The organism is Pseudonocardia yunnanensis (genome assembly GCF_039534065.1).
Taxonomy (GTDB): Bacteria; Actinomycetota; Actinomycetes; order Mycobacteriales; family Pseudonocardiaceae; genus Pseudonocardia; species Pseudonocardia yunnanensis.
In genome coordinates this window covers 1-113190 of record NZ_BAAAUS010000024.1, presented here as the reverse complement: position 1 = coordinate 113190, position 113190 = coordinate 1, and the positions used below count along the sequence as shown (strand labels likewise).

Below are 113190 nucleotides of genomic sequence, written 5' to 3'. Positions count from 1 at the left end.
GGCGCGCCGCACGGCGGGCGACCCCGTGGCGCTCGCCCGCCGTCGCCGTCGCCTGCGGCCGCGGCGGCTCGTCGTGCTCTGCGACATCTCCGGGTCGATGGCGCCCTACGCCCGGGCGCTGATCCAGCTGCTCTACTGCGCGGCCGGCGCCGAGCGCGCCGAGGTGTTCACCTTCGCCACCCGCCTGACCAGGCTGACCAGGGCGCTGGCCCGCTCCAGCCCCGCCGTCGCGCTGGACCGGGCGGCGCGGCTCGCGCCGGACTGGTCGGGCGGCACCCGTATCGGGGAGGCGCTGCGCCGGTTCAACGACGAGTACGGGCGCCGTGGACTGGCGCGCGGTGCGGTGGTGCTCGTCGTGTCGGACGGGTGGGAGACCGGCGATCCGGAGCTGCTGCGCCGGGAGATGGCCCGCCTGCGGCAGGTGGCGTACCGGATCGTCTGGGCCAACCCCCGGACCAGGCATCCGGACTACCGCCCCCTTGCCGGCGGCATGGCGGCGGCGTGGCCGTACTGCGACGAGGTGGTCAGCGCACACAGCCTCGACGCGCTCGGCGAACTGCTCGCCGCGCTGGCCGGCCCCGTGTATGAGGCCGGTCAGCTCCAGGCGCGCGCCGAGCGCTCCGACCAGTAGTCGGCAGGCCGTTCGGCGAGCGCGCTCAGCTCGGCCAGCACGTCGGCCGGCAGCTGTACCTGCTGGGCGGCGGCGTTGCTCACGACCTGTGCGGGGTCGACCCCACCGGAGAGCACGCACCACGTCCAGGGCTGGGCCAGCGCGGCGGCGATCGCGAGCTGGTCCAGGGGGATGCCGAGCCGCTCGGCGACCTCCACCACGCGCGGCGGGGTGTCGGGCGCGCCGGGGGTGAGGCGCCCGTTCGCCACCGCCTCCTTGACGATCACCCGCGCGCCACGGGCGGCGGCCTCGGCGAGGGCGGGACCGACGGAGGGTTCGAGCAGGTTCCAGGTGGACTGGATCGAGGTGAACAGCGGGGCGCCGCCCACCTCCACGTCCAGTGCCTTGAGCACCGCCTCCGGCTGGGCCGGGCCCGAGGTGGAGACGCCCACCCGTACCCCGCGGTCGCGCAGCGCAGCCATCGCCTTGTGGAGCTCCACGTCGTCCAGCACGCCGGTGTCGAGGGTGGCCGAATGCACGTGGTAGACGTCGAGCCGGGATCCGAGGAGAGCCTCGGTCTCCGCCAGCTGCTCGGTGAACGCGGCGAGCGAGTGGTCCTTCACCTCGTGCACGGGAGCGTCGAGGCGCCACTCACCGACGTACCGGTAGCCCCACTTCGACCCGACGACCACGTCGTCGATCTCGGGGTGCGCCGCCAGCCATTCGGCGAGGAACTCCTCCGCTCGCCCGTACGAGCGCGCCGCGTCGAGGTAGCGCATACCGGCGGCGTACGCGGCGTCGAGCACCGCCGCGGTACGGGCCCGCAGCTCGTCCACGGCACGGTGTGTGCCCAGGTCGTGAGCCCGTCCGGAGTTGATGTACGCGGGCCGCCCGACAGCGGCCAGCCCGATGCCCACACCCACCGGCCGGGTCGGATCGGTAGTGCCTGCACCCACAGCGGCGTAGCTTACGCCCGCAGGTTGTTGCACGTTCACCGATGATCGTCGAAGAGGTGCCGCCGTGAAGAAGCTGATCAACGATCCGGCCGACGTCGTCTCCGAAGCGCTACTGGGAATGGCGGCTGCGCATCCCGAGCTGCGCATCGACCACGAGAACAAGATCGTCTATCGGGCCGATGCGCCGGTTCAGGGCAAGGTCGCGCTGGTCTCCGGCGGCGGGTCCGGCCACGAACCGCTGCACGGGGGTTTCGTCGGGCCGGGCATGCTCGACGCGGCCTGCGCCGGTGAGGTCTTCACCTCGCCGGTGCCCGATCAGGTGATGGCGGCCACCCGCGGCGTCGACGGCGGCGCAGGCGTGCTGCACATCGTCAAGAACTACACCGGCGACGTGATGAACTTCGAGATGGCGGCCGAGCTCGCCGCCGCCGAGACGGGCGTCGAGGTCGAGGCCGTGATCACCGATGACGACGTCGCCGTGCAGGACAGCCTCTACACCGCCGGGCGGCGCGGGGTCGGTATCACCGTCGCGGTGGAGAAGATCGCCGGTGCGGCGGCCGACGAGGGGCGCGATCTCGCAGGCGTGGCCGAGGTCGCCCGCCGGGTCAACGCCAATGGCCGCAGCATGGGCATGGCGCTCACCTCGTGCATCGTTCCTGCCGCCGGGCATCCGACCTTCGACCTGCCCGACGACCAGATCGAGATCGGCATCGGCATCCACGGCGAGCCCGGACGGCGCCGCGTGCCTGCCGCGCCGGCACGTGAGGTGGCCGAGATGCTCGTCGAGCCGATCCTCGCCGACCTCGACTTCACCGGCGGTGACGGCGTCCTCGCTTTCGTCAACGGGATGGGTGGCACGCCACTGCTCGAGCTGTACCTCATGTACAACGAGGTGGCGGCGATCCTCGCGAAGTCCGGCGTGACGGTCGCCCGGTCGCTGGTGGGGCCCTACATCACGAGCCTGGAGATGGCGGGCTGCTCGGTGACGTTGCTGAAGCTGGACGACGAGCTGCTGCGGCTCTGGGACGCTCCGGTCCGCACCCCCGGGATGCGGTGGGGCGTCTGACGCGCCGGGGCGTGTAGGACAGGAGCGTGATGGCCGACTCGACCGCGACGATCGACGCCGCACTGATGGACCGCTGGATCCGCGCGTTCGCGGCGGCGGTCGCCGAGAACGCGGAGATGCTCACCCGGCTCGACTCCGCGATCGGCGACGCCGACCACGGGTCCAACCTGGCGCGCGGGATGAAGGCGGTGCTCGCGAAGCTCGACGGGAGCCCCCCGGAGAACCCGGCCGCCTTGCTGAAGCTCACCGGGATGACGCTCGTCAGCTCGGTGGGGGGCGCGAGCGGGGCGCTCTACGGCACGTTCTTCCTGCGGATGGCCACTGCGGCCGGCACCGCCGAGTCGCTCGACCAGGCAGGCTTCGCCGCGGCGCTGCGGGCCGGGGTCGACGGCATCGTCGCCCGCGGCAAGGCCGAGGCAGGCGACAAGACCATGTACGACGCACTCGCCCCCGCCGTCGACGCGCTCGACGGCGCGCTGGGCGGCGAGGACTTTCCGGCCGCGCTGCGGGCTGCTGCCGACGCGGCCGCCACCGGACGCGACGCCACCACCCCGCTGCAGGCGCGCAAGGGCCGGGCGAGCTATCTCGGGGAGCGCAGCATCGGCCACCAGGACCCGGGCGCCACTTCGGCGGCTCTGCTGATCGCCGCGGCGGCGGACACGCTGGCATGAGCTGCAGCTCGGGGCAGGAGGTTTCGTGACGCCACCGGTCGGCCTGGTCGTGGTCTCGCACAGCGCCGCGCTCGCGGCGGCCGCGGTGGAGCTGGCCCGGGAGATGGCGCCGGGGGAGCTGCCGATCGAGGTGGCCGCCGGGGTGGCCGACGGCGGGCTCGGCACGGATGCCGTGGCCATCGCGGGCGCGATCGGCGCCGCCGACACCGGGTCGGGCGTGGTCGTGCTGATGGACCTGGGCAGCGCCGTGCTCTCCGCGGAGCTCGCGCTCGAACTGCTCGACGACCCGGACGCGCGCGACCGCGTGCTGCTCTGCCCCGCGCCGCTCGTGGAAGGGCTGGTCGTCGCCGCGGTGGCCGCGTCGGGCGGGGCCGACCGCGCGGAGGTGGCGGCAGAGGCCGCCGGGGCGCTCGACGGGAAGCTCGCGCAGCTCGCGGCGGACGAGCCGGCCGCGCCGCTCACCGTGGCACCGGAGCCGGAGCCGGAGGCGCCGCCCGCGCCCGCGGAGCAGTCGGAGATCGTCGAGAGCTTCACGGTCGCACTCCCACACGGTCTGCACGCCCGGCCTGCGGCCCGGCTGGTCGCGCTCGTCCGCGAGCTGGACGGCTCGGGCGTGCGGCTGCGCAACGCGACCACCGGCTCGCCCTGGGCACCTGCCACGAGCCTCGCCCGCGTCACCACGATCGGAGCGTTGCGCGGCCACCGTGTCGAGGTCGCGGCCTCGGGCGAGCGGGCGCAGGTCGTGGTCGACGCCGTGCTGGACCTCGCCGCCCGCGGCTTCGACGAGACGGCGGCACCCGGCGCCGCTACCCCCGAACCCGCACCCCGCCTTCCCGCGAGTCGCCCGGTTCCCGCGGTCGAGTCACCCCGGCCCGGCGGGCCACTTCCCGCGTCGCCCGGGATCGCGATCGGCCCGAAGCGTGCGGACGTCCCCGCCCCCGTCGTCGTGCCGGACGAGCCCGGCGGCGACCCGGCAACCGAGCAGGGCAGGCTCGAGGCGGCGATCGCCACGGTCGCAGGTGAGATCCGCGACGGTCGCGACACGGCCGCACGCGAGCTGGGACCGGCCGAGGCAGCGATCTTCGACGCGCATCTCCTCCTGCTCGACGACCCCGATGTGGTCGACGAGGCCAGGGCCGCAGTCGCGGCGGGAGCGTCGGCCTCGCAGGCCTGGTCCGACGCCACCGCGCGGGCGGCGGCGGAGTTCGACGCGCTGCCCGACCCCTACCTCGCCGCCCGCGCCGCCGACGTCCGCGCCGTCGCGCAGCAGGTGCTCCGCACCCTCGTCGGGGTGCCGGACGCCCTGGACGATCCGGGGGACGGGCCACCACCCGTGCTCGTCGCCGCCGACCTCACCCCGGCGCGGGCCGCGGCGCTCGATCCCGCGCGCGTGGCGGGTGTGGTGCTCGCCGGCGGGAGCCCCACCGCGCACAGCGCGATCCTGTTGCGGGCCCGCGGTGTGCCTGCGGTTCTCGGCGCCGGTCCGGCGATCCTGGACGTCAAGGACGGCACGCTGCTCGCGCTCGACGGTGCTGCGGGCGAGCTCCTCGTCGACCCCGAACCCGACACCGTGGCGGCGTTCCGCGATCGCGCTGCCGCGCAGGCGGAACGCGAGCTGGAGGCCCGCGAGCGCTCGTCCGCCCCGGCGGTCACGCGCGACGGTGTCGACGTCCTCGTCGGGGCCAACGTCGGATCCCCGGCCGATGCCACGGCGGCCGCGGCCGCGGGTGCCGACCTCGTCGGGCTGGTGCGCACCGAGTTCCTGTTCCTCGACAGGGCCGCCGCACCCGACGTCGACGAGCAGGAGGCGGCCTACCGCGGCGTCGCCACCGCCCTCGGTGGGAAGCGGATCACGCTGCGCACCCTCGACGTCGGCGGCGACAAGCCGCTCCCGTATCTGCCGCTGCCCGCCGAGGCCAACGCGTTCCTCGGCCTGCGCGGCATCCGGCTCGCCACAGCGTTTCCGGAGTTGCTGGCCGACCAGCTCCTGGCCATGGTCCGGGTCGCCCACGACACACCGGTGAGCGTGATGTTCCCGATGGTCGCGACCGTCGATGAGCTTCTCGCCGCCCGCCGCGTGCTGGACGAAGCGATCGCCCGCGAGGGCCGGGGCACCCCGCCCGAACTGCAGGTGGGGATCATGGTCGAGGTGCCGGCGGCGGCGTTGAAGGCGGCCGCGTTCGTGCCGCACGTCGATTTCTTCAGCATCGGCACCAACGACCTCACCCAGTACACGTTGGCGGCCGAGCGGGGCAATCCGGCGGTCGCCACCGTGGCCGATCCGCTCGATCCGGGCGTGCTCCGGCTCGTCGACGCCGTGTGCCGGGCGGCGGGGGAGCAGGTGCTCGTGGCCGTGTGCGGTGAGGCGGCGGCCGACCCACTCGCGGCGCAGCTGCTGATCGGACTCGGGGTGCGGGAGCTGAGCGTGGCGGCGCCCGCGGTGGCCGGGGTGAAGCAGGTGGTGCGGGAGGTGGAGCTGGCCGGGGCTGTGGGGCGGGCAGCGGCCGCGCTGACCGCGAGCGGCCCGGCCGAGGTCCGCGGCTGATCGTTACCCCACAGGGCTGCTCTCCCGCCCGGTGACGGCCGCGAGAACGCCGGCCAGCGAGCCGGCGTCCGCCTTCACGGAACGCCAGGCAATGAACCCGTCGGGCCGCACGAGCAGCGCGCCCGTGTCGTCGATGCCGACCGACTCGGGCCAGTCGCCGCCGATCCGCACCACCGGCAGGTCGAGCGCGCGCGCAGCGTCGTCCCAATCCGGAGAGCTGGTCAGCAGGCTGAATCCCGGACCGATGAGGTCCAGCGTGGACACTCCGTCGACCCAGCGATGCCGCAGGTGCGAGCCCGGCGCGCCGTCGAGACTCGTGGCGACGTCCTCCGTGGACGGCAGCGGCAGCACCGGGTCGATGACGGCGCAGGAGTCGTAGCGGTAGCCCATGGTGACCATCCAGGCGTTCCATGCGCCCGCCGCGGCGCGCTCGACCACTGCCGTCGGATCCCAGTGCAGGCGTGGGTTCGCCCATCGCAGCATGGCCTGCTCGGTCACCATCTCGGCGATCGCGTGCCGTTCCTCGTGGTAGCTGTCGAGCAGCCGGTCGCCTGCCTTCCCCGCGAGCACCATGGCGAGCTTCCAGGCCAGGTTGTGCGCGTCGGCGACTCCGGTGTTGAGGCCGAACGCGCCGAGGGGCGAGATGGCGCGCGCTGCGTCACCGACGAGGAAGGCGCGTCCGGAGCGGAACTCGTCCGCCATCCGGACCGTCGCCCGCCACGGCAGGACGCTGATGACCTCGAGCGGGACGTCCGCTCCCACGGCTGTGCGGATCGCTGCGGCGCACGTCTCGTCGGTGAAGCGGCCGTCTGCGGGCGGCTTGGTGTGGAACACCCAGCGCCGTTCCCCGACGGCGAGAAGCATTCCGGGCGCCTCCGGATGGCTGATCTCGGTCATCGTCGGCATCGAGCCGAAATGCCCGACCAGGTCGGCGTCGAACAGGATGTTCAGGGTGGGGTCGCCGATCTCCCCCGGTCCGGTCGTGCCGATGCCGAGCGCGGCACGAACGGTCGTGGTGACGCCGTCGGCCCCGATCAGGTAGTCGGCACGGACCGTCCGACCGTCGGAGAGCGTCACGTCGACGCCCTCGGTGTCCTGCTCGATACCGGTCACGGCCACGCCGAACTCGATCGTCGCGCCTCGTTCGTGAGCCGCCGGAAGCAGGACGGAGTCGAGCCTGTCCTGCGGGTAGTGGCCGCGCGGCGTCTCCGGTGACAGGTCATTTCCCACGAACCGCCGAGCGGGAGACGGCTGCGTGCGATCGATCTCCGCGACTGTGCGCGCATCGACCTTGCCCGGCACCGCCGAACGCACGGCGATCGCATCGATCGCCTCGCTGAGCCCGGCGGAGCGGAACAACTCCAGTGTGCGAGCGCTGACGCCGAGCGCGCGCGGATGCACGGACGGTCGGGTCCTGCGCTCGACGACGAGCGCCGGGATCCCGTACCGGCCGAGGAAGACGGCGGTGGCCAGGCCGACGGTGCCACCGCCTGCGATCACAACCTGCGCCATGGGGAACCTCCAGAGTGGGAACAGTGTGCCCGTTATGGGAACACTGTAACCACACTCGTACACTGTGCCCATGTCTGCTCGTGGACGTCCGCCTGCCGCGCTGGTCTGGATGCGCGATCGCGATCGCGGCGCACGCCCGGTACTGAGCGAGCAGAAGATCGTGCGCGCTGCCGTCGATCTGGCCGATGCCGAGGGCATCGACGCGCTCTCGATGCGGCGCATCGCCACGGAGCTGGGCTCGGGCACGACATCGATCTATCGGCACATCACCGGCAAGGACGAGCTGATCGAGCTCATGATCGATTCCGTTTACGGGGAGGCGCCGTTGCCGCCGCCCCCCGGCGACGACTGGCGGGCCGGGCTGACGGAGGTGGCCCGGGGCTTCCGCGTGTCGCTGCTGCGGCACCCGTGGCTCGCCCAGCAGGCCTCACGCCGCGTGGCGCTGGGCCCGAACGTCATCGGTCGACTCGACCATGCCCTCGCCGTGGTCGACCGTTTCACCCACGACGCGACCAGGGCGCAGATGATCGTCAGCGCGGTGAACACCTACGTCCTCGGTTCGGTGGCTGCCGAACTGGCCGATCGCGAGGCCCAGCGCGCCACCGGGATGACCGAGGACGAGTGGCGCGCGTCCATCGGCACCTACGTGCGCCAGGTCGTCGAGTCGGGCCGCTACCCGCATTTCAACCGCCGCATCCTCGAGGCCGACGACCCGGACGCCGACGCCCGGTTCGAGTTCGGCCTCGACTGCCTGCTCACCGGGATCGCGTCGGGAGCGGGAGGCACTACACCCTGACTCGCTGCCCGTAGTCGGGGAGCGTGATGTTCCCGGCCTTCGCGAACTGGGCGGCGATCAGAGGGCGTAGCGGCCAGCGGGTCATCCACCTCATCGACGCCGTCCGGACGGCGATGTCGAGGCGGCTCCCCGGAGCGAACCCGTTGATGCCGCCGGGCGGGAGCTTCTGTCCCTCCGTCACGTAGGGACGCATGATCTGCTCGTAGTGGGCGAACGCCACGCGATGGTCGCCGTCGGCGGCGGCGAGTTCCCCGGCGAGCACGTAGGCGCCGACGAGGGCGAGGCTCGTGCCCAGGCCGGTGAGCGGGCTCGGGCAGTAGCCCGCGTCGCCGAGAAGTGCGACCCGGCCCGCCGACCAGCGGTCGAGATGCACCTGGCCCATCGAGTCGAACGAGAAATCCGCTGCCTCGTGCATCGCCGCGACGAGCCGCGGGGCCTCCCATCCGACGCCCGTGAAGTGCCGGGACACGATGTCCCGTTGCTGGGCGATGTCCCTGCGGTCGTAGGAGATCGGGTCCGAGCGGAAGCTGAGGCCGGCCTTGAGCTCGTGCGGGAGTCGGCCGGGCCGGGCCGACGCCACGAGCCCGCCGGGGGCGTTGTGCATGAGGTACCAGCCGTCGAGATCGATGTCGGCGGGCGCGGTGAACCAGGCGGTGTAGCCGCCGATCGGACGGACCGTGGCCGACTCCGGCCCGAACGCGAGTGCCCGGACCGTCGAGTGCAGTCCGTCGGCGCCGATGACCAGCCCGAAGCGGCGCGGCGCCGCCTTCTCGAAGGTGGCGGTGGCACCGTCGTCGTCCTGGTCGATTCCGGTGATCGTGTCGTCGAACAGGTACTCGGTGCCCGGGAGCGTCGCGCGGTGGAGGACCTCGGCCAGGTCGCCGCGCAGGACCTCGATCTCCGAGACGATGCCCTCGCCGCCGAACGCGTCGGCCCCCAGCCGGGCCTTGATCCGGCCCCTGTCGTCGACGTACGCGATGCCGCGCTGGTCGAGGGTGACGGCCCGGACGTCGTCCATGAGTCCCATGCGCTCCACGACGGTGCGTCCCGCGCCCCGTAGGTCGACGGCTTGGCCACCGGGTCGCGGCGCGGGTGCCCGCTCGACGACGGTGGGAGTGAAACCGTTCTCGCGTAGCCAGTACGCAAGCGCGGGGCCGGCGATGCTCGCCCCGGAGATGAGGATGTTCGTGTTCTGCATGTGCGGTAGCGTACGACGTACAGACACTTCAGATCAAGTCGTCTAGCAGCATAAATGATGGAATCAAGTGCACTAGTACGGGCCATCTGGGGTCGACCTGCCTCGACGGTTCGCCGGGGGAGTGGCTACCCTCGGCCGGTGTCAAAGTGCACTAGTACGGAGGGAACCGTGGAGAGCAGTCCGCCGTATGCGCGGATCGTCGCCGAGCTGCGCAGGCGAATCGAGACGGGTGAGCTCGCGCCCGGCGACCGGGTGCCGTCCACGCGGGAGATCACCCGGGGCTTCGGCGTCGCCATGGCCACCGCCACCAAGGCGCTGGGCGTGCTGCGTCAGGAGGGGCTGGTACGCGCTGTGCCCGGATCGGGCACCGTGGTGGAGACGCGCCCGGGGGCGACGCAGCCCAGGACGGTCGTGCCCCCGGCAGCATCGGAACCGTCGCTCGAACCGGCCCGGCCCCGCGTCCGCCCCGCGCCCGACGCCGCCCTGACCCCCGAACGGATCGTCGCCGTGGCCGTCGCCATCGCCGACGCCGAAGGGCTCGACGGCCTGTCGATGCGACGGGTGGCCGCCGAGCTGGGGGCGGCCACGATGGCCCTCTACCGGCACGTCGTCGACAAGGACGACCTCGTGCTGCGGATGTTGGACGCCGCACTGGGCGAGTGGCGGGCGCCTGCGGACGCCCCGGACGGGTGGCGGCCCCGGCTGGAGATCGCGGGCCGCACGCTGTGGACGTTGTTCCGCCGCCACCCCTGGCTCGCCCCGGCGATGTCCATGACACGGCCCCAGGCCGTCGCCGGAGGGCTGGCCCTGTCCGAGTGGACGCTGGCCGCGCTCGACAGCAGCGGTGCCGACCACGTGACACTGATGACGGTCTACCTCACGCTCGTCAACTACGTGCGTGGTACGGCGGTGAACCTCGAACCGGAGGCCGAGGCCGAGGCGGCCACCGGGCTCAACCCCGACCAGTGGATGGACACCCAGGAAGCAGCAGTGCGCTCGATCGTCGGCGACGGCCGCTTCCCGACGTTCGTGCGGGTGCTCTCCACCCCGTACGACTTCGACCTGGACACGCTCTTCGAGTTCGGCCTGCAGCGCCTACTGGACGGCTTCGCCGTCGTGATCCCCCAGGGGCCTAGACCTGCGGCGTGATCTCGCTCAGCGTCTTCGACGAGCGCACGGCGGCGGCCAGGTCGACCAGTGCCGAGCCGTGCGTAGCGGCGATGGTGGCGCTGCCCTCGGTGAGCGTGCTGCGATCGAGGAAGCCGCCGTGGTCGAAGTACAGCCCCGGCGACAGCACCTGCACCGCGAAGAAGTTCGCGAGCACGTTGCGCAGGTCGCCGAGGGCGAGGAAGTGGTGGGCGCTGGCGCCGGTCAGCACGATGGCCGCCGCCTTGCCCTGCAGCGGAGCGGTGGTCTCGCCCCACTTGCCGCGCTCGGTGCCCTCGAGCAGCCCCTTCAGCAGGGCGCTGTAGGTGGCGCGGTAGACCGGGCTGCCCAGCACCACGGCGTCGGCGGTCTCGATCGCGGCCACCACCTCCGAGTGCGGGGTGAACGCGAGCTCGACGAGCGTGGTGGCGGCGCCCGCCGCGGCGGCGCCGCTGAGGATGCCGGCGATCGCGGTGCTGGTGCGCCCGCCGGCCTCCGGGCCGCCGGCGATGCCGAGCACTGACAGCGATCCGGGTGAACGCTCGGTCATGGAGTTTCCTTCGGATCGGCTGTGACGCTGTACCGGCCGCGGTAGTACAGCAGGGGCAGGCGCGCCGGATCGGCGCCGAGGTCGTTCACGAGGCCGACGGCGATCGTATGGTCACCGCCGTCGTACTCGTTCCACAACGCGCAGTCGATCCACGCAGTAACTCCGTCGAGGATCGGAGTGCCGGACGGAGCGGGCTGCCACCCCACCCCGGCGAACTTGTCCACACCGGAGCGGGCGAACCCGTTGCTGATCTCCTGGTGGTCGGCGGCGAGGACGTTGACGCAGAATGCGCCGAGCTCGCGGATCCGGGGCCAGGTCGACGACGAGCGCGCCGGTGCGAAGCTGATCAGCGGCGGATCGAGCGACAGCGACGCGAAGGACTGGCACGTGAACCCGATCGGCCCGTCGGGTCCGGTGGCAGTGACGACCACGATGCCGGACACGAAGTGACCGAGCACCTCCCGCATGACGGCCGGAGAGACGGGACCGGGTGGTGCGCTCATGAATCGAGCGTAAATCGCCGATGCCGTGCGCGGTGATGTCGGCGTGTCGGAGCCCACATCGGACGTGGACCGCAACGGTCGGCGCTCGTACGGTCGGGCCATGGCTACCGAGCTGGAGCAGTTCCGGATGACGATCGGCGGGAAAGCCGTCGACGCACTGTCCGGCCGCACCTTCGAGTCGCAGAACCCCTACACCGGAAAGCCGTGGGCCGTGGTGCCCGACGGGGGACCCGAGGACGTCGACGCGGCTGTCGCCGCTGCGCGTGCGGCCTTCGAGAGCGAGGAGTGGTCCGGGCTCACCGGGTTCGCGCGGGCGGCGCTGCTACGCCGACTGGGCGACCTCGTCACGGAGAACGCGGAGCGGCTGGCCCGGCTCGAGGTGAACGACTCGGGCAAGCTCTACCGCGAGATGATCGGCCAGCTGAACGGGATCGGCACCTGGTTCCACTACTACGCCGGGCTCGCCGACAAGATCGAGGGCCGGCAGATTCCTCCGGGCAATCCCAACTACCTCGTGTACACCCGCCGCGAGCCGGTCGGGGTGGTCGCGGCGATCACCCCGTGGAACTCTCCGCTGCTGCTGATGACCTGGAAGCTGGCCCCCGCGCTCGCGGCGGGCTGCACGGTCGTCGTCAAGCCGTCGGAGCACGCGCCGGCGTCCACGCTCGCGTTCGTCGAACTGGTCGAGCAGGCCGGGTTCCCGGCGGGAGTGGTCAACGTCGTCACGGGCCTCTCCCGGGAGGTGGGAGCCACGCTCGCCGCCCACTCCGGCGTGGACAAGGTGGCGTTCACGGGGTCCACCGCCACCGGCAGGGCGGTCGCCGCGGCGGCTGCCGAGAACATCAACAAGGTCACGCTCGAACTGGGCGGCAAGTCCCCGCAGATCGTCTTCCCGGACGCCGACCTGCAGGCCGCGGCCAACGGGCTGGTCGCCGGCGTGTTCGCCGCCACCGGTCAGACGTGCATGGCCGGCTCGCGGCTGATCGTGCACGCCGACGTCCACGACGAGCTGGTGGGCCTCGTGGCGGAGCGCGCCGCGCGGATCCGGCTCGGCGACCCGAACGACCCCAGTACCGAGATGGGTCCGGTCGCCAACCGGCCGCAGTACGAGAAGGTGCTCGGCTTCCTCGAGTCCGCTCGGGCCGAGGGCGCCACGATCGCCTACGGCGGTGCCGCCGACGAGGGGCTGGGCGGGCTGTTCGTCCGGCCGACCGTGCTCACCGACGTCACCCCGGGCTCCACCGTGGTGCGCGAGGAGGTGTTCGGCCCGGTGCTCGCCGCGCTCACCTTCACCGACGAGGACGAGGCGCTGAAGCTCGCCAACGACACCCCCTACGGGCTCGCCGGTGCCGTCTGGACGAAGGACGTGCACCGCGCCCACCGCGTGGCCGCGCGGCTGCGGGCCGGCACCGTCTGGATCAACGCCTACCGCGTGGTCTCGCCGGGTGTGCCCTTCGGCGGGTTCGGCGCCAGCGGCCTCGGCCGGGAGAACGGAGCGGCCGGGCTCGACGAGTACCTGGAGAACAAGTCGGTGTGGGTCGAGCTCACCGGCGGCACCCGCGATCCGTTCACGCTGGGCTGATCACGGTCGTCAGGCCAGGACGCGTCGCCGGGCGAACCGGAGCTGCGGGTCGCTGCCGGTCATGACGCAGTACGTCGAGCCCCGCTGCCCGGACGCACCGCCGTGGCGACCGTCGGGGGTCAGGGCGAGCACCCGCAGCTCCGCGCGGAACTCGTCGGGCAGCGTGGCGGCGTCGGCGAGCATGGCTGCGCATGCGGACTCCGGGTCGTCCCCGGCGGCGAGCCGGTCGACGACGACACGGGCGCCGGTGGCCCGGATGCTCAGCTCACCCCGGCCGGTGCACGCCGCGCCCCCGTAGCGCAGGTCGCAGTAGTTGCCTGCGCCGGCGATCGCCGAGTCTCCGACCCGGCCGGGGTACTTCCACGGGTAGCCGCTCGTGGAGACCCCGACCACCAGCTCGCCGCTGCTGTCGAGGGCGAGGACGTTGATCGTGCCCCACGGCCCGTCGTGCGGGGCCAGCCGCTTCACCAGCTCCAGCGCCGCGAGCCGGTAGGCGATGTCCCCCGAGCCACCTCGCGTGTTCTCGCCCTCCACGGACTCGCCGGTGACCGACAGCGCCTCCCGCCACTGCTTGCGCGCCTCTTCCGTGAGGAGCTCGGCCTTGCCGAACCCGCACTCGTCGGCGAAGAGCTCGGCGCCCTCGCCGACGAGCAGCGCGTGCTGGGGAAGGCGTTCCATGACGGCGCGGGCGACGGAGATCGGGTGGGGGTAGCCGTGGAGCGCGGCGACAGCCCCGAACGCCCGGGTGGAACCGACCATCACGGAGGCGTCCAGCTCGACCTCTCCGCGGGCGTTGGGCAGGCCCCCTGTGCCGACGTAGTGGTCGGCGAGGTTGTCCTCGCACAGCCGCAGGGCTGCCTCCACCGCGTCGAGCGCGGATCCGCCGGTCAGGAGCACAGCCATCCCGGCGGGCAGGCCCGCCTCGCTGCGCTCGCTACCGATGATCACCGGTTCGGTCACCGGGCATGTCCTTTCGACGTGGGGTCGCGGGTCGTTCGGGTGCGTGCCAGCAGGCAGCCGCCCGCTGCGGGTCGTCCGGGAGCGGAAGCAGGTGCGGTTCGGTGGCGCAGGCGGCGACCGCCACCGGGCACCGTGGCCGGAACCGGCATCCGGTGCCTTCTCCCTCCACAGCGTGTGCGGCGAACGGCGACCCGTCCGCCCCGGGTTCGCCGTCCACCACCGCAAGCGGATCGGCCGTGCCCTCCGCGTGAGCTCCGTGGACCCGGGTGAGCATCCGCGGCACCGAGCCGAGCAGCAGCCGGGTGTAGGGGTGCGCCGGGTCGGTGAACAGTTCGTTCGTCGTGCCGGTCTCGACGATCCTGCCCCGGTACATGACGGCGATCCGGTCGCTCACCTGGCGCACTACAGCCATGTTGTGCGATACGAAGATCATCGACAAGCCGAGCGACTCCTTGAGGTCGAGCAGCAGGTTGATGATCGTCGCCTGGACCGAGACGTCGAGGGCCGAGACCGGCTCGTCCGCGATCAGCACCTTCGGCTCGAGGGCCAGCGCGCGGGCGATGCCGATCCGCTGGCGCTGGCCGCCGCTGAACTGCCGCGGGGTGCGTCCCAGCGCGTCGTGCGGCAGGCCGACGAGGTCCATCAGCTCCCGGCTGCGGGCCGCGACCTGTTCACGTGGGACGACCCGGTGGTAGCGCAGCAGCTCGCCGATCGTCTGGCCCACGGTCATCCGCGGGTTCAGAGAGCTGTACGGGTCCTGGAACACCATCTGCGTTGTACGTCGCTGCTCCCTGTTCGGCCGGCCCTCGACCAGACCACCGCCGTAGCGGATCTCGCCGGCGGTGGGCCGGTACAGGCCCATGACGGCACGGCTCAACGTCGACTTGCCACAGCCGGACTCGCCCACCAGGCCGAGCGTCTCACCCGCGGCGAGCGTGAGGTCGACACCGTCCACGGCCTTCACCACGTGGGCCTGGCGACCGGCCAGCCGGTCGGTCCAGGTGCGGGCGCCGACGAAGTGCTGGACCAGCCCGGAGACGGTCAGGACCGCCTCGTCCGGCGCCTGCGTGGTGAGTGCGGTGACGCTCATGACCGGCGCTCCAGCGCATCGACGGGCAGGGAGGTGTCGTCCCACTCCGGCGCGGTCTCCCAGCGGAGGCAGGCGCTGTCGTGATGGCCCTCGGCGCTTTCTCCCGCGGCGACGGGGACGAGCCCGGGATCGCCCTCCTCGGCCGTGCACTGCTCCTGCGCGAACGCGCAGCGAGGCGCGAACGAGCAGCCGCTGTGTGCGGCCGTGAGGCTCGGAGGCTGGCCGGGGATGGTCAGCAGCCGGTGGACCGGCGCGTCCGGGTCGGGCACCGACCGCAGCAGCGCGAACGAGTACGGGTGCCGCGGGCCGGTGAGCACCGCCCGTATCTCCCCGGACTCGACGACACGCCCGGCGTACATGACGTAGACCCGTGAGCAGGTCTGGCTGATCACGGCCAGGTCGTGGCTGACGAGGACGAGGCCGAGCTGCTCATCGCGGCGCAGTGTGTCGATGACGTCGAGCACCTGCGCCTGGATCGTCACGTCGAGGGCGGTGGTGGGTTCGTCGGCCAGGATCAGCCGCGGTGCGGCCGAGAGCGCGATGGCGATGCACACGCGCTGGCGCATTCCGCCCGACAGCTCGTGGGGGTAGGCGCGGAACCGCTTCTCCGGGTCGGGTATCCCCACCCGGTCCATCAGTTCGACCGCCCGCGCGTGTGCCTCGGAGCGCGACATCCCGAAACGGCGCCGCGGCACCTCGGCGATCTGGTCGCCGACCCGCATCACCGGGTTCAGCGCCGTGAGCGAGTCCTGGAAGACCATGCTCATCGCCTCGGTCAGCACCTGCCGGCGCCGCCGCTCGGGCAGGCCCGTGACGTCGACGCCGTCGAGCAGGATCGACCCTCCGGTGAGACGCGCCGGGTGCGGCAGCAGGCCGAGCAGGGCACGAAGGGTCAGGCTCTTGCCGGAGCCCGACTCGCCCACCACACCGACCGCCTCGCCGGCATCGACCTGCAGCGACACCCCGCGCACCGCGTGCAGCCGGCCGCGCGGCAGGGGAATCTCCACCTGCAGGTCGTGGACCTCGAGCAGCGCATGGCCGTCCTTCACCGTCCGGGCCCGAACTCGTTCCGTCTCCTTGCGCACGCCGATCATCGCTGACCGAACCGTTCGACGAGACCGTCGGCGACCAGCGCGAGCGCGAAGCCCACGAGGACGACGGCGAGGCCGGGGATGGTGGCGATGTACCACTGGGTGAGCAGGAACTGCTGCCCGTCCTGGATCATCGATCCCCAGTCCGGTGTCGGCGGTGGCACCCCGAGGCCGAGGTAGCTCAAGGTCACGATGGCGAGGATCGTGAGCACGATGTCGCTCATCGAGTAGACGACAGCCTGCACCACCACGTTGGGCAGCAGGTGCCGGAACAGGATCCGCCAGGTAGGCAGGCCGCTCGCCCGTGCCGCCAGCGCGTACTCCTGCTCCTTGGCCCGCAGCACCTCGCCGCGCACGATGCGGCAGTACGCGACCCAGCCGACCATGGAGATCGCCACGTAGATGCTGCCGGTGCCCGCGCCGAGCGCGAACACCAGCGCGATGACCAGCACGAAGAACGGGAAGGCGACGACGACGTCGACCACCCGCATCACCACCAGATCGAACCACCCGCCGATCCAGCCGGTCAGCAGGCCCAGCACGGTGCCGACGACGAACGGCGTGACGACGGCCAGCACGCCCACCTGCAGGTCGGTCCGGCCGCCGTAGAGCAGCCGGGACAGCACGTCGCGGCCGAGCTGGTCCGTGCCCAGCAGGTGCCCGGGCGAACCCGGGGGGAGCCGGGCGTTGAGGAGGTCCTGGGCGATGGGGTCGGCGCTCGTCAGCAGCGGCGCGCAGATGGCCGCCAGTGCGATGAGCAGGAACAACGTGAGCCCGGCGATCAATGTGACGTTGACCGAGCCCGCTCGCCGCCGTGGGGCCGCGTCGGTCGTGCGTCCGGGGAAGGCGATCGTCGTCACGCGAGCCTGACCCGGGGGTCGAGTGAGGCGTGCGCCAGGTCGGTGAGGAGGTTGACGGTCACCACCATGACGGCGAAGACCAGGGTCACCCCCTGCACGATCGGGAAGTCGCGGTTCAGGATCGCGGTGAGCATGAGGTAACCGATGCCGTTCAGTGCGAAGACGCGCTCGACGACGATCGTCGAGCCGATGAGGTAGGCGATGTTGACGCCGAGCACGGTGATCGAGGACACCGCCGCGTTGCGCAGGGCGTGGCCCAGCACGACCCGGGGCGCCGCGAGCCCCTTGGACCTGGCCGTGGTGATGTAGTCGCTCTGCAGGACGTCGAGCAGGCCGGCCCGCAGGCTGCGGACCAGGATCGGCACCAGGGCCAGCGCCACCGTGAGCGCTGGCAGGATGATCGACTCGACGTGCCCGACGAACCCCGTGCCGAAGCCGGACGCGGGAAAGATGCGTGCCTTGAGCGACAGCAGCAGCACCAGCATGATCCCCAACCAGAACGCGGGCATCCCCAGGCCGATCAGCGGGATGGACCGGATCGCGTTGTCGGCCACCCCGCCGCGCCTGCTCGCCGCCCAGACCGCGAGCGGCACGCTGATCATCACGGCGAAGAGCGCCCCCACCACGATCAACCAGACGGTGGGCACGAGGTTCTGCAGCACGAGCGCCGAGACACTCGACTTGTACTGGTAGGACTCCCCGAGGTCGCCGTGCAGCAGGCGGCCCAGGAAGCTCACGTACTGCTGCCACAGGGGTTGGTCCAGGCCGAGCTGCTGGTGCAGCGCGGCGACCCCGGCGTCGGTGACGTGTGAGCCCAGCAGCGTCACCGCCGGGTCGCCGGGGACGAGCTGGATCAGGAGGAAGACCAGCACGCTGATCCCGAGCAGCACCGGGATCAGCGTGACCAGCCGCCGGAGGATGTAGAGGACCTGGGTCATCCGCTCGTCGCCTACGCGAGGGAGACCGTGGCCATGTCGTACAGCCCGGTCGGTCTGACGGAGAAGCCCTGCACGTTCGACCGCAGCGCGTAAGGGATCGGCTGGTAGTACAGCGCGGGCAGGAAGGCGTCCTCGGCCAGGAGGGTCTGCAGCTGGGTGTAGATCTTCTGCCGCTCGGCCGTGTCGAAGGTCTTCTCGGCCTGCGTGGCGAGGTCCCTCGCCTGGGCGTTGTCGTAGCTCGTGTTGAACGAGTGGCCGCCGCCTTCGGGCAGCACCGCGTACTGCACCAGCTCGTCGGGGTCGTTGATGTCCATCGTCCAGTACGAGTGGCTGATCTCGTAGTTCAGCGAGGTCTGCATGTCGTGTACCGCACTCGGGTCACTGTTGGTGATGTTCATCGTGATTCCCAGCTGCTGCAGCGCGGCCTGCAGGACCTGGGCGATGGCCGCGTCCGTCGAGTCGCCGGACGAAGCGAGGTAGGTGGTGGTGAAGCCGGTGGGTACCGAGGACATCGCCATTTCCGCCTTGGCCTTGGCCATGTCGAACGTCTGCCCCGGCGTGTTCTTGTCGTAGTAGGGCACGGTCGGCATGAACAATGAGTTGGCCGCGGTTCCGTTGCCGAAAAGCACGGCCCTGACCAAGGATTCCCGATCGATGGCGTAGGAGATGGCGCGCCGCACGTGCACGTCGTTGTACGGGGGGCGTTGTTCGTTCATCAGGATGTAGTCGGTACGGGTGGACGGGAACAATGTCACCGTTACGTCCGGCACGTTTTTCAGCTGATCCACGGTTGAGAACGGCGGAAATTCGTTGATCTGCGCTGTGCCGCCCTGGATCATCACGTTCCGCGTGTTGTCGTCGGGCACCACCTGCCACGTCACGGAGTCCAGGTAGGGCAGGCCGGGGCGCCAGTAGCTCGGGTTCTTCTTCAGCGTGAGGCTGTTGCCCTTCTCCCAGGTGTCCCAGACGAACGGGCCGGTGCCGACCGGTGCCGCGTAGAAGTCCTTCTTGGCCGTGCCGCCGTAGTTGTTCGGGATGATCCCGTTGCTCGGGCAGGCGAGGTCGGCAAGGAGTGGCGCCCAGGGGTACTTCGTCTTGATCACGACGGTGGCGGGGTCGGGCGCGGTGACGGTGTCGATGGCGGAGTTGACGAACTCCCAGCCGCCCGTGGTCGTGCTCGCCTCATCGAGGGAGAACTTGACGTCGGCCGAGGTCATCGGCGCGCCGTTGCTGAACGTGACTCCCTGCTTGAGCTTGAACGTCCAGGTCAGCTGGTCGTCGGACTGGGTCCAGCTCTCGGCCAGCCAGGGCTCGACGTTCCGGCCGTCCTGGCTCCCGATCGTCAGTCCCTCGAACATCTGGACGTAGACCCAGATCGACGCGTTGCTGAAGACCATCGTCTTGTCGAAGTCGACGGAGTCCTGGTTGCGGGCGATCGTCACGGTGCCGCCGGGCTTGGGCGGGGCACCGGCACCGCCCGCGCCGGACGAGCTCGTGCCGCCACCGCACGCGGCGAGGAAGGAGGCCAGCCCGGCGGTGCCGAGGCCGGCCAGCCCGAGCCGGAGCACGTTCCGGCGGTTCAGCTGGTGGGCGAACATCGCCCGGGTTCGGTCGAACGAATCGGCGGGCATGCCGTCGTCGGGGGATGACGCCACAGGGAACTCCTCGGGGCAATGGCGCGGGACCGGCAATGACCTCGATCGAGCCTCGGGGTAGGCCCGACGAGAGTTCATGCAGGAGCAGTAACAGCGCGAAACGAGAATGTAACGCGGGTGAGACGCCGGGGAAGTTGTTCCTCTCTTCTACAGCTCGACGCCGATGCACTGTATACAGTTGGGGGGAATGTACGTCGGTCGGCCGTGTCCGGACAAGCAGGAGAACCTATGAAATTCACGGTTATCGGTTCCGGAGCCATCGGCGGCACGGTCGGCGCCCATTTGTCCGAATCCGGGCATCGCGTCCTTCTCTGTGACGCCGACCCCGAGCACGTCGCGGCCATCAACGCCGGAGGCCTGCGGATCACGGGCCCGGTCGGTGAGTTCACGGTGCGGGCACCCGCGGTGCTTCCCGAGGGCCTTCCGGAGCTGATCGACGGCGTGGTGCTCGTGGCCGTCAAGGGACACCACACGGCCGCCGCCGTCGAGGTGCTCCGCGACCGGCTGGCTCCGGACGCCGTCGTCGTGTCGATGCAGAACGGCCTCACCGCGGACCTGCTGTCCGAGGTGGTCGGGCGCGACCGGCTCCTCGTCTGCTTCGTCAACTTCGGTGCCGACCTGATGGCACCCGGCACCGTGATGCAGGGCAACGTCGGGACGTTCCGGATCGGCGAGCTGGACGGGCGGATGACCGACCGGCTGCGGGAGATCGCCGACGCGCTGCCCTACGCCGAGGCGACCGACAACATCCTCGGCTACCTCTGGGCCAAGGAGGCCTACGGCGCGATGCTCTTCGCCGGTGCGGTCTCGGACCTGTCGATCGCCGACTCGCTGGAGGACCCGCGGTTTCAGCCGTTGATGCTGGCGATCGCCCGGGAGGTACTCGCGCAGGCGCCGGTGACGCCGATGGCATTCGACGGCTTCGATCCCGCGGACCTGCCGGGGTCGCTCCGCCGGCTGGTCACCTTCAACCGGGGCAGCGCCAAGAGCCACAGCGGGATCTACCGGGACCTCGCAGTCCGCAACCGAAGGACCGAGGTCGACGTCCAGCTCGGCCCTCTCACCGGGCCACTCACCGGGTACGTCGCAGAGCTGATCCGCGCGATCGAACGTGGCGAGCGCGTCTGCGAGGTGGCCAACCTCGAGCTGCTCGCCGCCTACGAGCGGCTGGAGCGGCTCGGTCGTCCGTTGCACGCCGTGGTGGCCGCGTTGCCCGCGCCGCCGCGGGCGAAGTCGGGGCCGCTGCACGGGATGTCCGTCGCGGTGAAGGACATCATCGACGTGGCGGGGAGCCCGCGCGGCAACGGCAACCCGCACGACATGGCGGGCACGCCTGCCGGGTCGGACGCGACGGCGGTGGCCGCGATGCGGGCGGCTGGTGCCGACGTCTTCGCGCTCGCCACGCTGCTCGAGTACGCGGCGGGCGCCCCGCATCCGGACCTGCCGGAGGCGATGAACCCCGCGCGACCGGACCGGACCGCGGGCGGCTCGAGCGGGGGGTCGGCGGCCCTGGTCGCCGCAGGCGTGTGCCCGGCCGCGCTGGGCACCGACACCGGCGGGTCGATCCGCATCCCGGCGGCGTACTGCGGGATCGTCGGCCTGAAGCCGACCGTCGGCCTGGTCAGCGTCGAGGGGGTCACTCCGCTCTCGCCCACGCTCGACCACGTCGGGGTGCTCGCGGCGTCCGTTGCCGACACCGCCGCGGTGCTGGCGGCGCTCACCGGAACCGCCTTCAGCCTGCCGTCGGGGGTTCCGGCGCGGCCCCACCGGCTGGGGGTGCTGACCGACCAGCTCGCCGACCCGCGGCTGGACCCCGAGCTCGCGGCGATCACCCGGGCGGCACTGGACCGGCTCCGCGTGGCCGGCATGATCACGGCCGACCGTGACGGCACGGTGCTGGCCGAGCTCGCCGCGTGTCTGGAGGACATCCTGCTGGTCGAGGCCTGGCAGGTGCATGAGCCGGTGATCTCCGGGCCGGACGCCGACCCCGGCCGCATCGGGGCCACCACGTTGCGCCTGCTCCGCAGCGCCGCAGAGGTCGCGCCCGGGCGTCGCGACTCTGCACTGGCGCGAAGGGCCGCGCTGCGTCCCGCGGGCGAGCGGCTCCTCGACGGGGTGGACGTGCTGGTCGGGCCGGCCGTGCCCTACCCGGCACCGGAACGCACCCCGCCCATCGACACGCCGGAAGGCGAGATCGAGGGCATCTTCACCGCCCCGTACAACGTCTCCGGGCAACCGGCGATCGTCGTGCCCTGCGGGCTGACGGCCGACGGGCTGCCGGTCGGCCTGCAGCTGGCGGCGCGAAGCGGCGATGACGTCGGCCTGCTGCGGGCGGCCGCCGCCGTCGAGGTCGCGCTCTCCTGACGGCGACTCGGACGATCGTGGGCCGAAACCGTGATCGTTGCGAGGTCCGCCGACACCCGGATTTCGCAGCGATCAGCCGCTGCCGGTGGTGATGCCGGCGGTGCCCGCGCGCCGCGCCGCCCTCACCCCGGAGTCAGCCGGTGTTCCCCCTCGGCCAGCAGCCGGAGCAGCCGTTCCCAGGCGCGCATCCCCTCGCGCAGCCGCGGGATGCGCAGGAATTCGTTGGGTGCGTGCAGCAGCTCGTCCGAGGTGGAGAAGGAGAAGAAGAGCGTCTTCGCGCGGAGCGCCTCCTCGAACAGCGTGGTGGCCGGCAGGGTGCCGCCGATGCGGGCCAGCAGGACGTCCTGGCCGGGGTACACATCGGCCAGCGCCTGCCGGGCCGCCCGGATCGCGGGGTGGTCGGGGGCGATCGTGTACGCGGGCACGGCGCCCGGCTCGGTCGTGAGGGAGACCCGCACGCCGGGCAGATCCAGTGCGCCGATGTGCGCCTGGATCGCGGCGGCCACCCGGTCCGGCTGCTGTCCGGGCACGAGCCGGCAGGTCAGGTGGGCGGCGGCGCGGCGCGGGATCACCGTGTACGAGCCGCCACCGGTGACGCCGTTGATCTCCAGCGTCGGGCGGGTCCACAGCCGTTCCAGCGTGGAGAGGCCCGGCTCGCCGGTCAGGGCGGAGACCCTGAGGTCCGCGCGGTAGGTCTCCTCGTCGAACGGGACGGCGGCGATCTCCGCCCGCTCCGTCGGCCCGAGCTCCGGTATACCGTCCTCGAACCCGGCCACGGCGATCCGGCCGTCCGGGGTGTGGAGGCTCGCCAGGATCCGACTCAGGGCGTGCAGCGGGTTGGCGACGGTGCCGCCGTAGCGGCCGGAGTGCAGGTCCCGGTTCGCGCCGGTTACCTCGACGTCGAGGGCGAGCAGTCCCTTGGAGGCGACGGAGAGGGACGGCTCGCCCGGACGCCACATCGCCCCGTCCGCGGAGATCACGAGGTCGGCCGCCAGCTCGTCGGCCTGCGCGCGGACGTAGCCGGCCAGGTGCGGGCTGCCGATCTCCTCCTCGCCCTCCAGGAGGAACTTGACGTTGAGCGGCAGCCGGCCCTCCTGCGCCATGAACTGGCGTACGACCTCGAGCGCGATGTACGTCGGGCCCTTGTCGTCGGTGACGCCGCGCCCGCGCAGTCGCCCGTCGGCGACCGCCAGCTCGAAGGGCGGGGTGATCCACTCGTCGAGGTCACCTGTGGGCTGCACGTCGTAGTGGCCGTAGACCAGCACCGTCGGCGCACCGGGCGCGCCCGTCCACCCGGCCACAACTGCCGGGTGCCCGCCGGTCTCGACGATGCGGGGCTGCGCGAAGTCGAGCCGGGCCGCCACCCACTCGGCCGCCGCCTGCATCGTCGGGCGGTCGGCCTCGCGGCTGATGCTGGGGATGGCGACGTAGGAGCGCAGATCCTCGATATAGCGGCTGTCGTCGGGATCAAAAGAGAGCATGGCCGCCGTCGATCGAGATGGTCTGGCCGGTCACCCAGGACGCGAGGTCGGAGGTGAACCAGCGCACGCCGTCGGCGATGTCCTCGGCCCGCCCGAGGCGGCGCAGAGCGATGCCCTCCACCAGCGCAGCCTGGCCCTGCTCGCCGTAGCTGTGCCACTGCGCCTCGGAGGAGGGGTTGGAGAGCACGAAGCCCGGGGCGATGCAATTGACGGTGATGCCGAAGGGGCCCAGCTCGTGGGCCATCTGCCGAGTGAAGCCGATCTGCCCGGCCTTGGCGCTGGTGTAGGCCTGGATGCCGGTGAGGCTGACGCTGCGTCCGGCGCCGGAGGAGATGTTCACGATCCGGCCCCAGCCCGCCGCCTTCATCCGCGGCGCCACCTCCCGCGTGCAGACGAAGGTGGAGGTCAGGTTGGCGTCCACAACGGCGCGCCAGTCGTCGTCCGTGACCGTCTCGATGGGCTTGTGGGTCTGGCCGACCACACCGCCCGCGTTGTTGACGAGGATGTCGATGCGGGGGAGCCCGGCGACGTACTCGCCGACCGCGGCGCTGTCACTGACGTCGAGATCGGCGAGGTCCACCCCGTGGACCGTGGCGCCCTCCTCGGTCAGCGCTGCCATGATCGCGTCTCCGATCCCGTGGGCGGTGCCGGTGACGAGGGCGACCCGGCCGTCCAGCCCGGCGCCGATCACGTGAACGCCCAGCCGTCGGTGAGCAGGTCGCGCACCTCGGCGACCCCGGTTTGCCAGATGTCGTCCATGACCTCGTCGGAGAGGGCGTACGACCCGCCGAAACTGCCGTCACCGGTCAGCCGCCGGATGTCGGCCGGTGTGGCCTGGGCAACGACCTCACGGGAGAGCGTGGGCTTACGACCCTCGGGCATCTCGACGCCCGGGAGGCGGGTCCACGGGAAGTTCTCGAACCAGCTGCCGTGGGTGGGGTCCGGCTCGTGACCCTCGGCAGCGGCCGCCACCCGGGGCGCCGCGTACCAGCTGGTGAACACGATCTGCACCCGGTGCTCGCGCGGTTCGGCGACCCACTCCCTCACGAGCCCGAGCGCCGGGGCGTTGCCGCCGTGCCCGTTGACGATGGCGATCCGCCGGAAGCCCTGACCGGCGAGGGTGTCCAGCAGGTCGCGGACGACGTCGAGGAAGGTCGACGTCCGCAGCGTCAGGCTGCCGGGGAAGGCCGTGAAGTACGGAGCGAGACCGAAGGGCAGCACCGGTAGCACCGGTATACCCAATGGCTCCGCCGCCTCGATCGCCACGCGCTCCGCCAGGATCGCGTCCGTGCCGAGCGAGAGGTATCCGTGCTGTTCCGTGGAGCCGATCGGCAGGACGACCCGGTCGTCGTGCTGCAGGTAGGCCTCCACAGCCTGCCAGTTCATGTCGTGCAACCGCATGCGGTAAGGCCTCCTCGGGGAGATCTTCCCAACGGTATACAGAACCGGTTACGGCCGGGTTTCCGCGAGCTTTGCTGATCGAGCGGCACTCTCGTCCATCAGGTCTGGGCGACCGGGCCGTTCGTGCGGGCCAGGCCCATCAGCAGGCCGTCGGCGGTGACGGCGGGGCTGCTCGTGACGAACAAGGGGACGCCTGCCTCGGGAGCACGGATCTCGGTCCGGTGGTCGCCGAGCACGCCGCTGACCGTGCCGAGCAGGTCGCCTGCGTCCACGTCGGTGCCGGGCGCCACGGCGGGTTCCCACCATCCGGCCGTGGTCGTGCGCAACCACACCCAGCCGTCGTGCTCGACGGGCGGAGCGGACACGGTCGTGCCGGACGACGGGCGCGTGTCGATCCCGAGGAGGCGGGTGATGTTTGCAAGGCCCGTGAGATGACGGTCGACACTCACCCGGTCGAGGATGCCGTTCTGGCCGGCTTCCGCGGTGATCGACGGGATGCCGAGGTCGGCGGCCACGGCCGAGGTGCTGCCCCCGACGGTTTGCCCGGCGCGGGCCTGCCGGACGACGTGGCCGAGCCCGTAGGCGTGGGCCAGCCGGCGGGACTGCTCCTCCACGGGGGACTCGTCGTAGAGCACGAACGGCTCGAGTGCCTCGGGGAGGTCACCCGCATGCAGGTCGAGCAGATAGTCCGTCGGCCGGATGAAGGCCTCGGTGATGTGGTGCGCCAGCACCTCGGTGAACGTGCCGCCGGGATTGCCGGGGAAGCTCCTGTTGAGATTCTTCTCGTCGAGCGGGACGACGAACGCGGACCGCTCCCAGAAGGACAGCAGGTTCACGACCGGCACCGCGGTGATCCGCCCGTGGACCCACGCAGGGTCGAGGGCACGGGCGAACTCGCGGACCGCGGCGATGGAGGTGTACTCGGCGCCGTGGACTCCGGCCATCACGGTGAGATGCGGGCCGGCTGACTTCCCGGCCACCTCGACGTAGGGAACGGCCAGTGCGCCGTCGGGGAGAGGGACGATCAACTCGTGCACAACGTGCAGGTTGCGCGTCGGGCCGCTGTCGAGGGAACCGTCCCGCCGCGGGTGTGGGTGGTGTCACCACTCACGGAGCCCGTCGGCGGGTAGTGATTCTCAGCTCGCGTAGGCGCGCAACCTGTCGGCCCGCTCGCCGATGCGGAGCTTGGCCATCACCTCGCGCTCGATCTGCCGGACACGCTCCCGGGAGAGCCCGAAACGGCGTCCGATCTGGTCGAGCGTGCACGGCTGACCGTCGTCGAGGCCGTAGCGCATCCGGATGACCTGCTGCTCGCGGTCGTCCAGGGTGGCCAGGACGCGCCGCAGGTCGTCGTGCAGCAGGTGCGAGATCACCGTGGTCTCGGCGTCGGTGGCCTCGCCGTCCTCGATGAAGTCGCCGAGCGGCGCCTCCTCCTCGGACCCCACCGGCATGTCCAGGCTCACCGGGTCGCGAGCGTGGTCGAGCAGGTCGGAGATCTTCTCCTCCGCGATGCCGGACTCGGCCGCCAGCTCCTCGTGAGTGGCGTCGCGTCCGAGCTTCTGGTGCAGATCGCGCTTGATCCGGGCCAGCTTGTTCACCTGCTCCACGAGGTGGACGGGCAACCTGATCGTGCGGGCCTGGTCGGCCATGCCGCGCGTGATCGCCTGCCGGATCCACCAGGTGGCGTAGGTGGAGAACTTGAAGCCCTTGGCGTAGTCGAACTTCTCGACCGCCCTGATCAGGCCCAGGTTGCCCTCCTGGATCAGGTCCAGGAGCGGCATCCCGCGGCCGGTGTAGCGCTTCGCGAGCGAGACCACGAGCCGGAGGTTGGCCTCCAGCAGGTGGTTACGCGCTCGCATGCCGTCGCGGACCACGGAACGCAGGTCGGCTGCGTACCGGGCCTCCAGCTCCGTGCCCTCCTCGGCAGCCGAGTCGAGCACGTGCTGGGCGAACACCCCGGCCTCGATCCGCTTGGCCAGCTCGACCTCCTGCGCCGCGGACAGCAGCGCCGTTTTGCCGATCCCGTTCAGGTACACGCGCACCAGATCGGCAGCCGGGCTCTGAGCGTCCAGGTCCTCCGCGGACAGCTCCGGACGTTCCGAGGTGGCCTCGGAGTGGTCGGAGTCGGTACGCTGCGTTGGGATGGTTGGACCGGCTGCGTTCGTGGGCCCGTTCTTCGTGGGCGCTGTCATCTATCCTCCCCTGCCGCCACCCGGCGGGGCGCTGTCGGTCGCCTTCGCCGGGGTTCTCAGCAGCTTCAACGCGTCCATGCGACAGAACGTTCCCGCAGCACTGTGGCGCACAGCGCTTTCTCAGCGGCCCCTCAGACTGGGCATCCGCGGACCGGGCGTCCCCGAATCAGACATCAGGGAGCAGGCACCCGCGGGGTAGCTCCCGGGTCCGCCACGGCGTCCTCGGCCCGGTTCCGGCCGCGACCCCTGACCGACCCCGCCCGCTGCGGCACCGACAACTCGTACACGGTCTCCATGAGAGGCGGCCAGTCCTTCCGCAACGCGTCGCGGCCCATGAACAGCCCGAGGTGGCCGCCGGTGGCGGTGCGGATCTGGATGTCCTCCGGCGACGTTCCCACGGCGTCGGCGGCCGCGAACAGCTGCGGGGGCGGCGTGATGTGGTCGGTCGAGCCGGCGAGCAGGAACAGCGGACATGTGATGGCAGTCATGTCGGCCCGCCGGCCGTCGATCACGAGATCGCCGGAGATGAGCTCGTTGCCCCAGAACAGGTGCTCGACCAGCCACAGGTAGAACGCACCCGGGATGTCCTGGGTGTATTTGAACCAGTCCTCGAACACGCGGTAGCGCTCCACGTGCTTGGCGTCGTCGATGTGCTCGAGCAGTTGCAGCTGACGGGAGATCTCGGACTGCGGCTGGATCGCGATGAAGTTCGACAGCACGGCCTTGCCGGGCATGTTGCCGCCGCCCATCGCGACGAGCGCCTTGTAGGGGGCGAGGCCGAACGCGCTGGTGAGCGTCCGCGTGGAGGATGCGATCACCGACTCGCCCGCGTGGAAGTCGATCGGAGCGCCCGCCAGCGTGAGGGTGTTCACGCGCTCGGGGTGCAGTGCGGCGTAGATGGTGGCGAGCCACCCGCCCTGGCAGTCGCCGATGAGGTTGGCGCGCCCGCCCATCAGCTCGATCGACCGGTCGATGACGTCGAGGTAGTCGGTGATGGTGACGCCCGTCGTCTCCGAGGTCGCGGGACGCCAGTCGAGCACGTAGAGCCGGGTCAGACCGGAGGCCTTGATCACTGCGAGCTGGCTCTGCGTGGGGGAGAAGTCGACCACGCTGGAGGAGTGCCCGGCCTGCGGCGGCAGCACCAGCGTCGGTACGACCTGGGCGGTGCCGGTGTCGGCTGGTGGGTCGCTGAAGTCGCGCAGGTGTGCGAACGGCGTGCTGAGAACGATCTCGTTGGGCAGGTGCCAGCCGGGGACACTGCGGTCGCGCATGGCGCGCCACCAGCGCAGGCTACGGTCGGCCAGCTCGAACGGGCTCGTCGAACGGGCCAGGGCATCGCCCCAGAGCGCACCGCTTGCCCGGGTCAGCTCGGCGAGGCCGCCTGCGGCCGCTGCCGTGTTGTAGCCGGTGAGGTGCGCCAGGGCGGCCACGAGGTCGGCCGGCCCGTTCTGTTGCGTGCCAGTACTCGAGATCGCGGACATGGCGAACTCCCATCAACAGTGAGGGGTGAGGAGGAAGACCCGAGTCGTTTGGCTTCCGACAATCGAGTTACCAGACAGTAGCTCCGTCTGTCCGGCCCGGCAACATCGAGTGATGATGGCGTTTCGCGGCGGGGGGCGCGAAAGGCGATGATGGGTGTATGAGCGCAGCGCAGGCGGGACCCGACGATTCGACGGACGACGGCCCGCCGGCCGCCACGCCATGGGTCGCCCAGATGAACGCGCTGGGAGAGTTCATCCGTGCCCAGCGGCGGCTGGCCAATCTGTCATTGCGGGAGATGGCGTCGATGACGAGCGTCTCCAATGCATATCTGAGCCAGGTGGAACGCGGCCTGCACCAGCCGTCGCTGAAAGTCCTGCGCTCGATCGCCGACGCATTGCAACTCTCCACGGAGCAACTGCTGTCGCAGGCCGGCTGGGTCACGGGAACGGGGTCCGCGTCGGGGGGGTCGGCCGACTCGGGTGGCACCGAGGAGGCGATCCGCAAGGACCCGCGGCTCACTGCCGAACAGCGCGCCGCGCTGCTGGGCGTCTACCGGAGCTTCGTCGACGGCGCCTCGGGTTGAGAGGGCGGGATCACACCCACTCTGCTTGACATACTTATCGCCGGTGCGCAGTCTAGGTAGCGCCAGACGTCACCGAGCACGAAAGGCACCGAGCCATGAGCGCTCCGACCGACCAGTTCATCGAGATCGCCAACCGCACGCAGGAGGCCGTCACCACGGCCGTGCGTACGTGGGCGGACACCGTCCAGACCTTCACCGGGAGCGTCACCGGCTCCCGTCCGTCGCTGCCCAACGCTCAGGGCGCCGTCGACCGGTACTTCGACTTCGCCGAGCAGATCCTGGAGAGCCAGCGCCGCATCGCCAAGACGGTGCTGACCGCCAGCGCCCAGGCTGCCGAGACCGTCACCGAACAGGCCGCGCGCACCGCGGAGACGGTGGCCCAGCGCACCGCCAGCGCCACCGAGAGCGCGGTCAACAAGGCCGCCGACGTCAGCAAGGCCGCCGCCGCCGAGACCACCACCACGGCTCGCGCCGCCCGGAACGCCGCCGACAAGTGAGCTGACAGCGGCGCGCCCGGCGCCGCGGCAGCACCGCACGACGGAAGAAGAAGCCCCGCCCGGTCCAGCCGGTCGGGGCTTCCGTCACAGCCGTCGCCGTCGGCTCAGACGTCCACGAGCACGGTGAACGGCCCGTCGTTCACCGACTCGACCTCCATCGCGGCGCCGAACACCCCCGTGGCAACGGTTGCGCCGCGCTCACGCAGCGCCGCCACCACCGCCTCGACGAGTGGCTCGGCCTGCTCCGGCGGGGCCGCGGCGGACCAGGACGGTCGCCGTCCCTTGCGCGTGTCTCCGTACAGCGTGAACTGGCTGACCACCAGCAGCGGCGCGTCCAGCTCGGCGCACGACCGCTCGTCCGCCAGGATGCGCAGCTCGTGCAGCTTGCGGGCCATGACGGGCGCGGCGTCGGGGCCGTCGGCGCGGGCCACGCCGAGCAGCACCAGCAGCCCTGGCCCGTCGATCCGGCCGACGACCTCCCCGTCCACACGTACCTCGGCCCGGCTCACGCGCGCGGCCACCGCCCTCACCGAGCCTGCTCCTCGGCGGGCACCAGCACGCCGTGCCGCACGAACTCCCGCACGGCGGGGAGCGTCGCGGTGACCAGCTCGTCGGTGGGCCGGTCGTGGGCGAACGACAGCAGCTCCAGAAGCTCGTTAAGGGGCAGTACTCCTTGGCACCCGGCCAGCAGCGCGGCGGCGGGACCGTCGACCTCGTGGCGCCACCGCGGGCCGTCCCGCCGGGCGACGGCGGAGCCCACCTCCGTCCAGCCTTCCGCGCCGGGTTCGGCGTAGGTCTCTAGGAGCACCGACGGCGCCACGGTCAGCCGCTCCGCCAGTAGCGCCGCGTCGCCGCTGTGCTCACGCAGCCAGTCCACCCGGTCCAGCCAGCCCTCGACCTCCGGCCCGAGCGGGTCGTCCACGTCGCCGGGCAGGTCCTCGAACACCACCACGGGATCGCCGCCGGGACGGCCGCCGTCCGGGCGGCGCAACGTGATGAAGCCGAAGCCGACTGCTTCCACCCGCTCGCGTTCGAGCCAGTCCAGCCACGCACCGGCCTCCTCGCGGGCCACGGGTGAGGTGAGGTCGATCCCCGAGTCGCGCTGCCACGTGCCCACGTGCAGGGCCGGATCGGCCACCTCGCGCTGCACGACCCATGCGTCGATCCCGTCGGGCAGCCACGACCGCACCCGCTCGGGCCAGTCCTCGCCGCGGACGTGCAGCCAGGAGCCGAGCAGCTGCGCCACGCCGCCCGGTTCGAGGTGCTCGGGCAAGGACCGGATCAGCGCGGCGAGCGCGGCGTCACCGTCCTGCCCGGAGTCGCGGTAGACGTAGTCCACGCGGGCCGGGCCGGGCACGAACGGCGGGTTGGAGACGATCTGGTCGAACCGGCGCCCCGCCACCGGCTCCAGCCACGGCCCGTCCACCAGCTCGACGTCGAGGGCGTTGAGGGTGAAGGTGGCGCGGGCCATCGCGAGGGCCCGCGGGGCGACGTCGGTGCCGGTGACGCTGCGGGCGTGCCGGGTGGCGTGCAGGGCCTGTACCCCGCATCCGGTGCCGAGGTCGAGCAGCGACCCCACCGGACGACGGGCGGTCGCGGCGGCGAGCGTCAATGACGCGGCACCCACCCCGGTGACGTGGTCGCGCTCTTGGCGGCGCTGGTCGAGGTCGGAGAACACCCACCAGTCGCCGTCGATGTCGCCGTAGGGGCGCAGGTCGAGCTCGGCCACCCAGCCGCCCGATGATTCCCGGAGCAGCCCGGCCGCGGCCGCATCGGCCGGGGTGAGCGGGGCGAGCGCGGCGGCGACCGCCGCGTCCGGCTCGACCGCGCCGAGCAGCAGCAGCCGCACGAGCACGCCGAGCTCCCCTCCGTCGCGGGTCGCGCGGTAGGCGGGCTCCACCTCTCCCCGCCCGAGCGCGGCATGCGCCGCGGCTCCGAGCAGTGCCCGGACGCCGTCGGTGGTGTAGCCGGTCCGGAGCAGTGCGGTGCGCAGTGCGTCGGCGGAGGCGGGTGAGAGGTGAGGAAGCACGGCAGAAATCCTCCCAGCCGACGATGCGGCGCTACTCTTCCGCCGTGCCCCTCTGCCTGAGCCAGGACGCCGACGCCGACGCACTGCTCGACCGGGACCCGTTCGCGCTGCTGGTCGGCATGCTGCTCGACCAGCAGTTCCCGATGGAGCGTGCCTTCGCCGGCCCGGCACTGCTCGCGCAGCGCCTCGGCCGCAACGAGCTCGACCCGCGCGAGCTCGCCTCGTACGACCCTGCCGCACTGGTCGAGATCTTCCGGGGACCGCCCGCGGTGCACCGCTACCCGGGATCGATGGCCGGGCGCGTGCAGGCGCTGGCCGCCGCGGTGGTCGAGCAGTACGACGGCGACGTCACCCTCATGTGGCGTGACGTCCAGGACGGCCACGAGCTGTTCGGCAGGATCGCCGCCCTGCCCGGGTTCGGCAAGCAGAAGGCACAGATCTTCACCGCACTGCTCGGCAAGCAGCGCGGGGTGACGCCGACGGGATGGCGCGAGGCGGCCGGTGGCTACGGCGAGGACGGCTCGTACCGCTCCGTCGCCGACGTCGTCGATGCCGCCTCCCTCGTCCGGGTCCGCGAGTTCAAGCAGGCGGCCAAGGCCGCCGCGAAGAGCGGAGTGGCTCCGGCGAAGGGCTGACGTCGGGGCACTAACATCGAGTCGTGCACCAGGTGCCCCCTGCGCTCCGCGACGTCCGCGTGGTCGACCCCGACCAGGTGTGCGACGCCGCGGCCGTGCTCGCCGACGGTGAGCAGCTGCAGCACTCCGCGGCCGTCCTCGACGCGCTCGGCGACGTGCACCGGCTGAGCATCCTGCTCGCGTTGCACCACGCCGGCGACCTGTGCGTGTCCGACCTGGCCTTCTCTGTCGGCATGAGCGACAGCTCCGTGTCCCACGCGCTGCGGCTGCTGCGGGCGCACGGAATGGTCACCGCGCACCGCCAGGGCAGGCTCGTCCGGTACCGCGTGGTCGGTGAGCTGACCACACGGCTGCTCGACGTCGTGTCGGAAGGTGTGGTCGGCGACGTCGAGCTGCACGCGCACCGCGGATCGGGCTCGCATCTGGATGCAGTGCCCGCCGTCAGGGACTGACCGGCCGCCTCGGCGGGATTCGGCGCGGGTCGACAGGCGCGCCGATCGCGTGAGTGGCACGATGACCCGTGGAGGCGGATGAAGGGCCAGCGGCCGGGCCACCGCTCGGTGTCGGCACCGCCGGGTGCTGGCGCCGTCGCGGCCAATTGGGGAGTTCCCGTGGCAGATCCGCACCGCGCGGTGGAGCCGGTTCTGATCACCGATGCCGCTCTCTCCTACGAGGAGGAGCTGGCCACCCGCAAGCGCCGCTACAAGATCATGATGGGAATGCGCATCCCGCTCATGGTGCTGGCGGCCGTCTTCTATCAGATCCCGTGGCTCGCGGTCACGCTGCTCGTGCTGTCCATTCCGCTGCCGTGGATCGCTGTCCTGATCGCCAACGACCGCCTGCCCAAGAAGACGGAGTCCGTCAACAGGTACAAGGCCGAGCGGCGCCAGGTCGAGGCGCGTGACCACCCGGTCATCGACGGCTGACCGCCGTCGGGGGCCGGGCGCCGTTGTGGCGCACTGCGGCCGCTCCGGCCACGCAGCCCGCTCGTAAGGACTCGGCGGGGTCCGCGCCTCCCAGCCACGCGACGAGCAGCCCGGCGTCGAACGCGTCGCCTGCGCCCGTCGGATCGACCGCGTCGACCGGCTGGGCCGGCGCGCGCCAGCGGCCTGCGACGTCGATCCAGCTGGCCCCGCGGGCCCCGTCGGTCACGGCGACGGCCCGCGCCGTGCCCGTCGTGACCAGGTCCGCTGCGGAGCCGCCGAGTGCGTCGAGCTCGTCGGCGTTGGGCAGCAGCAGGTCGACCCCGCGCACCCACTCCCGGAACTCCGCGGTGAGCGCGGGTGCCGCCTGCGGGTCGACGGACGTGCTCATCCCCGCCGCGCGGGCGGCGGCCAGTGCCGCGAGCCCGGCCGGGCGGGACGCCGGGTCGAGCAGCACGTAGCCGGACAGGTGCAGGTGGTCGGCCCCGTCCAGGTCGGGGAGGTCGGCCGGTTGCAGGCGGGCCGCCGCGCCCCGATCCGACAGCATGGTGCGATCGCCGTTCTCCACCAGCACCACGACGGTGCACGTCGGCTTGTCCTGGTCCACGGTCACTGCAGGCAGCACGCCGGTCGCGGACAGCTCCGCCACGGCCGCGCTGCCTGCGGCGTCGGCACCCACCCGTGCGACCAGCGTGACCTCGGCACCGAGGTGGGCGAGCCATGCCGCGGTGTTCGCTCCGGCGCCACCGCCCTCCGTCCGGATCCGCGCCGGCACGTCCGCCCCGGTGACGGCCGGCGTGCGCGGTGCCACGAGCACATCGACGCCGATGTCGCCGACCACGACGATCCGCGGGCGGCGCCCGGCGCTCACGGGTGCCGCCCGGCGGAGGCGAGAGCGACGGCGACCTGCGCGGCCAGTTCCGCGTTCGCCCGCACGAGCGCGAGGTTCGTACGCAGGCTCGCCCCGCCGCTGGCGGCGTGGAAGTGCTCCAGAAGCGCAGGCGTGACGTCCTTGCCGCTGATCCCGCGCCGCGCCACGAGCGCCATTCCCTCGTCCAGCAGCCGGTCGTGCAGCCCGGCGTCGAGCTCGTCGCCGGGAGGTACGGGCTGGGCCAGCACCATCCCGGCAGGCGACCCCAGCGCGCGGTGGGCGCGCCACACCGCGGCGGCATCGGCGGGGGTGTCCACGCGCCAGGGCACAGGATGGCCGGAGTCGCGCCGGTAGAACCCGGGGAACGCGTCGGTGCGGTAGCCCAGCACGGGTACCGACGCCGTCTCCAGCACCTCGAGGGTGGCGGACACGTCCAGGATCGACTTCACCCCCGAGCAGACGACGAGCACCCCCGTGCCGGCCAGCGCGGCGAGGTCCGCGGAGACGTCCCAGCTGTCCCGGGCGCCGCGGTGCACCCCGCCCAGACCTCCGGTGGCGAAGAGCGGCACGCCCACCGCCTGCGCGAGTGCCGCTGTGGCCGCCACCGTGGTGGCACCGTCTCGACGCAGGCCGACGGCCACGCCGAGGTCGCGGACCGACAGCTTCACGAGCCCACCGCCGCACACCCGGTCCAGCTCGGCAGGGGAGAGCCCCACACGAGGCACCCCGTCGAGCACGGCGACCGTGGCCGGTACAGCACCGTGGCGGCGGACCGCTGCCTCGAGCTCGTCGGCAGCGGCCCGGTTCTGTGGGCTCGGCAGTCCGTGCGCGAGCAGCGTGCTCTCCAGCGCGACGACGGGACGCCCGCCGGCAACGGCGTCGGCGACCTCCGCCGCCATCGCGACGGGTGCGGGCGGTGGGGCGGGTGGGGAGACGGGAACCGGCACGTGCGGCATCATGGACGACATGGCCACCCAGGTGCTGCCCGACGTCGAGACCCGCCCAGAGGGCACCGACACCACGGGCAACGACGAGCCCAAGATGTTCCACTACGTGAAGAAGAACAAGATCGCGGAAAGCGCGGTCCTGGGGAACATGGTGGTGGCGCTCTGCGGCGAGACGTTCCCGGTCACGAGATCGCCCAAGCCGGGATCTCCCGTGTGTCCGGACTGCAAGAAGATCTTCGACACATTGCGGCCCGGCGGCGACGCCTGATCGGTCGGCGGTGAGCACGGTGCCGGTGCGCAGCGTTCTGCGCGGATGGCTGTACGACCGCCTCGTGGCGGGAATGACCACCGACTGGTACCGCGCGGTTCTGTCGCGCCTACCTGACGGTGCGCGCCTGCTCGACGTGGGCATCGGCACCGGCGCGGCGCTGGCCCGGTGCGCGGATCTCGTGCGGGCGAAGCGGCTCGACATCGTCGGGCTCGACATCGACCCCGACTACCTCGCGCGGTGCCGCGCCGAGATGGCGAATGCGCAGCTGTCCGCACAGGTCTCCCCGGTGCTGTCGTCGGTGTACGACCACCGCGGTGGCCCGTACGACGCCGCGTACTTCAGCGCCAGTCTCATGCTGCTGCCCGACCCGGTCGCGGCCATCGCGCACGTGGCGTCGCAGCTCACGCCGGACGGCAGGCTGTTCGCCACACAAACCTTCCACCATCGCCGCTCCCGCTTGCTGGAGCGGGCGAAGCCCCTCGTCCGCCACGTCACGACGATCCACTTCGGACGAGTGACCTATGAGGACGACTTCCGCAAGGCGTTCGCCGACGCCGGCGTGGAGCTGATGGAGCTCACCACGCTGAGCGGCACGCGGCGCTCGTCGTACCGGCTCGCGGTGGCCAGGATCGGTGACGACAGCGACGGCCGGGGGTGCACGGCGGCCTGAGCCGCTCGTGCCGCCTCACCGCTGCAGCACGTACTCCCCAGGTGCGGGTGCCACCGCGTGCATCCCGCGCCCCCCGAGCTCGGGGGGCGCGTCGCGCAGGGGGCCGCTGCGCTCGCCGAGCCACGCGAGGTGGTCCGCCCACCACGAGCCGGCCACCGGCCGTGCCGTGGCCAGCCAGCGCCCGGCGTCGGGCGGTGTCGTCTCGGCGACCTGGAACTCGGCGTCGGGGTCGTCGGGCGGGCACACCACCGAGGCCGCGCGGCCGCCGGTGGAGAGCACGAACCGGCTGGTGCCCCCGAGCAGCCCCGTGGTGCGGTAGCAGGACCGCCACGTGTCCGAGCCGGCGCCGGCCACGACGTAGGTGTCCCGGTCGATCTTCGACAGATCGACCGCCGTGCCGAGCATCGCGGCCGCCCCGGGCGTCACCAGCGCGTTGTCCTGTGCCACGTCCACCAGGTCGCGGTGCAGGGCGGCCGGAACGCGGACCGTGTCGGCGAGCCAGGACAGCACCTCCGGTGCCGGTGCCGCAGGCCGGCCGGTGCCGTGGTGGGGCGCCCGGTTGGGCCGGAGGTCGTCCGGTTGCCGCCGGGCCAGCGCTGCCACGAGGCCGCTGCCGTCGAGATAGCCCAGCCGGGCCGACGCCGCCACGGCGCCACGCGCAGCGTCCGTGTCGTGGGTGCCGTGGTCCTCCTGGTCGAGCACGGACGCCGCGAACGTCACCGAGGCCACGCGCTGCTGGGCGCCGATGGCTGCGAGGTGCGCCAGCAGCATCGCGGTGACGGCGCCGCCCGACCAGGAGAAGGCCATCAGCGACGTACCGGAGGTGCGGGTGATGCGCTCGCACGCGTCGATCGCGTCGAGGACGGCGCGGCCGTAGGTGTCGAGGTCCCAGACGGCGTGCTCGGGGCCGGGGTTGCGCCACGACAGGAGGAACACCTGCTGGCCACCGCGGACGAGGTGCTCGACGATGCTGCGCCTGGGCGCCAGGTCGGCCAGGTAGTACCGGGTGGCCATCGGGGGCACGACCAGCAGGGGCAGGTCGCGCACCTCCTCGGTCTGAGGCAGGTACTGGATCAGCTCGGCGACCGGCGTGCGGAGAACGACGGCACCGGGAGTGGCGGCGACGTCCGTGCCCACCTCGAACCCGCAGCAGGCCCCCGGCGGGGCCGGCACGCGGGGAGACGCCGCGAGATCGCCTGCGCGGCGGACCACCCCGCGCACCGCGCTCTCGCCGCCGAGAACAGGCCGCCACACGGCCGGGTTGAGCAGGGTGTTGCTGGGTGCGAGGGCGTCGACGAGTGTGGTGACCGCGGCGCGGATCCGTTCGTCGTCAGGGCCGTCGAGCCGGGCGTCCGCGATGAGGTCGGCGGCGATGGCACCGGCCGCGATGTGGGCTTGCACGAAGCGGCGCAGCAGCGGGTTGTCCGACCACGCGGGGTCGGCGTAGCGCTCGTCCTGTGCGGAGGGGGCCAGCGTGGAGCGGCCCAGCCCGATCCGAGTCAGCTCCGCGGCGAGACCGGCGCCCCGGCGGGCCACCGTCAACGGGCGTCCGGCGAGCGCCGTCGCCATCCGCACCGCGGGAGCGAGAGGCAGATCCGGGCGTAGCGGAGCGGACGCGACGTCGGCGAACAGCATCTCGAGTCCGAGCGCGGCCTCGGCGGCGTCGAGGCGCGCCCCGCCGACGCCGCGATGCTCGTTGGTCATCTGCACCCCTCGTGATTCTGCAGTGCCCTGGTCCCGGCAGGTGGGTCGCGAACACAGGATGGACCACCCGGGCGACCATCGAGCGCGCGGGCGCCGACACGGCGCGGGGCACGGCGCGTCGCGCGGCTCCGCCCCGTTACGCTGACCAAGACCGTCGGCGGCCGGACCCGCCGTGATCCCCGCCCTGGGGCCCGCGCCGACGCGGGGGCCCGTGCGGGGCCGATCCCGAGCACAGCGTGCGCGACGTTGAGGGAGTTGTGTGTCCCAGGCCCAGCAGATCGCTCCTTCGTCGCGCCCGCTCCGGGCCTGGCAGCGCAGCGCACTCGCCCGGTACCTCGCCTCGGCACCTCGTGACTTCCTGGCGGTCGCCACACCTGGCGCGGGCAAGACGGCCTTCGCGCTGCGGGTGGCCGCGGAGCTGCTCGCCGACCGGGTGATCAACGCGGTGACGGTCGTCACGCCGACCGAGCACCTCAAGCACCAGTGGTCGGGCGCAGCGGCCCAGGTCGGCATCGCGATCGACCCCGACTTCCGCAACTCGACCGGTGGCACGTCCTCGGACTACACCGGGATCGCCGTCACCTACGCGGGTGTGGCGGCCCATCCGCTGCTGCACCGGGCCCGCACGGAGAACCGCCGCATGCTCGTCATCCTCGACGAGGTGCACCACGCCGGGGACGCCCGGTCCTGGGGTGACGCGGTCAAGGAGGCGTTCGACCCGGCCACCCGTCGGCTCACGCTCACGGGCACCCCGTTCCGCAGCGACGACAACCCCATCCCGTTCGTCGACTACCTGCCCGACGCCGAGGGGGCCCTGCGCAGCAGGGCCGACCACGCCTACGGGTACGCGGAGGCGCTCGCCGACGGTGTGGTCCGGCCCGTGGTCTTCATGGCCTACTCGGGCGTCTCGAGCTGGCGTACCAGCGCGGGAGAGGAGATCACCGCACGGCTCGGCGAGCCGATGACCGCTGAACAGACCGCGCGGGCGTGGCGCACCGCGCTCGATCCCGGCGGCGAGTGGATCCCGGCCGTGCTGACCGCAGCCGACAAGCGGCTGACCGGCCACCGGGCAGGCGGGATGCCCGACGCCGGCGGGCTCGTGATCGCCACCGACCAGACCACGGCCCGCGCCTACGCGGCCATCCTCACCGACGTGACGGGCACGCCGCCCGTGGTGGTGCTCTCCGACGAGCAGGGAGCCTCGGCCCGGATCGCCCGGTTCTCGGAGTCGGACGACCGCTGGATGGTCGCCGTGCGCATGGTCAGTGAGGGCGTCGACGTCCCGCGGCTCGCGGTCGGCGTCTACGCGACCAGTGCCTCCACCCCGCTGTTCTTCGCCCAGGCCGTCGGTCGCTTCGTCCGGTCCCGGCGGCAGGGGGAGACCGCATCGGTGTTCGTGCCGAGCGTCCCGGTGCTGCTCGGCCTGGCGAGCGAGCTCGAGGCCCAGCGTGACCATGTGCTCGGCAAGCCGCATCGCGCCGACGAGCAGTGGGACGACGAGCTGCTCGCCCAGGCGCAGCGCCAGGAGGACGAGCCGGGCGAGGACGAGAAGGCGTTCACCGCGCTGGGGGCGGAGGCCGAGCTCGACCAGCTGATCTACGAAGGCCGTTCGTTCTCGGCCGACGAGGAGGACTATCTCGGCCTGCCCGGGCTGCTCGAGCCCGAGCAGGTGCGCACGCTGCTCAGCCAGCGCCAGAAGGACTGGATGAGTCGCTCGCAGCGCGCTCAGGCGGCCGCGCCGCCGCCCCCGCCCGCCCCGCCCGCCGAACGGCCTCAGCTGTCGGTACGGGAGCAGCTGGGCGCCTTGCGCAAGGAGCTCAACACGCTCGTCGCTCTGCACCACCACCGCACGAACAAGCCACACGGCATGATCCACAACGAGCTCCGCAAGCTGTGTGGCGGACCGCCCACCGCGATGGCCAGCATCGAGCAGCTCGAGGAGCGCATCGCCACGCTGCGATCCTGGCGCTGACGGGGAGCAGGCGGCCCGGGACACGACAACGGGGCGGGAACCTGAGGTTCCCGCCCCGTTGTAGGTCGCTGTTGAAAGGGCCGGCTCAGCCGGCCCCTGTCAACTGCCTGACTGCACGTCGATCTCCAGTTCGCGGAGCTTGTCGGCGTGCGCCCTTGCGTGGTGACCGCAGAACAGCAACTCGCCGCCCGACGGCAACACAGCCCGAACCTTTGCGGCCGCTCCGCATCGGTCACAGCGGTCAGCGGCGGTCAACTCGGGCCGGGTCAGGGTTCCTGGCTGCATAGCGGTCTCCCTCCGTCTCGACGCCGGATGATCTCCGGCGCCGCTTGCTGTGACGACCGCTCGCGCGGTGCGTCCACACTCTCAGACGTACTGCACCCTGCACGTGTTCCCCGATTGCCCCGCAATAGAAGTCACGTGACCGAGCGTGGTCGGTCGAGTGGTCCTAGCGGTGGCGCCTCGGTGACTACCGCAGATTCAGTTGACTTGGAGTGAATGATGCGGTGCCTGGCGTGACACCGCAAGATGGCGCGTGTTAACACTCTTGGCGTGGCGGTTACTCTCTGCACATGACGTCCAGTGTGCGCAACCGGGTGCCGGCGCCAGCACTGTTCGTCGTCGGGGGTCTCTCGATGTATGTCGGAGCGGCCCTCGCGGTGGGGCTGTTCACCCGATTGTCGCCGTCCGCTGTCGCCATGTTACGGATGATTGGGGCCGCGGTTGTGCTCCTCGCCTGGCGCCGCCCGGCTCTCAGCGCATGGCGTGGGCCGCGGTTTCGCCAGGCTGTGGCGCTCGGCTTGGCCACGGCGTTGATGAACGTCACATTTTACGAGGCTATCGCCCGGCTCCCCCTCGGCACCGCGGTGGCGATCGAGTTCTGCGGACCGGTGGCCGTCGCCGCGGTGGCGTCGCGCGGCGCACGTGATCTCGGCGCGGTGGTGCTGGCGGCCGCCGGTGTGCTGCTCATCGCGGATGTGCGCTGGTCAGGCGGCCCTGCGGGGGTGCTGTGGGCGCTCGGGGCCGCGGCGCTGTGGGCCACCTACATCCTGCTGAGCAAGCGGGTGGCGAGGTCCGGCAACGGCCTCGACGACCTCGCGGTGGGGTTCACCGTGGCCGCTGTGGCGTTCTCCCCGCTCCTCCTGTTCGGTGGTCCGGAAGGCCCCGGAGCACTGCTCGACCCCGTGGTCCTGTTTCTCGGTCTCGGGGTGGGAGTGCTGGCCAGCGTGGTGCCCTACGTGCTCGACCAGGTGGTGCTGCGCAGGCTGGGCAGGGCCCGGTTCGCGGTGCTGCTGGCGTTACTGCCTGCCACCGCCACGGTCGTGGGCTTGGTCGGATTAGGCCAGATTCCGGGTATTCAGGAAGCGGTCGGTATCGCTGCGGTGATCCTGGCGGTCGCGCTCCGGTCACGGGAAGGTGACGAACCGGCAGCGGTCGGCGGCGGCTGATTTTGGTTACGAAGAGTGAATCGCCGAACGGTAACCAAGAGTGACCGGTTTGTCGGGTTTTGCGTGATCAGCCGCCGAATGGATGAATCATCGGCGACACGCCCGTGCAGCGGTGAGCGGCAGCGCGCCAGCAGATGAAGCAGCCGTGGAAGCGGCGTGCGCAACAGGGAAGTCATCTACCGAGGCTCGAGGCGACACGCCCGAGGGGCGAAGGGCCTGCCGCCGGACCTCGGCCCGCACGAGCGTGAGGAACCGGTACCGGCCTCCGCCGACCGCTTCCAGGAGGTGCACGCCGACCAGCGCCTCCAGGATCCGGCGGGCCTCCGTGCCCTCCACGCCGAGCAGGGGCGCCACCGCGGGGACGTCCAGCAGGTCGTGGTCGCACAGCGCTATCCGCCTGCAGGCCGCGACCAGCTCGGGGGCGAGCCTGCTCATCGCCCACTCGAACCGGGTGCTCGCGGCCCTGCGGTCCTCGTCGAGCAGCACCGGCGAAGCGAAGTCCTCGCGGATCTGCCGGTGCACCTCGTGCACCGTCTCCCGCGGCCTCGCGAGCAGCCGCGCGGCCGAGATCCGCACGGCGAGCGGCTGCGCGGAGCACTCGGCGACGATCCCCTCCGCGGCGCCGGGCTCCGCCCGGAGGCGCTCATGACCCGCCAGCCGTCCCAAGAGCGCCAGTGCGTCCTCGTCGGCGAGCGGGCCCACTGCCACCGAACGCAGCCCGGGGAGATCCATCAGGCGCCGCCAACTCGTCACGATCACCGCGGAGGACGGCGCGGCGGGCAGCAGCGGCAGCACCTGTTCGCTGCTGTCGGCGTCGTCGAGGACCACCAGGATCCTGCGTTCGGTGAGCAGGGTGCGCCACAGCGCGCTGCGCTCGCCCACCGCGGCCGGCAGCCGATCCCGGCCGATTCCGAAGGCTGCGAGGAACCCGGCGAGGATCTCGCCCGGGTCGACGGGTGGACAGCCCGGCCTGCTGAGCGTCGCGAAGAGCTGTCCGTCGCGGAAGTGGTGGCGCACGGACCGTGCGACGTGCGTCGCCAATGCGGTCTTGCCCATGCCGGTGAAGCCGGTGATCCCGACGAGCGCCGGACCGTCCGGGCACAGCAGGCGGTCGGTGATCCACGCGATCTCGGGGGAGCGCCCGACGAAGTCCGCCGTGTCCGCGGGCAGCTGTGCGGGCGTCGGCGTGGCGACCGGCTCCGTGAACGAGGCTGTGGGCGACCCGTCGCCGGCCAGGATGCCGGCGTGCAGCTCGCGCAGGCCCGCGCCCGGCTCGAGACCCAGTTCGTCCCGCAGCAGCCGCCGGATGTCCCGGTAGGCCTCCAGCGCCTCGGCCCGCTGCCCGGACCGGTGCAGCGCCAGGATCAGCAGCTCCCACAGCCGCTCGCGCAGCGGGTGCCGCGAGACCAGCGCGGTGAGCTCGGACACCGCCTCGACGTGGCAGCCCAGCTCGATGGACACCGCCAGCTCGTCCACCACCGCCGCCGAGCGCATCTGCTCCAGCTGCACCCGATGGGCGGTGGAACCGGGCCCGACCGCGCCGCTGAGCGGTGTGCCCTGCCACAGCGCCAGCCCGGCCCGCAGCCCCGCCGCGGCGCTCGACGCGTCGCCGCTGCGGAGGGCTTCGCGCGCCTTGTGGAGGTGGTGGCGGAAGCGGCCGACGTCCACCGCGAGTGGGTCCACCGCCAGCACGTAGCCGCCCCCGGTCGAGGTGATGAGGCCGGGCCCGCCGCCGCTGAGGATCCGGCGCAGCCGGTAGACGTACGTGCGGATCGTGCTCGCCGCTCCCCGGGGGACGTCGTCGCCCCACAGCTCGCGCGCGGCCTCGTCGACCGGCAGCGGCCGCCCCTCGCGCAGTAGCAGTACCGCGAGCATGGCCCGCTGCTGGCGGGACCCGAGATCGATCTCCAGGTCGCCCCGCCACGCCCGCACCTGGCCGAGCAGGGCGAATCTCAGTGCTGGGTCCACTGTCGTGTCCCTCCCCGTTCTCGCGCGACGCACCCGCCCCCACCAGTGGTGCGCGCCACGCGGCCCCTCATCGGCACTACGGCCGGGGCGGTGACCTCTGTTCACCGGGCCTGCACGAAACGGGCGCGGTGACGGCGATGCCCCAGGTCGGCGGGCCCGGAGGGCGGTCTGCTGTGCCGAGTGTCACGACGGTCCGGGCCGGATGGTGGGCCGAACGGCGGATCGAGTCGCCCGCGGTGCTCAGCCCGTCGAGCCGAGCCGCGGCGCGCGCTGCTGACGGCGCAGGGCCCGCCGCAGTGTCTCCTCGCTGCCCAGGCCGCTGCGCCGTGCTGCGCAAGCGATGCTCTCGCCGGAGAGGATGAGCGCCGAGGCCGCCTCCACCCGTACCGAGGCGACGTACTCCGCGGGCGTGCAGCCGACCTCCTCCTTGAACCGGCGGCTCAGGTGCCGAACGCTCAGCCCGGCGTGCCGGGCGAGGGCGGAGAGGCTGTGGTCGGCGGCGGGATCGGCGGCGATGCGATCGCACAGGTCGCGGAGCAGGCTGCGCCGCGGCCGGGCGGTACGGGCCGGCACCGACAGCTGCGGCTGTGCTCCGTGCCTGCGCATGAACAGGACGAGGTCCTGCGCGATCCGGTGGGCGAGGACGTCACCCTCGTCCTCCGCCACGAGCGCGAGCGCGAGGTCGATCCCGGCGGACACGCCCGCGGAGGTGAGGACCCGGCCGTCGCGGACGTAGATCGACTCCTCGTCCACGGTGACGGTGGGGAAGCGGCGCGCGAGGGTCGCCGTGTGGCGCCAGTGGGTGGTGGCCCGCAGCCCGTTCAGCAGCCCGATGCTGCCGAGGGCGAACGACCCTGCGCAGATCGACGTCACGCGCCGCGCGCCCGTGGCGAGCAGCCGGATCGCATCCAGCAACCCGGCGGGCGGCCCGGCCTCCACCAGGACCTCCCCACCGGGCACCACGAGCGTGTCGACGCGGCCGGCCGCGCGCGCCGGGCAGGTGACTCCGAGCCGCAGCCCGCCGGACGTGGTGACGTCCGCGCCGTCCGGCGAGCACACGGTGACGTCGTAGGGCGCTCCCATCGACCGGGCCACGTCGAACACCTCGAGCGGGCCGGTGACGTCGAGCAGCCGCACACCGTCGAAGACCAGGACGACGACAGCTCGCCGCCGGTTCGCCGGGGTGATGGGCATGGCGAAAGCCTATGTGGGGATCGGTGACCCCCCGGCCGGCTGTGGCCGGATCCGAGGCATTCCTGGCCGTCGTTGCGGCGACCGTTGCGGCCTTGTCACGCGGATGAAACGGCCGTTTCCGACGATCGCGTCGACGAGGAAAGGGGAGTGCGGATGTCGGGGAAGAATGCACTCGCGTTGAGCATCGGGGTGCTCGGGGCCGTCGCGGTGCTGCTCACCGGCGCGGTCGTGCTTGTTCCGGTGTGGGTGGTCTTCATCGCGTGGGCGTCGTTCTTCATCCTCGGTGGAGGCATGAAGGGGCTCGTGCGTTCCGTCGTGAGCAACCTGACCGGGCTGGTGATCGCGACGGTCACCCTGATGGTCAGCCAGGGCCTCGGCATGGGCCTGCTGCTCACCGCCGTGGCGGTGGGGGCGGGCAGTGCGGCCATGGTGCTGGTGTCGCGCGCATCGCTGCTCGGGGCGATCCCGGCGATCGTCTGGGGCTTCGCCTCCACGGTCGGCACCGTCGCCGTGACCGGACGCGGGGTCCTGACCGCCTCGATCGGGAACCCGGCGCTCATGGCCGCGGTCGCCCTCGTGCTCGGTGGCCTGTTCGGGATCGTGTCCGAGCGGGTGGCGCAGGTGCTCTCGGCGGAGCAGGCGAACCGGGCGGAGCCGTCACCGGAGGTCTCGGGATGACGTGGCGCCGGAGCCCGGGAGATGACGAGAAGAATCGGGCGTTCGTCGCGGCCGTTCGTGACCGGATCTGCGCCGATCACGTCCGATGGAAGCGACCTCCCGCCTCCGTGCGGCGTGAAACGATTCTCGCGATGAGTAGTGCGGAAACGGAAATGGGGTGCATGTGAAGCTTCAGCACCAACTGGGCGGACTGGAAGGTCTCGACGGCCCGCTGGACTTCGAGAAGCGGGTGTTCGTCCAGGAATGGGAGAAGCGGATATTCGGCATCCATGCCGCGATGATGGGGTTGTCCCGCTCGTTGCGCGACGCCTTACCCGAGTACGACATCGACGCCGTTCCGACGGCGTTCGCCAGCACCTGGACCTGGGCAGATCTGCGCAGCGGCGCTGAGGCGATGAACCCGTTCGCCTACTTCCAGTACCGCTACTACGAGAAGTGGCTCGGCGGAATCACCGCCTACCTGCTCGACAAGGGATACCTCACCCCGGAGGAGCTCGACGCCGCGACGAAGCGCTTCCGGGAGGACCCCGCCGCGCCGCTGCCGTCCGGCGAGAACCCCGCCGTCGACGACCAGGTCGTCCGGTACCTGCGCGAGGGCGACTCGCCCCGGCGCGGTCCGGCGGACCCGGCCTTCGCCGTGGGAGCTCACGTGACCGTTCGCAATCCGCCCGCGGTCGCCCACACCCGGTTGCCGGGATACCTGCGCGGATGCAGCGGCACCGTCGAGCGGGTCTTCGAGGGCAGCTACCGCTACTTCCACTCCACCGGCCCCGACGGCCTCGGCGAGCCGATGGCGGTCTACATCGTCCGTTTCGATCCCGCGCGGGTGTGGGGCACCGCCGCCGAACCCACCGGGGGCCGGCTGTACGCCGAGCTCTACGAGACCTACCTCGCCCCTGCCGACCAGGAAGGACAGCAGTGACCGCCCAGTTCGGCTACCCGAGTGACCGCGAGGAGACCAGCGCAGCGCAGGTGCGTGCGCTGGAGGCGCTCCTCATCGAGAAAGGCGTCATCACGAGCGGCACCGTCGACAAGGTGCTCGGCTACTTCGAGTCGGAGATGACCCCGCTCAACGGCCGGAAGATCGTCGCCCGGGCCTGGACCGACCCGGAGTTCGCGCGCAGGCTCGCCGCCGACACCCCCGCCGCCGTCGCCGAGCTCGACCTGCCCGACGGCATGTCGGGCGCCGAGGGTGAGCACATCGCCGCCGTCGTCAACGAGCCGGGGGTCCACAACCTGGTGATCTGCACGCTGTGTTCCTGCTTCCCCTGGCCGGTGCTCGGCTTGCCGCCCTACTGGTACAAGGATCCGGTCTTCCGGGCGCGCGCAGCCCGGGAACCGCGCAAGGTCCTGGCGGAGCTCGGCGTGGCACTTGACGACGACACCGAGGTGCGCGTGTGGGACTCCAGCGGCCACTCCCGCTGGTTCGTCGTGCCGGAGCGGCCGGCGGGCACGGAGGGGATGTCCGAAGCCCATCTCGCCGAACTGGTGACCACCGAGTCGATGATCGGCGTCGCGCTCGCCGACTCCCCGGCCGGACGGTGAGCGGGATGACCGACGTGAGCCCGGTGAAGCTGCACCCGTCCTGTGTCACCGATCGCAACCAGCCCGTGTTCGACGAGGAATGGCAGCGGCGCGCTTTCGGCCTCGCGGTCGCGCTGTCGGAGTTCGGCCATTATCCGTGGGTCGATTTCCAGCAGGAGCTGATCACGAAGATCGGAGCGTGGGAGGACGCACCCACCGACGCCCGCGGCCGGTGGGAGTACTACGAGCACTGGGTGGCGGCACTCGGCGCCGTGGTGCGCGAGCACGGCATTCTCGAGGACGGCTACGTCAACCCCGAGGACCGCGACTCCCACCCCTAGCAGGCCCGGCGCCGGGCACTTTCCCGGCTCGACGAACCCGCGTGGTTCACGCGGACACGGGCGGCCTTTCCCGGTTGACCGCGTCGAGCAGCCGCGTCGCGGCCACCGTCGTTCCGTCGGTGCGGATCGAGGCGGCCACGGTGGTCGCTCGTGCGCGGGTCTCGGGGGCCAGGGCCGTCGTGAGCGCGGCCGAGAGGGACTCGGTGGTCGGAGTCGGACCGTCGTGTGCCGCGCCGATGCCCAGGGCGGCCACCCGGGCGGCCCAGTACGGCTGGTCCGCCATCTGCGGTACCACCACCTGAGGCGCGCCGGCCCGGGCGGCGGTTGTCGTCGTGCCCGCGCCTCCGTGGTGGACGACGGCGGCCACCCGACGGAACAGTGCCTGCTGGTTGACCTCGCCGACAGCGAAGCAGTCGTCCTGGTCGTCGATCAGGGCCAGGTCGGCCCAGCCGCGGGAGACGAGTACGCGGCGGCCCTGCGCGCGGACCGCCTCGATGGCTGCCTGGGCGACGCCGTCCGAGTCGCGCATGGGCATGCTGCCGAAGCCCACGTACACCGGTGGTGTGCCGGCGTCCAGGAACGCCTCCACATCGGCCGGGAGGGAGCGTTCGTCCGGCCGGATCCACGCGCCGGTCTGCACCACGTCGAGGTCCGCAGGCTCCAGCCACGGGCCCAGGCTCGGGTCCGCCGCCAGCCACGGCTGGTCGGTGAGGACGTGGTCGAGGACGTTGTCCACCGGTGGCAGGCCGATCGACACCCGGTGGGTGTTGATCGACTCGCCGAACAGCGCGTTCACGTTCTCGGTGTTCAGGTTCCACAGCACGCGGTTGTCGGTCACCTCCGGTGGGAGCGGCCGGCCCGGCCACGCGTGCGGCGGGTGGTGCGGAGATGGCAGGTAGGACGGAAAGAACGCCACCCACACGTAGGGGATGTCCAGCTTCTCGGCCACCGCACGCGCGCCGGCCCCGGCCGGGATCAAGCCGGTCGCCACCACCGCATCACATCCCTCGGCCGCCGCGGCGACAGCGTCGTACGTCGCGGCGGTCAACGCGGCGGCGCGCTGGGACAGGCCCTCCGCCGGCAGCGGCGCCGTCCCGGTCACCGCCCCCTTCACCGTCGGGCGTACCGGCCGGCCGATCGGCACCAGTGGGACGCCGACACCGTTCAGCAGCTCCGCGAAGTCCGGCGGCGCGCACACCTGCACCTCCGAGCCGAGCGCCCGCAACTGCACCGCGAGCCCCACCATCGGTTCGACGTCCCCGCGCGACCCGTACGTCATCAACAACACACGCATTTCGCAACTCGCATTTCCCTGGATTCTGGCTTCGGCCGGCGATTCTGCGGCAGGACCAGGGTCTTGCCGCAAGCCCCCCGGTGAGCTATAAGTTGAAGTGGGAAGAGGCGGGTACTCCGCTTTCCATTCGTCGTCCGCTGTGGACGGACGCCGACGCCGCGCCCACCGAAGCCGCTACCAGCGCCGACACGAGACGTGTGCGAATTCGTTTCGCAACTGAGTTCAGGAATTCTCGGGTGACCCGCAGGTGACGCGCGACGAGTCAGCGCGGCGCCACCGGGAGCACCACCCGCGACCGCCCGTCCACACCGATCGTCCGGTGCGACGGGCGCAGGGCGGTGCCGCTCTCCGCGGGCTCACCCGTGCCGAGGTTGCGCGCGAAGCGGGGGTGAGCGCCGCCGGCGACCAGCAGCCGGATCCGGTGCCCCGCCGCGAACCGATGAGCCATCGCGTCGAGGGTCACTCGCACCACCTGCCCGGCCGGCTCCTGCTCGGCCGGATCCGGGGGGCCGAGCCGCACGAACCCGTCGGAGACGTTGCGGGACCGGCCCTTGGCGTCGACGTCGCAGATCCGCACGAACACGTCGGCGTGGGGGTTGTCGCTGGTGTGCGCGAGCTCGACGACCGGGCGGCCGACGACCTCCAGGTCCGTCTCGAGCACCGGCCCGGTGAAGGTGGCGACGTCGGGCCGGGCCTCGAGGGCGCGGTTGTCCTGCACCCCGTTCGCTCCGGTGAGGATCCGGCCGCCGAGGGCAGGCGTGGGGTGGCCGGGGTCGTAGGTGAAGGTGGCCGCGGCCGCGCCCGGGGCCGGCTCACGCGCTCCCAACCCCCCGGCGGGCTGCAGGTACAACACCTGCTCGCTCGCGGGTGGCGGCCACTCCGGCAGGCCGCGCCACCCGCCGTCGGCACCGCCGACGTGGATGCGGACGGGGGCGGGCCTGCGCCTGCCCGGGCGGCCGGCGAGGTGCTCGCCCAGCCAGTCCAGGGTCTCCCGGCCGATGGTGCCGCCGGCCTTGCCCATGAGGTCGGTGTGCGTCCACGGGCCGACGGTGAGGGCGACGTCGAGGCCGCGGCGGTGCAGGTGCTCGTACCCGTCGAGGGTCTGGTCGAGGAACAGGTCCTGCCAGCCGCCGACGAGCAGCACCGGCACCTGCACCCGGTCCAGCGCCGCGTCGAGCCGCATGTTCGCCCAGAGCGGGTCGCTCGCCTCCGGTCGCGACGCCCACTCCCGGTACCAGGGCGCGCGGCCGTTCAACAGCGCATCCCCGGCCGCGACGAGGGGCAGGTCGTGGAACGCGGGCCGAAGCCTGCGCCCCGCGGTCACGCCCCGCACGACTGCGGCCGGGAAGCCGGTGTCCTCCTGGTGGGCGACCATCTCGCTCCACCGGAAGAAGTCGGCGAGGGAGAACGCCCCTGCCCCGTACACCGCGCGGTGGAAGTCGTGCGGGCCCATGCTGATCACGGCCGTGCGGAGCTCGGGCGGCGGATCCATGAGCAGCGCCCACTGCGTGAACCCGAGGTAGGACGGTCCGAGTGTGGCGAGCCTGCCGTCGAACCAGGGTTGCTCCCGCAGCCAGCCCACCGTGTCGTGGCCGTCGGCGATCTCGTGCTGCATCGGGGCGAACGTGTCGCCCGAACCGAAGGTGCCCCGGCAGCTCTGCAGGAGCACGTGGTAGCCGCGCAGTGCGTACATGCGGGCGGAGAGCAGGGCGAAGAACGAGCTCCGGCCGTACGGGCCGCGCACCAGCACCGTGCCGTTCCCGGGCGACTCGGTGGGGGCGTAGTGGTCGGCGATGAGCTCCACGCCGTCGCGCATCGGGACGCGCAGGCCGCGGGTCACCGCGTAGCCCGTTTCCTCCGGCCGCCGCAGCAGTGCGGAGACGACCCGGTCGACGAGTCGCGCGGCGCGCCCGGGTGGGCTCGTGACCGGGCTCGGCTGCGCTGTCGTCGTCATCGCTCTCCTCGTGGTGAACCGGTGATCCCGTCGCAGGGGCGGCGTCGTGTGTACCGCAGGAGAGCGGTGGCGGGCCAGCGGTCGACAACGAGCCGACGGTCACCGAAACCAAGATCTTTACGGTGACGGTCGCAACAAATCGGGGTCGCCGTCACGAAACTGTGACCTCACAGTGATCACTTAAACGATCCAGTGTGCTTGGCGCCACTCCATTGAGCGACATACGTTGTTCGTCGCAACATTTCCCCGCATCCGGCGGGGATCCCCGACGATGTGGAAGGACGACCATGCGCATCAGGAGAGCCGCGCTCGCGGCCGCGGGGCTGGGGCTCGCCCTCACGCTCGCAGCATGCGGCCAGAACGCCGCCGCCCCGTCGGCGCCCCCCTCGAGCTCCGCTCCGACCGGCGGGACGAAGGTCGGCGTGATCCTCCCGGAGACCGCCAGCTCCGCCCGGTGGGAGGGCTTCGACAAGCCGCTGCTCACCGCAGCGATGCAGGCGCAGGGGCTCGACGCCGACATCCAGAACGCGCAGGGGGACGAGCAGAAGTTCTCGACCCTAGCGGACGGCATGATCTCCAGCGGCGTGAAGGTGCTGGTCATCGCCTCGATCAGCAGTGAGTCCGGTGCCGCCGTGGCCGCGAAGGCCAAGGCCCAGGGCATCCCCGTGATCGACTACGACCGCCTCAACCTCGGCGGCACCAGCGACTACTACGTCTCGTTCGACAACACCAAGGTCGGCGAGCTGCAGGGCCAGGGTCTCGCCCAGGCGCTGAGCGGCAAGCAGGGCGCCCAGGTGATCGAGATCGAGGGTGCGCCGACCGACAACAACGCCACCCTCTTCTACAACGGCCAGCAGAACGTGCTGAAGCCGATGTACGGCGACGGCGCCCTCAAGCTGGTGCAGTCGCAGCCCATCGACAACTGGGACAACCAGCAGGGCGGCACGACCTTCGAGCAGATCCTCACGAGCAACGGCGGCAAGGTCGACGGCGTGGTCGCGGCCAACGACGGTCTCGCCGGCGCGATCATCACCGTGCTCACCAAGTACGGCCTCAACGGCAAGGTGCCGGTGACCGGCCAGGACGCCACTCCCGACGGCCTGCAGGCCATCCTGCGCGGCGACCAGTACATGACGGTCTACAAGCCGATCGACCAGGAGGCCGAGTCCACGGCCAAGCTCGCCGCCGCCCTCGCGAAGGGTGACACGGCCGCCGCCGACGCGATCGCCACCCAGACGGAGAAGGACCCGACGGGCAACCGCGACGTGAAGTCGGTGCTGCTGACCCCGCAGCTCATCACCAAGGACAACGTGAAGTCCGTGGTCGACGCCGGAGCCGTCAAGGCCTCCGAGATCTGCGTCGCGGCCACCCAGGCCGCCTGCGACCAGCTCGGCATCAAGTAACCCTCGACCCCTCGTGGGCGGATACGAGTGGGGCCCCCTGACACTCGTATCCGCCCACGGGCACCGGAGGTGCCCGTATGACTGATCCGATCCTGCAGCTGCGCGGGGTGAACAAGAGCTTCGGCGCCGTCCAGGTGCTGCACGACGTCGACCTCACCGTCCGCGCCGGTGAGGTCACCGCGCTGGTCGGGGACAACGGTGCCGGCAAGTCGACGCTCGTGAAGTGCGTCGCCGGCATCCACCCGATCGACAGTGGCGAGGTGCTCTTCGAGGGCAGGCCGGTGACGCTCAACGCGCCCACCGACGCCTCGAAGCTCGGCATCGAGGTCGTCTACCAGGACCTCGCACTGGCGGACAACCTCGACATCGTCCAGAACATGTTCCTCGGCCGGGAGCGCGGCAAGTCGTGGCTCCTCGACGAGGCCGACATGGAGCAGGCCGCCCGGCGCACGCTCGCGTCGCTGTCGGTGCGCACGGTGACGTCCGTGCGGATGCCGGTGGCGGCCCTGTCCGGCGGACAGCGCCAGACCGTCGCCATCGCCAAGGCGGTGCTCTGGGACTCCAAGGTCGTGCTGCTCGACGAGCCCACGGCCGCGCTGGGCGTCGCCCAGACCCGTCAGGTGCTCGACCTCATCCGGCGACTCGCCGAGCAAGGCCTCGGTGTCGTGCTGATCAGCCACAACATGGCCGACGTCTTCGAGGTCTCCGACCGCATCGCCACCCTGTACCTGGGCCGGATGGTCGCCCAGGTTCCCACCAAGGACATCACCAACACGCAGGCCGTCGAGTTGATCACCGCGGGCCGTTCCGGGGATCTCGGCCTGCAGCGACCCGAGAGCGTGACGGTCTGATGACGGCACCCACCGAGGGCCCCGAGGCCCAGACGGAGAAGGCTGCCCCGAGCAGCGGGGCGAGCGCGGCCGAGCGGGCCGCGCCCGCCTCCTCGCGAGCGGCCGACTTCGGCATCGACACCACGGCGCGGAGCACGGGCGAGGCGATCCGTGGCTACCTGACCAACCTTCGCGGCGGCGACCTGGGCGCCCTACCGGCCCTGCTCGGCCTGCTGGCGCTCTTCATCCTGTTCACGGTGCTCGCGCCGGACACGTTCCCGAGCCTGCTGAACCTCGCCAACCTCCTCCAGCAGGGCGCCGGGCAGACCATCATCGCGATGGGACTGGTGTTCGTCCTGCTCACCGGGGAGATCGACCTGGCGGCCGGCACGGCGTCCGGGCTCACCGCTGCGGTGATGGCGCTGCACCTGGTGAGCCACGGCAACCTGCTCGGCGCGATGGGCACGCCCGTCTTCCTGCTGTTCGCCGCGGTGATCGTCGTCGCGATCGTGCTGGCGGTGCTGCTGCGGATCTGGGCGGGTGCGGTGGCCTCCGCAGGAGCGCTGCTGCTTCTTCTCATCGGGTTCGCCCCGAACCCGTGGCTCGAGATGCTGCTCGCCGTGCTGGTGGGCGTCGTGATCGGCTGCCTCACCGGTTTCCTCGTCGCGAAGGTCGGCATGCCGTCGTTCGTCGTGACGCTGGCGTTGTTCATCGCCTGGCAGGGCGTGATCCTGCAGCTCATCGGCGACGGCGGCACGCTCGGGCTACGCGACCCGGTGATCAACGCGGTGGCCAACGGCAACCTCTCGACACTGGGCAGCTGGATTCTGTTCGTCGTGGCCGCAGGTGGTTACACCGCGGTCATGCTCAACCGTCAGGTCTCCCGGCGCAGGCTCGGTCTCGTCGCCCAGCCGACGGGTCTCGTCCTGATCAAGACCGGCGCCGTGGTCGTGCTCGCCGCGGTGGCGACCTACCTGCTGACCGTGAACCGTTCGCCGGGCCAGCTGGTGATCTCGGGCGTGCCCTACGTGGTGCCGATCGTGCTCGTGCTGCTCGTCGTCGGTACCTACGTCCTCGACCGCACGCGCTTCGGCCGGCACGTCTACGCGGTCGGTGGCAACCGTGAGGCCGCGCGCCGCGCCGGCATCGACGTGGTCCGCATCCGGGCGTCGGTGTTCGTGATCTCCACGGCCTTCGCGGCCATCGGCGCGATCATCTACTCGTCGAAGGTCGGCTCGGTGTCGCCGAGCGCGGGTGGCGGCAACACGCTGCTGTTCGCGGTCGGTGGGGCCGTGATCGGCGGGACGTCGCTGTTCGGTGGCCGTGGGCGCCTGAGCAACGCGGTGATCGGTGGTGCGGTGCTGGCCACGGTGAACAACGGACTGGGCCTGCTCGGCCAGCCCGCGTCCGTCGTCTTCCTCGTCAACGGGATCGTGCTGCTCCTCGCGGCGGGTGTGGACGTGCTGTCGCGGCGGCGTTCGGCGGTCGCCACCAGGTGAACCGCACCTGGGGCGGCGACGGTGGCGGCGGTCCGTCCGCCGCCACCGCGGGCGCCCGGCCGGACGAGGCCAGGCGGCACAACCGCGCAGCGTTGCTGCGGCGCCTGCACGTCGACGGTCCGTGCACGCGAGCCACCCTCGCCAGCGAGCTCGGGCTCAACCGCAGCACGATCAAGGCGGTGGTCGACGGCCTCGCCGAGGCCGGTGTGGTCACCGAGGCACTACCGGTGCAGCGCAACGGCGCCGGACGTCCGTCGCTGATGGTGCTCCCCGAGCCGGAGGCCGCCGTGGTGCTGGCCGTGGACGTGCGGGTGGAGCAGGTGTCGATGTCGATGGTCGGCATCGGCGGACAGATGCTCGGGCGCCACAGCTGGAACCTGCACCACCGCACCCGCACGCCGGGCGAGGTGATCACCCACGTCGCCGAGTCGGCTCAGCTGCTCTCCGAGGAGCTGGCCGTCACGGCCCAGGGGGTGGGGGTGTCGGTGCCGGGTGTGGTCCGCAGTGACGACGGTTTCGTGCACGAGGCGCCCAACCTCGGCTGGCGTGACGTCGCACTGGGCCGCAGGCTCGGCGCGGTGCTGAAGGTCCCCGTGCAGGTGGCGAACGACGCCGAGCTCGGGGCCCTCGCCGAGCACGTCCGTGGGGACGCACGTGACGTCGACGACCTGGTCTACATCTCCGCCGACAAGGGGGTGGGCGGCGGCGTGATCTCCGCGGGCCGTCCCCTGCGCGGCACCCGCGGCTATGTCGGCGAGATCGGGCACCTCGTCGTCCGGCCCGGCGGGCGGCCCTGCTACTGCGGGTCCCGCGGTTGCTGGGAGACGGAGGTGGGGGAGGCGGCGCTGTGCCGGGCGCTCGGGCTCCCCGAGGACGCCCCCCGCGGCGTGGTGGTGGCGGAGCTCCGGTCACTCGAGGGCGCCGAGCAGCCCGGCAGGCTCGACGACTTCGCGACATGGCTCGCCACGGGGCTGATCACGGTGGTGAACATGATGGCGCCCGAGCTGGTGGTGCTCGGTGACCTGTTCACGGCGCTGCCCCCGGCCGTGGTCGCGAAGGTCCGGACGATGGTGCACGAGCGCAGCCTCGTGAGCCGCGCGGTGGGAGGCACGCGGATCGAGACGAGCCCCCTCGGCCGTGACGCGAAGCTGGTCGGCGCTGCCGAACTGGCCTTCGAACCGGTCCTCGTAGCGGTCTGAGCGGCGGCGCGGTCCGCGATCCAACGGCCAGGTTCACGCCACTCGACGGGCCGGCGTCGAATCCTGTTCCCCGCCGGACTTCTCCGCAGTGGGCGCCTTCCGGCCGAGCCCGAACAGGGTCAGCACCGCGGAAACGATGATCGAGATGGCGATGCTCAGGAATCCGGCCCCGACGAGTTTCTCCTGCCACGGCTTTCCGGTGTGGCCCGCCGACGAGATCGGATTCGCGGCGGCGGTGCCGAGCGCCGCGCCGAGGGTGGTGAACAACCAGTTGCCGTACGTGCCGTAGAGAGCTGACGCTCGGGCCGCCTGGTCTGCCCGCCGCGGCAGTTTGACGTAGCCCCAGACAGCGCCGAGCGCGATCAGGAAGGTGCCGTTCATCACGCCCTCCAGATGCGCGGACACTCCCATTCGCATGTTCTTGAAACGGCGCTCGAGAAGGCCGGTCACCAGCCCGATGAGAAAGAGGAACATGCCGTGCCACATCATTCGCCGGTCACCTGACTGCATGTAGGTCTCCTCGTGAAGATCAGAGTGTGGTGTGGTCGATCACGACTCGATGAAGCGAGAGTCGTCCGGGCCGACACGACTCGGCGGCCCGGCGCCACGGTCGCGGCGGTCGGGCGCATGACGACGCTGATCAGTTGCGGCGCCCCTCCGCCGTGCCGATGCGCGGTGGCCGACCTGAGGACGAACGTACCGGCAGAGATCGGGCCCGGGGTGGGGTCGATGCCACAACCGAGAACCTGGCCGGACGAACCACCCGGGATGGGCGTCGTATGCGTGAATCTTCGGCGCCGCGTATCATCCCGGAGACCCGCGGGAGCCCACGATCCGAGGCTGAGAGGGCGGCAGGACCGGCCGCCGACCGTTCGAACCTGACCCGGTTAATTCCGGCGTAGGGAGGAACCTCGTGATCGGCGTACGTTCGCAACGGATCTCCGTCGTCCTGGCAGCCGTGCTCCTGCTCGTGCTGGCCGGGTGCGCAGGCGGCGCCGGGGGAGCGGGCGGGACCGGTGGCGAGCAGACGATCCGGGTCGCTCTGGACTGGACACCCAACACCAACCACACCGGTCTCTACGTGGCGCAGCAGGAGGGCTGGTTCCGCGACGCCGGGCTGGACGTGCAGTTCCTCCCGTACAACAACACCTCGCCCGACACGCTCGTCTCGTCGGGAGCAGCGGACTTCGGCATCAGCTTCCAGGACTCGTTCACCTTCTCGAAGGCGGCAGGCGCGGACATCACCTCCGTGATGGCGGTGCTGCAGCACTGGGCCACGCGGATCGCGGTGAAGGCCGACCGGGCCGACATCACCTCCCCGAAGGATCTCGACGGCAAGACCTACGGCGGGTTCGGCGGGCCGGGGGAGGAGCCCAAGATGCAGGCCGTCATCCGCGACGCCGGGGGCAAGGGCGACTTCACGACGGTGGTCCTCGGCACCTCCGCGTACGAGGCGCTCTACGCCGGGCAGGTCGACTTCACCGAGCCGTTCATGGCCTGGGAGGGCATCGAGGCAGAGCTGCACGGCCAGCCGCTCAAGACCTTCGCCTACACCGACTACGGCTTCCCCGACGCCTACAACGTGCTGCTGATCGGCAACAGCCCCTGGCTGCATGCCCACCCCGACCTGGCCGCGAAGTTCGTGCAGGCGGCGCAGCGCGGCTACCAGCTCGGCGCGGACGACCCGGCCAAGGCCGCCCAACTGTTGATGGACGCCAACCCGGGCGTGTTCACCGAGCCGGAGCTCGTCATGCGCAGCCAGCAGATGCTCGCCGACCAGTTTCTCCGTGACGCGTCCGGCAAGGTGGGTGAGCAGACGCTGGACGAGTGGTCGGGCTTCTCGGGGTGGGTGTTCGACTCCGGCGTGCTCACCGGGCCGGACGGGAAGCCGGTCACCCAGCGGCCGGACTTCTCGACCTGGTTCACCAACCAGTACCTGGCGAAGCCATGAGCGCACCACGCACGGGCGGACGGCGCACGGCCTCGGCCGTCGTACCGTCGCTCGTCCTCGTCGCGCTCGGGCTCATCGCCTGGCAGTGGTACGTCACGGCCGCAGGCGTCAGGCCACAGGTGCTGCCCTCGCCGCTGCGCGTCGCCACGCAGGGCTGGGCGTTCCGCGAGCAGCTGTGGGAGAACACGCTGCCGACGCTGCAGGTCACGGCGGTCGGGTTCGGGGTGTCGCTGGCGGTGGGCTGGGCTCTGGCGATCGCCGTGGACTTCTCCCCGTGGTTGCGACGCGCGCTCACCCCGCTCCTGGTGGCGTCCCAGACGCTGCCGATCATCGCGATCGCGCCGCTGCTGATCATCTGGTTCGGGTTCGGCCTGCTGCCGAAGGTGCTGGTGATCGCACTCGTGACGTTCTTCCCGATCGCCGTCGGGCTGATCGAGGGGTTTGCCGCCACCGACCGGCAGGCCACCAACCTGCTGCGCAGCATGGGCGCGTCGCGCTGGAAGCAGTTCCGCTACGTGCGCCTGCCCGGGGCGATGCCGTCGTTCTTCACGGCGCTGCGGATCGGCATCACCTACGCCGTGACCGGAGCGATCTTCGCCGAGTACGTCGGTGCGACGGCCGGGCTCGGGATCTTCATGAGCCTGCAGAAGAACTCCTTCCGCACGGATCTCGTGCTCGCGGCGGTGGTGGTGACGGCGCTGCTGTCCATCGCGCTGTTCGTCCTCACCTACGTCGTGCAACGGCTGGTGATCCCGTGGCACGGGAAGGAGCGTCGTCATGCCTGAGGGCGGCCACGAGACCAAGCTGGTGCTCGACGATCTCCGGAAGGCCTACCCGGGGCTCCCGGTGCTCGGCGGGGTGACCTTCGACGTGGCGCCCGGTGAGTTCGTTTCCGTGATCGGGCCGAGCGGCTGCGGCAAGTCCACGCTGTTCAACGTGATCGCGGGCCTGGAACGGCCCGACTCCGGCCGGGTCCTCGTCGACGGCGAAGACGCCACCGGCCGCGTCGACCCCTTCGCGTACATGCCCCAGCAGGATCTGCTCTTCCCGTGGCGGACCGTCCTGGACAACACGACGCTGGGTCTGGAGGTGGCCGGGATGTCCCGGCGGGCCGCCCGGGAGCGGGCCCGGCCGCTCTTCGCCGAGTTCGGCCTGTCCGGGTTCGAGTCGGCCCACCCGTACGAGCTGTCCGGCGGGATGCGCCAGCGGGCCGCCTTGCTGCGCACGGTGGTGCAGGACCGCGCGGTGCTGCTGCTCGACGAGCCGTTCGGTGCGCTGGATTCGCTCACCCGCACCGACATGCAGACCTGGCTCGACGACGTGCGCACGCGATTCGGCTGGACGGTGCTGCTGATCACCCACGACATCCGGGAGGCGGTGTTCCTCTCCGACCGTGTGCTGGTGCTCGGGCCGCGGCCCACGCACGTGCGGCGCGAGGTGAGCGTCGACCTGCCCCGGCCGCGCGAGATCGGGCTGATCACCTCTCCGCAATTCGCGGCGATCGAGGAGGAACTGCTCACGGTGCTGCGGAACGGTTCCCGGTGACCGTGCTCGCGGCTGTCGTGAGTGCTCGTAGCATGCGTCTGTGCGACTGACCCGCAGCGCCCGCAAGCACGGGATAGCCGCCGACGACATCCGCCGGGTGCTCGCCGCGCCACTGCGCACGGTCGTGCAGGGTGACGTCGAGCTGCACATCGGGCTGACGCCGGGCCGCGACCTGATCGAGGTGGTCGTGGCCCCGGGCGATCCGGTCATCGTGCTGCACGCGATGCGGCTGCGGCCGGCGAACTACCGCTTTCTCCGGTGGCCCGGCGAGGCCGATCCCGGCGAGACGGCGTAGCAGCGGCGCGAACTACAGTCGTGAGCATGTCCGCTCGCAGTTCCCGCGCCGACGTGCTGGCCGCCGTTCCCACACTCGTCGACGAGGCGGGTGAGCTCGACAGGGCGGCCAACCGGGCGCTGCTGACGGGGCTCGTGGACCGCCTCGACGGGGTGTTCGTCGCCGGCACCACCGGCGAGTTCCCGGCCCTGCACCGCGCCGAGCGGCGCGACCTGATCGAGATCGCACTCGACGTCTTCGGCCCGGACCGTGTGGTGGCCCACATCGGGGCGGCTGCCACCCGCGACGCGGTCACGCTCGCCCGCGACGCCGTCGCCGCCGGTGCTCGGCGCCTCGCCGCGATCACGCCCTACTACCTGCCCGTCGACGCCGACACGGTCACGCGGCACTTCGCCGCGATCACCGAGGCCGGCAGGGACGCCGTGGTCTACGGCTACCTCTTTCCGGACCGTACGGGCGTCCCGGCCGACGCGGAGCAGTTCGCGCGCGCAGCAGTCGAGAGCGGGCTAGCCGGGGCCAAGCTCAGCGGCGCGGCGGCCGCCCTGCTGGCCGAGTTCGTGGCTGCTCTCCCGGCGGGTTCACTGCTCTGGTCCGGCGACGACGCCGCTCTCGCCTCGGTCGTCCGGGCCGGCGGCCGGGGTGTCGTCTCGGGCAGCGCCTCGGCGTTCCCGGAGCCGTTCACCGCCCTCGCCGACGCGGTGGCGCGCGGTGACGCCGAGGCCGAGCGCACGGCCCAGACCGAGGTCGACGACGTGACCGCCGCACTCGACACCGTGCAGGGGATCAAGCACGCGCTCGCCAGGCTGGGGCTCGGCACCGGCGTCATGCGGATGCCGGCGCCGCTGGTCGGCGCCGTGGAGCGGGAGCGCATCGACCGGCTGGTGGCCCGCGCTCAGGCACCGGTGGCCTGACGCCGCGTCAGCCCACCAGCACCACGATCAACGTGCGAGGCCCGTGGACGCCCTCCACGCGTTGCAGTTCGATGTCGCTGGTGGCCGACGGCCCGCTGATGAACGTGATCGGACGGGTCGGCTCCAGCGCCGCCAGCATCTCCGGGACGGTCTGCACCACCTGGTCGGCGCGCACCACGCAGACATGCACGTCCGGCACGAGTGTCAGCGCCCGGCGCCCCTGGTCGGGTGAGCCGTCCAGCGCGATCGTGCCGGTGGTGGCGCACGCGGCCGCGCAGGCGGTGACCACGGCTGCGTGTTCGTCGAGGTCGGCGGGCGAGAGGACGCCCACGCCGTCGGAGCCGTCCACGACGCCGTCGGGCACCCAGCCGTCCGGCAGGCCGGGCGGGACCACGACGGGGCCGGCCACCTCTGCCAGCGCGACGCGGAGTGCGGCCGGCACGCCGTCGGCGGGCGCGTCGATCACCGTGGCGCGGTAGTCGACGAGCCGGTCGCGGAACAGCCCGAGCAGCTCGGGCGCGCCGGGTGTGTGGCCGCCGCTGCGGTGGTAGTCGCGCGGGATCTCGGGCGGCGCCGGGTGGCCCGCCTGGCGGTTGGCCTCGCGGATGCGGGCCAGCACGTCCTCGCGGGCACTCACGAGCCCTCCTCGCTGGCGCTCGTCGGCCGTGTTCGTGGCACTGCTGTGTCCAATGGTGAGCTCGCAAGCTCGCTCACGAGCCCTCCTCGCTGGCGCTCGTCGGCCGTGTTCGTGGCACTGCTGTGTCCAATGGTGAGCTCGCAAACTCGCTCACGATGTGCCCCGGTTGCGGGACCACCACTCGCGGAAGGTCTCCGCAGGTGGGCGCGGCGCGTCCCGGCTCGCCGTCCAGGCCGACAGGGGCGGCGGGAGCGCCGAGATCCGCCCCGCCGAGCGGCCGAGCAGGCGCGCGGCGCGCGATGCCTTCTCGGCGGCCGCGAACCGCGTGGGCGACGCCATCACCCACGCCGCGGCGGCCATCGAGAGGGCCTCCGCGCTCGGGACCCGGTGCGCGGATCGCTGCTCGTCGACGTGCCGGGCCCGCAGCCGTACCAAGAGCGACGGGATGTCGATCCGGACCGGGCAGGCGTCGAAGCAGGCTCCGCACAGGCTCGACGCATACGGCAGCGACGCGTTGTCCTCCACGCCGGTGAGCTGCGGCGACAGCACCGCACCGATGGGGCCCGGGTACACCGAGCCGTACGCGTGGCCACCCGCCCGCTCGTAGACGGGACACACGTTGAGGCAGGCCGAGCACCGGATGCAGTGCAGTGCGGTGCGGCCCATCTCGTCGGCGAGGGCGGCAGTGCGCCCGTTGTCGAGCAGCACGAGATGGAAGGTCTGCGGGCCGTCGCCGGGGGTGACACCGGTCCACGCCGAGTTGTACGGGTTCATCCGCTCGCCGGTGGAGCTGCGCGGGAGCAGCTGCAGGAACACCTCGAGGTCCTGCCAGGTGGGCACGACCTTCTCGATGCCCATCACCGTGATCAGTGTGTCCGGCAGGGTCAGACACATCCGCCCGTTGCCCTCGGACTCGGCCACGAGCAGCGTGCCGGTGTCGGCAACGCCGAAGTTCGCCCCGGAGATCGCGACCTTGGCGCGCAGGAACCGCTCCCGCAGGTGTGCGCGAGCCGCCATGGCGAGACGTCGGGGTTCGGTGGTGAGCTGCGGGTCGACGCCGGGCATCTCGCGCAGGAAGATGTCGCGGATCTCCGCGCGGTTGCGGTGGATGGCCGGCACGAGGATGTGGCTCGGCATGTCGCCGCCGAGCTGGACGATCAGCTCGGCGAGGTCGGTCTCGTGCGCCGTGATCCCGACTGCCTCCAGCGCCTCGTTGAGCCCGATCTCCTGGGTGGCCATGGACTTGACCTTGACCACCTCGGACTCGCCCGTGGCAGCCACGAGCCGGGTGACGATCGCGTTTGCCTCGTTGGCGTCGCGCGCCCAGTGCACGACACCGCCGCGGGCCTGCACCGCTTCTTCCAGGCGCTCCAGGTGCTCGTCGAGGCGGGCCATCGTGGCGGTCTTGAGGGCCTCGCCCGCGAGCCGCAGCTGCTCCCAGTCGTCCAGCTCGGCCACGACCGACGCCCGCTTCGTGCGGATGGTGCGCGTGGCATGGCCGAGGTTGCGTCGCAGCTGGGAGTCGGCCAACGCGATGCGGGCGGCGGCGGGGAAGGACTGCTCGCCGCGCAGATGGCCCACCCCGCGCGGGGCGACGGCGGGCATGCCGAGATCGGTGGAGCTCATGCCACCGACTCCGTGCCGGCCAGGATCTCCGCCAGGTGGACCGTGCGGGTGCCGGTGCGCAGCCGGGAGAGCCCGCCGCCGATGTGCATCAGGCAGGACGAGTCGCCCGCCGTGGCGACCTCCGCGCCGGTGGAGATCACGTTCTTCATCTTGTCCGCCAGCATCGCCGTGGACGTGTCGGCGTTCTTCAACGCGAAGGTGCCGCCGAACCCGCAGCACTGGTCGGCCTCGGGTAGCTCCAGCAGTGTCATTCCGCGGACGTGGCGCAGCAGCCGCAGCGGCTTGTCGTCGACGCGCAGCAGCCGCAGCGAGTGGCAGGTGGGGTGGTAGGTGACCCGGTGTGCGTAGTAGGCACCGACGTCCTCCACGCCGAGCACGTCGATCAGCAGCTCGGACAGCTCGTAGGTGCGCGTGGCGACCGCCTCGGCCCGCTCGGCGAGCGCCTGGTCCCCGGCGTTGCGGGCGACCATGGCGTGCTGGTGGCGCACCGACCCGACGCAGGAGCCCGACGGCGCCACCACGACGTCGCAGTCCTCGAAGGTCTCGACGTGGTGGCGCACCAGCGGGAGCGCCTCGCGCTGGTATCCGGTGTTGATGTGCATCTGCCCGCAGCACGTCTGTGCCGCGGGGAAGACGACCTCGTGGCCCAACCGCTCGAGCAGCGTGACCGTGGCCTGTCCGACCTGGGGGTACAGAGCGTCGGCCAGGCACGTCACGAACAGGGCGATCTTCATTGCTCCCTCTCCCGCCGCCTCAGGCGACCGTCGTGGACCTTACGGCGCCGCCCATCCGTGTGGACGCCCGCACCACGAGCTCGGGGGCGAACATGACCTGCTGGTGCTCGTGCGCCTCCGGGTTGCGGGCCTCGGCGAGGAGCAGCTCGGCAGCGGTGCGCCCGAGCCGGTGGCGTGGCTGCGCCACCGACGTCAACGGCACGGCGGCGGCCTCGGCGAACTCGATGTCGTCGTAGCCGACGATCGCGACGTCCTCGGGCACCCGCAGCCCCAGCCGGACCATCTGCTGAAGCAGTCCGAGCGCGAGCAGGTCGTTGGCGCAGAACGCGGCGGTGGGCCGGTGTGCGGCGGGCAGGCCTGCCAGCCGCTCCCCGGCGCGCCGGCCCTGGGCGACGTCGAGGCGGGGGGTCTCCAGCACCGTCAGCTCGCCGGTGCCGGCGCGCGCGATGGCTCGTTCGGCGCCTGCGATGCGGTCGCGGACCTGCCCGATCGAGCGTGGCCCTCCGACGAAGGCGATCCTGCGGTGGCCGCTGTCGAGCAGGTGGGTGACCGCCAGCTCGCCACCGAGCTGGTCGTCCACGGTGACGGAGCAGTGCTGCGGGCCTGCGCCACGGTCGACGATCACCACGGGCGTGCCGCGCCGGGCGAGCGCGGTGATGCGGGGGTCGGCGGCGTCGACCGGGGTGATGAGCACGCCCTCGACGCGCTGCTGCTCGAGGAGGTCGAGGTAGGCGGCCTGCCGTTCCTGGTCCTCGCCGCTGTTGCACAGGAACAGTGCGAGCCCGGCGGCGTCGGCGGCGTCCTGGACCCCACGTGCCACGTCGGTGAAGAACGGGTTGGCGGCGTCGAGCACGACGTAGGCGAGGGTGCGGCTACCCCCGCCCCGGAGCTGGCGCGCCGACTCGTTCCGTACGAAACCCAGCTCGGCGATGGCCGCGAGGACACGTTTGCGCGTGCGCTCGCTCACCAGCTCCGGGCGGTTAAGGACGTTGGAGACGGTGCCCAGCGAGACGCGCGCGTGCGCCGCGACGTCCTTCATGCTGGGCGTGCCCGATCCCGTCACCACCTCGTCGTCTCCGATCCTCGAACTCGATTCCGGCAGCATGCCGTGTGGCACTGAAACGTACAAGAGTGCCATGCAGGCAGTAGTCATACGCCCGGAGAACCCGCCGAACGTGGAGCCTGGTCGCCTCGCCGCCGGGGTCTTGTGCTGCTGGTTCGACCTTGACACGCTCTATCTGTGGCCCGTACGGTCGCGTGGCTCACCATTTGAAACGTTTCATCAAAGACGCTGGAGGAGGGCCGGATGGCGAGCCCAGAGCCGAGCAAGCCGCTGCTCGCGGTCCGCTCGGTGGCGAAGTCCTTCGGCGCCGTCTCCGCCGTCCGGGACGTCTCCTTTCCGCTGTACGGCGGCGAGGTGCACGCGCTCGTGGGGGAGAACGGCGCCGGCAAGTCGACGATCGTCAAGATGCTCGCCGGGCTGCATCGTCCGGACACGGGCACGATCGAGCTCGACGGGCAGCCACTGGAGCTGCACTCGCCGGCCGACGCCCTGGCCGCCGGCATCGCCGTGATCTACCAGGAGCCCACGCTCTTCCCGGACCTGTCGGTCGCGGAGAACATCTTCATGGGCCGCCAGCCCCTGCGCTCAGGGCGGCGGATCGACCGTCGCGCCATGAACGCCCGCGCCGAGGCCTACTTCGACCAGCTCGGGGTGGCCATCGACCCCGACCGGCCCGCCCGCGGCCTGTCGATCGCCGACCAGCAGATCGTCGAGATCGCCAAGGCGTTGTCGCTCGACGCCCGGGTGATCGTGATGGACGAGCCCACCGCCGCGCTCACCGGTGTGGAGGTGCAGCGCCTGTTCGCCGTGGCCGAGTCGTTGCGGGCCGACGGTGCCGCGCTGCTCTTCATCTCCCACCGCTTCGAGGAGATCACGGCCCTGTGCCAGCGGGTCACGATCATGCGCGACGGTGCCCACGTCTCCACCGACCCGCTCGGCGAGCTCTCCGTCGACGAGATGGTGCGGCGGATGGTGGGCCGCCCGCTCGAGACGCTGTTCCCCAAGCGCGACGTCGTGCCGGGTGACGTCGTGCTCGAGGTCGAGGGCCTCAGCCGCGCCGGCGTCTTCTCGGACGTGTCGTTCGCGGTGCGTGCGGGGGAGATCGTCGCGCTCGCCGGCCTCGTCGGCGCCGGGCGCTCGGAGGTGGTGCAAGCGGTCTTCGGGGTCGATCCCCGCGACGCAGGCCAGGTGCGGGTCGACGGGAAGCAGTTGCGCGGTGGTTCACCCGCGGCGGCCATGCGCGCCGGTGTCGCGCTCGTGCCCGAGGACCGCAGGCAGCAGGGCCTCGTGCTGGAGGCCTCGATCGAGCGCAACATCACCGCCACCCGGCTGGGCAGCCTGACGAAGCTGGGCCTGCTGGTCGGTGGCGGGGAACGGCGCTTCGCCCGCGACTGGGCGGCACGCCTGCAGACGAAGTACGCCCACCTGACCGACCCCGTCGGCCGGCTCTCGGGCGGCAACCAGCAGAAGGTCGTGCTGGCGAAATGGCTCTCGACGCGGCCGCGGGTGTTGATCGTCGACGAGCCCACCCGCGGGATCGACGTCGGTACGAAGGCCGAGGTGCACCGGTTGCTGTCGGATCTCGCGGCCGAGGGTGTCGCGATCGTGATGGTGTCCTCGGAGCTGCCGGAGGTGCTGGGCATGGCCGATCGGGTGCTCGTGATGAGGGAGGGACGGCTGGTGGCCGAGCTGCCACGGGCCGAGGCGTCCGAGCAGGCCGTCATGTTCGCGGCCACCGGGCAGGGCGTGGCGGCATGACCACGGTCTCTCCCACGTCCACCGATCCCGCGCCGACCGTGCAGCGCGACCGCGCGGCCGGTTCGCGGGTCGGGTTCATCCTGCGGGCGCGCGAGCTCGGCATCGTCCTCGCGCTCGCCGCCCTGATCGTCGTCACCGCGGTCGTGAACCCCCGGTTCCTCTCCGGGCAGAGCATCCGGGACCTCGTACTGGCCGCGGCGATCACCATCGTGCTCGCCGTCGGGCAGTCGGTCGTGGTGATCACCCGCAACATCGACCTGTCGGTCGGCTCGGTGCTGGGTCTCTCCGCGTTCGCGGTCGGCTCGCTGCTGCAGGCGGCCCCCGGTGTGCCGGTGGTGATCGCGCTGCTGGCCGGGCTGGCCTTCGGGGCCGTCTGCGGCCTGCTCAACGGCGTGCTCGTGCGGTTCGGCAACGTGCCCGCGCTGGTCGTCACGCTCGGCACGCTCTACGTCTTCCGCGGAATCGGGTTCTTCTGGGCGGGCGGCCAGCAGATCAACGCCGACGAGCTGCCGCCGGGGTTCCTGTCCTTCGGCACGGCCACGGTCCTGGGTGCGCCGTGGCTCATCCTCATCGCGCTGGTGGTCGTCGTGGTGGCGGGGGTCTTCCTGCGCACCTACCGGTCCGGGCGGGAGCTCTACGCCATGGGCTCCAACCCCGAGGCCGCGCGCCTGGCCGGGATCCCGGTCGGGCGCCGCACGCTGGCGGCGTTCGTGGTCAGCGGCGCGCTCGCCGGGCTCGCCGGGGTGCTCTTCGCCGCCCGGTTCGGCACGATCGACGCCGCCGCCGGCACGGGCTACGAGCTCAACGTCGTCGCCGCCGTCGTGGTCGGAGGCGTCGCCGTCTTCGGCGGCAGCGGCACCGTCTGGGGCGCGGCGATCGGTGCCCTCCTGCTCACCACCATCGGCAGTGCGCTGCCGGTGCTCGGCATCGACCAGTTCTGGCAGCAGGCGATCGTCGGTGCGCTGATCCTGCTGGCCATCGGCACCGACCGGCTGGTCGCCGCCCGCATCTCCGCCTCGCTGCGCCGGAGGGAATCACATGCCGTCTCCTGACCAGCCCGCCCGGCGCCTGCTCGGCAGGCTGACCTCCTGGGACGCCGCGATCATCGGCGTGCTGATCGTGTTCCTGATCATCGCGTCGTTCACCGTCGACAACTTCGCCTCGACGCGCAACCTCTCGTTCCTGGTGCTCGACCTCGCCCCGATCGCCCTGATCGCGCTGCCGATGACCCTGATCATCGTCACCGGGGAGATCGACCTCTCGGTCGCGAGCACGCTCGGGCTCTCCAGCGCCGTGATGGGTGCGTTGTGGGAGGCGGGACTCCCGCTCGAGACGATCATCCCGGTCTGCGTGCTGCTCGGCGCCGTGCTGGGCGCACTGAACGGCACCTTCGTCACCGTGTTCGGGCTGCCGTCGCTCGCCGTCACGATCGGTACCCTCGCGCTCTACCGCGGCCTCGCCTTCGTCGTGCTCGGCGACCGCGCGATCGCCGACTTCCCCGAGAGCTACACCGACCTCGTCACCGGCGACATCGGCGGCACCGGCATCCCGCTGCTGGTGATCCCGCTCCTCGTGCTCGGGCTCGTCTTCGCGGTCGTGCTGCACCTGACCCCGGCCGGGCGTGGGCTCTTCTCCATCGGCGCGAACGCCGAGGCCGCCCGGTTCGCCGGCGTCCGCGTCACGCGCGTGAAGTTCTGGCTCTACGTCGTCTGCGGCGCGGTCGCGGCCCTGGCCGGAGTGCTGTGGACGCTGCGCTACTCCAGCGCCCGCGCCGACAACGGCACCGGGCTCGAACTGGCCGTCGTCGCCGCTGTGCTGCTCGGCGGCGTCTCGATCTTCGGCGGCCGGGGCACCCTCTGGGGCGTCCTGGGCGGCGTGCTCCTGCTGACCTCGCTGCAGAACGCCCTGCGCCTGGACGACGTGTCGAACGAGGCGCTCAGCGTCGTCACCGGGCTGCTGCTCATCATCTCCGTCCTCGCGCCCAACCTGGCGAGAAACGCGCAGGCCGCGCTGCGGCGCCGCCGCCCGTCCGGCCCACCGCCGCCCGCCTCCCCAGACCCCGAACCGTCACCGACGCCGGCCGTCCGGTCCTCCTGAAAGGCAACACCCATGTCCCTGCGCTCCGCCCGAGCGGGCACCTTCCGCCGCGGGCTCGTGCCCGTCGCGGCCGGGCTCGTGCTGGCCGTCGGCCTATCGGCCTGCGGCGGCACCACCCGCGAGTCGACCGCAGACCAGGGCGACAGCTCCGGTGGTGGAGCCAGTGCTGCGACCGCCGACCCGAACGCGCCGCTGAAGGAGGGCCTCAAGATCGCCTTCCTGCCCAAGCAGCTGAACAACCCGTACTCGGACATCGAGGCGGGCGGCGGCCAGGCGGCGGTCACCGAGCTCAAGGGCGAGTACAAGCTCGTCGGCCCCAACGATGCGAGCGCGTCGTCGCAGGTCAGCTACATCAACACGCTGATCCAGCAGCAGCAGGACGTGATCGGCATCGCCGCGAACGACCCCAACGCGGTCTGCCCCTCGCTCAACCAGGCCCGCGACGCCGGTATCAAGGTCGTCGCGTTCGACTCCGACGCCGCGAAGCAGTGCCGCGACGTCTTCGTCAACCAGGCGACCACGCAGGGCATCGGCGAGACGCTCGTGACGATGACCCGGGAGCTGACCGGCGGCCAGGGTGACATCGCGATCCTGTCGGCCACGCCGAACGCGACGAACCAGAACGCCTGGATCGCGGTGATGGAGCAGGAACTCAAGAAGCCCGAGAACGCCGGCATGAAGCTCGTGGCCACGGTCTACGGCAACGACGACGACCAGAAGTCGTTCCAGGAGGCCCAGGGTCTGCTGCAGACCTACCCGAACCTGAAGGCGATCGTCTCGCCCACCACCGTGGGCATCGCCGCCACCGCGCGGTACGTCAGCAGCTCCAGCTACAAGGGCAAGGTCGCCGTCACGGGGCTCGGCACGCCGAACCAGATGCGTGAGTTCATCAAGGACGGCACGGTGTCGCAGTTCGCGCTGTGGAACCCCGCCGACATCGGCTACCTCGCCGGCTACGCCGGGGCAGCCCTCGCGTCCGGGCAGATCACCGGCAAGCAGGGCGAGACGTTCACCGCCGGCAAGCTCGGCAAGTACACGATCGGCACCGACGGCGAGATCGTCCTCGGCCCGCCCACGGTGTTCACCGCACAGAACATCGACCAGTTCAACTTCTGACCGCTATGAGAAGGGGGACCGCCCGGTGCCGCGCTACTGCTTCCAGCTCCAGGTCCGGCCCGACCGCCTGGACGAGTACGTGGAGCGGCACCGGGCGGTGTGGCCGGACATGCTCGCCGCCCTGCGCGACTCCGGCTGGCACAACTACTCGCTCTTCCTGCGCACGGACGGTCTGCTCATCGGGTACGTCGAGGCCGACGATCTCACCGCCGCCCAGCAGGCGATGGCGGTCACCGAGGTGAACGCACGCTGGCAGGCGGAGATGCAGCAGTTCTTCACCGGCCTCGACGGCCGCGGCCCGGACGAGGGCTTCCTGCTGCTGGAGGAGATCTTCCACCTGGAGGACCAACTCACGCGTACCGCCACCAAGGAGCCCTGACCCGGGTCCGGGTGTGGCGTCGTGAGTGCTGGGTTCGTCGGGGGGAAGCCGGGTGGAACGAGCCGAGGGCTCGGTCCAGGGGGGCCCGGTGGTACGAGCGGCGCGTTGGTCCAGATGTAGTGGATCAACGCGCCGCTCGTTCGTCAGTTCTTGACTATGCAGCGTGCACTGCCTGCATGAACGCTCTCACGCGGCCCGGGTCCTTGCGGCCGGGTGCGGACTCGACGCCGCTGGCCACGTCGACGCCCCACGGCCGGACGGCGCGGATGGCGTCGGCCACGTTGTCCGGGGTGAGCCCGCCGGCGAGGACGACCGGAACCCCGGGGTCGAACCCGGTGAGCAGGTGCCACGGAGCGACATGCCCGGTGCCGCCGAGCTTCCCCTCGACGTGCGCGTCCACGAGGACGGCCGCGGGTGCCACGCCGGCCGTGCGGGCATCCTGGACGTACCGCGTGATGAGTTCCAGCGAGGCGGCGTCACGCACGCGGAACGCGGGGACGTGGGCCGCGGGGAAGTAGCTTCGGCCGGGCGGTCGTTCGGGGTAGGACTGCACAGCCCGCAGGCCGAAACTCCGCACGGTGTTCGCCACCTCGTCGTCCGGAGTACCGACGAACAATCCGACGGGTGTGGAAAACGGCGGCAGCGCCCGGACGATCTCCTCGGCCCCGTCGGGTGTGAGGAACCGCGGCGACTTCGGGTAGAAGTTCAGCCCGATCGCATCGGCCCCGCAATCCGCAGCGAACGTGGCATCGGACGGCGTGGTGATCCCGCAGATCTTGACGCGAACCATGCCGCCTTCTTATCCGCCGGACTGCGCCACGGCCAAGGCGGGAGGGCTGGGATCACTGCCTTGCGGTCCAACCCAGTTGAACGGACGGCGCGCTCATCCAGACCTACGGGACGAGCGCGCCGCTCGTTCAGCGGGAGTGGAGGCGGAGCACCACCGGGCCCAGCAGGCCGGTGCGGGCCTGGCCCGCGTAGACGCCGCGGGTGGGGGAGGCGTCGTCGAGGTAGCCGGCCAACGTGCCCCGGACGACCACCTCGATGGTGTTGCTGCCGGGCCGGAGCAGGTCGGTGACCTCGGCGCGCCACGGGCCCCAGACGAGCCGGCCCGCGAGCTCGCCGTTCACGCGGACGTCGGCGGTGCCGCGGACCTCCCCGAGGTCGAGCATCGCCCGGTAGCCCGCGACCTCGGGGACCGTGGCCGTCGTCCGGTACGTCATCTGCCCGCCCAGCGCTCGCAGCCCCAGCTCCTCCCACGGGACGAGCGGGACCTGCGCCTCGGTCACCTCCAGCTCCACCGGCCCGTCGAGCAGTGCGCCGCCGCGGCGTCCGTCGGTTGCGGTGACGCGGAGCAGCACTGTGGTGCCGGCTTTGGCGGGCGACGGCAGCCGGATCACTCCGTGGTCGGGCTTCAGTTCCCGGCCGTCCACCAGCGCCACGACCTGCAGTGGTGTCGCCGGGCGGAGCGCCACCGTGCCCGGCGGGACGGTCAGCCGCAACCACTCGATGCGCACCGCGCCCGGATCGATGTCGGGCACGAGCGGCAGGACCACGCCGTGTGAGGCCGCGGCGGGGTCGAGCCACGCAGCACCCGGCAGCGGGTGCGGGCGCACGTCCAGGCAGACGAAACGGGGGTCGCTCGCGTGCCGGCGGCGCAGCACGAGCGGCACCTGATCGCCGCCGCGCCGGGCCGTCCAGCCGTCGCCGCTGCGGATCCCGAGCCCGCCGATGGCGGGTGAGTCGAGAGTGGCGGCCGTCGGCTCGAGGCTCTGGTTCGTGACGCGGAGGGTGATGGTGTTCTCCCCGGCCCGCAGGTGTGGGCCGAGGTCGTAGGTGTGCACGCGGATCTCGCGGTGGTCCGGGTAGGGGTTGAAGTCGCCCTGGCGGCCCACCTCCACCCCTTTGACGAGCAGGCTGCACGCCCCGTCGGAGCCGACCTGGACACGCGGGTCGGCGGGCACCTCGGTCAGTGGCACGTCCAGCACGAGGTCGGCCGACTCGCCCACGACGACGTCGCCGCCGGGCAGCATCCACTCAGGACGCCGGTAGGCATCGGCGTCGGTCACCACGGCGAAGGACGCACGCAGCGGGCCGCCCCGGTCGGCCGTCAGTTCGATCTCGACCGCCACCGTGCGCCCGGCCGGGCCGTCGGGGAGCGGGCTGAACGACTGGTGGCCCGTCCCCTCGACGGGCAGTTCGGTGCCGTCCACCAGCACCCGGCGAGCTGCTCCCGCGCCCACCGCGAGCAGCAGCCCGGGGATGTCGGGCAGGACGAGATGGGTGCGGACCGCCACCCGTTCCCCGGCTTGCACGTGCCGCCAGTCGAGGAACTCCTCGGGCACGCTGCCCTTCGGCCCGAGCGTCTCGGCGTGTGCCGGGTCGTCGCGGATGCCGCGGGCGAGCGACCACTCGGCAGGCTCCCAGGGAGCCTCGCCGTTCCGCCACGGGCCCCGGACCTCGGCGAACGGGCCGAAGCCCGCCGTCACGGGCGTCCATTCGATCCCGCCGGTGCTGTGTTCCAGCCGCCACACCTCGATCGGGAGCACGCCGGGGCGGTCGGCCGCGGCCAGGTCGCCCCAGCGGTTGTCCAACGTGGACTCGGGCAGCGCCTGCCACGGCCCGGTGAGGGCGACGGTCTCCGCCACGGTGCCCAGCGGCTCCGCCGTGGCGGCCGGGAGCGCCTCGGCGAGCACGACGAGGGCCACCGCGCCGTCGTCGAAGGGCACGTCGAACGCCCAGCCGTCGCCGTCCGCCGTGACGGTCAGCTCGGTGCGCTGTCCGGTGCCCGGTGACCAGCTCTGCGCCCGCGGCGCGGCGAGCCCGTCGACGTGGACATGGGCCGTGCGGAGGCCGGGCGCGACGAACCGGTACCCGCGCGTGCGGAGCTGGTCGTTGTAGTCCGTCCACGTGAAGCCGCTGTCGACCCACGAGCCCTCGCCCAGCTGCAGGATCGGCGCGGCGGTGCCGCTGTGCTCGTCGTGCGCGGTGAGGGCGAGCACGTGGGCGTCGCCGTGGCGGCGCAGCAGGAACGGCGCGTCGGCGCCCACCCGCACGGGCCCGTGCAGCACCGCGGCGGCGACGTCCTCGGAGCTCGCGAGCACCGTGATCCGTCCGGCTGCGAGCGCTGCCCGGAAGTCGTCCGCCACCGCTTGGTCGTCGGCTCCGAGGAACAGCTCCGGCTCCCGCTCGACGCAGATCACCCGCCCGCCTGCCATGGCGAGTTCCATCAGCCGCCGGGCGGCGTCGACGTGCAGAGCGGTGGTCGCGGGCAGTACCACGGTGCGGTAGGCCTCCGCGGCCACCTCCAAGGCGGAGCCCTCGACCTTGCCGCCGGCAACGGTGGCCTCGTCGAGCGCGTCGTGGTCGATCCCGGCCCGCTCCAGCACACCGCGCCGCTCGGCCAGCCACGAGTTGATCCCGTTGAGCTCGCGGAACACCCGGTTCACGCGGTCGGCGTCCGGCAGCGCCCCGGCGAGCGTCACGTGCGCCTGCGCCGTGGTGGTGGGGGAGAGCAGTAGCACGTCGGCCACGTGCTCGCCGGCCGTCAGCACCGAGCAGAGCCGCGAGACGGCCGTGGCGAACACCGGGTAGGACGGCCAGTACGGCTGACGCCAGCACGTGGACGGCGGCGCCCACTCCCACCAGCCGCCGACCGTGGAGTAGTAGACGGCGTGCGGGTCGTAGAGGGTGGCGCCGCGGCGCAGGAACGCCGAGAGCCAGTCGTAGGTCTCCTCGAGCGTGCCGCCCCAGCCCGACGAGTGGAACGCCTCGATCCAGACCCGCTCGTGACCGTTCGCGTGGGCGAGCGAGCTGTGGACCTTGGCGTCGCCCCAGTGGTCGCTGCCCGGGGCGCCGTAGCCGGCATGCAGGCCGAGGTAGTCGCCGTAGGTGTGCACGCCGCCGACCGGGTCGCCTTCGCGGGCAGGCGATGCCTGGTCGAACCCGCAGACGAGGCCGCGCGCGGCGAACCAGGCGTCGTGCTGGTCGAAGAAGCCGCGGCGGGCGAGCGTTGCGCGGTGCTCGTGGTAGTCGCGGCGGATGCGCGCGGCCTGTGCCGAGGCGTCCTGCTCCCACAACGCCCACAGCTGCGGCAGCAGGTCGTAGCCGTAGCGCGCGGCGAACGTGGTGGCGAAGTCGCCGCCCCACGTGGGCATCGGCGGGAGCTCGTCCTGGAAGAAGCCGCCGATGCTGCGGCCGAACCAGCGGCCGACCGCGCGTTCGAGCGTGCCGTGCACCTGCTCCAGCAGTGCAGCGCAGGCGGCCTCGCTGAAGTAGTCGAAGCCGCTGGTGCCGGCGTGCACGAGCGTGACGGCGGCGGCCTCGCCCGCCCACCGGGCGCTGCCGTCCTCGATCGGGACGGGCACGCGCTCGCCGGAGCCGAGCACGGCCCAGGCGCAGAGCGGCGTGTGCCCGGCGGGCGCGGTGAGCACGACCTGTGCCCCCGAGCCCTCCGTGCGGAACAGGGCCTGCCCGGCGAAGGACGGCTCGTCCGCGATCAGCCTGCCCTGCAGGTTCGCCCCGGAGAAGCCGATCTGGTCGTACATCCAGAGCGTGAAGCCCAGCTCCTCGGCGTCGGCGCAGGCCTGGTCGAACAGCTCCAGCCACTCCGGCGAGAGGAACGGCGGGTCATCGGCCACGGATCCGAACATCGGGCCGGTCGGCGCCAGGCACAGCACCACGGCCTGGCGCACGCCCCCGGCCACGAGCTGCTCCATCTGCCAGCGCAGCCGTTCCCGGGTGATCCGCGCGCCGCTCCACCACCAGATGGGCAGCGGGCCGAACCGGGGGTCGGGGTCGGTGAAGCGGCGCAGCAGCTCACCGACCCCGGCGGTCAGGGCGTCGTCCCTCACGCGTGGACCGACCGTTCGCTCTCGATCTGTTCGAGCGACTTGCCGACGGTGTCGGGCATGAAGAAGAAGCCGATGACCCCGCTGACGGCGAGGAAGGCGGTGAGCAGCAGGGCGACCGGGCCGATCTCCACCGCCGCCAGGATCGGGACGAAGAAGCTCCAGATCCCGAGCAGCGTGCGGGCGACGCCGAACGTGAAGCCCTGGGCGGTGCCGCGCAGCATCGTCGGGAACAGCTCCTGGCTGAACACCTTGTACGTCGGCTCACCGGCCAGTGCCGCCCCGATGCCGAACAGCACGATGTTGAGGATCACGACCGGCACGGTGAACGGCAGCACCAGGTAGACCCCGTACGCCACGATCTGCAGCAGCGCTCCGATGCCCCACATCGCGCGCCGGGTGGCGTAGCTGCGGTCGTTGAGGCGCATGAACAGGAACACCGTGGCGAAGATCCCGATCACGAACCCGGCGCACGACAGCGCCACGCCCGCGGCCTGGGTGCCTGCGCCGAGCGTCTCGACGACGTACGGCGTGAAGATGCCCGACGTGCCGGCGGCGAGACCCCAGAACGTGTAGATCGACCCGGTCCAGACGAGGGCGCGCAGGTTGTGGCCGTGGAACAGCTGGCGCACCTGGTCGGCGGTGGAACGGGCGCGGTTCGCGGCCGCCGTCCAGCGGGCCGACTCGACCATGCCCCGCCGCAGCGCCCAGGTGACGAGGGCGACCACGAACAGGTGCAGGAAGACGATCCGCGTGCCCAGCAGGCCGATCGGGGTCAGCACCAGCGCCAGCACGAGCACGATGACCGGGCCGAGGTTCCACGCCACCTGGGTGAGCCCGATGAGCCTGCCTCGGCCCTTGGCCGGGGCGAACTCGCCGACCAGCGCCAGGGATGTCGGCACGTCCGCGCCGACGGCGACGCCGACGATGAACGTGCCGATGAACAGCATCGCCGGGTTCACCGCCAGCGCGATCAGCAGGATGCCGAGCGCATAGATCAGGAGATCCCACTTGTAGATCCGCTTGCGGCCGAGCTTGTCGCCGAGCCTGCCCCCGATGAACGCGCCCAGGGCGCACCCGATCGCGTTCGGCCCGATCGCGGCGAGCGCGCCGACGCCGACGCTGGACAGCCCCAGCTCGCTCTGGAACAGGGTGAGGCCCGCGCCGAGGGCCACGATCGACCCGGCGTCCAGATAGGACGCCATCGCAGCCAGGATCGACCACTTCCACTGTTGCTTGCTGATCGTCGCGTCGTCCCCGGCGGGTTCGACGCCGACGGCCTCGGGTGCAGGCACGGCATCCTCCTTGATGCGGAACGGGTGGGGGCGGTCAGGCGCCCCGGCGGTACGAGTTGTGCCTCTGCGGCAGGCCCGTGGCATGGAGCGCGGGGGCGGCGGTCATGGTGCGCCCGGGATTCGGCGCGACCGGCAGGCCTCGTGGTCCGGCATTGGACCTCCGATTGATTCGTTTCAATACGAGGTGGGGGAAAGGTAGCTATGGCATAGATCGCAGTCAAGCCTCACAGTCGGGCACGATCCTGGACGGCTCAGGCGGACATCGCTGACTGATCGGGCGCCGATGTGATTCAACTGTTGACGTTTGACGTGATGCGGGCTACCTTACTGAAGCGATGGTATGAAACGTTTCATAGTTGTCGCGTGCTGCGTGCAGCGGAGCTGACGAGCCCCGCGAGCGCCCTCGCCGGCCCGGCGCCGGATGTCCTGCGACCAAGGGAGGCCGCATGCCCTATCCGTCCCCGACCGTCCGGCCCGAACCCGTCCGGTTCGAGCACGCCGCCTCCGGGTTCGGCATCGGCAGCGCCTCCCCCCGGCTCTCCTGGCGCATCCCCGCCGCCCCCGAGGGCTTCGTCCAGTCGGCAGTCGAGCTCGAACTGACCGATGAGGCCGGTGATGTCGTCACCGAGCGCGTCGACACCTCCGAGCAGGTGCTCGTGGCCTGGCCGTTCCCGCCGCTCGGGTCGCGAGCCCGCGCCTCGGTCCGCGCCCGCGTGGCCGGGCAGGACAGGAGCGGCTGGAGCGACTGGAGCGAACCCGCGGCGCTGGAGACCACGCTGCTCGACGCCGCCGACTGGAGCGCCCGTTTCGTCTCGCCCCGCACCGTGGGCGGGATCAGGCAGCCGGCGCCGATCGTGCGCGGCGCCGTGGAGCTGCACGGTCAGGTGGTCCGGGCACGCTTGCACGTCACCGCGCTCGGGCTGCACGTCACGTCGATCAACGGCGAGCGCGTCACCGACGAGGAGCTCGCCCCGGGATGGACCTCCTACGCCCACCGGCTGCGCTTCCGCACCCACGACGTCACGGCGCTGCTGCACGAGGGCCCCAACACGATCGAGGTACTGCTGGGCAACGGCTGGTACCGCGGCCGGCTCGGCTGGGACGGTCAGCGCGCCCTCTACGGCGAGCGGCTCGCCGCGCTGGCGCAGCTCGAGGTCACCCACGCCGACGGCACGGTCCGCACGTTCGGCACCGACGCCACCTGGGGCGCGCGGGCGAGCGGCGTGCTCGCCGATGATCTCTACGACGGTCAGACCACCGACCTGCGGTGGGACGCGCGCGGCCCGGAGGGGCCCGTCGACGTGCTGGACGAGGATCTCGGCCGGCTCGTCCCGCCGTCCGGGCCGCCCGTGCGCGCAGTCGCCGAGGTACCCGCGGTCGCGCTCTTCCGCTCCCCGTCCGGGCGGCTGCTCGCCGACTTCGGGGAGAACGTCGTCGGCTGGGTGCGGCTGCGGGTGCGAGGGGGCGCGGCGGGGCAGCGCGTGACGGTCCGGCACGCCGAGGTGCTCGAACGCGGGGAGCTCGGGGTGCGGCCGCTGCGGTCGGCGGAGGCCACCGACGACTACCTGCTCGCCTCGGGTGACGCTGTGCTCGAACCGTCGCTCACGTTCCACGGCTTCCGGTACGCCGAGCTGAGCGGCGTCGACGAGGGGCAGATCGAGTCCGCCACCGCTGTGGTCCTGAGCTCGGATCTCGCGCCCACCGGCTCCTTCGCATGCTCCGACCCCGACGTCGAGACGCTGCACGCCAACGTCGTGCGGAGCATGCGCGGCAACTTCCTCGACGTCCCCACCGACTGCCCGCAGCGCGACGAGCGGATGGGGTGGACCGGCGACATCCAGATCTTCGCCCCCACGGCGTCCTTCCTCGCGGACTGTTCGGGGTTCCTGACCTCATGGCTTGCCGACCTCGCCGCCGAGCAGCAGCCCGACGGGTCCGTGCCGTACGTGGTGCCGGACGCGATCCGGGGTCCCGAGGGACCGGCCGCGGCGGCGTGGGGCGACGCAGCCACGGTCGTGCCGTGGGTGCTCTACGAGCGCTTCGCCGACGTCGGCGTGCTCGCCGCGCAGTTCGAGAGCATGCGGGCCTGGACCGATCGGATCGCCGGCCTCGCCGGGAAGGACGGACTCTGGGCCGGGGGCTTCCAGTTCGGCGACTGGCTCGACCCCGCCGCGCCGCCGGAGGACCCTGCGGCCGCGCGTACGGATCCGGACCTGGTCGCCACGGCCCACCTCGTGCGATCCGCGGAGCTCGTCGCGCGAGCCGCCGAGGTGCTGGGCCGAGACGAGGAGCGCAGCCGCTACACCGACCTCGCCGCCACGGCCCGCGACGCGTTCGCGCGGGAGTTCGTCAGCCCGTCCGGGCGCCTGCACAACGACGCTCCGACGGCCTACGCCCTCGCCCTGGTCTGGGACCTGCTGCCGACCCCCGAGCAACGTGCCTACGCCGGGCGCAGGCTCGCCGACCTGGTGCGCGCCGCAGGCTTCCGGGTCGCCACCGGGTTCGTCGGCACGCCGCTGATCACCGACGCCCTGACCATCGCGGGCGAGCCGGACCTCGCGTACCGGCTCCTGCTCGAACGCGGCTGCCCGTCGTGGCTCTACCCCGTGACGATGGGCGCCACGACGATCTGGGAGCGCTGGGACAGCATGCTCCCCGACGGGTCGATCAACCCTGGCCAGATGACCTCCTTCAACCACTACGCGCTCGGCGCGGTGGCCGACTGGCTGCACCGGGTCGTGGCCGGGTTCGCGCCCGCCGAACCGGGGTACCGGCGGATCCTCGTCCGGCCCGTCCCCGGCGGCGGGCTGACCAGCGCCGCGGCACGCCACGAGACGCCGTATGGCGAGGCGTCGGTCGCCTGGCGGCGTTCCGACGGGCGCTTCCTGCTCGACGTCGAGGTTCCGGTCGGCGCGCGTGCGTCCGTCCACCTGCCGGGCAGCGCGTCCGCGGTGGAGGTGGGCCACGGCCGCCACCACTGGGACGTCGAGGACGCCGCCCCGCAGGCCCGGCCGCTGCGCACGGTCCGGGACGTGATCGACAGCCCGCGGCTGTGGGACGAGCTCGTCAGCGTGGCCGTCGAGGCCGGGCTCGCCGCCGACAGCGCCGTGGTCGCGGGGCGCATCGCCCCCTACCTCGACGCCCCCGCGGCCGCGCTGCCTGCGCTCGTCCCGCCGCTCCTGCGGCCCGCGCCCGATGCGGTGCGCGCGCGGCTGGAACAGATCGTCGCCGAGGCACCGGCTGTGCCGTCATGAACCCGACGGATGTCACGGACATCGGCGGAAGCAGTCACAGAGAGCAGAGTGCGCTCGAGCGGCGTACGGGACGGGAACCGGCGTCGCGGCGCGGCGCCGGATCGAGCACGGCCACGGCGTCGAAGCGCCGCGGGAGGGGAGAACAGCATGGCTGACCCGGGAGTCGTTCGTCAGGCGCTGCGGGAGCAGCGCATCGAGACCCCCTCGTGGGCCTACGCGAACTCGGGCACGCGGTTCAAGGTGTTCGCGCAGGCCGGAGTGCCGCGGACGCCGCAGGAGAAGATCGCGGACGCCGCAGTGGTGCACCGCCTCACGGGGGTGGCGCCCACGGTGGCGCTGCACATCCCGTGGGACCGCGTCGACGACTACGCCGAGCTGGCGAAGTACGCGGCGGCCCAGGGCGTGGGCATCGGGGCGATCAACGCGAACGTCTTCCAGGACGACGACTACAAGCTCGGCAGCGTCACCAACCCCGACCCACAGGTGCGCCGCAAGGCGACCGACCACCTGCTGGAGTGCGTCGACATCATGGACGCCACGGGTTCCCGTGACCTCAAGCTGTGGTTCTCCGACGGCACCAACTACCCCGGGCAGGACAGCATCCGCGCCCGGCAGGACCGCCTCGCCGAGGCGCTGCGTGAGGTCTACGACCGGCTCGGCCCCGACCAGCGGATGCTGCTGGAGTACAAGCTCTTCGAGCCCGCCTTCTACACCACGGACGTGCCCGACTGGGGCACCTCCTACGCCCACTGCATCGAGCTGGGTGACAAGGCGACGGTGTGCATCGACACCGGCCACCACGCCCCCGGCACCAACATCGAGTTCATCGTGGCGTTCCTGCTGCGGGCCGGGAAGCTCGGCGCGTTCGACTTCAACTCGCGCTTCTACGCCGACGACGACCTGATGGTGGGCGCGGCCGACCCGTTCCAGCTGTTCCGGATCATGCACGAGATCGTCTCGGTCGACGCGCTGTCCCCGGCTGCGGGGATCGCGTTCATGCTCGACCAGTGCCACAACATCGAGGCCAAGATCCCGGCGATCATCCGGTCGGTGATGAACGTGCAGGAGGCCACGGCCAAGGCGCTGCTCGTGGACACCGACGCACTGGCGGCCGCGCAGCGCTCCGGTGACGTTCTCGGCGCCAACGCGGTGCTGATGGACGCCTACTCCTCGGACGTGCGCCCGCTGCTGCGCGAGCTGCGCGCCGAGATGGACCTCGACCCCGAACCCGTCGCCGCCTACCACCGCTCGGGCTACCAGCAGCAGATCGAGTCCGAGCGGGTCGGCGGGCAGCAGGCCGGCTGGGGCGCCTGAACCCGCATCCGCCCACCCCACGAACGCTGGAGAAGCAGACGATGACCCACCCGGCAGTCCAGGCGCTCCTCGGCCGGAGCAACCGCCTCGGCGCCGACCCCCGCACCACCAACTACGCGGGCGGCAACACCTCCGCCAAGGCCAGTGCCGACGACCCGGTCACGGGCCGGCCCGTCGACCTCATGTGGGTCAAGGGCTCGGGCGGTGACCTCGGCACGCTCACCGAGCCGGGGCTCGCGGTGCTACGCCTGGACCGGCTCCGTGCGCTCGTCGACGTCTACCCGGGCGTGGAGCGCGAGGACGAGATGGTCGCCGCGTTCGACTACTGCGCGCACGGCAAGGGCGGAGCGGCCCCGTCGATCGACACGGCGATGCACGGGCTCGTCGACGCCGACCACGTCGACCACCTGCACCCCGACGCCGGCATCGCGATCGCCACCGCCACCGACGGCGAGGCGCTCACCAAGGAGATCTTCGGCGACCGGGTCGTGTGGGTGCCGTGGCGGCGCCCCGGCTTCCAGCTCGGCCTCGACATCGCCGCGGTCAAGCGGGCCAACCCGCAGGCGGTCGGCGTGATCCTCGGCGGGCACGGGATCACCGCCTGGGGTGCCACGAGCGAGGAGTGCGAAGCCAACTCGCTCGACATCATCGCCACCGCCACCCGTTACATCGAGGAGCGCGGGTCGGCGGAGCCCTTCGGAGCCGTCAGGCCCGGGTACGAGCCGTTGCCGGCGGACGAGCGCCGGGCGCGGGCCGCGGCCCTGGCACCTGTGCTGCGCGGACTCGCGTCCACCGACCGCCGTCAGGTCGGCCACTTCACCGACACCGACGCGGTGCTCGACTTCCTCGCGCGCGAGAAGCTCGAGCGCCTGGCCGCGCTCGGCACCTCCTGCCCGGACCACTTCCTGCGCACGAAGGTGCGCCCGCTCGTGCTGGACCTCCCGGCCACCGCCCCGCTGGAGGAGGCGATCGCGCGGCTGCGCGAGCTGCACGCCGCCTACCGCGACGACTACCGCGGCTACTACGAGCGGCACGCCACTCCGGACAGCCCGGCGATGCGCGGGGCCGATCCGGCGATCGTGCTCGTGCCGGGCGTCGGGATGTTCAGCTTCGGTGCCGACAAGCAGACCGCGCGTGTCGCCGGGGAGTTCTACGTCAACGCGATCAACGTGATGCGCGGCGCCGAGGCACTCTCCACCTACGAGCCGATCCCGGAGTCGGAGAAGTTCCGCATCGAGTACTGGGCCCTCGAGGAGGCCAAGCTCGCGCGGAGGCCGAAGCCGAAGCCGCTCGCCGGGCGGATCGCGTTCGTCACCGGCGGGGGTTCGGGGATCGGCCGGGCCACGGCCACGCGGCTCGCGGCCGAGGGCGCGTGCGTGGTGGTGGCCGACCGCGACGGCGACGCTGCCGCCGGCGTGGCCGCCGAGCTGGGGAACGCCGACGTCGCCGTGCCGGTGACGGTGGACGTCACCTCGGCCGACGCGGTGGCCGCCGCCGTCGACGCGGCAGCGCTGGCCTTCGGCGGGGTCGACCTCGTGGTCAACAACGCCGGGCTGTCGATCTCCAAGTCGCTGCTCGACACCACCGAGGCCGACTGGGACATCCAGCACGACGTCATGGCCAAGGGCTCGTTCCTCGTCGCCCGGTCCGCCGCGCGCGCGATGATCGCGCAGGGCATGGGCGGGGACATCGTCTACATCGCCAGCAAGAACGGCGTGTTCGCCGGCCCGAACAACGTGGCCTACGGCGCGGCGAAGGCCGACCAGGCCCACCAGGTGCGGCTGCTCGCCGCCGAGCTCGGCGAGCACGGCATCAAGGTCAACGGCGTGAACCCGGACGGCGTCGTCCGCGGCTCGGGGATCTTCGCGGGAGGCTGGGGTGCACAGCGCGCCGCCGTCTACGGCGTGCCGGAGGAGAAGCTCGGCGAGTTCTACGCACAGCGGACCCTACTCAAGCGGGAGGTGCTGCCCGAGCACGTCGCGGCCGCGGTCGTCGTGCTCACCGCAGGCGACCTGTCCCACACCACCGGAATGCACATCCCCGTCGACGCCGGGGTCGCGGCCGCGTTCCTGCGCTGACACATCGCCTCGAAGGAGAGGAGCTGTCATGACCTCGGTGCTCGAGACCCCTGCGGGGCTCGTGCGGACCACCTCGCGTCGCACCACCGTCGGGCTCGTGGCCGGTGGGCTCGGCGCGTACTGGCCGCAGTTCCCCGACCTGCTCCCGCAGCTGCGCCGGTCCGCCGCGCGCGTGTCGGAGCGGCTGCGGGCGCTCGGCGACGAGGTGGAGGTCGTCGACGTCGGCTTCATCTCCGACGCGCAGGAAGGCGCGGCCGCCGCGGAGAAGCTGCGGGTCGCGGGCTGCGATCTCATCGTCGGCTTCCTGACCACCTACATGACGGCGTCCATGCTGGTGCCGGTCGCGCAGCGCAGCGGTGCGCCCGTGCTGCTGATCAACCTGCAGCCCACGGAGCGGATGGACCACGCCACCTTCGACACCGGAGCCTGGCTCGCCTACTGCGGGGCCTGCCCGCTCCCGGAGATGGCCAACGCGTTCGACCGCGCCGGGGTGGCGTTCCGGTCCGTGTCGGGGCATGTCGAGGACGAGCGCGCGTGGGCGCGGATCGCCCGGTGGGTGCGCGCCGCGGGTGTCCGCGGAACGCTCCGCCACGCCCGGCACGGCCTGATGGGCCACCTCTACCCGGGCATGCTGGACGTCGCCACGGACCTCTCATCCGTGTCGGCACAGCTCGGCGGGCACGTCGAGGTGCTGGAGATCGACGACCTACGGGTGCGGGTCGAGGCCGTCACCGACACGCAGACGCAGGAGCGGGTGGCGCTGGCCCGTGAGGTCTTCGACGTCGACAGCTCGGTCGAGGCTGCCGACCTGGAATGGGGTGCGCGGGTCTCCGTCGGCCTCGACCGGCTCGTCGAGGACTTCTCGCTCGATTCGCTCGCCTACTACCACCGCGGCCTGAACGGCGAGCAGCACGAGACGCTCGCCGCAGGCCTGATCCTCGGCGCCTCGCTGCTCACCGCCCGTGGCGTGCCGGCGGCGGGGGAGTACGAGCTGCGCAACTCGATCGCGATGCTGGTGCTGGACCGGCTCGGTGCCGGCGGTTCCTTCACGGAGCTGCAGGCGCTGGACTTCACCGCCGGTGTGGTGGAGATGGGCCACGACGGGCCGGCGCATCTGGCGATCAGCTCGCGGCGGCCGCTGCTGCGCGGGCTCGGCCTGTACCACGGCAAGCGCGGGCGGGGCGTCTCCGTCGAGTTCGACGTGCAGCACGGCCCCGTCACGCTCTGCGGGATCGGGCAGCGGCGAGACGGACGCTTCGTCCTGGTCGCCGCCGAGGGTGAGGTGGTGCCCGGGCCGCATCTGCAGATCGGGAACACCACCTCCCGCGTCGACTTCGGTTGCGACCCGGGCGAATGGACCGACGTCTGGAGTGCGTCGGGCGTCGATCATCACTGGGCGCTCGGCACAGGGCACAGGGTGCCCGAGCTCGCCGCCGTCGCCGACCTCGTGGAGCTGGAGTTCGTCGAGGTACGGGTCCCGTGACCGTGCGGGTGGCCGCGGTCGACCTCGGGGCGTCGAGCGGCCGGGTGATGGCCGCCGACGTCGGCCCCGGCCGACTGGATCTCGCCGAGGCCGCCCGGTTCCCCAACGGCCCGGTCCGACTATCGAACACCCTGCACTGGGACGTGCTGGCGCTCTACCGCGGCGTGCTGGACGGACTGGGCGCTGCCGGCGCGGAGGCGCCGCTGGACTCGGTCGGGATCGACTCCTGGGCGATCGACTTCGGCCTCCTCGACGGGACCGGCGCACTGCTGGGCAACCCCGTGCACTACCGGGACGCACGCACCGAGGGTGTGTCCGAGCGGCTGCACGCGACGCTCCCCGCGGCCGACCTGTACGCGGTCGCCGGGGTTCAGGAGCTGCCGTTCAACACCATCTACCAGCTCGTCGCGGCCGCGGGCTCGCCCCAGCTGGAGGCAGCCCACGACCTGTTGCTGGTGCCCGACCTGCTCGCGTACTGGCTCACCGGTGCCCGTCGCACCGAGATCACCAACGCCTCCACCACGGGACTGCTCGACGTGCGCGCCCGCGCGTGGTCGAAGGACCTGATCTCACGGGCCGGGATCCCTGTGGGCCTCTTCGCGCCGCTGCTGGAGCCGGGGGAGCGGATCGGGGAGCTGGCGCCGCACGTCCTTGCCGAGACGGGACTCGCCGGGCCGGTTCCCGTGGTCGCCGTCGGCTCCCACGACACCGCGTCGGCGGTGGTGGGCGTGCCGGCGACGGGCGAGCGTTTCGCCTACATCTCCTGCGGCACGTGGTCGCTGGTCGGTGTGGAGCTGCCGGCCCCGGTGCTCTCCGCCGAGGGACGCGCGGCGAACTTCTCGAACGAGCTCGGCATCGACGGCACAGTGCGCTACCTGCGCAACGTCATGGGGCTCTGGCTGCTGCAGGAGTGCCTGCGCGTCTGGCCCGGGTCCCACCTCACCGCCATGCTCGCCGAGGCAGCGGCGGTGCCGGCGTTCGCAGCGGTCGTCGACGCCGACGATCCCACCTTCCTCCCGCCGGGCGACATGCCCGCCCGCATCGCGGACGCCTGCAAACGGCTCGGCGAGCCCGTCCCGCAGGGCCGCGCGGCCACGGTGCGCTGCATCCTCGACAGCCTCGCCCTCGCCCACCGCCGCGCCGTGCGTGCCGCACAGGAACTCTCGGGTCGTGCGGTCGACGTCGTCCACGTCGTCGGTGGGGGCGCCCGCAACGCCCTGCTCTGCCAGCTCACCGCCGACGCCTGCGGACTGCCGGTCGTCGCGGGGCCGGTCGAGGCCACCGCGCTGGGCAACGTATTGGTCCAGGCCCGCTCCCTCGGCGCGGTGAGCGGCGACCTCGCCGCGCTGCGCGACCTGCTCGTCCGGACCCAGGAGCTCACGACCTACGAGCCACGAGGCGACGAAGCCGCCTGGGCGTCGGCGGAACGCCGCGTACACGGCTAAGGCCGAACGACCGTCCCGCCCGTGCAGACCTATTGGACGAGCGGGCCGTTCGAGCAGGGATGGCGATGGTGCGGGCCAGGCCCCGGGTGGACGAGCGGCGCGCTGGTCTGAACCTATTGGACGGGCGTGCCGCTCGTGCAAGGAAGAGGGCTTGGCATCGGGGGCGGTTTTTTCAGGTCCGGACGAGCGGTCCGCTCGTGCGGGTCCGTCGGGCCCCGGGCCGTTGGTTCCGAGGGCGTGGCAATGGTGCTGGCCCCGGCTCCAGTTGGACGAGCGGCGCCATCGTGCGGACCTATTGGACGGGCGTGCCGCTTGTGCGGTGGGGAGGGCCCCGGTGCGGGGGTGCTTCGTCTCGCGGAGCTGGGCGAGCGGCGCGATCGTGCGGACCTATTGGACGGGTGTGCCGCTCGTCTGGAGGGGAGGGGCCCGTGCAGGGTGCTTCCCGCGGCGCTGGATGAGTGGCGCGTTCGCGCGGATCTCTTGGGCGGTCGGGCCGTTCGTTCGCGGCTGTGGGGCCTATACATGGGGATGGCCCCCTCTCCCGTAGGAGAAGGGGCCATCGGTTGGGGGGTCGGTCAGGCGGCCGGACGCTCGTCCGACTCGATCTCGGGCGTCCCCGCGGTCACCGGGATGCGCCGTGCGCCGTTACCGGAGTGGGCTCCCGCCACCCGGACGGTCAGCACGCCGGCGTCGTAGGACGCCGTCACCGCGTCCGCGGTCACGTGCGCCGGCAGGCCGAAGCTGCGCCGGAAGGAGCCGTAGCGGACCTCGCGGAGCGTGCGGCCGTCGCGGTCCTCGGTGCGCTCGTCGCGGCGCTCACCGCGCACCACGAGCTTGCCGCCGTCGATCTCGACGGTGACGTCCTTCTCGGCGTCGAGGCCCGGGAGCTCCAGGCGTACGACAGCGTCCTCACCATCGCGCTCGACCTCGGCGGCCGGTACGAAGCCCTGCCGTGCAACCGGCTCCGCGTAGCGGCGGAACAGGCCGTCGAACTCGGCGAACGGGTCGCGCCGGGCCCACAGGGAGAGCGTGCTCATGGTCCATCTCCTCGATCAGGGGCCGGTCACACCCGGCCCGACACCCGCTTCAACCTGAGTCGACCCGACTCAATTCCCATAGTCTGAGATTTCTTTGCCAGCTTTCGGGACGGAGCTGCTGTGCTCCGCGACCCATGACGGGCGTGCCAACATCAGTTACGGTCACGACTGACCGTCACGGAGGTGTCATGGACGACAGGGCGCGCGTCGAGAAGGCCGCCCACCAGGTGGTGGAGACCCACGATCCCCGATCGACGCCTACCAGGGAGTTCCTCGGCGCCTGCTTCGCCGCCGGGCTCACCTGGGTGCACTTCCCGGAAGGGCTCGGCGGGCTCGGGGTATCGCGTGGTCTGCAGGCCAGGGCGGACGCGATCCTGCAGGGCGCCGGGGGTCCCAACCCGTTCTTCCTCAACCCGATCGGGCACGGGATGGCCGCGGCCACGGTGCTCGAGCACGGGTCCCGCGAGCTGGCACAGGAGCTGTTGCCGCCACTCGCTACGAGCGAGCACATCTGGTGTCAGCTGTTCAGCGAGCCGGGCGCCGGATCCGACCTCGCGGGCCTCGCCACCTCCGCCGTGCTCGACGGCGACGAGTGGGTGGTCAACGGGCAAAAGGTGTGGACGAGCCTCGCTCACCGCGCCCGCTACGCGCTGCTGCTCGCTCGCACCGACCCCGACCAGCCCAAGCACAAGGGCCTCACCTACTTCGTGCTCGACATGCACGCTCCCGGCGTCGAGACGCGGCCGCTGCGGCAGATGACCGGGCAGGCGGAGTTCAACGAGGTCTACATGACCGACGCCCGCATCCCCGACACGCACCGGCTCGGTGCCGTCGGCAACGGCTGGCGAGTCGCGATGACCACGCTGATGAACGAGCGCTCGGCGATCGGCGGGTCGTCCTCCGTTCGCGGTGCCGGAGCCATCGCCGACGCCGTGGAGCTGTGGGCGCGCTATCCGCACAGGCACACCCCGGTGCTCCGCGACAAGCTGGCTGCGCTCTGGACCCGCGCCGAGGCCCAGCGACTCACCGACGAACGCGCGCGCCGCTCGGCGACGTCGGGTTCGCCGGGGCCGGAGGGCTCGATCGCGAAGCTCGTGTCGGCCGAGCTCAACCAGCACGTCTACGAGTTCTGCATGGAGCTGCTCGGCCCGGAGGCCACGCTGTACGGCGACTACACGCAGCGGGACGTCCGGAGGAGCGAGGACTACCGCGGTCCCGTCCAGCAGCGTTTCCTACGGTCCCGTGCCAACACCATCGAAGGCGGCACGTCCGAGGTGCTTCGCAACATCCTCGGCGAGCGGATCCTCGGCTTGCCCGGCGATCTGCGAGCCGACTCCGGCAAGCCCTGGAAGGAGGTGCCGCGTGGCTGACGCGGGCACCGAGTTCGTCTTCACGCCCGAGCAGCAGGACCTGCGACGGGCCGTACGCCAGTTCTGCGCGGAGCGCCTCGACGAGGACACCGTGCGCCGGTTGATGGAGTCCGAGGCCGGCTACGACCCGGCGCTCTGGACCCGCCTCGGCGGCGAACTCGGCGTGCTCGGGCTCGCGGTGCCCGAGGAGTTGGGCGGGGCAGGCGGCGGGCTCGTGGACCAGGCCGTGGTGGCCGAGGAGTTCGGGGCGGCGCTGGTGCCCGGGCCGGTGATCGGCACCGTCGGGCTCGCGGTACCCGCGCTCGTGGCCCTGGCTGGAGCAGGGGTCGAGGAGGGCCTGCTGGCGTCGCTGGTGGAGGGCACGCGGACCGCGGCGTTCGCGGTGCCCGACCGCGGCGGCCGGTTCGACCCGGCGCTGGTGACGGTCACGGAGTCGGGCGGCACGCTGACCGGCGAGGTGAGCCAGGTCGTCGACGGCACGGCGGACGTGCTGCTCGTCGCCGCGCGTACCGGCGATGGGGTGGGGCTCTTCATCGTGGACGAGGCCGAGCGTGTCGCACTGTCCACACTGGACCGCACGCGGCGGCAGGCCGCCGTGCGGTTCGCGGCCACGCCGGCGCGGGCGATCGCGTCGGGCGCCGACGCCGAGCGGGCGATCACGGCCGCACTACGGACCGGGGCTGCGCTGCTGGCCGCCGAGCAGGTCGGCGGCGCGCAGCGGATGCTCGACCGCACCGTCGCCTACGCGGGCACCCGGCTGCAGTTCGGCCGGCCGATCGGTTCGTTCCAGGCCGTCAAGCACCGGTGTGCCGACATGTTGGTGCTCGTCGAGCACGCGAGGTCCACGGCCTACCACGCGGCGTGGGCGCTGCAGGACGGCACCGACGACCCCGATCTCGCGATCGGAATCGCGCAGGCCACGTGCTCGGAGGCCTACCAGCGGGTGGCGGAGGACACCGTGCAGCTGCACGGTGGCATCGGCTTCACCTGGGAGCACTCGGCACATCTGTACCTCAAGCGCGCGGTCACCGACGCCGCCCTGCTGGGCAGCGCCGCCGAGCACCGGGAGCGGATCGCGGAGCTGGTGCTCGACCGCGCTGTTGCCGTGGGAGTGCCTGCGGTCGCCACCGGCTGACAGGCGAGCTACCGGGCCGGTCCGGGCGCCTGAACGTCCGATCCGTCGCCCCGGCAGGCCTCGAGGTGCCGGACCAGTGCTCGGACGAGGCCCTCTTCGCTGAACGCGACGACGCTCGCCGAGGCACACCAGGGGCATGTGCGGGTCATGCTCGGTTTTGGGGAGCTGTGCATTCCAGCGACATTAGGAAGGGGTCGGCGGAGAGGTCACGTGTGCTGGGCGAGTGTCACATCGCCCGGCGCGCCGTCCGTTCATCGCCAATTTTCCCGGCTCTGCCGAGACGTCCGTTGCGCAGGTAACTTTCCTGCTCCCTTCCGCGATGATCGGATATGTCCACCGTCGCTCCCGAGCTCGTCGATGAGTCGGGTCCGTGCCTCACCACCGCCCCATGGGGTGGTCGCGTCATCAGCCTCCTGTTCACGGCCACCGTGCTGCTCTTCCTGCTATGGCTGGTCGCGCTCTGAGCGCTCTCACATCGGCAGCGCGTCCGGTGTGATCGGCAGGTCGCGGACCGCACTCCCGTGACGTGATGCGCTCGTTCAGCGCAGCCTCGGGCTGCGCTCCAGGCCGAGCGTGGCGAGCAGGTCGTCCATCATGTCTTCGAAGAGTGCCTCGCAGTCGTCGAAGGCGAAGGCGAGGTGGCCGTACACGGCCATGCAGGCGATGCCGTAGATCTGCCGCCAGCAGACGATCATGAGCCGGGCCACGCCCAGCGGGAGGTTCAGCCCTACCGCCTGCCGGTACGTCTCCAGTTGGCTGCGCAGCTGCGGGCTGAGCTCGTCGTCCCGGACGTACTCCAGCCGGCCGCTGTCGACGAGCTCTCCGAAGAGTTCGCCGAACAGGCCGCCGAGCTCACGGGAGAGGATCTGCGGGATCTCTTCCTCGGACTCGGCAACCGCCGGATAGGACGCGCCCATCAGCAGGCCGAACTCGGCCCGGTTGGCGACAGCCCAGGAGACCACGGCTCTGGTGGCGGCGTGGAGCTTCGCGCTGATGTCATCTGGCTCCTGGCGCCGTGCGGCCGCGATCACGGTGTCGATCAGCTCAGCCATGAGGTCCTCGTAGAGCGCTCGGACCAGGCCCTGCTTGCCGTCGAAGTACCGGTAGAGGGCCGGAGAGCTCACGCCCAGCCGCCGGGCAACGGCCGCGAGGGTCAGCCCCTCGACGCCCTCTGCGGCGGTGAGATCGCGTGCCGCCTGCTTCGCGTCCCTGATGAGCTGCTCACGCTGCCGCTCCCGCCGGGAGACCGGCGCCGAGGCGTGGTCGGCGGTGCGTGCACTCATCCCGACCCACCGTACGCGGCGAAGATCATGCAGGCGGTTTGAAGTTAATGATCTTCACTGTTTTACTCACCTTCACGACGGATCGGGGCGGCCGCTCCATCGCCACGTGATGGAAGGACTTCTGGGATGGCCTCTCCTGTCGCCGGAAGCAACCTGAACGGCGATGTCCGGTCCTCCAGGAGATCCCGGCTGCTCCGGGGCGCGGTGATCACACCATTGGCCGTGGGGCTGGTCGCGGGCATGGGGTCGGTGATCTTCGAGTACGGGTTGGCCAAACCTTTTTTCGAGCCGCCCGCGCCTGGTGTCAGTTCGTCGTCGCCGGCGCCCGAGGGTTCGTCGTCGCCGCCGGAGGTCGGACCGCGCGTCTCGGACGGCGTGGAGAAGGCAGGGCTGGGCGGCAACAGCTACTGCGGGCGATCGCTTCCCGGACCGGGTTCGATCCAGTGGCATGTGTGCCTGCGGGTCGAGCGCGACTCGGTCGTTTTCGGCACGAAACTGGTCAACACCGGGAACCGGCCGGAGAGCGTCGTCTCCCAGGTCGAATACACCAGCGCCGGTCAGTGGTCGTCCTGCCCGGAAAGCGGGCGCTGGGAAATGACGGTCGCGCCGGGAGAAACCGTGGTGAGCCCGCTCGGCGAGTGCCGCGTTCCCCTGCGGCGTCCTGTCGCCTACACGGCCGTCGGCTGGGTGGTGCCGGCGGGACAGGTCGTCAATCACGCCGCCTACCAACTCTCCCCGAGCGCTCACGTCTATGACGACGTCGTGCGTTGGCGCTGGGCAGGCGGCGGCGCCGAGGACGTCGCGGTGAATTGAGCGGTGCCGACCGGCGGCTCGCTGACCACCGGCGATACCCGCCGCGCTGATCCTCGGGGCGACGCCGCGTCGGGAAGCCGGCCGTGCCGTTACCGCCCGTCGAGACTCTCGGGTTCTCCCCACTAGGGACAACACTCGCTCGTCGGGGGGCGCCACGATTGATCGGCGACGCAATTACCTCAAATCTGTTCACGGCAACCACGGCCGCCGAGGAACAGCATTCACAGAGTTCCTCGAAGCATTCCTACCACTGGCGGGTCGACCTCGATCCTGCCCCGAGAGAATCTGGAGAACGTCATGAGCAATTGGAAGCGACGCCTCGTCCTGGCAGCGACCGCGACCACCCTGGCCGCCGGTGCTGCGGTGCTCCCGGCCGCGACCGCGATGGCCGCGCCCATGCCTGCCGGCGGCGTCACCACCTCGCAGACGGCCTCTGCACCCAGTGCGCCGAGCCCGCTGTGCGCCGACCAGTGGGGCATGATGACCTGGTGTTCCTGAGAGCGAATGTCGCTCTGACGGCCTCGCTGTCGGCGACGATGCTCACGCAGGAGATCACAGGTTTTCGATCAGGGCAGGTGAACGTCCACGGACGTTCACCTGCCTTCGTCGTGGGGCCTCGGTGACATGGTTGGCCGACGACAACCCCACGCAGGGCGTGCCGGCGCCCTCGGCGAGGCCAGGTCGCTGATCGGGCGCGAGGTCGGGGTGCTCTCGATCGACGCAAATCGGTCCCCTCCGACTCTGGCCGCGGGCGGATCGCCTCGCTGATGTCGGCGGCCATCGAGATGGCGGCAGCGATCGGGCATGCGCACGGTCCGCGCGTGTTGATGCTCGACGCTCGGCCGCGACCGGTTCACCGGCCCGAGTGGATGGCCGCGCTCTGATCAGCAGCCGTTGGACGAACGGGCGCGACCAGCGGCCGATCGAAGATCAGGTGTGTCTGCGCGTGACCGACCTCCGGCCGGGTCGCGAGATGGTCGACGATGAGCCGTTGCAGATGGCCGCTGTCGGCCACGGCGACGTGCACGAAGAAGTCCTCGGGCCCCGAGACGTTGTAGAGCGCGAGCGTCTCGGGGAGCGCGAGGACGGCGGTGGTGAACGACTCCACGAGCTCGCGCCGGTGCGGCCGCAGTTGCACGGCGATGAACGCCTGCAGGCCGCGTCCGATCGCCGCCGGGTCGACGACCGCGCGCACGGCCGTGATGACGCCGAGCGCGCGCAGCCGGCGCACCCGTTCGTGACACGACGACGTCGGCAGGCGCACGCGCGTGGCGAGCTCCTTGTTCGTGATCGACGCGTCGTCCTGCAAATGGCGCAGGATTCGCCAGTCGACCGGATCGAGTGACGGCGTTTGGGTCATGGTCCGGACAGTATCCGGACCAAGTTGCTCATTTGCGGACGAGTAACGAGATTCTCGGGCGTGACCCGTAGTTCCGTGCTCGTCCCCCACCCCGCTGCGCCGGTGGGGGCCGGGCGATGACGATCGAACGGTGGAGCGCGTTCGTCGGGGTGCTGCTCGTCGTGTTGTGCACGCCGGGACCCGATTTCGCGGTGGTCCTGCGCCACTCCCTGGCAGACGCGCGCCGGGGCGCCCGGGCCGCGGCCGGCATCGTCACCGGCCTGGCCGTGCACACCTCCGCGGCAGCTCTCGGGCTGTCCGCCCTGCTCGCGGCGCGCCCGGACGTCCTCGTCGCGATCCGCTGGCTCGGTGCCGCCTACCTGGTCCGGCTCGGCCTGGGGGCTCTACGTGGCGCGTTCAGGTCGTCCTCGTCCACGGTGGCCGCGCTACCGCGGTCGCACCATCCCTACCTCGACGGGCTGGCGGGCAACCTGCTGAACCCCAAGGCGCTGCTGTTCTTCCTCGGGTTGATCCCGCAGTTCGCGGTGCCCGGCCCTGGTGTGGTCGGGCAGATCCTGCTGATGGCCGGAACGACCGTCGTGGCAGCGGCGCTGTGGTGGACGCTGGTCATCCTGCTGGCCGGCCGGAGCCGCCGCGCCATGGGACGCCCCCGTGTGCGCCGGGGTGTCGACGCCGTCGGTGGGGCCGCGTTGATGGCCGTGGCCGTCGCCGTCGTGCGCGGCTGACCGGACGATCCGGGGCGTAGCATCGCCCGCGTGACGGGTACGACTGACCATCCCCCGGTCAGTGCGCACACCGTGCTCGCCGACGCCGACGGTTCGGCGTATTCCTCCTTGCGGCAGCGGCCCATGGCCCGCGCCGAGCGGTACGCACTCGGCAAGGCGTTGCGCAAGCGGGTGCCGCGTTCGGCGCTGGGTGAGTGGAACCCGCCGGCGGACCGGCCGGACCCTGTGCAGCAGATCATGGACAGCCACGAGGGCCGGGTCGGCAGGCTGGTGCCGATCCGGGTCGGACGGATGGCCGCGTCGCCCTACGGTTTCCTCCGGGGATCGGCCGTCGTGATGGCCGAGGACGTCGCGGGTCTACCGGCCACGGGCATCACGCCCGTCGTCTGCGGCGACGCCCACGTGGGCAACTTCGGCTTCTACGCCTCGCCCGAACGCGACCTCGTGTTCGACCTCAACGACTTCGACGAGGCCCACCCGGGTGGCTGGGAGTGGGACCTGCGCCGCCTCGTCGCGAGCGTCTGGGTGGCCGGGCGGCAGAACGGCGCGAGCGAGGACAACTGCGCGGCCGCCGTGTCGTCGTGCGTGTCGGCCTACCGGGCCGAGCTGCGCCACCTCGCCGACCTGCCGCTGTTCACGCGCTCCTACGAGCGTCTCGACGTCGACCGGCTCGCGCAGGAGGCCCCGGGCCCGCTGCGCGCCGAGGTCGAACGGGCCGCCAGACGTGCCCGGCAGCGCACGAGCGACCGCGCGCTGCCCCGATTCACGGAGGAGGTCGAGGGCCGCCGCCGGATCGTCGAGGAGCCGCCGCTGATCACGCGGGTGCCCGTCGGTGAGGCCGAGCTGCTCGCCGTCGCCCTCGACGAGTACCTGCTGACGCTCGCCCCGCACTGGCGCCGGGTGCTGGGGGGCTACACGTTGGTCGACATCGCGCACAAGGTGGTGGGTGTCGGAAGCGTGGGCCTTCGCGCATATGTCGCGCTGCTGGAGGGCTCCTCCCCGGAGGACGTGGTGTTCCTGCAGCTCAAGCAGGCCCGCCGGTCGGTGCTCGCCCGGTACGTGCACGGTGAGTCGGCCTGGCACGCTCACCAGGGCCAGCGGGTGGTGGAGTACCAGCAGGCGCTGCAGACCGTCAGCGACCCGTTGCTCGGCTGGACCACGGCGCCGGGCCAGCACGATGACGTGTACCAGTACTACGTCCGGCAGTTCCGGAACATGAAGGGCGCCGTCGCGATCGACTCGATCGATGCGTCCGCACTCGCCGACTACGCGGGCGTCGTGGGTCACCTGCTCGCCAAGGGCCACGCCCGTACCAGTGGTGCGTCGATGATCGCGGGCTACGTCGGGCGCTCCGAGAAGCTCGACGACGCGATGTGCCGGTTCGCCAGGGCGTACGCCGACCAGACCGAGGCGGACCACGCCGCACTCGTCGCCGCCGTGGCCCGCGGAGTACTGCCCATAGAGCGCGGGGTTTAGCGGCGCGTCCGCCGCACCAACGCCTTGACCCCGACCGTGATGCCCAGCACGAGCAGCATCGCGCCCGTGCCCACCACTCCGCCCAGCACCGTGGCGAGCACCACGAGGAGGGCGGCGACGGCCACGGCCTTGCGGGACGCGAGAGGCGGCGGCGACGAGGGTGGGGACTCGGCCCGGCCGCGCTGCAGTGCCGCGGCCAGCTGTGGGTCGTCGTCACTGAGTCGGCGGGCGAGCTCGTCGAGCCGCTTCTGTTCCGTCCCGGTGAGCGGGCGCCCGTGGTGTCGTTCTGGGAGCATGCGGCTGAGTACCCGGGAACGCGCCAGTTCACTATCGGGGGGCCGGGGATCAGCGGAAGGAATGACGCCAGTGACCCTCGGACTCGAAGCGAGGCAACCGGGGCGGCGGCTGCGCCGTTCGGTCCGGCAGCTCATGAGGTCGTTGGGCCCGGCCGTGGGGCTCAGTACGCCTGCGTTACTGCTCCACCCCGTTTGGACCACCCGCGCGATGGAGGGCGGCGGCACCGGGGTGGTGGTCATACCCGGCTTCGGCGGCATGGACGCGAGCATGGCGGTGCTGCGGCACTGGCTCCGGCGACGGGGATACGTGCCTGTCGGAGCGCGCCTCGGGATGAATCTGGGCTGCTCGGACGCCCTGGTCGCCCGGCTCGAGCGACACGTCGAGCACCACGTCCGGCGGACCGGCGGACCGGTCGTCCTGCTCGGGCACAGCCGCGGCGGGATGCTCGGCAGGCTCGTGGCGGTGCGCAGGCCCGAGCTGGTGTGCGGCCTCGCCATGTTCGGCAGCCCGGTGCTCGATCCCCTCGACGCGCGCGGGCTCGCGGCGCGTCTCCTGCGGGTGCTGGTGCGACTGTCCGCGTTCGGCGTCCGTGGCCTGCTCGACCAGGACTGCCTCACCGGCGCGTGCCGCGACGCCACGGCCGGCGGACTCGCCGCACCGCTGCGGGTGCCCGCCGTGTCCATCTACTCACGTGACGACGGCGTGGTCGGCTGGCGGTCGTGCCGCGACCCGGACGCCGAATGGGTGGAGGTGGGCAGCAGCCACACCGGGATGGGCACCGACCCCGTGCTCTACGGCGTGCTGGCCGTCCGGCTCGCCCGCTGGGCGGCGAACAAGGTCCCGATCAGGGGCCGAGCTCGATGACCTTCCCCGAGTCCGTGGCGTCGTAGCCACCCAGCTCCGTGACCATGGTGCGGACGGCCGGATCGTGCAGCGCCACGAGGAGCGGCGCTACGGCGTCGAGCGCGGCCGCACCGAGCACGATGTCGTAGTCCTCGACGACGAGCGGCACGAAGTGCAGGTCGAGGTCGTGTGCGACCGAGCGGACGCAGAGGCCCGCGTCCACCACACCGGACGCGACCGAGAGGCCCGTCTCCAGGTGCGACCCGGTCTCCGGGCCCGCCACGGCGTCGGGGTCCAGCCCGGCGGTCAGCAGCAGCCGGTCGAACAGCACGCGCGTGCCGGTGCCGTATCGGCGCTTGGCCACCCGGACCTTGACGAGGTCGGCGGCGGTCCGCAGGGCGAGCGGGTTGCCCGGTGGCACGATGAGCCCCTGCTCGCGGCGCCACAGGTGGATCAGGTGCGGTCGCCAGCCGCGCAGCAGGTCGCGCGCGAACGGGGCGTTGTAGACGCCGGTGTGGTGCAGCAGGTGCACCGCGGCGCCGTCGGCCAGTCCCTGGCGGACGGCGCGCAGGCCGCCGAAGCTTCCCTGCGAGTCGATGCGCTGGATCGCCCGGCCGACGGTGCGGGTGACGGCGTCCAGAGCCGGGTCGTCGGAGCCGGCGAGCCGGAACACGAGGTCGGCGTGCAGGAACCGGCGCGCGGCCACGGCCCCGGCGGTGGCCACCCGGGAACGGCGCCGGTCGGAGGTGACGATCACACCTGCGTCGGCCAGTGCGCGTTGCGCCCGGCTCACGGTGGACACCGTGGAGCTGTAGCGCGATGCCAGCTCGCGAACGCCGGGCAACTCGGTTCCCTCGGAGAGCTCGCCCGCGCAGATCCGTTCTGCCAGGTCGGCGCAGATCTCCCGGTATCGGGTCACGGCGATTCACCCTATTCTCCCGAGCGGTGCCGGCCCAGACGGCAGTAGCCGGATGAGCCGCCGCAGTCGGCCCGCTGCCGAACGGCCATTGGTTCGTGCAAGCCGACGGACGGACGTCCCGGCGCTCGCGGCCGACGAACCGGCGCGGGGCGTTTGCGGCGATCCGGCCGACGTGGTGTGTTCGAGGTAGGGTTCCCAAGGTCAGGTCCGGCGCGCACCGCCCGTGCGCGCCCATTGCAGATCGCCGCCTGACGCACGGTCGCGCCGGTCCCATCCGCTCCGCACGGGATCGTTCCGCCGCGACGACCGAGGGAGTCACGGACACATGAGTTGGACCGGAAACCCCACCCACGCCGCCGAGAACGGCCGTTTCGCCGCCGCGCAGGCCGAACAGGCCGTGGTGCACGACCTGCAGAACCGCCGAGCCGCCCGGGTGGTCGCCGGCCGGTCCCTCGACGCCGTCGACTGCGCCGAGATGCTCGCCATGCTCGGCCTCGATGCCAACGGGGAGCGCACCGCCGAGCAGTAGTCGGAGCGGCGCCCTGGGCGTCACCCGTCGATGTCGGTGCCGCGACTGACCAGCTCCCACGCCTGGAACTCGGCCCGGCCGTCGTCGAGGTGCTTCGCGATGGCGTCGGCGGCGTCGTTGCCCAGCGGGAGTCGCAGCGGCGGCTCTTCGGCGTCGAGGGCGGCCAGGATGGCGGCAGCCGCCTTCGCAGGGTCGCCGGGCTGCTTGCCGTCGGTTGCAGGGAGCGCGTCGCGGAACGGGCCGACGACGTGGTCGTAGGCCGGGAGGGCGGCGGATCGGAAGAGGGCGTCCCCGCCGGCGAAACCCGTGCGGAACGCACCCGGCTCGACGATCAGCACCCGGATCCCGAACTGCGAAACCTCGGCTGCGAGCGCCTCGGACAGCCCTTCCAACGCGAACTTCCCCGCCGAGTAGGCGGACACGCCGGGGAACGAGAGCCGGCCGCCCATGCTGCTCATCTGCACGACGGCGCCCGAGCCCTGCCGACGCATGTGCGGGAGCACGGCGCGGGTGAGCGCCGCCGGGCCGAACAGGTGCAGCTCCATGACGTCGCGCAGCTCCCGGTCGGTGGTCTCCTCGACGGCGCCGATGATGCCGCGCCCGGCGTTGTTGACCAGTACGTCTATGCGCCCGTACCAGAGCACTACCTCGGCGACCACGTCGGTGATCGCCGCGATGTCGGTGACGTCCAGCCGGACGGCGACCGCGCGGCCGGTGTGAGCGGCCACGAGGTCGTCGAGCGCGGACGGGCGGCGGGCCGCGGCCACAACGGTGTCGCCGGCCGCCAGCGCCGCCTCGGCGATCGCCCGGCCGAATCCGGAGGACGCGCCGGTGATCAGCCACACGCGGCCGCTCGCCTCGCGGACGGGGGCCGGGTCGGCGCTGCTGATGCTCATTCGGGTTTCTCCTCGGTCTGCGTTGCCTGCCCCCTTTGTCGCAGCCGCCGGCACCCGACGTCCAAGACACAACGTCACAGCAGCCATAAAGAGGATTTATGATCGCTGCATGGAGCTGCGCCAGCTGCGGTACCTGGTGGCGATCGCCGACTCCGGCAACGTCGGACGTGCGGCTGAGGCGCTGTACGTCAGCCAGCCCGCGGTGTCGTACGCGCTGAAGGGTCTCGAGACGGAGCTCGGGGTGCGGCTGTTCGACCGGCACCGCGCAGGCGTCACCCTCACCGCGGCCGGAGGCGACGTCCTGGCCGAGGCGCGGCGCGTCCTGCAGCACGCCGATCGCGTGGTGGCAGCCGCCGAGCGGCACCGCCGCGGGGAGACCGGAGTGCTGCGCGTCGGCTTCGAGGCCAGCGGAGCGGGCGAGCTCACCACCAGGGCGCGCGCCGAGTTCGCCCGGCGGAATCCGGGTGTGCGCGTCGAGCCGAAGCGGTTCGACTGGGGGCAGGAGGCGGCCGCGCTGAGGGACGGACGAGTGGACGTGGCCTTCCTCTGGCTGCCGGCCGATGTCACCGGTATGCACGCCGAGGTGGTGCACATCGAGCAGCGGGTCGTCGGCCTGCCCACCGGGCATCGGCTCGCCGGACGCGAGGGTGTCTCGCTGCTCGAGGTCGGGGACGAGCCGCTCCTGTGGACCGAGCGGGCGCCGCGGGAGTGGGTGGACTGGTGGGCGGTCAACCCCCGGCCGGACGGGTCCGCCCCGCGCTGGGGACCGACCAATGACAACGTCGAGGAGATGCTGGAGCAGGTGGCCGAAGGAACGGCAATCTGCTTTGCGCCGGTGAGCATGGCCCGGTACTACGTGCGTCCCGATCTGGTCTGGGTGCCGCTCCTCGACGCCGAGCCGCTGCGGGTGGCGCTTGCCTGGCTGGAGGGCGAGGACAGCTCACTCGTGCGCGGGTTCGCCGGCGTCGTCCGCGAGCTTGCCGGGTGATCGGTCACCGAGTTCGCGCAGGCGGGCGTCCAGGAAGCGGCGTTCGGTCTGGTTGCCTGCCAGCTCCCGGGCCTGCCGATAGGCCACCACGGCCTCGGCCACCCGCTCCTGCCGGCGCAGCAGGTCACCACGTGCGGCGTGGAAGAGGCGGTAGCGCTCCAGGCCCCGGATCCCGTCCAGCAGTTCCAACCCCCGCTGCGGGCCCTCGACCATCGCCACGGCGACCGCCCGGTTGAGCGCCACCACCGGCGACGGGTGGCGCCTCTGCAGCTCGTCGTAGAGCGCGACGATCTGGGGCCACTCGGTCTCGGCCGCCGCTCCCGCCGCCGCGTGCACTGCGGCGATGGCCGCCTGCAGCTGGTAGGGCCCGGGTCGGCCACGTCGCAGCGCGGTCTCGACGAGCGCGAGACCCTCGTCGATCTCGGCGCGGTCCCATCGGCTGCGGTCCTGGTCGTCGAGGAGCACGAGCTCACCGTCCGGGCCGGTGCGTGCGGCCCGTCGTGAGTCCTGCAGCAGCATCAGCGCGACGAGACCGAGCGGCTCGGGTTCGTCGGGCATGAGCGTGGCGAGCATCTTGCCCAGCCGGATCGCCTCGGCGGTGAGATCCGGCCGGAGCAGGTCGGCGCCCGCGGTGGCGAGGTAGCCCTCGGTGAAGACCAGGTAGATGACGGCGAGCGCCGCGGCCAGCCGGTCGGGGAGCGCGGCGTCATCCGGCACGGCGAAGCGGATCCCCGCGTCGCGGATCTTGCGTTTGGCCCGCACCAATCGCTGGGCCATCGTCGCCTCGCCGACGAGGAACGCCCGCGCGATCTGGGCCGCGCTGAGTCCGGCGACGGCTTGCAGAGTCAAGGCGACGCGCACCTCGGGGCCCAGCGCCGGGTGGCAGCAGGTGAACAGCAGGCTGAGCCGGTCGTCGCCCACGCGGGCGAGGCCGTCGGGCAGGCGGTCCGGCAGCTCGTCCACGGCGGTCACCCCGTTCCCGGCCGCCCGCGCGACCTGCTCGTACTTGGCCGCACCGACGCCTGCCCTGCGGATGCGGTCGAGGGCGGTGCGACGGGCCACGGTTACCAGCCACGCCACGGGATCACGCGGCACGCCGTCGACCGGCCACCGGCCGAGCGCGGTGACAGCCGCCTCCGACAGCGCGTCCTCCGCGAGCTCGAAGTCGCCGAGCCCGCGGATCAGCGCTGCGAGCACGCGGGCCCGCTCGGTGCGGAAGACCCGATCGAGTACGTCGCCGGCCTCGGACACCTACCCGGACACCCGCGCGGCCGCGGGCTCCAGCTCCAGGATCGGCCGCACCTCCACCGACCCCTCCGCGGCCATCGGGCAGAGCGCGGCGTAGCGGAGTGCCTCGTCGAGGTCGGCGCAGTCGAGCATGAAGTACCCGCCGAGATGCTCGGCCGTCTCGGCGAAAGGCCCGTCCGTCATCAGCGCCTCCCCGTCGCGCACGCGGACGGTCGTCGCCGTCTCCGTGGTGTGCAGAGGATCCGCCGCCAGCAGCACGCCGTCCTCCGCGCACTTCTGCGTGAAGGCGCGGACGGCCGCGATCTTGTCGGCATGCGCCGGGGTGTTCCACTCCGGTCGTTGGCAGCCGTAGATCAACAGCATGTAGCGCATCGCAACCTCCCGTGAGCGTCGCGGTCCACCGGACGGTAGCCGCATCCCGAGGACGAACAGCGTCCCGGAAAATCGACACCCGGTGCATGTCGATTCCGGTCTCTCCCGTTCGTCCTCGGGGTGTTAGATTCCCCGACCCCGAGGAGTAACGGGTGAACACCACGGACCGCTACGCGCGCGCCCAGGACGGCTTCGACCGGATCGTGGCCGCGATCGCGCCCGAGAGCTGGGACGATCCGTCCGCCTGCACGGAGTGGAGTGCCCGCGACGTGCTCGGTCACGTCGTGTGGGGCCAGGAACTGGTGCTGCATGCCGCCACCGGACGGCCCTTCGCGTCGCAGACCGGAGGGCCAGGAGCACCGAACCCGGGGCAGCTGATCGGTGCGGACCCGCTCGGCGCCTGGCGCGCGGCGCGGGCCGCGGCCGACGCCGTCCTGACGCCGGAGGCGCTCGCCCGCGTCATGTCGACACGTGCGTTCGGCGAGATCCCCCTCGAGGGGTTCCTGACGGTGCTGACCACCGACTTCCTGGCGCACACCTGGGACATCGGCCACCCCGCCGGGCTCGCCGTCCGGCTCGATCCCGATCTCGTCTCCGGCTGCTTCACCTGGTCGCGGCAGTTCGAGTTGCGTGCGCCGGGCGGGATCGGTCCCGAGATCACCCCTGCTCCCGGTGCGGACGAGCAGGCGCGGTTCCTCGCCTACCTCGGCCGGGACGCGTCGGCGCTCGTGACTTGAGAAGGGCTGAGCCGGCGCGCCGGATCATCAGGACTCCGGGCCGGGCGGGTCTCGGCGGACACGGTCCAGCGACCCGGAGCGCTGTGAACGGATCCGCCGAGTCCCGCCGCCCGAGGTCGATTGCGGGATTCAGCACCGGGGAGCCGTCGGGAGCCTCACGACGTCAGCAAGGCTTCACCGAAGAGACCTTGTTGTCGGTGGCCGGGCTGAACTGTTGAATCTGTGTGTTCGGGGGGAACGTGAGGCGCGCACCCTGGAAGTTCGCGTCCGTGAACAAGCACATCTGGGTGCTCGAGTTGTTGGCTGCCGACGAGAACCCGTCGCTGAGGCCGGAGTCGGTGAGGTCGGGAATGCTGACGTTCTTCAGGTCGATGGACCCGTTCTGAAAGTTGGGGTCGTCGAAGACATCGAACTCGTTGGGCTGGCCCGCAGCCCTCGCAGCAGCGGAGGCGGGCTGGACGACCCAGCCGATCGCCGCGGATGTCGTGGTCACGTCGCCGGAGATGGTGGCTGCCGGTGCGGCGATCGCTGTCCCCGCGGTGAGGCCGCCGAGGGCCAGTGTGACCGCGGCGATGGTTCCGAGAGCCGCGGGTCCCAGAGAGCGCCGACTCCAGATGCGAGACATTTCAGTCCTTCCGTGTGACACATCATTTGCTGTACCGGCTGACGTGCCCAGACACGGCAGAGATCATCTGTGCGGTTCACCCGGGGGATGTGACGCACACAACGAACCCGCCGGCGAATCGCGAAATGGGTCAATGGCGGGCAGAAGCCGTTCGCGGGCAGCCCACCTGAGCCCCGGGGCCGAGCCGGATGAGGCTCCGGACACCTCCGCGGTGCCGGTTGGTGCGCGGCGGCTGATAGTTGGCCCATGCCCACCCTCGTCACCGACGCTGTCGTGATCGGCGGCGGTCACCACGGTCTGGTGGCCGCCGCCGTGCTCGCCGACGCGGGCTGGGACGTGTGCGTGCTGGAGTCCGCGGACGTGGTCGGCGGCGCGGTCCGCTCCGCGCGACTGCACCCGGACTTCACCACCGACCTGTTCAGCGCGTTCTACCCGCTCGCGGCCGCGTCTCCCGTGATGCGCGCGCTGGAGCCCGAGCGCCACGGCCTGCGCTGGGCCCACGCGGCGAACGTGCTGGCCCACCCACCGCGCCCGGACGGCGGGCCGGCCGCGGTCCTGCACCGCGACCGCGAGCAGACGGCGGCCGGGCTGGCCGTGCACGACCCGCGTGACGGGGAGGCGTGGCTGCGGCTGTGCCGCCAATGGGACCAGGTCGGCGACGCTTTCCTACGGTCGCTGTTCACGGCGTTCCCGCCGGTGCGCGGGCCGATGCAGCTGCTGCGCCGGATCGGCACCGCGGATGCCCTGCGGCTGGCCCGTTTCCTGGCGTTGCCCGCGGGCAGGATGGGGGAGGAGCTCTTCGCGTCCGAGCAGGCCCGGTTGCTGCTCTCGGGCAACGCCGTGCACGGCGACACGCCCCCGGACGCCACGGTGAGCGGGGTGTACGGCTGGCTGCTCGCCATGCTGGGCCAGCAGTACGGGTTCCCCGCCCCGGTCGGTGGTGCGGGCGAGCTGGCCGCGGCTCTGCATCGCCGCGCCGCAGCCGCGGGAGCCGACGTGCGAACCGGAGAGCACGTCGAGCGGATCGACGTGCGTGCCGGTCGCGCCGTAGCGGTGCACACGGCCGGCGGACTCACCGTGCGGGCCCGCCGCGCGGTCGTCGCCGACGTCGCCGCGCCTGCCCTCTACGGCCACCTGCTGGATCCCGGAGTGCTGCCCTCGCGGTTGCTCGCCGACCTGCAACGCTTCGTGTGGGACACCCCGGTCGTGAAGGTCAACTGGGCGCTTGCCGGCCCGATCCCGTGGCGGTCGGCGGACGTCGCCGGGGCCGGCACCGTGCACCTGGGCGCCGACGGGCGCGGCCTGCTGCGATGGTCGGCCGACATCGAGTCGGGAACGGTCCCGGCGGCACCGTTCGTGCTGCTGGGACAGATGACCACCACCGACCCGTCCCGCTCACCCGCCGGCACGGAGAGCGCGTGGGCCTACACGCACCTCCCTCGAGGGGTGGCCCACGATGCGGCGGCCGACGAGCTCGCCGGCCGGGTGGACGCGGTGCTGGAGAAGTTCGCGCCGGGGTTCGGCGACCGCGTGCTCCATCGCGTGGTGCAGCGACCGCGCCACCTGCAGGACGCCGACCCGAACCTCGTCGGTGGCGCGGTGGGCGGTGGCACCGCGCAGCTGTTCCAGCAGCTGGTGTTCCGCCCGGTGCCCGGGCTGGGGCGGGCCGAGACGGTGATCGACGGGCTCTACCTGGGCAGCGCCTCCGCGCATCCGGGTGGCGGCGTGCACGGAGTCTGCGGCTGGCTGGCGGCGAGGGCGGCCCTCGGTGAGCACGGGGCGTTCGGCGCGCTGCGCCGGCGCGTCACCTCCGCGGCGCTGGAGCTGCTCTACCGCGATCCTCCGCCGCGCTCGTAGGCGCGGGTGTCTCTCATCCGCGGCCCAGCACCTTGCTCAGGGCCGAGCCGACGGCGCTGCGCTTCCCGCCCCCGGATGAGCTCTTCTTCGAGCTGCTCTCGGAACGGGCCGAGCCCTTGTCCGAACGGGTCGTGGCCTTCTCGGAGCGGGCGGAGCCGTTGCCCGAGTCGCCGGTCCGCTTGTCGGCACGCAAGCTGCGTTTGCCCGATCCCTCCTGCGAACGCCCGGAGCCGGTGAGGGCGCCGAGGGTGTCACCGACGGCGCCGAGGACGGGCTTGTCGGCGCGTTTGCCGGTGGTGCGGGGCTTGGATGCGTCTTGTTTCTGTGTGCGCTTGCTTCCGGTGAGGCTGCCGAGGGTGTCGCCGAGTGTGGGTTTGTCGGCGCGTTTGCCGGTCGCGCGGGGTTCGGGTGTCTCCTTCGCCGAACGGTTGCTCCCGGTGAGGGAGCCGAGGGTGTCGCCGACGGCCCCGAGGGTTCGCTTCTCGGCGCGCGGTGCCGTCGTGCGGGATGCGGGCGTGTCCTGTGAGCGGCCGGCCCCGGTCAACGAGCCGAGGGTCTCGCCCACCCCGCCGACGGTCTGGCCGACCACGTCGGTGGCGGTTCCCACCACGCCTGTGCCGACCTGCTCGACGGTGCCCACCACCGCGGTGGCGGCATCGCTGACCGCCGCTCCGGGTTTGCTCACGTCGACCTTCAGCTGCGGCACCGTCACCTCGGACAGCTTCACGTCGGGCAAGGGCACCCGTACCGGGCCGAGCTTGACGTCGGGAGTGACCAGCTTCGTCTCCGACAGCGCGACCCCCGGCACGGCGACCTGCGGCGCGGCGTCGCGGGACAGGGTGGCGCCCCCGCCCGTGAGCCGCAGGTCGGGCAGCCCGACCTCGGTCGCGGACAGCCGTGCGGGGCCCGCCTCCACCTCCGACACCCCGACGTTCGGGGTGATCAGAGCGGTGTCGGAGACCGTGGCCCGGATGCTCCCGCCCCCGCCCGACAGCCCCAGGCCCGGAGTTCGGACCTCCCCGGGAGACACCGTGATCTGTGGTGTGCGAATCCCGCCGCCCCCACCGACAGCTACGCCCCCGCCACCGCCCGGGAGGCCCGGTATGACACCGCCCGGTATCCGGATCCCTGGTGTGCCGAGGTCCGGGAGCGGAATGCTGACACCCGGCCCGCCCTCCGCGCCCCCGCCTCCGGGCGCGGTGATGACGGGACCGCTGTTCCCCGATCCGGTGCCCGGGCGGAAGCCGGCGGGAGCCGAGTCCCCGCCGACGCCACCTGCCGCGGCGCCGGCCCCCTCCGCGAGCTGACCGCTGCGGCCGTCGAACAGGTCGAACGGGTCGGGCGCTGCGCCGAGGCCATCGAATACGCCGGTGGCGGATTCTGCGTCCGGCTGCGGCAGGACGAACGGGCTGGGCTGCACCAGCGCGGCCGGAGCGAACACCCGCTCGACGGAGAACGTGAAGTTCCTCGACGCGTCGGACTGCCTGCCCGCCGCCGGACCGTCCCCCCGGACGTCATGGCCCAGGTCGCCGTCCGCGAACTCGATGCCACCACCCGGAGCCCGCACGACAGTCTCGACCACTGCGGTCGCGAACATCGCACCGGCCGCGAAGAGCGCACCGGCGGCCGCGGTCGCCTTGCGCAGGCTGTGCCGCGGCGGCGGGGGCGGCTCGACGGGAGGCCGGGAGTGCCCGCGCGGCTGGAGCCGCGGCTCCGCCGCGTGCGGACCGCGCAGCCCTTCTCGCCGCAGCAGGCTCGCCACCGAGATCGTCGCCGGCGCCCCGTAGTCCACCCCCGGGGGAGGTCCGGCCTGCCACTCGCCGCACCGGATGATCAATTCGTCGACGGAAACCGTTGTCGGGGATCCCTGATGGTGTCTTGTGGGACGGCGGCGCGGTTCCACTCGAGGCCTCTCCGGTCGGTCGAGCTCGATCTAGCTGAATTCCTGGGGGTGGGTTCGCTTTCCTACCCGCGTTCGTCACCTCCCTGCTAGGTGCCGTTCGTCCGTTCGTCGCGTCTCACCTGAACAGCGGAAATAACCGTTTGTCGCTGGACGGCTACCGTTCGGCGTGGAGGTCTGACCGCTGCTCGTGCGGGTGTCCGCCCTGAACAGGCCGGACGTCGTGCGGGGTGTCGGCCGGCCGCTCGCGACACGCCGACCGCTCGGTTGCACGAGATGGCCCTGTGTGACGGCCGGTGAGGGCCATTAGTGCGACATACAGCAAGCACCCCGACCGACGCCCGACCGCCGCCGGTCCGCCGGGGCCACGGTGTTCCAGAGGCCCCTGTGGGTGATCGACTCGGATCCGGCCGTAGAGTGCCGCCATGCCAACAGCGCTCGTCACTGGCGCGAGTCGTGGACTTGGCGCTGCCTTCGCCCATCGCCTCGCCCGCGACGGATTCGATCTCGTCCTCGTCGCGCGCGATTCCGTCGGTCTGCAGCGGGTGGCCGGCGACGCGGCTCGCCTCGGAGTGGAGATCGAGGTCCTCACCGCCGACCTCGCCGACCCCTCGGATCGAGCCGCGGTGGAGCGCCGGCTCTCCGACTCGCGGAGGCCCGTCGATCTCCTGGTGAACAACGCGAGCTTCGAGACCGGCGTCGACTTCCGGATCGCCGATCGCGGTTCGTTGCAGACCGAGATCGATGTCAACGTCTCCGCCGTGATGCTCCTGACCCACGCCGTGCTGCCGGGCATGGTCGAACGCGGCCGGGGCTCGGTGGTGAACGTCGCGAGCTTCGCCGGATACCTCTCGGCGTCAGGGTCGGCGCACTCGGCCACCAAGGCGTGGATGCTCGCCTTCACCGACACCGTCGAGGCATCGCTCGCCGGCACGGGAGTGCGCATGATCGCGCTCGTCCCCGGCCGGTTGCGCACCGGCAAGCACCGGGACCTGGAGCCTGCCGGCACGTCGATCATGTGGTTGGAGCCCGACGCGGTGGTGGACGTGTGCCTCGCCGATCTGGCGCGCGGACGCACGGTGTCCACGCCCGGGTTGCTCTACAGCGCGGTGGTCCACACCCTTGAGACGCCGCGTCGCACACTGCGAGGGCTGGCTCGGATCGCGGGGCACCGCCGGGGGCAGATGCGCACCGTCCCCGACCGGCAGCCGGAGGCCTCGAAGAGCTGAGCCCGCCTGCGACGGCGGCGTGAGCGGAGCTGGTCACTTCCGGCCCAGCAGGCGCCCCACTGCCGCCCCCGCCGACTCGGCGGCGTTGCGCACGCGGTCGCGGCTGGTGCGCTCGTCGTCGACCCGCTCCGAACGCTCGGCCGGGACGGCGCGCTCCCGTCGATCGGGCTCGCGAGGTGCGGGCACGCGGAGGGTGGAGGCGTCGCGCTCTCCGACGATGACGTCCCGTAAGGCGGCCCGGGTGCCGCTCAGCGGTCCATCGGGGGCGGCGGCCCTCGTCGTGTCCGCGCCTGACCTCGTGTCCAGCTGCGTGCTGTCGCGGTTGGTGTCGCGCCCCGTGATCCGGGAGGTGCCCGAGACAACCCGGGAGAGCCCTGCCGTCACCTCGGTGACGGCGACGTCGGGTGCGACCACGGCGACGTCGGCGATCTCGACATCGACGCCGCCGTCCCGGGGCCGGGAGATCGTGACTGCCGGGGCGCTGATCCGTCCCTCCGTGAGGTCGACCTGTGGCATTGCGACCGGACCGATGATCGGCAGGTCCACCACGACAGGTGCCACCACCTCGACGGCGGGCGTGCGGACCTCGGGTAGCAGGAGGGTGAGAACGCTCGGCGCGCCAGCGCGGGAAGCGCTCTGGAAGATGGCGGGCGCCGAGCGGGTGCCTGCGCTCGTCTGTCCAGCCCGCTTGCCGAGAAAGTCCACGGCGAGGCCGGGCCCGGCACCGGAGATCGACCCGTCGCCGGACGCGCCCGGAGGGACCGGCCCGACGTTCTGCACCGCCGCGGTGAGCGCGACCGTCCGGTTCGGGCGTGCCGGTGCGGCGGCCTCCGCCGGCGCGACGGTGCTGTCGCTTGCCGTCAGGCCGCCTGGACCCGTGGCGAAGTCGAAATCTCCACGCGGGCTCGCCACCGTGTCCACCGCGGCGCTGCTGAAGACCGCACCGGCGGCGAACAAGGCGCCGGCGGCGGCTGCGGCTTTACGGGCGTTGCGCCGAGACTGGTTGTGATGCTCGGGGGCGGGCCGGGAGTGTCCGCGCGGCTTGAGCGGTCGGTCGGCGGCATGGGGACCACGGCCCTCCCGGCGCAGCAGGGCGGCCACCGAGATGGTCGTCTCCAGCCCGTACTTCACTTGCGGGTGCGCTGGGTGCTCCCGCCCGGAGCAGCGGACGACGAGCTCGGCCACCGAGACCGTGTTCGAGGATGCATGACGATGTCCGGGCGGCCGGGCACGCAGTTCCACGCTCAGGGCCTTTCGCGGGGGTGGACGATCGAAGGTCGAGATCGCCTTCCTACCCGCGTTTGTCGTGCCCCGGCTAGTGGATCCCCGCTCGTCGGCCGCCTCTCACCTGAATAGCTGAGGTGACCCCTCAACCCCTATTAGCCACCGCTCACCGACGAATTTCCCCGCGGAGTACGCCGTTCGGTATGTATCGGGAGTCGAACGGCCTATCCGCCTCTCCGCTCATGATGACTATGCGTGGTTATCGCGCTTCCGCACCTCGAATGGGGGATGACGCAAAGTCACCCCCCGATAGGGCCATCCGAGGATCGCCGCGGCTGACCTGAAACGGGGAGCTGTATCTGTCTCGATCGCTGTTTATGGCGTTGGCGCACCTCTTCAGAGAGGTACGATACGAATCGTATCGGCAAGTCTCCTGATGCGGTAGTGCTCGAACCGGTCATGAACGGGAGTGCTTGTATGGCGAAATCCACGAACTCTCGTCGGCGCGGCGGCCGGATCCTGCAGTTCGCCGTACTGGGGGTTGCGTTGTTGTCAGGCCTCGTCATCGCGTCGGTGTTCCTGCTGACCGAGCGGATCGCCGACAACATCGTCCGCATCCCGGCCTTCGACTCGCCCGCCGCGGGCGTCCGGCCGCCCGACACTGCCGCACTGACCGTCCTGCTGATCGGCGACGACACGCGGGTGGAGCCCTCGGCGCAGGGCGACGCCGTCCTGCTGGTGCACCTCAGCCCCGACCGCGGCCGCGCCACGATCGTTGCGCTGCCCGACGACAGCTGGGTCGAGATTCCCGGCAGGGGGGCCGGCACGATCGCCTCCGCCTATTCCGAGGACGACCCGAGCCCCCTCATCGGTGCCGTCGAGCAGCTCACGGCCGTGCACATCGACCACGTCGTCACCGTCGACTTCGCCCGGTTCGGTCCCGTCGTCGACGCGACCCACGGCATCGACGTTCCGCGGGGCGGTGGCCACCTCGACGGGGCGGCGGCGCTGGTCTACGTGCGGCCACAGTCCGACGCCGACCTCGGACGTGCCGAGCGTCAGCAGGATGTCCTGCGCGCGGTGTTCGGAGAGCTGGCCTCTCCCGCCACCCTCACCGACCTCCCGGCGTACTACGAACTGTTGGAGCAGCTCAGCCGGTCGCTCCGCATGGACACCACCCTCAGCGATGGCAACCTGCGCTCCGTGGCGCTGATGGCCGCGTTCCGCCGTCCCGGTGTGATGTCGCTGGTGGCGCCGGTCGCCAACCGGGAGCGGTACGGCACGCAGTCGGTGGCCCATCTCGACCCCGTCCGGTCGGCGGAGCTGTGGACCGCTCTGCGCAGCGACGCGACGGCTGACTATGCGGCACTGCATCCTCAGGACCTGCTCGATGCGGCGAGCGGGTGAGCCTGGGCACCGCCGTACGGCGGAAGCCGCAGCCGGGCTGCCCTCGGGAGAACGGGCGGGTTGTGCGGACATCAGGCCCTCGATCGGGGCGCCTGGTGCCGTTATAGTCCCGCGAAGCAGAACGGGTGCACCACCGAGGAGGACGCGATCACGACCAGCAGCGAGCGAGAGGGACGCGCTGGTCGTCGACGGAGCCAGGAGTCGCACCAGGCGATCCTGGCCGCCACGCGTGAACTCCTCGAAGAAGTGGGTTACTACCGGCTGACCGTGGAGGGCGTGGCGGCCAGGGCCGGCGTCGGCAAGACCACGGTGTATCGATGGTGGCCGTCGAAGAGTGCACTCGTGCTCGAGGCGGTGGACGCCGAGCGGGCAGACCCCCCGGAGCCCACGGGTGACGTCCGGGCCGACATCCGAGCGGCGATGGAAGCCACCCGCGAGCACCTGCGGGCCCCGCTCGTCACGACCCTCCTCGCGCTCGCGGGCGATCTCCTGCAGGACGCCTCGGGAGAGGCCGGGCATGCGGATCCGTTCGCGGCCGGGCGCACCACGTTCGAGAAGATGATCGAGGACGCCGCCGCCCGGGGTGATCTCCCGCCCGATGTGGACGCCGGACTCCTGCAGGACGTCTACGCCGGCACTCTTCTCTACCGCGTGCTGTGCCGTCGCCCCACGGACGATGTCGTCGACAAGTTGCTCACGCTTCTCCTCGACGGCAGCACCCCCCGCCGCTCCGTGGAGTCCGGTTCCATCTGAAGCGCGGCGCACCGTGCCCGGCAAGTGTGAGTGTGATTGCGCGGGCCTGTTATATGTGCTTATCGTTGCATTCTGGGTCGAATGGAACCCGGCACCTCGGACCCCGGTGAGTCGAACGATGGATGGAAGCGGGGTCGAGCTCTGTGTCGACACACGTCGTGCATTCCGGCTTCAGCACGACCTCCGGCCTGGTCGGGCTCGTTCTCCGAGCCGGCGGTGGCCGCGTCGATCACGTCATATCCGCGTTCCGGGACGACAACTCGGATGCCGACTTGCGTGTTGTCGACCACGGCGATCTCGTGGAGATATGGGCGACCGGCTCCCTGCTGGTGACGGTGGACACGCTCCGCTGGCACCTCGGTCGCCGCTTCGGGATCGCGCAGCTGAAATCGATGCTCGTCGCGTCGACGGGAACGGTGAAACTCGACGGCGACCACCTCAAGGTGGTTTCGCAGGGTGGCCGCACCGCCGCATTGGAATGGAGCGAAACCCGTCGCTAGGGCGAAAGCGGCCCGCCCGCCGCGGTTTCGTCGCGGTGGGTGGTGGAGGCCCCTCCCGTACGGGTTGCCCGGGTGATCGTGGCGACCGCAGACTCGCCGACGCCTTGGACGTCCTCGAGCTTCTGCCACTCACGTCCGGCGGCGAGGACCTCGGCCCCGCGATTGCGGGGCGCGACCAGGTCGACACCTGCTTCTTCCGCAAGTCCGGTGTCCCCGGCCGCCATGGTCGTGTCGTTCACTGGGACCGTGATGCTGCATGCGACGGCGCCGGACGGCGCCCGGATCGGGTTCGACACCGCGGGGGCGGGGGAGCCGCTGGTCCTGCTCGCCGGACAAGCCAACTCCCGGCACTGGTGGGACTGGATACGGGCGGACTTCTCCGCGTCGTACACGACGATCGCGATCGACTGTCTGGGCACAGGCACCAGCGACAGCCCATCGCACGCGGAGTGGGGCACCCGCCGGTTCGCCCGCGACGTGATGGCCGTCCTCGACGAGCTGGGCGTCGGACGCGCGCACGTGTACGGGACGTCGATGGGCGGGCGGGTCGCGCAGTGGGTCGCGGCGGACCACCCGGACCGGGTCGGTGCGCTCGTGCTCGGCTGCACCACCGGCGGCGGCGCCGGAGCCGTCCCGGCCGACCCGGACGCCCTACGGCCGCTGAGCGTGGCGGGCACCGCAGGCGAGGCACTGATCGCGCTCATGGTGGGGCCGCAGTGGCGGTGGGGACATCCCGGTCCGCTCCCGGTGCTCGGTGACGACGGTATGACCGAGCGCGCTCGTCGCGAACATCGGCGGGCCAGCGCCCGGCACGACGCCTGGGATGCGCTTCCGGGGATCGTTGCCCCGACACTCGTGCTACACGGCACCGACGACGAACTGAGCCCGGCGGAGAACGGGTCGCGGCTGGCCGCACGGATTCCGGGCGCGCAGTTGTACCTGATCGAGGGAGCCCGGCATGCCTACTTCCTGGAACGCCGGGAGCAGGCGAGCGCCGCTGTTCTGCGGTTTCTCGCCGCGCACCCGCTCACGCGGTTCTGATCACCGGACCTTCACGCCGATCCGAGCGGCGCGCTGGAGGCCGTGCGCGTGGGCGCGAACTCGACATCATCTCGTGCGGAAGCCCCTCCTCGCCCCTGCCGAACACGCCGGCTCCGGTCGCCCTGCCCGTGACCTTTACCGGTGCGATCGCCTCCGTGCGGCGCGACGGTCTCCGGGGCAGGGACCTGGCCGGCATTCGACAAACGGATGGCTCTGATCGACTCACCCTCGACCAGCCCGGTCCACCAAGATCACCGGTTCTTGAGCAATGCAATCAGAATCACGAGACATGAGATGGGCACTCGCTGGTATGGGGGGTACAGCTTGCTCATACCATGGTCTGGCTGGCGGGCAGTGTGAAGCTGACGCCGACTGACTGAACGCTACGGGTGATAACCGCCGAGGAGATATGGCACAGACGAATGTGAGCAAGCTGCCCCTGTCGATTCAGGGTGAGCAGGGGGACGCAGCGGGCGGCTGGTTCCAGATGGACCAGGACGACGTTGACGCCTACGTCGACCGGTCGTCGGATGGTGTCCTGATCTGTCGCGAGCGTGGCCGTCACTGGTGGCCCACGATCCGCGAGGCCGGCATCGTGTTCTCCGATGTGGACGAGTCGAGCGGCCTCTTCATCCGCAGGCTGGAGTGCAAGTCGTGCAATCTGGCCGTGCGGAAGGAGTGGTGGGAGGCGGTCCGGCGGGGCAAGGCCACGCGGTACTACCCCGTGACCTCCAGCCTCGAGTACCGGGAGGGCCCGGAGGGCGAGCGCTACCTCGGCCCGCAGGGTCGGGGCCACATGACCGCGCGCCAGGTGCGCGAGTCCTTGGCCTCCACCGTGCTGGCGGGGCAGAGCCCGGCGGCCATGCGGAAGGCGATCAAGCGGGATAGGAACGCCGCAACGTAACGCCATCGACATCCGCCGGCTCTCTGCGAAGCCGCCGAGCGGACAGGAAGCCTGCCGCCGACCGCGCACCCGTTACGCCCGGTCGGCGGCGCGCGTGTGGGCGACCCTCACGCGTCACGCCACGGTGTTCAGGTCACGGCCGCGGGTCTCCGGTGAAAGCACGATCGTCACCAGGGAAACGGCGGTCAGTGCGATCACCCACCAGTAGAAGGCTGCTGTCTCGTGACGCTGGTCGAAGTAGGCCTGGAGGTAGGGCGCGGTGCCGCCGAACAGTGCGATGGCCACCGAGTAGGGCACGCCGAAGCCCACTGTGCGGATGCCGGTGGGGAACATCTCGGCGAACAACGCCGGACCGATGGCGGACGTGCCCGCCCCCAGCAGTAGTGCCACGCCCATTGCCACCAGCAACTGCCAGGCCTGGCCCTGGATCAGGCCTTCCAGCGGGAAGAGCAGCGCCCCGAGCAGCACCGCGCTGATCACGAAGATCGGGCGGCGACCGATGCGGTCCGAGAGCGCTCCCCACAATGGCAGCACCAGGATGTACAGCACGGTGGCGGCGGTGGCGGCCCAGAGTGCGCCGGATGGGTCGGTGCCGCGTTGCTGGATGGCGAACGGGGCAGCGGCGACCGCCCAGAGGTAGAACATGATCGTGCCGCCCGCGGTGAGTCCGATGACGCGGAGCAGGAGCGTGGGGTGGGCGAAGAATTGTTGGCGGATCGGAGTGCGCGGTCCGGCGGTGGTGGTGTGGGTGAAGACGGGGGTTTCGGTCATGCGTTTGCGCATGACGACGGCGAAGAGTCCGATGAGG

General features: G+C 71.8%; 106 protein-coding genes and 1 riboswitch (1 of these 107 only partly in view). Of the genes, 58 read left to right on the top strand and 48 right to left on the bottom strand.

What is annotated here, in order from left to right; all coding sequences use genetic code 11:
- Positions 1–631: the 3' portion of a vWA domain-containing protein gene (locus tag ABD743_RS22105; RefSeq protein ID WP_344724056.1), read on the top strand. The gene continues 572 nt to the left of window position 1, outside the view; 631 of the gene's 1203 nt are visible here — the last part of the coding sequence; its start codon lies off the left edge, out of view; its stop codon occupies positions 629–631.
- Here ABD743_RS22105 and ABD743_RS22100 read toward each other — a convergent pair.
- Entirely contained in the window at positions 595–1566 is a 972-nt protein-coding gene (locus tag ABD743_RS22100; RefSeq protein WP_344724054.1) for an aldo/keto reductase, read from the bottom strand. The two genes, ABD743_RS22105 and ABD743_RS22100, sit on opposite strands and share 37 nt — an antisense overlap.
- A 64-nt stretch (positions 1567–1630) precedes the next feature.
- Here ABD743_RS22100 and dhaK point away from each other — a divergent pair, with 64 nt between their 5' ends.
- The 3 genes from dhaK to ptsP are packed head-to-tail and all read left to right on the top strand — an operon-like array spanning position 1631 to position 5848.
- Positions 1631–2632 (top strand): dihydroxyacetone kinase subunit DhaK, encoded by a 1002-nt coding sequence (gene dhaK, locus ABD743_RS22095; RefSeq protein WP_344724053.1) that lies wholly within the window; start codon positions 1631–1633, stop codon positions 2630–2632.
- Positions 2633–2661: 29 nt separating this feature from the next.
- The gene (gene dhaL / locus ABD743_RS22090) at positions 2662–3303 is read left to right on the top strand and encodes a dihydroxyacetone kinase subunit DhaL (protein ID WP_344724052.1); all 642 of its coding nucleotides are present in this window, start codon (positions 2662–2664) and stop codon (positions 3301–3303) included.
- Positions 3304–3328: 25 nt separating this feature from the next.
- Positions 3329–5848, top strand: a complete 2520-nt coding sequence (gene ptsP / locus ABD743_RS22085) for a phosphoenolpyruvate--protein phosphotransferase (RefSeq protein WP_344724051.1) — start codon at positions 3329–3331, stop codon at positions 5846–5848.
- Between the two features lie 3 nt (positions 5849–5851).
- On the opposite strand, the gene ABD743_RS22080 is transcribed toward ptsP, so the two are convergent.
- Complete coding sequence (locus tag ABD743_RS22080) at positions 5852–7360, bottom strand: FAD-dependent monooxygenase (RefSeq protein ID WP_344724050.1); 1509 nt, start codon at positions 7358–7360, stop codon at positions 5852–5854.
- A 70-nt stretch (positions 7361–7430) separates the two neighbouring features.
- On the opposite strand from ABD743_RS22080, the gene ABD743_RS22075 reads away from it, so the two are divergent.
- Positions 7431–8156, top strand: coding sequence for a TetR/AcrR family transcriptional regulator (locus ABD743_RS22075; RefSeq protein WP_344724049.1), 726 nt, complete (start codon positions 7431–7433; stop codon positions 8154–8156).
- Here the strand turns inward: ABD743_RS22075 and ABD743_RS22070 are convergent.
- On the bottom strand, positions 8146–9354 hold the full coding sequence (locus tag ABD743_RS22070; protein WP_344724048.1) for an FAD-dependent monooxygenase: 1209 nt from the start codon (positions 9352–9354) through the stop codon (positions 8146–8148). The genes ABD743_RS22075 and ABD743_RS22070 overlap by 11 nt on opposite strands.
- A gap of 168 nt (positions 9355–9522) precedes the next feature.
- Here ABD743_RS22070 and ABD743_RS22065 point away from each other — a divergent pair, with 168 nt between their 5' ends.
- A complete protein-coding gene (locus ABD743_RS22065) occupies positions 9523–10503 on the top strand; it encodes a TetR/AcrR family transcriptional regulator C-terminal domain-containing protein (RefSeq protein WP_344724047.1) in 981 nt (326 codons plus the stop codon).
- Here the strand turns inward: ABD743_RS22065 and ABD743_RS22060 are convergent.
- Positions 10487–11050: an NAD(P)H-dependent oxidoreductase gene (locus ABD743_RS22060; RefSeq protein ID WP_344724046.1), complete on the bottom strand. Its 564-nt coding sequence runs from the start codon at positions 11048–11050 to the stop codon at positions 10487–10489. The two genes, ABD743_RS22065 and ABD743_RS22060, sit on opposite strands and share 17 nt — an antisense overlap.
- Positions 11047–11553: a flavin reductase family protein gene (locus tag ABD743_RS22055; protein ID WP_241039320.1), complete on the bottom strand. Its 507-nt coding sequence runs from the start codon at positions 11551–11553 to the stop codon at positions 11047–11049. The genes ABD743_RS22060 and ABD743_RS22055 overlap by 4 nt, the downstream gene beginning before the upstream one ends.
- Positions 11554–11653: 100 nt before the next feature.
- On the opposite strand from ABD743_RS22055, the gene ABD743_RS22050 reads away from it, so the two are divergent.
- Positions 11654–13135, top strand: coding sequence for an aldehyde dehydrogenase (locus ABD743_RS22050; protein WP_344724045.1), 1482 nt, complete (start codon positions 11654–11656; stop codon positions 13133–13135).
- Positions 13136–13144: 9 nt separating this feature from the next.
- Here the strand turns inward: ABD743_RS22050 and ABD743_RS22045 are convergent, their stop codons facing one another.
- Genes ABD743_RS22045 through ABD743_RS22020 form a run of 6 tightly spaced genes read right to left on the bottom strand, consistent with a single transcriptional unit; the run spans position 13145 to position 19729 of the window.
- Positions 13145–14095, bottom strand: a complete 951-nt coding sequence (locus tag ABD743_RS22045) for a glycosylasparaginase (RefSeq protein WP_344724044.1) — start codon at positions 14093–14095, stop codon at positions 13145–13147.
- Positions 14070–15185 (bottom strand): ABC transporter ATP-binding protein, encoded by a 1116-nt coding sequence (locus ABD743_RS22040; RefSeq protein ID WP_344724043.1) that lies wholly within the window; start codon positions 15183–15185, stop codon positions 14070–14072. Before ABD743_RS22040 ends, ABD743_RS22045 begins: the two co-directional genes overlap by 26 nt.
- Positions 15182–16270, bottom strand: a complete 1089-nt coding sequence (locus ABD743_RS22035) for an ABC transporter ATP-binding protein (RefSeq protein ID WP_344724042.1) — start codon at positions 16268–16270, stop codon at positions 15182–15184. The genes ABD743_RS22040 and ABD743_RS22035 overlap by 4 nt, the downstream gene beginning before the upstream one ends.
- A gap of 5 nt (positions 16271–16275) precedes the next feature.
- Entirely contained in the window at positions 16276–17136 is an 861-nt protein-coding gene (locus tag ABD743_RS22030) for an ABC transporter permease (protein WP_344724041.1), read from the bottom strand.
- Entirely contained in the window at positions 17133–18074 is a 942-nt protein-coding gene (locus ABD743_RS22025; RefSeq protein WP_344724040.1) for an ABC transporter permease, read from the bottom strand. Before ABD743_RS22025 ends, ABD743_RS22030 begins: the two co-directional genes overlap by 4 nt.
- A gap of 11 nt (positions 18075–18085) precedes the next feature.
- Entirely contained in the window at positions 18086–19729 is a 1644-nt protein-coding gene (locus ABD743_RS22020; RefSeq protein ID WP_344724039.1) for an ABC transporter substrate-binding protein, read from the bottom strand.
- Positions 19730–19957: 228 nt separating this feature from the next.
- On the opposite strand from ABD743_RS22020, the gene ABD743_RS22015 reads away from it, so the two are divergent.
- Complete coding sequence (locus ABD743_RS22015) at positions 19958–22093, top strand: amidase family protein (RefSeq protein ID WP_344724038.1); 2136 nt, start codon at positions 19958–19960, stop codon at positions 22091–22093.
- Between the two features lie 122 nt (positions 22094–22215).
- On the opposite strand, the gene ABD743_RS22010 is transcribed toward ABD743_RS22015, so the two are convergent.
- The 6 genes from ABD743_RS22010 to ABD743_RS21985 form a co-directional block, all read right to left on the bottom strand.
- Entirely contained in the window at positions 22216–23574 is a 1359-nt protein-coding gene (locus ABD743_RS22010; RefSeq protein WP_344724037.1) for a dipeptidase, read from the bottom strand.
- Positions 23561–24265, bottom strand: a complete 705-nt coding sequence (locus ABD743_RS22005) for an SDR family NAD(P)-dependent oxidoreductase (RefSeq protein ID WP_344724036.1) — start codon at positions 24263–24265, stop codon at positions 23561–23563. Before ABD743_RS22005 ends, ABD743_RS22010 begins: the two co-directional genes overlap by 14 nt.
- Positions 24262–24975 carry a creatininase family protein gene (locus ABD743_RS22000; RefSeq protein ID WP_344724035.1) on the bottom strand — a complete coding sequence of 238 codons (714 nt, stop codon included), beginning with the start codon at positions 24973–24975 and terminating at the stop codon, positions 24262–24264. Before ABD743_RS22000 ends, ABD743_RS22005 begins: the two co-directional genes overlap by 4 nt.
- A gap of 98 nt (positions 24976–25073) precedes the next feature.
- Positions 25074–26012 (bottom strand): succinylglutamate desuccinylase/aspartoacylase family protein, encoded by a 939-nt coding sequence (locus tag ABD743_RS21995; RefSeq protein WP_344724034.1) that lies wholly within the window; start codon positions 26010–26012, stop codon positions 25074–25076.
- Positions 26013–26111: 99 nt separating this feature from the next.
- Positions 26112–27167, bottom strand: a complete 1056-nt coding sequence (locus ABD743_RS21990; RefSeq protein WP_241039324.1) for a sigma-70 family RNA polymerase sigma factor — start codon at positions 27165–27167, stop codon at positions 26112–26114.
- A 173-nt stretch (positions 27168–27340) separates the two neighbouring features.
- Positions 27341–28648, bottom strand: a complete 1308-nt coding sequence (locus tag ABD743_RS21985; RefSeq protein ID WP_344724033.1) for an alpha/beta fold hydrolase — start codon at positions 28646–28648, stop codon at positions 27341–27343.
- Positions 28649–28806: 158 nt separating this feature from the next.
- Between ABD743_RS21985 and ABD743_RS21980 the strand changes: the two genes are divergently transcribed.
- Positions 28807–29232, top strand: coding sequence for a helix-turn-helix domain-containing protein (locus tag ABD743_RS21980; RefSeq protein WP_344724032.1), 426 nt, complete (start codon positions 28807–28809; stop codon positions 29230–29232).
- Between the two features lie 95 nt (positions 29233–29327).
- The gene (locus ABD743_RS21975; RefSeq protein ID WP_344724031.1) at positions 29328–29729 is read left to right on the top strand and encodes a hypothetical protein; all 402 of its coding nucleotides are present in this window, start codon (positions 29328–29330) and stop codon (positions 29727–29729) included.
- Between the two features lie 104 nt (positions 29730–29833).
- Here the strand turns inward: ABD743_RS21975 and dtd are convergent, their stop codons facing one another.
- On the bottom strand, positions 29834–30259 hold the full coding sequence (gene dtd, locus ABD743_RS21970; protein ID WP_344724030.1) for a D-aminoacyl-tRNA deacylase: 426 nt from the start codon (positions 30257–30259) through the stop codon (positions 29834–29836).
- A complete protein-coding gene (locus ABD743_RS21965; protein ID WP_344724029.1) occupies positions 30256–31758 on the bottom strand; it encodes a DUF7782 domain-containing protein in 1503 nt (500 codons plus the stop codon). Before ABD743_RS21965 ends, dtd begins: the two co-directional genes overlap by 4 nt.
- A 23-nt stretch (positions 31759–31781) precedes the next feature.
- On the opposite strand from ABD743_RS21965, the gene ABD743_RS21960 reads away from it, so the two are divergent.
- From ABD743_RS21960 to ABD743_RS21950, 3 genes are all read left to right on the top strand, one after another.
- Positions 31782–32393 (top strand): HhH-GPD-type base excision DNA repair protein, encoded by a 612-nt coding sequence (locus ABD743_RS21960; RefSeq protein WP_344724028.1) that lies wholly within the window; start codon positions 31782–31784, stop codon positions 32391–32393.
- A gap of 23 nt (positions 32394–32416) precedes the next feature.
- Complete coding sequence (locus tag ABD743_RS21955; RefSeq protein ID WP_344724027.1) at positions 32417–32845, top strand: ArsR/SmtB family transcription factor; 429 nt, start codon at positions 32417–32419, stop codon at positions 32843–32845.
- A gap of 159 nt (positions 32846–33004) precedes the next feature.
- Entirely contained in the window at positions 33005–33319 is a 315-nt protein-coding gene (locus ABD743_RS21950) for a DUF3099 domain-containing protein (RefSeq protein ID WP_344724026.1), read from the top strand.
- On the opposite strand, the gene ABD743_RS21945 is transcribed toward ABD743_RS21950, so the two are convergent.
- Together ABD743_RS21945 and ABD743_RS21940 are read right to left on the bottom strand one after the other, a co-directional pair.
- Positions 33306–34187: a carbohydrate kinase family protein gene (locus ABD743_RS21945; protein ID WP_344724025.1), complete on the bottom strand. Its 882-nt coding sequence runs from the start codon at positions 34185–34187 to the stop codon at positions 33306–33308. The genes ABD743_RS21950 and ABD743_RS21945 overlap by 14 nt on opposite strands.
- Positions 34184–35086, bottom strand: coding sequence for a pseudouridine-5'-phosphate glycosidase (locus ABD743_RS21940; RefSeq protein ID WP_379659274.1), 903 nt, complete (start codon positions 35084–35086; stop codon positions 34184–34186). Before ABD743_RS21940 ends, ABD743_RS21945 begins: the two co-directional genes overlap by 4 nt.
- Positions 35087–35153: 67 nt before the next feature.
- Between ABD743_RS21940 and ABD743_RS21935 the strand changes: the two genes are divergently transcribed.
- Together ABD743_RS21935 and ABD743_RS21930 are read left to right on the top strand one after the other, a co-directional pair.
- A complete protein-coding gene (locus tag ABD743_RS21935) occupies positions 35154–35402 on the top strand; it encodes a DUF3039 domain-containing protein (RefSeq protein WP_344724024.1) in 249 nt (82 codons plus the stop codon).
- A gap of 10 nt (positions 35403–35412) precedes the next feature.
- The gene (locus ABD743_RS21930; RefSeq protein WP_344724023.1) at positions 35413–36075 is read left to right on the top strand and encodes a class I SAM-dependent methyltransferase; all 663 of its coding nucleotides are present in this window, start codon (positions 35413–35415) and stop codon (positions 36073–36075) included.
- Positions 36076–36090: 15 nt separating this feature from the next.
- Here ABD743_RS21930 and ABD743_RS21925 read toward each other — a convergent pair whose 3' ends face one another.
- Positions 36091–37779 (bottom strand): PHA/PHB synthase family protein, encoded by a 1689-nt coding sequence (locus ABD743_RS21925; RefSeq protein WP_344724022.1) that lies wholly within the window; start codon positions 37777–37779, stop codon positions 36091–36093.
- Positions 37780–38038: 259 nt separating this feature from the next.
- Between ABD743_RS21925 and ABD743_RS21920 the strand changes: the two genes are divergently transcribed.
- Complete coding sequence (locus ABD743_RS21920; protein WP_344724021.1) at positions 38039–39751, top strand: DEAD/DEAH box helicase; 1713 nt, start codon at positions 38039–38041, stop codon at positions 39749–39751.
- A gap of 99 nt (positions 39752–39850) precedes the next feature.
- On the opposite strand, the gene ABD743_RS21915 is transcribed toward ABD743_RS21920, so the two are convergent.
- Positions 39851–40036: a DUF7455 domain-containing protein gene (locus tag ABD743_RS21915; protein ID WP_241039338.1), complete on the bottom strand. Its 186-nt coding sequence runs from the start codon at positions 40034–40036 to the stop codon at positions 39851–39853.
- Between the two features lie 287 nt (positions 40037–40323).
- Between ABD743_RS21915 and ABD743_RS21910 the strand changes: the two genes are divergently transcribed.
- A complete protein-coding gene (locus tag ABD743_RS21910; RefSeq protein WP_344724020.1) occupies positions 40324–41199 on the top strand; it encodes an EamA family transporter in 876 nt (291 codons plus the stop codon).
- An 87-nt stretch (positions 41200–41286) separates the two neighbouring features.
- Here ABD743_RS21910 and ABD743_RS21905 read toward each other — a convergent pair whose 3' ends face one another.
- Positions 41287–43167, bottom strand: coding sequence for an AfsR/SARP family transcriptional regulator (locus ABD743_RS21905; protein WP_344724019.1), 1881 nt, complete (start codon positions 43165–43167; stop codon positions 41287–41289).
- Positions 43168–43407: 240 nt separating this feature from the next.
- Positions 43408–44361, bottom strand: a complete 954-nt coding sequence (locus tag ABD743_RS21900; RefSeq protein WP_344724018.1) for a GlxA family transcriptional regulator — start codon at positions 44359–44361, stop codon at positions 43408–43410.
- A 153-nt stretch (positions 44362–44514) separates the two neighbouring features.
- Between ABD743_RS21900 and ABD743_RS21895 the strand changes: the two genes are divergently transcribed.
- The 4 genes from ABD743_RS21895 (at position 44515) to ABD743_RS21880 (ending at position 46904) form a co-directional block, all read left to right on the top strand.
- Entirely contained in the window at positions 44515–45039 is a 525-nt protein-coding gene (locus tag ABD743_RS21895) for a DUF1097 domain-containing protein (protein ID WP_344724017.1), read from the top strand.
- A gap of 163 nt (positions 45040–45202) precedes the next feature.
- Positions 45203–45961: a nitrile hydratase subunit beta gene (gene nthB / locus ABD743_RS21890; protein ID WP_344724016.1), complete on the top strand. Its 759-nt coding sequence runs from the start codon at positions 45203–45205 to the stop codon at positions 45959–45961.
- Complete coding sequence (gene nthA, locus ABD743_RS21885; RefSeq protein ID WP_344724015.1) at positions 45958–46584, top strand: nitrile hydratase subunit alpha; 627 nt, start codon at positions 45958–45960, stop codon at positions 46582–46584. The genes nthB and nthA overlap by 4 nt, the downstream gene beginning before the upstream one ends.
- A 5-nt stretch (positions 46585–46589) precedes the next feature.
- The gene (locus tag ABD743_RS21880) at positions 46590–46904 is read left to right on the top strand and encodes a nitrile hydratase accessory protein (protein WP_344724014.1); all 315 of its coding nucleotides are present in this window, start codon (positions 46590–46592) and stop codon (positions 46902–46904) included.
- A gap of 46 nt (positions 46905–46950) precedes the next feature.
- Here the strand turns inward: ABD743_RS21880 and ABD743_RS21875 are convergent, their stop codons facing one another.
- Together ABD743_RS21875 and ABD743_RS21870 are read right to left on the bottom strand one after the other, a co-directional pair.
- Positions 46951–48198: a glycosyltransferase gene (locus tag ABD743_RS21875; protein ID WP_344724013.1), complete on the bottom strand. Its 1248-nt coding sequence runs from the start codon at positions 48196–48198 to the stop codon at positions 46951–46953.
- A gap of 262 nt (positions 48199–48460) precedes the next feature.
- Positions 48461–50152: a CocE/NonD family hydrolase gene (locus tag ABD743_RS21870; RefSeq protein ID WP_344724012.1), complete on the bottom strand. Its 1692-nt coding sequence runs from the start codon at positions 50150–50152 to the stop codon at positions 48461–48463.
- Between the two features lie 287 nt (positions 50153–50439).
- Between ABD743_RS21870 and ABD743_RS21865 the strand changes: the two genes are divergently transcribed.
- From ABD743_RS21865 to ABD743_RS21850, 4 genes are all read left to right on the top strand, one after another.
- On the top strand, positions 50440–51555 hold the full coding sequence (locus tag ABD743_RS21865) for a sugar ABC transporter substrate-binding protein (RefSeq protein WP_344724011.1): 1116 nt from the start codon (positions 50440–50442) through the stop codon (positions 51553–51555).
- Between the two features lie 77 nt (positions 51556–51632).
- Complete coding sequence (locus tag ABD743_RS21860) at positions 51633–52406, top strand: ATP-binding cassette domain-containing protein (RefSeq protein ID WP_241039348.1); 774 nt, start codon at positions 51633–51635, stop codon at positions 52404–52406.
- Positions 52406–53884 (top strand): sugar ABC transporter permease, encoded by a 1479-nt coding sequence (locus ABD743_RS21855; RefSeq protein ID WP_344724010.1) that lies wholly within the window; start codon positions 52406–52408, stop codon positions 53882–53884. Before ABD743_RS21860 ends, ABD743_RS21855 begins: the two co-directional genes overlap by 1 nt.
- On the top strand, positions 53881–55083 hold the full coding sequence (locus tag ABD743_RS21850; RefSeq protein WP_344724009.1) for an ROK family protein: 1203 nt from the start codon (positions 53881–53883) through the stop codon (positions 55081–55083). Before ABD743_RS21855 ends, ABD743_RS21850 begins: the two co-directional genes overlap by 4 nt.
- 33 nt (positions 55084–55116) lie before the next feature.
- Here the strand turns inward: ABD743_RS21850 and ABD743_RS21845 are convergent, their stop codons facing one another.
- Complete coding sequence (locus ABD743_RS21845) at positions 55117–55593, bottom strand: styrene oxide isomerase (protein WP_344724008.1); 477 nt, start codon at positions 55591–55593, stop codon at positions 55117–55119.
- A gap of 299 nt (positions 55594–55892) precedes the next feature.
- Positions 55893–56005: riboswitch (TPP riboswitch) on the top strand.
- Between ABD743_RS21845 and ABD743_RS21840 the strand changes: the two genes are divergently transcribed.
- The 5 genes from ABD743_RS21840 to ABD743_RS21820 all read left to right on the top strand — a co-directional run bounded on the left by ABD743_RS21840 (position 55997) and on the right by ABD743_RS21820 (position 59785).
- Entirely contained in the window at positions 55997–57034 is a 1038-nt protein-coding gene (locus ABD743_RS21840; RefSeq protein ID WP_344724007.1) for an ABC transporter substrate-binding protein, read from the top strand. It overlaps the preceding riboswitch by 9 nt.
- Positions 57031–57819 (top strand): ABC transporter permease, encoded by a 789-nt coding sequence (locus ABD743_RS21835; RefSeq protein ID WP_344724006.1) that lies wholly within the window; start codon positions 57031–57033, stop codon positions 57817–57819. The genes ABD743_RS21840 and ABD743_RS21835 overlap by 4 nt, the downstream gene beginning before the upstream one ends.
- A complete protein-coding gene (locus tag ABD743_RS21830; protein WP_344724005.1) occupies positions 57812–58579 on the top strand; it encodes an ABC transporter ATP-binding protein in 768 nt (255 codons plus the stop codon). Before ABD743_RS21835 ends, ABD743_RS21830 begins: the two co-directional genes overlap by 8 nt.
- Before the next feature lie 40 nt (positions 58580–58619).
- Entirely contained in the window at positions 58620–58874 is a 255-nt protein-coding gene (locus ABD743_RS21825) for a hypothetical protein (RefSeq protein WP_344724004.1), read from the top strand.
- Positions 58875–58900: 26 nt separating this feature from the next.
- Positions 58901–59785, top strand: coding sequence for a dihydrodipicolinate synthase family protein (locus ABD743_RS21820; RefSeq protein WP_344724003.1), 885 nt, complete (start codon positions 58901–58903; stop codon positions 59783–59785).
- A 7-nt stretch (positions 59786–59792) separates the two neighbouring features.
- Here ABD743_RS21820 and ABD743_RS21815 read toward each other — a convergent pair whose 3' ends face one another.
- From ABD743_RS21815 to ABD743_RS21800, 4 genes are all read right to left on the bottom strand, one after another.
- Entirely contained in the window at positions 59793–60422 is a 630-nt protein-coding gene (locus ABD743_RS21815) for a LutC/YkgG family protein (RefSeq protein WP_344724001.1), read from the bottom strand.
- A gap of 150 nt (positions 60423–60572) precedes the next feature.
- Entirely contained in the window at positions 60573–62048 is a 1476-nt protein-coding gene (locus ABD743_RS21810; protein WP_379659272.1) for a LutB/LldF family L-lactate oxidation iron-sulfur protein, read from the bottom strand.
- On the bottom strand, positions 62045–62782 hold the full coding sequence (locus ABD743_RS21805; RefSeq protein ID WP_344724000.1) for a (Fe-S)-binding protein: 738 nt from the start codon (positions 62780–62782) through the stop codon (positions 62045–62047). The genes ABD743_RS21810 and ABD743_RS21805 overlap by 4 nt, the downstream gene beginning before the upstream one ends.
- Positions 62783–62801: 19 nt before the next feature.
- Positions 62802–63821, bottom strand: coding sequence for a LacI family DNA-binding transcriptional regulator (locus tag ABD743_RS21800; RefSeq protein ID WP_344724448.1), 1020 nt, complete (start codon positions 63819–63821; stop codon positions 62802–62804).
- 267 nt (positions 63822–64088) lie between these two features.
- On the opposite strand from ABD743_RS21800, the gene ABD743_RS21795 reads away from it, so the two are divergent.
- Genes ABD743_RS21795 through ABD743_RS21775 form a run of 5 tightly spaced genes read left to right on the top strand, consistent with a single transcriptional unit; the run spans position 64089 to position 69195 of the window.
- The gene (locus tag ABD743_RS21795) at positions 64089–65603 is read left to right on the top strand and encodes a sugar ABC transporter ATP-binding protein (RefSeq protein ID WP_344723999.1); all 1515 of its coding nucleotides are present in this window, start codon (positions 64089–64091) and stop codon (positions 65601–65603) included.
- Positions 65600–66655, top strand: coding sequence for an ABC transporter permease (locus ABD743_RS21790; RefSeq protein WP_344723998.1), 1056 nt, complete (start codon positions 65600–65602; stop codon positions 66653–66655). Before ABD743_RS21795 ends, ABD743_RS21790 begins: the two co-directional genes overlap by 4 nt.
- On the top strand, positions 66642–67700 hold the full coding sequence (locus tag ABD743_RS21785; protein ID WP_344723997.1) for an ABC transporter permease: 1059 nt from the start codon (positions 66642–66644) through the stop codon (positions 67698–67700). The genes ABD743_RS21790 and ABD743_RS21785 overlap by 14 nt, the downstream gene beginning before the upstream one ends.
- Before the next feature lie 12 nt (positions 67701–67712).
- Positions 67713–68816 carry a rhamnose ABC transporter substrate-binding protein gene (gene rhaS, locus ABD743_RS21780; protein WP_344723996.1) on the top strand — a complete coding sequence of 368 codons (1104 nt, stop codon included), beginning with the start codon at positions 67713–67715 and terminating at the stop codon, positions 68814–68816.
- A 25-nt stretch (positions 68817–68841) separates the two neighbouring features.
- The gene (locus tag ABD743_RS21775; protein ID WP_344723995.1) at positions 68842–69195 is read left to right on the top strand and encodes an L-rhamnose mutarotase; all 354 of its coding nucleotides are present in this window, start codon (positions 68842–68844) and stop codon (positions 69193–69195) included.
- Positions 69196–69349: 154 nt separating this feature from the next.
- Here ABD743_RS21775 and ABD743_RS21770 read toward each other — a convergent pair whose 3' ends face one another.
- The 3 genes from ABD743_RS21770 to ABD743_RS21760 form a co-directional block, all read right to left on the bottom strand.
- Positions 69350–69985, bottom strand: coding sequence for a phosphoribosylanthranilate isomerase (locus tag ABD743_RS21770; RefSeq protein WP_344723994.1), 636 nt, complete (start codon positions 69983–69985; stop codon positions 69350–69352).
- Between the two features lie 127 nt (positions 69986–70112).
- Entirely contained in the window at positions 70113–74048 is a 3936-nt protein-coding gene (locus ABD743_RS21765) for a hypothetical protein (RefSeq protein ID WP_344723993.1), read from the bottom strand.
- Positions 74045–75340, bottom strand: coding sequence for an MFS transporter (locus tag ABD743_RS21760; protein ID WP_344723992.1), 1296 nt, complete (start codon positions 75338–75340; stop codon positions 74045–74047). The genes ABD743_RS21765 and ABD743_RS21760 overlap by 4 nt, the downstream gene beginning before the upstream one ends.
- Before the next feature lie 446 nt (positions 75341–75786).
- On the opposite strand from ABD743_RS21760, the gene ABD743_RS21755 reads away from it, so the two are divergent.
- The 5 genes from ABD743_RS21755 (at position 75787) to ABD743_RS21735 (ending at position 84914) form a co-directional block, all read left to right on the top strand.
- Positions 75787–78594: a family 78 glycoside hydrolase catalytic domain gene (locus ABD743_RS21755; protein ID WP_344723991.1), complete on the top strand. Its 2808-nt coding sequence runs from the start codon at positions 75787–75789 to the stop codon at positions 78592–78594.
- 147 nt (positions 78595–78741) lie between these two features.
- Positions 78742–79908, top strand: coding sequence for an L-rhamnose isomerase (gene rhaI, locus ABD743_RS21750; RefSeq protein ID WP_344723990.1), 1167 nt, complete (start codon positions 78742–78744; stop codon positions 79906–79908).
- Between the two features lie 41 nt (positions 79909–79949).
- Positions 79950–81986: a bifunctional aldolase/short-chain dehydrogenase gene (locus ABD743_RS21745; protein ID WP_344723989.1), complete on the top strand. Its 2037-nt coding sequence runs from the start codon at positions 79950–79952 to the stop codon at positions 81984–81986.
- Between the two features lie 28 nt (positions 81987–82014).
- Positions 82015–83469 carry an L-fucose/L-arabinose isomerase family protein gene (locus tag ABD743_RS21740; protein ID WP_344723988.1) on the top strand — a complete coding sequence of 485 codons (1455 nt, stop codon included), beginning with the start codon at positions 82015–82017 and terminating at the stop codon, positions 83467–83469.
- A gap of 2 nt (positions 83470–83471) precedes the next feature.
- Positions 83472–84914 carry a rhamnulokinase gene (locus tag ABD743_RS21735; protein ID WP_344724446.1) on the top strand — a complete coding sequence of 481 codons (1443 nt, stop codon included), beginning with the start codon at positions 83472–83474 and terminating at the stop codon, positions 84912–84914.
- A gap of 575 nt (positions 84915–85489) precedes the next feature.
- Here ABD743_RS21735 and ABD743_RS21730 read toward each other — a convergent pair.
- Positions 85490–85951 carry an Hsp20/alpha crystallin family protein gene (locus ABD743_RS21730; RefSeq protein WP_344723987.1) on the bottom strand — a complete coding sequence of 154 codons (462 nt, stop codon included), beginning with the start codon at positions 85949–85951 and terminating at the stop codon, positions 85490–85492.
- Positions 85952–86139: 188 nt separating this feature from the next.
- Here ABD743_RS21730 and ABD743_RS21725 point away from each other — a divergent pair, with 188 nt between their 5' ends.
- From ABD743_RS21725 to ABD743_RS21715, 3 genes are all read left to right on the top strand, one after another.
- Positions 86140–87321 carry an acyl-CoA dehydrogenase family protein gene (locus ABD743_RS21725; protein ID WP_344723986.1) on the top strand — a complete coding sequence of 394 codons (1182 nt, stop codon included), beginning with the start codon at positions 86140–86142 and terminating at the stop codon, positions 87319–87321.
- A complete protein-coding gene (locus tag ABD743_RS21720; protein ID WP_344723985.1) occupies positions 87314–88456 on the top strand; it encodes an acyl-CoA dehydrogenase family protein in 1143 nt (380 codons plus the stop codon). The genes ABD743_RS21725 and ABD743_RS21720 overlap by 8 nt, the downstream gene beginning before the upstream one ends.
- Positions 88457–88785: 329 nt before the next feature.
- A complete protein-coding gene (locus tag ABD743_RS21715) occupies positions 88786–88920 on the top strand; it encodes a hypothetical protein (protein ID WP_344723984.1) in 135 nt (44 codons plus the stop codon).
- A 75-nt stretch (positions 88921–88995) separates the two neighbouring features.
- On the opposite strand, the gene ABD743_RS21710 is transcribed toward ABD743_RS21715, so the two are convergent.
- The gene (locus tag ABD743_RS21710) at positions 88996–89739 is read right to left on the bottom strand and encodes a TetR/AcrR family transcriptional regulator (RefSeq protein WP_344723983.1); all 744 of its coding nucleotides are present in this window, start codon (positions 89737–89739) and stop codon (positions 88996–88998) included.
- A gap of 222 nt (positions 89740–89961) precedes the next feature.
- On the opposite strand from ABD743_RS21710, the gene ABD743_RS21705 reads away from it, so the two are divergent.
- Both ABD743_RS21705 and ABD743_RS21700 read left to right on the top strand, forming a co-directional pair.
- Positions 89962–90552, top strand: a complete 591-nt coding sequence (locus tag ABD743_RS21705; RefSeq protein WP_344723982.1) for a hypothetical protein — start codon at positions 89962–89964, stop codon at positions 90550–90552.
- A 297-nt stretch (positions 90553–90849) separates the two neighbouring features.
- The gene (locus ABD743_RS21700) at positions 90850–91050 is read left to right on the top strand and encodes a hypothetical protein (RefSeq protein ID WP_344723981.1); all 201 of its coding nucleotides are present in this window, start codon (positions 90850–90852) and stop codon (positions 91048–91050) included.
- 355 nt (positions 91051–91405) lie between these two features.
- Here the strand turns inward: ABD743_RS21700 and ABD743_RS21695 are convergent, their stop codons facing one another.
- Positions 91406–91912, bottom strand: a complete 507-nt coding sequence (locus ABD743_RS21695) for an Lrp/AsnC family transcriptional regulator (RefSeq protein WP_344723980.1) — start codon at positions 91910–91912, stop codon at positions 91406–91408.
- Between the two features lie 116 nt (positions 91913–92028).
- Between ABD743_RS21695 and ABD743_RS21690 the strand changes: the two genes are divergently transcribed.
- Together ABD743_RS21690 and ABD743_RS21685 are read left to right on the top strand one after the other, a co-directional pair.
- Positions 92029–92637 (top strand): LysE family translocator, encoded by a 609-nt coding sequence (locus ABD743_RS21690; RefSeq protein ID WP_344723979.1) that lies wholly within the window; start codon positions 92029–92031, stop codon positions 92635–92637.
- Between the two features lie 30 nt (positions 92638–92667).
- On the top strand, positions 92668–94113 hold the full coding sequence (locus tag ABD743_RS21685) for a DUF2252 domain-containing protein (RefSeq protein WP_344723978.1): 1446 nt from the start codon (positions 92668–92670) through the stop codon (positions 94111–94113).
- Here ABD743_RS21685 and ABD743_RS21680 read toward each other — a convergent pair.
- Complete coding sequence (locus ABD743_RS21680; RefSeq protein ID WP_344723977.1) at positions 94110–94409, bottom strand: DUF3040 domain-containing protein; 300 nt, start codon at positions 94407–94409, stop codon at positions 94110–94112. The genes ABD743_RS21685 and ABD743_RS21680 overlap by 4 nt on opposite strands.
- 70 nt (positions 94410–94479) lie before the next feature.
- Between ABD743_RS21680 and ABD743_RS21675 the strand changes: the two genes are divergently transcribed.
- Positions 94480–95274, top strand: coding sequence for an alpha/beta hydrolase (locus tag ABD743_RS21675; protein WP_344723976.1), 795 nt, complete (start codon positions 94480–94482; stop codon positions 95272–95274).
- Here the strand turns inward: ABD743_RS21675 and ABD743_RS21670 are convergent.
- Positions 95255–96172, bottom strand: coding sequence for a substrate-binding domain-containing protein (locus ABD743_RS21670; RefSeq protein WP_344723975.1), 918 nt, complete (start codon positions 96170–96172; stop codon positions 95255–95257). The two genes, ABD743_RS21675 and ABD743_RS21670, sit on opposite strands and share 20 nt — an antisense overlap.
- A 325-nt stretch (positions 96173–96497) precedes the next feature.
- Here ABD743_RS21670 and ABD743_RS21665 point away from each other — a divergent pair, with 325 nt between their 5' ends.
- The gene (locus ABD743_RS21665; protein ID WP_344723974.1) at positions 96498–96701 is read left to right on the top strand and encodes a hypothetical protein; all 204 of its coding nucleotides are present in this window, start codon (positions 96498–96500) and stop codon (positions 96699–96701) included.
- Positions 96702–96721: 20 nt separating this feature from the next.
- Here ABD743_RS21665 and ABD743_RS21660 read toward each other — a convergent pair whose 3' ends face one another.
- The gene (locus ABD743_RS21660) at positions 96722–97597 is read right to left on the bottom strand and encodes an oxidoreductase (protein ID WP_344723973.1); all 876 of its coding nucleotides are present in this window, start codon (positions 97595–97597) and stop codon (positions 96722–96724) included.
- Between the two features lie 109 nt (positions 97598–97706).
- Between ABD743_RS21660 and ABD743_RS21655 the strand changes: the two genes are divergently transcribed.
- Positions 97707–98585, top strand: coding sequence for a LysR family transcriptional regulator (locus ABD743_RS21655; RefSeq protein ID WP_344723972.1), 879 nt, complete (start codon positions 97707–97709; stop codon positions 98583–98585).
- Here ABD743_RS21655 and ABD743_RS21650 read toward each other — a convergent pair.
- Positions 98538–99836, bottom strand: a complete 1299-nt coding sequence (locus tag ABD743_RS21650) for an RNA polymerase sigma factor (protein ID WP_344723971.1) — start codon at positions 99834–99836, stop codon at positions 98538–98540. The genes ABD743_RS21655 and ABD743_RS21650 overlap by 48 nt on opposite strands.
- On the bottom strand, positions 99837–100205 hold the full coding sequence (locus ABD743_RS21645) for a YciI family protein (protein ID WP_344723970.1): 369 nt from the start codon (positions 100203–100205) through the stop codon (positions 99837–99839).
- Positions 100206–100357: 152 nt separating this feature from the next.
- Between ABD743_RS21645 and ABD743_RS21640 the strand changes: the two genes are divergently transcribed.
- Positions 100358–100942 carry a TIGR03086 family metal-binding protein gene (locus tag ABD743_RS21640; RefSeq protein WP_344723969.1) on the top strand — a complete coding sequence of 195 codons (585 nt, stop codon included), beginning with the start codon at positions 100358–100360 and terminating at the stop codon, positions 100940–100942.
- 163 nt (positions 100943–101105) lie between these two features.
- Here the strand turns inward: ABD743_RS21640 and ABD743_RS21635 are convergent, their stop codons facing one another.
- Complete coding sequence (locus tag ABD743_RS21635) at positions 101106–101567, bottom strand: peptidase inhibitor family I36 protein (protein WP_344723968.1); 462 nt, start codon at positions 101565–101567, stop codon at positions 101106–101108.
- A gap of 246 nt (positions 101568–101813) precedes the next feature.
- On the opposite strand from ABD743_RS21635, the gene ABD743_RS21630 reads away from it, so the two are divergent.
- Complete coding sequence (locus ABD743_RS21630; RefSeq protein ID WP_344723967.1) at positions 101814–103424, top strand: phytoene desaturase family protein; 1611 nt, start codon at positions 101814–101816, stop codon at positions 103422–103424.
- Between the two features lie 13 nt (positions 103425–103437).
- On the opposite strand, the gene ABD743_RS21625 is transcribed toward ABD743_RS21630, so the two are convergent.
- The gene (locus ABD743_RS21625; RefSeq protein WP_344723966.1) at positions 103438–105261 is read right to left on the bottom strand and encodes a hypothetical protein; all 1824 of its coding nucleotides are present in this window, start codon (positions 105259–105261) and stop codon (positions 103438–103440) included.
- A 488-nt stretch (positions 105262–105749) separates the two neighbouring features.
- On the opposite strand from ABD743_RS21625, the gene ABD743_RS21620 reads away from it, so the two are divergent.
- Complete coding sequence (locus tag ABD743_RS21620; protein ID WP_344723965.1) at positions 105750–106553, top strand: SDR family NAD(P)-dependent oxidoreductase; 804 nt, start codon at positions 105750–105752, stop codon at positions 106551–106553.
- A gap of 33 nt (positions 106554–106586) precedes the next feature.
- Here ABD743_RS21620 and ABD743_RS21615 read toward each other — a convergent pair whose 3' ends face one another.
- Complete coding sequence (locus ABD743_RS21615; protein WP_344723963.1) at positions 106587–107738, bottom strand: hypothetical protein; 1152 nt, start codon at positions 107736–107738, stop codon at positions 106587–106589.
- A gap of 516 nt (positions 107739–108254) precedes the next feature.
- Here ABD743_RS21615 and ABD743_RS21610 point away from each other — a divergent pair.
- The 3 genes from ABD743_RS21610 (at position 108255) to ABD743_RS21600 (ending at position 110437) form a co-directional block, all read left to right on the top strand.
- Entirely contained in the window at positions 108255–109184 is a 930-nt protein-coding gene (locus ABD743_RS21610; RefSeq protein WP_344723962.1) for an LCP family protein, read from the top strand.
- Between the two features lie 60 nt (positions 109185–109244).
- On the top strand, positions 109245–109937 hold the full coding sequence (locus ABD743_RS21605) for a TetR/AcrR family transcriptional regulator (protein WP_344723961.1): 693 nt from the start codon (positions 109245–109247) through the stop codon (positions 109935–109937).
- A 143-nt stretch (positions 109938–110080) separates the two neighbouring features.
- A complete protein-coding gene (locus ABD743_RS21600) occupies positions 110081–110437 on the top strand; it encodes an MmoB/DmpM family protein (RefSeq protein WP_344723960.1) in 357 nt (118 codons plus the stop codon).
- Here the strand turns inward: ABD743_RS21600 and ABD743_RS21595 are convergent.
- Positions 110434–110676 carry a hypothetical protein gene (locus ABD743_RS21595; protein ID WP_344723959.1) on the bottom strand — a complete coding sequence of 81 codons (243 nt, stop codon included), beginning with the start codon at positions 110674–110676 and terminating at the stop codon, positions 110434–110436. The two genes, ABD743_RS21600 and ABD743_RS21595, sit on opposite strands and share 4 nt — an antisense overlap.
- A 10-nt stretch (positions 110677–110686) precedes the next feature.
- Between ABD743_RS21595 and ABD743_RS21590 the strand changes: the two genes are divergently transcribed.
- Complete coding sequence (locus ABD743_RS21590) at positions 110687–111478, top strand: alpha/beta fold hydrolase (RefSeq protein WP_344724445.1); 792 nt, start codon at positions 110687–110689, stop codon at positions 111476–111478.
- 409 nt (positions 111479–111887) lie between these two features.
- Positions 111888–112382 carry a hypothetical protein gene (locus ABD743_RS21585; RefSeq protein WP_344723958.1) on the top strand — a complete coding sequence of 165 codons (495 nt, stop codon included), beginning with the start codon at positions 111888–111890 and terminating at the stop codon, positions 112380–112382.
- 114 nt (positions 112383–112496) lie between these two features.
- On the opposite strand, the gene ABD743_RS21580 is transcribed toward ABD743_RS21585, so the two are convergent.
- Positions 112497–113190 (bottom strand): MFS transporter (locus ABD743_RS21580; protein ID WP_344723957.1); only part of this gene is annotated, 694 nt, incomplete at its 5' end.

Coding starts and splice junctions, on each gene's coding strand:
- ABD743_RS22080 (WP_344724050.1), bottom strand. CDS start 7,360: ATGGCGCAGGTTGTGATCGCAGGCGGTGGCACCGTCGGCCTGGCCACC.
- ABD743_RS22055 (WP_241039320.1), bottom strand. CDS start 11,553: ATGAGCGCACCACCCGGTCCCGTCTCTCCGGCCGTCATGCGGGAGGTG.
- ABD743_RS21630 (WP_344723967.1), top strand. CDS start 101,814: ATGCCCACCCTCGTCACCGACGCTGTCGTGATCGGCGGCGGTCACCAC.
- ABD743_RS21715 (WP_344723984.1), top strand. CDS start 88,786: ATGTCCACCGTCGCTCCCGAGCTCGTCGATGAGTCGGGTCCGTGCCTC.
- ABD743_RS22075 (WP_344724049.1), top strand. CDS start 7,431: ATGTCTGCTCGTGGACGTCCGCCTGCCGCGCTGGTCTGGATGCGCGAT.
- ABD743_RS21690 (WP_344723979.1), top strand. CDS start 92,029: ATGACGATCGAACGGTGGAGCGCGTTCGTCGGGGTGCTGCTCGTCGTG.
- ABD743_RS21795 (WP_344723999.1), top strand. CDS start 64,089: ATGGCGAGCCCAGAGCCGAGCAAGCCGCTGCTCGCGGTCCGCTCGGTG.
- ABD743_RS21875 (WP_344724013.1), bottom strand. CDS start 48,198: ATGCGTGTGTTGTTGATGACGTACGGGTCGCGCGGGGACGTCGAACCG.
- ABD743_RS21910 (WP_344724020.1), top strand. CDS start 40,324: ATGACGTCCAGTGTGCGCAACCGGGTGCCGGCGCCAGCACTGTTCGTC.
- ABD743_RS21620 (WP_344723965.1), top strand. CDS start 105,750: ATGCCAACAGCGCTCGTCACTGGCGCGAGTCGTGGACTTGGCGCTGCC.
- ABD743_RS21835 (WP_344724006.1), top strand. CDS start 57,031: ATGAGCGCACCACGCACGGGCGGACGGCGCACGGCCTCGGCCGTCGTA.
- ABD743_RS22025 (WP_344724040.1), bottom strand. CDS start 18,074: ATGACCCAGGTCCTCTACATCCTCCGGCGGCTGGTCACGCTGATCCCG.
- ABD743_RS21770 (WP_344723994.1), bottom strand. CDS start 69,985: ATGGTTCGCGTCAAGATCTGCGGGATCACCACGCCGTCCGATGCCACG.
- ABD743_RS22000 (WP_344724035.1), bottom strand. CDS start 24,975: ATGCGGTTGCACGACATGAACTGGCAGGCTGTGGAGGCCTACCTGCAG.
- ABD743_RS21980 (WP_344724032.1), top strand. CDS start 28,807: ATGAGCGCAGCGCAGGCGGGACCCGACGATTCGACGGACGACGGCCCG.
- ABD743_RS21855 (WP_344724010.1), top strand. CDS start 52,406: ATGACGGCACCCACCGAGGGCCCCGAGGCCCAGACGGAGAAGGCTGCC.
- dhaL (WP_344724052.1), top strand. CDS start 2,662: ATGGCCGACTCGACCGCGACGATCGACGCCGCACTGATGGACCGCTGG.
- ABD743_RS21810 (WP_379659272.1), bottom strand. CDS start 62,048: ATGAGCTCCACCGATCTCGGCATGCCCGCCGTCGCCCCGCGCGGGGTG.
- ABD743_RS21845 (WP_344724008.1), bottom strand. CDS start 55,593: ATGCAGTCAGGTGACCGGCGAATGATGTGGCACGGCATGTTCCTCTTT.
- ABD743_RS21870 (WP_344724012.1), bottom strand. CDS start 50,152: ATGACGACGACAGCGCAGCCGAGCCCGGTCACGAGCCCACCCGGGCGC.
- ABD743_RS21680 (WP_344723977.1), bottom strand. CDS start 94,409: ATGCTCCCAGAACGACACCACGGGCGCCCGCTCACCGGGACGGAACAG.
- ABD743_RS21730 (WP_344723987.1), bottom strand. CDS start 85,951: ATGAGCACGCTCTCCCTGTGGGCCCGGCGCGACCCGTTCGCCGAGTTC.
- ABD743_RS21790 (WP_344723998.1), top strand. CDS start 65,600: ATGACCACGGTCTCTCCCACGTCCACCGATCCCGCGCCGACCGTGCAG.
- ABD743_RS22040 (WP_344724043.1), bottom strand. CDS start 15,185: ATGAGCGTCACCGCACTCACCACGCAGGCGCCGGACGAGGCGGTCCTG.
- ABD743_RS21900 (WP_344724018.1), bottom strand. CDS start 44,361: ATGCCCATCACCCCGGCGAACCGGCGGCGAGCTGTCGTCGTCCTGGTC.
- ABD743_RS21725 (WP_344723986.1), top strand. CDS start 86,140: ATGGACGACAGGGCGCGCGTCGAGAAGGCCGCCCACCAGGTGGTGGAG.
- ABD743_RS21700 (WP_344723981.1), top strand. CDS start 90,850: ATGAGCAATTGGAAGCGACGCCTCGTCCTGGCAGCGACCGCGACCACC.
- ABD743_RS21915 (WP_241039338.1), bottom strand. CDS start 40,036: ATGCAGCCAGGAACCCTGACCCGGCCCGAGTTGACCGCCGCTGACCGC.
- ABD743_RS21935 (WP_344724024.1), top strand. CDS start 35,154: ATGGCCACCCAGGTGCTGCCCGACGTCGAGACCCGCCCAGAGGGCACC.
- ABD743_RS21745 (WP_344723989.1), top strand. CDS start 79,950: ATGACCCACCCGGCAGTCCAGGCGCTCCTCGGCCGGAGCAACCGCCTC.
- ABD743_RS21975 (WP_344724031.1), top strand. CDS start 29,328: ATGAGCGCTCCGACCGACCAGTTCATCGAGATCGCCAACCGCACGCAG.
- ABD743_RS22060 (WP_344724046.1), bottom strand. CDS start 11,050: ATGACCGAGCGTTCACCCGGATCGCTGTCAGTGCTCGGCATCGCCGGC.
- ABD743_RS21655 (WP_344723972.1), top strand. CDS start 97,707: ATGGAGCTGCGCCAGCTGCGGTACCTGGTGGCGATCGCCGACTCCGGC.
- ABD743_RS21785 (WP_344723997.1), top strand. CDS start 66,642: ATGCCGTCTCCTGACCAGCCCGCCCGGCGCCTGCTCGGCAGGCTGACC.
- ABD743_RS21610 (WP_344723962.1), top strand. CDS start 108,255: ATGGCGAAATCCACGAACTCTCGTCGGCGCGGCGGCCGGATCCTGCAG.
- rhaI (WP_344723990.1), top strand. CDS start 78,742: ATGGCTGACCCGGGAGTCGTTCGTCAGGCGCTGCGGGAGCAGCGCATC.
- ABD743_RS21665 (WP_344723974.1), top strand. CDS start 96,498: ATGAGTTGGACCGGAAACCCCACCCACGCCGCCGAGAACGGCCGTTTC.
- ABD743_RS21940 (WP_379659274.1), bottom strand. CDS start 35,086: ATGGCGGCGGAGGTCGCCGACGCCGTTGCCGGCGGGCGTCCCGTCGTC.
- ABD743_RS21990 (WP_241039324.1), bottom strand. CDS start 27,167: ATGACAGCGCCCACGAAGAACGGGCCCACGAACGCAGCCGGTCCAACC.
- ABD743_RS21805 (WP_344724000.1), bottom strand. CDS start 62,782: ATGAAGATCGCCCTGTTCGTGACGTGCCTGGCCGACGCTCTGTACCCC.
- ABD743_RS22010 (WP_344724037.1), bottom strand. CDS start 23,574: ATGCTCTCTTTTGATCCCGACGACAGCCGCTATATCGAGGATCTGCGC.
- ABD743_RS21865 (WP_344724011.1), top strand. CDS start 50,440: ATGCGCATCAGGAGAGCCGCGCTCGCGGCCGCGGGGCTGGGGCTCGCC.
- ABD743_RS21895 (WP_344724017.1), top strand. CDS start 44,515: ATGTCGGGGAAGAATGCACTCGCGTTGAGCATCGGGGTGCTCGGGGCC.
- ABD743_RS21660 (WP_344723973.1), bottom strand. CDS start 97,597: ATGAGCATCAGCAGCGCCGACCCGGCCCCCGTCCGCGAGGCGAGCGGC.
- ABD743_RS21820 (WP_344724003.1), top strand. CDS start 58,901: ATGTCCGCTCGCAGTTCCCGCGCCGACGTGCTGGCCGCCGTTCCCACA.
- ABD743_RS22050 (WP_344724045.1), top strand. CDS start 11,654: ATGGCTACCGAGCTGGAGCAGTTCCGGATGACGATCGGCGGGAAAGCC.
- ABD743_RS21880 (WP_344724014.1), top strand. CDS start 46,590: ATGACCGACGTGAGCCCGGTGAAGCTGCACCCGTCCTGTGTCACCGAT.
- ABD743_RS21645 (WP_344723970.1), bottom strand. CDS start 100,205: ATGCGCTACATGCTGTTGATCTACGGCTGCCAACGACCGGAGTGGAAC.
- rhaS (WP_344723996.1), top strand. CDS start 67,713: ATGTCCCTGCGCTCCGCCCGAGCGGGCACCTTCCGCCGCGGGCTCGTG.
- ABD743_RS21960 (WP_344724028.1), top strand. CDS start 31,782: ATGCGGCGCTACTCTTCCGCCGTGCCCCTCTGCCTGAGCCAGGACGCC.
- ABD743_RS21590 (WP_344724445.1), top strand. CDS start 110,687: ATGCTGCATGCGACGGCGCCGGACGGCGCCCGGATCGGGTTCGACACC.
- ABD743_RS21755 (WP_344723991.1), top strand. CDS start 75,787: ATGCCCTATCCGTCCCCGACCGTCCGGCCCGAACCCGTCCGGTTCGAG.
- ABD743_RS22015 (WP_344724038.1), top strand. CDS start 19,958: ATGAAATTCACGGTTATCGGTTCCGGAGCCATCGGCGGCACGGTCGGC.
- ABD743_RS21635 (WP_344723968.1), bottom strand. CDS start 101,567: ATGTCTCGCATCTGGAGTCGGCGCTCTCTGGGACCCGCGGCTCTCGGA.
- ABD743_RS21740 (WP_344723988.1), top strand. CDS start 82,015: ATGACCTCGGTGCTCGAGACCCCTGCGGGGCTCGTGCGGACCACCTCG.
- ABD743_RS21585 (WP_344723958.1), top strand. CDS start 111,888: ATGGCACAGACGAATGTGAGCAAGCTGCCCCTGTCGATTCAGGGTGAG.
- ABD743_RS22070 (WP_344724048.1), bottom strand. CDS start 9,354: ATGCAGAACACGAACATCCTCATCTCCGGGGCGAGCATCGCCGGCCCC.
- ABD743_RS21860 (WP_241039348.1), top strand. CDS start 51,633: ATGACTGATCCGATCCTGCAGCTGCGCGGGGTGAACAAGAGCTTCGGC.
- ABD743_RS21830 (WP_344724005.1), top strand. CDS start 57,812: ATGCCTGAGGGCGGCCACGAGACCAAGCTGGTGCTCGACGATCTCCGG.
- ABD743_RS21800 (WP_344724448.1), bottom strand. CDS start 63,821: ATGAAGGACGTCGCGGCGCACGCGCGCGTCTCGCTGGGCACCGTCTCC.
- ABD743_RS21710 (WP_344723983.1), bottom strand. CDS start 89,739: ATGAGTGCACGCACCGCCGACCACGCCTCGGCGCCGGTCTCCCGGCGG.
- ABD743_RS21985 (WP_344724033.1), bottom strand. CDS start 28,648: ATGTCCGCGATCTCGAGTACTGGCACGCAACAGAACGGGCCGGCCGAC.
- ABD743_RS21925 (WP_344724022.1), bottom strand. CDS start 37,779: ATGACCAACGAGCATCGCGGCGTCGGCGGGGCGCGCCTCGACGCCGCC.
- ABD743_RS21695 (WP_344723980.1), bottom strand. CDS start 91,912: ATGACCCAAACGCCGTCACTCGATCCGGTCGACTGGCGAATCCTGCGC.